The sequence below is a fragment of the Bradyrhizobium sp. UFLA06-24 genome, from assembly GCF_054967145.1.
Map to the genome: position 1 here is coordinate 54,877 of NZ_JADFUE010000010.1, position 103,593 is coordinate 158,469.

The window sequence follows — 103,593 nt, forward strand, 5'->3', positions numbered from 1 at the left end:
CAGCCGTCGAGATCGACGACGCGGGCCTGTTCGTCGCGCCGCAGCACGTCGATCAACGCCTTGCGCGCCTTCGGCTCGAGCTCGCAGGCGACCAGCCGGTCCTGCGGCCGCATCAGGCCGCGCGCAATCAGCGGCGAGCCCGGATAGGCCTTGAGCTCGCCCTTGGGATTGAAGGCGCGGACGATATCCATGTACGGCCTGGTCAGCGCGACGCTCTCGTTCGAGAGCCGCGCCTGCATCAGCCGGGCGATCCCGGTGAGCCACTCCCCGCCGCGGCGCGCCTCGTCGCTGTCGAGATCATAGAGGCCGGCGCCTGCATGGGTGTCGATGACGCGGAAGGCGGCCGGCTTGTCCTGCAGATAAGTGAGGATGCGGGCCAGCACGATGTGCTTGATGACATCGGCGAAATTGCCGGCGTGAAAGGCGTGGCGGTAGTTCATGATCGGGGACCACGTTGTCTTGCGCGATCCCATCCCCTTGTCATTGCGAGCGCAGCGAAGCAATCCAGAATCTTGCTGCAGAGGCGGTCTGGATTGCTTCGCTGCGCTCGCAATGACGAAGCAGGAGCTAACCACCCCTGATCGGCGGCATCGTCACCTGGTCGCGGCGGCAGGAGCGACGTTCGAGCTCCTCGCAGGCGCGGAATTGCAGGTCCTTGCTGAGGCAGATGCGGACCTCGGAGAGCCGGGTCCGGTTGCAGGTGACCGAGACGGCTGCGTTGCTCAGGCCGGGATTAGCCCTGATGAAGGCTTCCTCCACCTCACCCGGCGCCACGGTTTTGGTCTCCGACAGGTCGAGATATTCGGCCGGGATCTTGATCGCCGCGCGCGCCTTGCGGATGGTCTCGAAATAGTTGCGATCTGTAAGCCCGGAGCAGGTGCCGTGCTTGTCCCATTCATTGAAGATCAGGCCCGGCGCCGGCATCAAATCGAGCATCGAGGAAACGATGCTGCGGTTGAGCCGCGGCGAGGGCCGCTGGCAATACTCCGGAAAGCCGTTCTCATATTGCGGCCACAGCCCGTGCACCACGAAGGAATAGGGGCGTCCCTCGCACTGGATGTTCGAGCGCCCGCCGCCGCGACCGCGTTCGGCGGCTTCTTCGCAGAAGGACGGCGACCATGACAACGACAGGACGTAGAAATCAAATTCTCCGGGCGCGTTCTGTCGCTTGTCCTGCGCCTTCGCGCCGCCAGCCAGCGCGATCAGCCCGGCGGCAAGAACCAGGGGGAGAGTCACGAGACGGGAGAACGAACGCAATCTAAAGTGAACCATGGCAACGCCTCTCAACTAGACTGTGCAATCAGCCTAGCAGCCAACAAGAACATTTCAAGAACAAAATTTGAGCGGATCGGCGATCTGCTGCTGGATCGGCCTCGAATCAAATTCTTCGGCTTAGGGCTTGGCGGCGCGGCAGGACGGGTTGTAGGCCCAGTTGCGGTCGAGCCCGACCACACACCATTCGACGCCATTGCCATAGCCGGCAAAGCCGCCGTCCTCGACGAGGGAGAAATGCACCTTCCGCACCTTACCGTCGGTGAGCATGGCGTCAGCGGTGCAGTAGCGGCGCGGAATGTTGTCGGATGCCCAGGGCCGGAACGCGACTTCGTGAACGGCGGCGAAGCCCGTGATCTTCAACGGCGAATTCCAGAACGAGCTTTCCTTTTCCCAGAACTGGGTGGCGATCGTCGGCAGCGCCTTGTCGCAATCGGCAACGGCGCCGTCATAGCGCGGTCCGCTCAGCCAGAAGTTCAGCTCCAGCGGATTGGCCGCCTTGGCCTCGCCGAGCGACAGCGCTCCGAACATGAGGCCGAGAACGGCGGCAAAGCGGAGCGATTTCAGGAAGGGGGCGCGCATGGGCAATCCGGACAGCTGGTCTTGCGAGGGTAGGACGGTGCCGCGAAGGTCGGGAGAGGTCAAGTGCAGCGCGGCAACACTTGGCCAGGAGTTGATCACAACGTCGCAGCCGAGCGGCCTTCCGTTCTTTTCACCGCCGCGCCGGCACCGTAAACTGCCGGCCATCAACGGAGTGACGGGAATGCGAATCATTGCGGCCGCGGGCCTTCTTGCCAGCCTGGTTGTTTCGGGGATGATGGCGAGCCAACCGGCGCGCGCCGACATCCTTCCGGTGCCGCCCATCAAGGGCAACGACACCGGCGGCATCATCGCCTATTCGATGGCGACGCAGGTCGATGCGCGGCAGGTCGCCGTCGATCATTGTGCGCGCTACGGGAAGGTGGCGAAATTCCTCGCGGTGCAGGCGTATGAGGGTGGCTACATCTCCTTTGCCTGCCGCTGGGTGCCCTACGGCGCCGCCGACCGGCCGATCCGCACGCTGTACTGAGGCGTTGTCGGGACGACAGCTCCATCTCAGCCAGGAGGCTCTCCCATGACGCGCAAGCTTGCTGTGCTCGGATCAGTCGTTTGCCTCGTGTTGTCCGTCGGCAGCGCTCTCGCGGACGATTTGCCGGTGCGCAAGGCCGGTCTGTGGGAAATGAAGATGGTCAGATCAGGCTCGGCGATGCCGGAGATGACCATGCAGCATTGCACCGACGAGAGCGTCGACAAGGAAATGAGCAACAACATCTCGCCGATGGCCAAGCAGGTCTGTGCCAAGCAGGAGGTCAAGAAGACGGCGACTGGCTATGTCAGCGATTCCGAGTGCAGCGTCGCCGGCATCAACACCACCTCGCACGCCGAGATCACGGGCGATTTCAACTCGGCCTATACGGTGAAGACCTCCTCGCACGCGCAAGGCGGCGCGGCAGGGGCCGCGGGGCGCGACACCACCATGACGCTGGAGGCGAAATGGCTCGGCGCCTGCAAGCCGGAGCAGAAACCCGGCGACATCGTGATGCCCGGCGGCTTCAAGATGAACGTGCGCGACGTCGACAAGCTGAAGGCGTTGCTGCCGAAATAGGTGGTGCGACAGTGAGTTCCGATCGAGCGGCCGAGATCAGGGCCATCGCCTTCGATGTCCAGGGCACCTGTGTCGATTTCTATCAGCCCGTGATGCGCGCGGGCGCCGCGATCAACGCGGCCAAGGGTCTCGAGATCGATTGGGCGGCCCTGTCCACGGAATGGCGCGAGCTCTATCGCGCATCGATGGACGCCGTGATCGCCGGCCGTCGCGATTGGTTGCGGGTCGATCGCATTTATCGGGAAGCGCTGGACAGGCTCATCGAGACACGCGGCCTGTCTGATCGCTTCAAGACGGCCGAGCGTGACGAGCTCAACGACGTCTGGACCAAGCTCGATCCCTGGCCGGATGCCGTCGAGGCCTGGCCCGACTGCGCCGGCGATTTTGCACGGCGACGCTCTCCAATGCGGGCATGGCCAGCGTGATCGCACTGGTGAAGAACGCCGGTCTGCCGTTCGATGCGATCCTGACGGCGGAGCTTGCGAGAAGTTACAAGCCTTCGTCGGCGGTCTATCAGCTCGCAGTCGATTATCTCGGCTATCGGCCGGATCAGATCCTCATGGTCGCCTGCCACAAATACGATCTGAAAGCTGCGCGCGCATTCGGCATGAAGACGGCTTTCGTGCCGCGCCCATTGGAGTTCGGGCCTGACGCCACGCCGGATGTGTCGCCGGAAAGCTGGTTCGACATCTATGCGACCAGCTTCATTGAGCTCGCTGACCGGCTGCAGGTCGGCTGACGCCCGTCGCCGCTTATACCGGTATCCTCACGCTCGCCCTCAAGCCCCCCATCGGGCTGTCGCTCAGCGTGATGTCGCCGCCGTGGGAGCGGGCGATATCGCGGGCGATGGCAAGGCCAAGGCCCGTGCCGCCTTCGTCCTGGTTGCGGGCGTTGTCCAGCCGCAGGAACGGCTTGAACACTTCCTCGCGCAAATGCGCGGGGATGCCGGGGCCGTCGTCGTCCACTGTCACGGTCAGATAACGATGGTCGCGCTGGCCGGAGATGGCGATCGCCTTGCCGTAGCGCGCGGCGTTGGTGACGAGGTTGGCGAGGCAGCGCTTGAACGAGGCCGGCTTGACCGTCACCACCGGCAGGCCGGTGAATGTCACCGTCGCGGTATGGCCATGGCGCTCGGCGTCGCTGCGCAATTCCTCGAGCGCCTGCGCCATGTCGGTGGGCTGCGATTGCTCGCCGGAATCGCCGCGCGCGAAGGCGAGATAGTCTTCCAGCATCATCGACATCTCGTCGACGTCCTTGCGCATGCCCTCGAGCTCGGGACTATCGCCGATCAGCGCCAGTTCGAGCTTGAAGCGGGTGAGGATAGTGCGGAGGTCGTGGCTGACGCCGGCGAGCATCGCGGTGCGCTGCTCCATGGTGCGCTCGATGCGCGACTTCATCTCGAGGAAGGCGACCGCGGCGCGCCGCACCTCGCGCGCGCCCCTGGGCCTGAAGTTCGGTGCCTCGCGACCCTTGCCGAAGCTTTCGGCGGCGTCGGCAAGCCGCAGGATCGGCTTGATCTGGTTGCGCAGGAACAGCACGGCGACGATCAGGAGGATCGAGGACGTGCCGACCATCCAGAACAGGAAAATCTCCGAGTTGGAGGCATAGGCGGCGCTGCGCTGCGCGAACACGCGCATTACGGCATCGTCGAGCTGGATGCGGATCTCGACGAGGTTCGAGCGACCCACCGTGTCAATCCAGAACGAGCGCCCGATCTGGCGACCGAGCTGCACCGACAGCGTCTGGTCGAGCAGCGAGAAGAACGGCTTGGGCCCCGGCGGCGGCATGTCGCCGGGAGGCAGGAAATCGACCACGAGACCGAGGCGCTGCTGGGCGATGCGGCGGATCTGGTCGCGGTCCTTGTCCTGCGGATAACCCTTGTAGACGTCGATCAGCGCGGCGATGTCCTGCACGACAGCGGCCGACAGTCGGCGTGTCACCGTGTTCCAGTGCCGCTCCATGAACACGAAGGCAACGACCGACTGCAGGATCACCATCGGCACGATCATGATGAGGAGCGCGCGGGCATAGAGGCCGGTCGGCATCCAGCCCTTGAACGCATTGCCCATCCAGCCATTGGCGGCGGACACGCGGCCGGCGGCGCTCTTGAGCAGCGTCAGGCCGGTATCGATCGTGCTCATCTAGCGCGCTTCACTTGATCTATGGCAAGGCCACGAGCCGGTATCCGATGCCGCGCACCGCCTGCAGGAACAGCGGATTGGCGGGATCGGTCTCGATCTTGCGCCTGAGGCGATTGATCTGCACGTCGACGGCGCGCTCGTTGACGCTGCCGTTACCCGTGAGCGCGCTGCGCGGCACGGTCTCGCCCGGCGTTTCCGAGAGAATGCGCAGCATCTCGCGCTCGCGGTCGGTGAGGTGGATGACCTCCTCGCCCTGGCGCAATTCGCCGCGATCGAGATGATAGACGTACGGGCCGAACGCGATCTTCTCCACCGCCACCGTCTGGACCGGCGGCGCGGCGCGCTTGAGGATGTTGTTGATGCGCAGCGCCAGCTCGCGGGGCTCGAACGGCTTCGCGACGTAATCGTCGGCGCCGATCTGCAGGCCCTCGATGCGGGCCTCCGCTTCGTGCCGCGCCGTCAGCATCACGATCGGCACCGAGGAGGATGTGCGGATGAACCGGGCGAGATCGAAGCCGGTCTCGCCGGGCATCATGACGTCGAGAATCAGCAAGTCGAAATGCAGCCCGAGCAGTTTCGCGCGGGCATCGCCGGCGCTGGCGGCCGTGGTGACGCGATAGCCTTCAGCGGCGAGAAAGCGCGACAGCAGATCGCGGATACGTCGATCGTCGTCGACGAGCAAGAGATGCGGGGCGTCGTCGGCCGGTTGCGCCGGCGTGCGGGCGAGCGTGGCAGCGAGCGGCACGGTCACTCCTTGTCTTCATTGACGGAGGCGAAGATCGTCTCGAGCACCTTGTCGGGATCGTCGCGGTCGATCATCGCGCGCAGGAAGCGCTTGACGGTCTCGGCGTCACCAGGCGCCATCTCGGCGAGCGCCTTGGTGATCCGCGTGGTCTGGAGACCGGCGAGCTTCTGCACCAGCGCTTCGCCCTTCGGCGTCGCGTAGAGCAGCCGCTGGCGGCGGTCGTTGTCGCCGGTCTTCTGCACGATATAGCCCTCGTCCAGGAGCTGCTTGAGCACCCGGCCGAGCGACTGTTTCGTGATGCGCAGGACATCGAGGAGGTCGGCGACCTTCAGGCCGGGGTAGCGATAGACGAAGTGCATGACCCGGTGATGGGCCCGGCCGAAGCCAAAAGCTTCCAGCTCCTGGTCGGGATCGCCGACGAAATCGCGATAGGCGAAGAACAGCAGCTCGATGATATCCCAGCGCAAATTGCCTCCATCGCCTGCTGCCGGCCGTGACGCGGCAGCGTCCTGAGAGGAAGTCGCGAAATTTATGTCAGGCATATTGACGTATCTTGGGTTCAATGTTACAAAACGATCGAGCCGCACGAAATTTTAGGTCGTTTCACGGCGGGTGCATTTCCAAGAGCGGCCGGAAGGTGCCGGACAGGCGGCGACGGCCGGATCAGATCTACCGTGCGATTGTCGAGCGGCATTTCGACAAAACATACTGGACTTCCGCCTTCCGCAAAAGCATGTCCTCAGGCGACATGCTGGCCACGGAAACCGGCCGTAACAAGGCTGGCGGCGGTCCAGCCAGAAACCACATCGAGCCAGCCGGGCCCGAAAACGGGCAGGGGGCGCCAGAACAGCGCCGCCATCGGCAGCGGGAGGCAAGGACATGAGCATGAAATTCGACATCCAGCCCGCATCCAATCCGACACCCGAGAAGGACCGCGTCGCCAAGCTGGTGGACCCCGGCTTCGGGCGGGTCTTCACCGATCACATGGCTGTGGTCCGCTACAACCAAGCCAAGGGCGGCTGGTACGAGGCGAAGATCGAGGCACGGGCCAACTTCCAGATGGATCCGGCCGGCGCCGTCCTGCACTACGCCCAGGAAATTTTCGAAGGTCTCAAGGCGTACAAGCGTGACGACGGCGGCGTGAACCTGTTCCGCCCCGATGCCAACGCACGTCGCTTCAAGGACTCCGCCGATCGCATGGCGATGGCGCAACTGCCCGAGGACGTCTTCATCGAGGCGGTCGAGCAGCTGGTGCGCATCGATCGCGCCTGGATGCCGGGCGGCGAGGGCAGCCTTTATCTGCGGCCCTTCATGATCGCGAGCGAGACCTTCCTCGGCGTCAAGCCGTCGTCGGAATACATCTTCGCGGTGATCGCTTCGCCTGTCGGCTCCTACTTCAAGGGCGGCCCCGCCCCGGTCTCGATCTGGGTCTCCGAGAACTACACGCGCGCAGCGGTCGGCGGCACCGGCGCCGTCAAATGCGGCGGCAACTATGCTGCGAGCCTGCGCGCCCAGGCCGAAGCGATCCAGCACGGCTGCGATCAGGTCGTGTTCCTCGATGCGGTCGAGCGCCGCTACATCGAGGAGCTTGGCGGCATGAACATCTTCTTCGTGTTCGACGACGGCTCGCTCTCGACGCCGCCGCTCGGCACGATCCTGCCCGGCATCACCCGCGACTCCATCATCGCGCTCGCCCGCGATGCCGGAAAGACCGTGCGCGAGGAGCCGTACTCGCTCGACCAGTGGCGCAAGGACGCGGCCTCCGGCAGGCTGAAGGAAGCCTTCGCCTGCGGCACCGCGGCCGTGATCTCCCCGATCGGCAAGGTGCGCTCGGTGAGCGGTGATTTCGAGATTTCGGGCGGTGCCGCCGGTCCCGTCGCCATGGGCCTGCGCAAGCAGCTCGTCGACATCCAGTACGGCCGCACCAACGATCCGCACAACTGGATCCGCAAGGTGTTTTGAGGCTGATGCAGTCATTCCGGGATGGTCCGCAGGACCAGGCCCGAAATCTCGAGATTCCGGGTTCGATGCATCGCATCGCCCCGGGATGATGGCCGCAATGGTTGCCGCCCCGCGCCGCGGCTGGTAAACGCCCGCATGGCCGAAAAACCCAAAAAACCCCAGAAACTGAAGGCGCGTCTGCCGCGTGGACTCGAGGATCGCGATCCCGCGGCGATCCGGGCGACGCGCGAGATGGTCGAGAAGATCCGCGCCGTCTACGAGCTCTACGGGTTCGAGCCGGTGGAGACGCCGGCGATGGAATATACCGACGCGCTCGGCAAATTCCTGCCCGACCAGGACCGTCCGAACGAAGGCGTGTTCTCGTTCCAGGACGACGACGAGCAGTGGATCAGCCTGCGCTACGACCTGACCGCGCCGCTCGCGCGCTATGTCGGCGAGCGCTACGGCACCGATGGTCTGGTCCTGCCCTACCGCAGCTACCGGGTCGGCTATGTCTTCCGCAACGAGAAGCCCGGCCCCGGCCGCTTCCGCCAGTTCATGCAGTTCGACGCTGATACGGTCGGCTCGGCGACGCCGGCGGCGGATGCGGAAATCTGCATGATGGCGGCCGACACGATGGAAGCGCTCGGCGTTGCGCGCGGCCAGTATGTGGTGAAGGTGAACAATCGCAAGGTGCTCGACGGCGTTCTCGAAGCCATCGGGCTTGCGGGCGAGGAGAACGCGGGCCGCAGGCTGACCGTGCTGCGCGCGATCGACAAGCTCGACAAGTTTTCCGCCGACGAAGTGCGCAAGCTTCTTGGCCCCGGACGATGGGACGGTGGCGAAGAAGGCAAGGGCGATTTCACCAAAGGCGCCAATCTAAGTGCGGCGGAGGCCGATGTCGTTCTCGCCATCACCAAGCCGCGCGAGGACTGGAAAGAGGCGATCGCCGCCGCTGAGACCTACCTCGCCAAGAGCGAGGTTGGTCAGGCCGGCGTGAGCGAGCTGGAGGAGATTGCCAAGCTGGTCACAGCATCGGGTTACGGCGCGGACCGCATCAAGATCGATCCGTCGGTGGTGCGCGGTCTCGAATATTACACCGGCCCCGTCTACGAAGTGGAACTGCTGCTCGACACCAAGGACGAAAAGGGCCGCCCCGTGCGGTTCGGCTCGGTCGGCGGCGGTGGGCGCTACGACGGTCTCGTCTCGCGTTTCCGCGGCGAGCCGGTGCCGGCGACCGGCTTCTCGATCGGCGTGTCGCGGCTCCAGGCTGCGCTGACGCTGCTCGGCAAGCTCAATACCAAGCCCGAGTTCGGCCCAGTGGTCGTCACTGTGTTCGATCGCGATCGCGTTGCCGACTATCAGAAGATGGTAGCCAGCTTGCGCAGCGCCGGCATCCGCGCCGAGCTCTATCTCGGCAATCCCAAGAACATGGGCAACCAGCTCAAATACGCCGACCGCCGCAACTCGCCTTGCGTGATCATCCAGGGTTCGGACGAAAAGGCGCGCGGCGAGGTGCAGGTCAAGGATCTGATCGAGGGCGCCAAGGCCGCGGCCGCGATCGCCTCCAACCAGGAATGGCGCGAGACGCGCCCCGCGCAGTTTTCCTGCAGCGAAGCCGATCTCGTCGCGAAGGTGCGCGAGGTGTTGGCGCGCCATGACGTAAAGTGGGGCTAGCCATTCACTGGCGTCCTCACGCCCGGGCTTGTCCCGGGCATCCACGTCTTGTTTGATGGCGAAGAACGTGGATGGCCGGGACGAGCCCGGCCATGACGGAGAGCGAAGAGGGAGGAACAAAATGCCTGAGATCACCATCAGCATGGCCGAAGGCCGCACCGACGAGCAGAAGGCCGGCATGATGCGCGACATCACGCAGGCACTGGTGAAGAATCTCGGCGTCGACGCCGATGCCGTCGTCATCCAGATCAACGAAGCCCCGCTCCGCCACAAGATGAAGGGCGGCAAGACCTTCGTGGAGCGCGCTGCGGCGGCGAAGAAGTGACGCGTTAGCGTCATTCCGGGGCAGCCCGTCAGGGCTGAACCACGATGCGCAACTGCGCATCGGGGAATCTCGATCGACAATCTCTGGATTCCGGGTTCGCGCTTCGCGCGCCCCGGAATGACGAGCAAGCACCATGGACGCACGTGATTTCATCAAGATCGGCATGAGCGCCGAGCGCACCCTGGTGGTGCCGGCCGAGCGCACGGTCGGGCACTTCGTGCCCGGCATGCCGATGGTCTATGCGACGCCCATGATGATCCTGGAAATGGAGATGACGTCTGGCGATGCGATCCGGCCGGCACTTCAGCCGGGCTGGGTCACGGTCGGCACCGAGGTCGACATCCGCCATCTCGCCGCCGCGCTCATCGGCGCGACGGTGCGGACCACTGCGAAAGTGATCGCGGTCGAGCGGCGGGTCATCCGGTTCGAGGTCGAGGCATTCGAAGACACGCGCAAGCTCGGCGAAGGCCGCCATGCGCGCGGGCTGGTCAATGTCGAGATGTTCAACAAGCGGCTCGGTGCATAGCCGCTACTTGGCCAATTCCTTCGACCGCTTGGTCGCCGCTGCGATCGCGCGGATCATCAGGTCGCGCAGGCCCGGCTCGCCCATCAGCACGGCGAGCGCCGCGGCGGTGGTGCCGCCCGGCGAGGTGACGTTCTGGCGCAGGGTCGCCGAGGGAAGATCCGACTGGTGCAGCAGCTCGCCGGAGCCCGCGACCGTCTCGCGCGCGAGCTTGGTCGCCAGTGCTTCCGGCAATCCCGCTTCCACGCCGGCGCGTGCCAGCTCCTCGGCCAGCAGGAACACATAGGCCGGCCCCGAGCCCGACACGGCGGTCACCGCGTCCATCAGGCCTTCGTCCTCGACCCATTCGACCGAGCCGGTGGCGCGCAGCAGCGCGTCGGCCACCGCACGTTGGCGCGCGCTGACGTTGTTCGCGGCGACGGCCACCGTGATGCCGCGGCCGATCGCCGCCGGCGTGTTCGGCATCGCCCGCACCACGGCGCCGCCGCAGACCTCTTGGAGCGAAGCAATCGTGGTTCCCGCCATGATCGAGACCACGGACGTCGTCTCCGAGACGAACGATTTCAGCTTAGCGCCGGCCTCGCGGAACATCTGCGGCTTCACCGCGACGATCATCGTCTCGACGGTGCCCGCCGCCGTCACATCCGGATTGAGCGCGACGCCCTTGGCTGCCAGCGCGCTGATCTCGGGTGACAGATGCGGCTCGACCACGGCGACGCGGCGCGGGTCGAGCCCGCCTGCCAGCCACCCGCTCAGCATCGCGCCGCCCATCTTGCCGGCGCCGGCGAGCAGGATAGTGCCGGTGATGTCTTGGAGGGGATTGGTTGTCATCGCTGCTGCCACACGTCCGCTGTGGTCCCCGCCTAGTGCGCAATTGCGCACGGGGGGCGGGGACCCATAACCACAGCTGGTTCTAGTGGATGGATGGCAGAGCAACAAGCGTTGTGCCACAAGCGGCATCGCGCGGTATGGATCCGGATCTTCGCTGCGCTCGTCCGGGATGAAGTTGTGGGTGAGGCGCGGCTACGCCTCGCCCACCGTATCGAACATGGCGGCGTCCATCGCCTGCGCGGTGGTCTTGCCGGCCCACACCACGAACTGGAACGCCGGGAAGTAGCGCTCGCAGGCGTGGATGGCGCCGGCGAGCATGGCTTCGCATTGCGCGGTGGAGGCGGTGAGGCCGCCCGGCAGCACCAGCGCCTGGCGATGCATGATCATGCCGGTGTTGGTCCAGAGATCGAAATGGCCGATCCACAATTGCTCGTTGACCGCGGCGACGAGCCGCTGCACTTCGCCGCGGCGCGCGACGGGAATCTTCATGTCGAAGGCGCAGGCCAGATGCAGCGCTTCGATCTCGCCCATCCAGGTGAACGAGATCTGGTAGTCGGTCCATTGTCCCTTCGAGACGATGGTCAGCTCGTCCTCGCCGGAACGTTCGAACGGCCAGTTATTGCTGGCAGCGATATCCTCCACCACCGCGAGCGGGTGATTTCGGGAATCGATATTGCCTTCGAGCAGGGACATGCCGTCTCGACCTCTTGCCTTCTTGTTGTCTTTGATACGCACGCGGTTGGGTCCGGCGCGCGCTCCCTAACGTCGTCGATCTCGGGATTCGCTTTCGCGATCTCCTTCCGACCGGCGCGGCCTGTCGCGGATCAAGTGATGTGATTTGCGGAATCTGCGCAACCGGGTCCCGAGTCCGTCCACAAGCCAGGACTCGTTCGTCCACAGCTCATCTCGGCCACAATCGTTAACGAACGAGAACAAATCGGAATCGGATTCCCGAAAGCCGCCGATCGTGAATTCCGCCGCGCGGGGGCCGCACCGCCCCTGCGGCATGGGACCATGCGGTTTTGGCCTGCGGAACACGCTTGCTTGCTGCTCCGGACCGGCGGATATTTCCAGTCAGGTCGCTCAATCCCGGGCGGCCGATGTTCTCAGGGCGGGGTGAAAGTCCCCACCGGCGGTAAGGGTCGAAAGGCCCAAGCCCGCGAGCGCCTTCCCCAGGGTTTATTCCGACGGGAGGGGTCAGCAGATTCGGTGCAACTCCGAAGCCGACGGTTAAAGTCCGGATGAAAGAGAACGGTCGGTGGCAGACGCATCGCAAGATGCGGCTGTTTGTCGTTCCGTATGCCCTGATTCTGGTCCCGAAGAGGAAAGCCATGAATCAGATGTTGCAAGATCCCCCACTCCAAACTTCCGAAACCAAGCCGCCGGTTCCATCGGATCCAATGAAGGAGCACCCGCGCTTCGCCAAGCCGCAGCGGGTGGCCTTCGTGCAGGCCTGCTGGCACCGCGACGTGGTCGAGGAGGCCCGCATCGCCTTTCTGAAGGAGGCCGAGGCGCGCCATCTCAATCATGTGGATGTGTTCGAGGTGCCGGGCTCGTTCGAGATCCCGCTGCATGCGCAGGTCCTCGCCAAGACGCGGCGCTACACCGCCATCGTCGCGGCCGGCCTCGTCGTCGATGGCGGCATCTATCGCCACGAGTTCGTCGCCGACACCGTGATCAAGGCGCTCATGGATGTGCAACTGCGCACCGAAGTGCCGGTGTTCTCGGCCGTGCTGACGCCGCAGCAGTTCCACGAGACCGAGGTGCACTACGATTTCTTCCGCAGGCACTTTGCGATCAAGGGCGTCGAGGTCGCGGCCGCCTGTGCGGAGACGCTGCTGGGTCTCGAGCGCCTGCGGGGCCAGGTCGCGGCGGGGATTGTGGGGTAGGCTCTCTCGCTCTGCCCGCTTGCGGGGAGAGGGTCGGGGTGAGGGGGACTCTCCGCGCGGACGGTGAGAGTTGGAATCGCGGAGAGTCCCCCTCACCCGGAATCCGTGCTTCGCACGGATTCCGGCCTCTCCCCGCAAGCGGGGCGAGGCGAAAGCAAATCAATCGAACAGGCTCGAGACCGACTCTTCAGCCGCGGTACGCGCGATCGCATCCGAGATCAGGCTGGCGATCGGCAGGGTGCGGATGTTCGGCGCCTTGGTCACCGCCTCGGTCGGCAGGATCGAGTCGGTGATGACCAGCTCCTTCAGCCTTGAGCCGCTGATGCGGGCGGCCGCGCCGCCGGAGAGCACGCCGTGGGTGATATAGGCGTAGACGTCCTTGGCACCCTTGGCGATCAGCGCATCGGCAGCGTTCACCAGCGTGCCGCCGGAATCGACGATGTCGTCGACCAGGATGCAGCTATAGCCGGAAACGTCGCCGATCACGTTCATGACCTCGGATTCGCCCGGACGCTCGCGGCGCTTGTCGACGATCGCGAGCGGGGTGTTGATGCGCTTGGCCAGACCGCGGGCGCGGGCGACGCCGCCGACGTCGGGCGAGACCACCATCACCTTGCCGAGGTCGAAACGCTCGCGGATGTCGCGCACCATCAGGGGCGCGGCGAACAGATTGTCGGTCGGGATATCGAAGAAGCCCTGGATCTGGGTCGCATGCAGGTCGAGCGTCATGACGCGGTCGACGCCGGCATGGGTGATGAGATTGGCGACGAGCTTGGCGGAGATCGGCGTGCGCGAGCCTGATTTGCGATCCTGGCGAGCGTAGCCGAAATAGGGGATGACTGCGGTGATGCGGCGCGCCGAGGAGCGGCGCAGCGCGTCGGTGATGATCAGCAATTCCATCAGATGGTCGTTCGCGGGAAACGAGGTCGACTGGATGATGAAGGCATCCGAGCCGCGGACGTTCTCCTGGATCTCGACGAAGATCTCCATGTCGGCGAAGCGCCGGACGACCGCTTTGGTCAGCGGCAGGTCCAAGCCCTGCGCGATGGCCTGCGCGAGAGCCGGATTGGAGTTGCCGGCGACGAGCTTGATGGAGCCGTTCTTGGCCGACATGGACGCTTCCTCCCGCGCTTTGCTGGATACGACGTTCAACATCTCAAGATACCCACTGGCAGCACGGTTACGACGGGCGAGGAAATATCAGGCCGGGGGCTGCGCTGGCAACCCGGGATGCTACGTTTTCCCTTTGAAAATCCTGAGTCGGGCCAACGGCTTGGCCGCAAACTGGGCCCGTGGTTTAGCGGTGGTTATTGCTGGGCGTAGCCGAGCGCCGAAGCCGGCATCTCGGCCGCCGGAGCCTCCGGCGTCGCACTTGCCACGGCCGGTCCGCGGAGGCCAGGAGCGGCGTTCGGCGCATCAGGCGTGCCGTTGATCATATTGGAAAGCCCGCTGAATCCGGCCTGGGCGATCTTCCGCAGCACGAGGTCGTCGGCGGCTTGCCAGGCATCGCGGCCGCCCTTGGCCGCCGTCGGTTCCTCGCCGGAGAGCCGCAGCGCCCGCTGCTGGTTGGCGTCGTAGACGTCCCAGACCCAGGCGATCACGGTCTTGCCGCGCACCACCTGGGCGGAGAGGTAGCTGCGCACGCGGTAGGCAGCCGTCCCCTCGCGGGAGACGATCGAGAGGCTACGCAGCTTGGACTCGCTGTCGAGCACGCCGACCATGCGGTCGAACACCTGCGGCGGCGGCCCGTCGATGGATTCGAAAGCGACCGTCGCGCCGGAGTCGCCGCTCGGCGCTGCCATGGCGTAGGAGTTGGCGGGCGCGTTGCCGCCGGCGCAGCCGGCCAGCACGGTCGCTGCCGCCAGCAGCACGACCGCCATCACACGGGAGCCCGCGCGGCGCAGAAATGATGACGCTTCCCTCATTGAGGGGCAGCGATATCGTTAAAATCGATTAAGGTCTAGGGCAGAGGCGACACAGGCCACTGTCATTCCGGGGCGCGCCTCTTGGCGCGAGCCCGGAATCCATTTCTCCGCATCCATTGTTGCACGATGGATTCCGGGCTCGATGCTTCGCATCGCCCTGGAATGACACGGGGTTTCTGTTGTGTTCACGCTTCCAGCGCAATCGCGTGAACGTGCCTACCGTAATCCGGCTCCTTGCGATGCACCGAGCGGCGATAGCTGAAGAAGCGCTCGTCGGCGTAGGTGTCGAGACCAAGATCGTCGATCATCAGGATGCCGGCGGCTTCCAGCCGCTTGCGGATGAAGCCGGCGAGATCGAACATCGCGTGACCCTCGCGCACCGACGGGATGAAGAACACCGCGTTGTCCGCATCGGCCTCGATGAAGCGCGCCACGAACTCGTTGCCGACCTCGTAGCTGTCCTGCCGGATCAAGGGGCCGATCGCGGCGATGATGCCATCGCGTGTGGCGCCGAGTTTCTCCATTGCCGCAATGGTGGATTCCAGCACGCCCGTCAGCGCGCCCTTCCAGCCGGCATGCGCGCCGCCGATCACGCGCGCGTTGGGGTCGACGAACAGCACCGGGCCGCAATCGGCGGTGGAGACGCCGAGCGCGATACCGGGTGTCTTGGTCACCAGCGCATCGCCTTTCGGCCGCGGGCCGCTCGGCCATGGCTCTGCGGCGACGAGCACGTCGGGCGAGTGGATCTGATGCAGGCTGAGGAAGCGGTCGGCTGCGACGCCGACATGCTCGGCCATGCGGCGGCGGTTCTCCGCGACGAGGGTCTGATCGTCGTTGGAGCCGAGCCCGCCGTTCAGCGCGGCATAGATGCCGCCGGAGACGCCCCCCTCGCGGGTGAAGAAGGCATGGCGCAGCCCGGGTACCGCCGACAGCAATGACGAAGTGAGCGTCATCAATAGCCTCCGGCCTGTTCGAGATCGCTGAGGCCCGCAATGCCCGTCAGCCGTGGCTCGGAGATGCCGAGCACCTTGAACATCGCGCCCATGCCGCTGCGTCCCGTATCGGTCAGCCGCTTCAGCGCCACGGAAATGTCGGTGGCGACCTCAGGCGTTGCTTTCTGCATCAAGGCGGCGGCGCGGGTGTCGATGCCGACGCGCTTGAGGAAGTCGCCTTGCGTCACCGGACCGTGCACGCGCGCGCCGACATCCTCGGCTGCACGCGCGAGCGCCTGGAAGTCGACATGGGCGGTGACGTCGGCCTGGCCCGGCGCCTTCAAGGGATCGGTGAAGCTGTGGCGCGCGATGGCCTGGAAAGTATCTCCGGCATCGCTGCGCAAATGGCCGTAGTCGATGATCAGCGCGGCGCCGTCCTGGTCGCGTACGCGCGTGGCGAGCTTCATGATCTCCGTGTCGGGCCGCCACTCGAACACTGCGCCGACAGGCGCCGCGCGCACCAGGGGCGGCAGCAACACGTCGAAGCGCGGCGTCGGCTCGGCCGCCGCGCCGAACTGGAGCTTGCCGTTGGGATCGATCTCGATCACCCGCTCGTGCCAGCCATCCTCGCGCTTCACCATCTGGTGGATCGGCAGCACGTCGAAATATTCGTTGGCGAGGATGACGCTGGGTCCCTCCGGCACGTCGTCGATGCTGTCGTGCCAGGCGATGTTGTTGCGCACGCCCGACAATGTCGCACTCTGCCGCTCGCGCAGGACGGGATTGACCTCGACCATGTGGATTTGAAGCGCCTGATAGAGCGGCGGCAATACGCGTAGCGCACGCAATGCATCAGCCATCATGGTGCCGCGGCCGGGCCCGAGCTCGATCAGCCGCAAGATTGGCGGCGAGCCCATCTGTTTCCACACCGAGGCGGTCCACAGGCCCAAGAGTTCGCCGAACATCTGGCTGACTTCGGGCGCAGTGGTGAAGTCGCCTTCGCGTCCGAGCGGATCGCGCGAGATGTAATAACCATGGTGCGGATGCATCAGGCACAGTTCCATGTACCGCCAGACCGGCATGGGGCCTGAGGACTTGATCAGGGCCTTGATCTCGTTGAGCAATGGCTGTTCGGTCACGAGCTGTATTCTCGAAGTGAATTAACGAATGGCCTCGGTGGGCTTTGGCGAGCCGCGCCTGACAGCCCATACAATAAGTATACCGCCGACAATAAGCATGGGGATCGATAGCAGCATGCCCATGGTTAATCCGCCCCAGAGGAATCCGAGCTGCTCGTCCGGTTCGCGGAAATGCTCGCCGGCGATCCGCGTCAGCCCGTAGAGCAGAATGAAGGCTCCGAGGATCATGCCAGGCCGTTTCAGCGCTCCGAAGCGGACCATCACCGCGAGCGCCGTGAACAGCAGGATGCCCTCCATGCCGGCTTCATAGAGCTGGCTTGGATGACGGGGCAAATGCGACGGGTCGTGGGGAAAGATCATGGCCCATGGCAGGCTCGCATCGGTGGCGCGGCCCCACAATTCGCCGTTGATGAAATTGGCGATGCGCCCAAGCAGCAGCCCGATCGGAGCGACCGCGGTGGTGATGTCCCCCAGCGACAGGATCGAGATGCCGTTGCGGTAGGCAAACCACATCACCGCGACGACGCAGCCGAGAAAGCCGCCGTGGAAGGACATGCCGCCCTCCCACAATTTGAAGATCGCAGCCGGATTACTGATGAAGAAGGGCAGATTGTAGAACAGCACGTAGCCGGTGCGGCCGCCGAGGATGATGCCAAGCGTGACCCAGAGGATGAAGTCGTCGATCTGCACCAGCGACATCGGCGCGGGGCCGCCCCACAGGCGTTCGTTCTTCAGCAGCGAGCGCGCATAAAGCCAGCCGATGACGATGCCGCCGATATAGGCCAGCGCGTACCAGCGGATCGCGAACGGCCCGATCGCGACCGCGATAGGGTTGAAGGACGGGAAGTCGATGAGCAGTAAGGGCATTGCGCCTGCTATTGCTGGACGAGATTGCGGCGATAGAGCGCCAGCAGTCGCTCCCAATGCCGCTCGGCGGCGTCGCGGTCATAGACCGGGCGCTTGGGAAATGCGAAGCCGTGATGGGTGCCGGGATAGATCTCGACCTCGGCCTTTGCGCCTTTCATGCCTTCCTTGACTTTCTCGATGATTTCAGGCGGCGCGTAGACATCGGTCTCGGCGCAGGCGAAATAGAGCTCGGCTTTGGTCTTGCCTGCCGCGAGATGCGGGCTGTCGGCCTGGTCGGTCGCCAGCTGCACACCGTAGATCGAGGCGGCGGCCTTGACGCTGTCAGGGAAATGCGCAGCGGCGTTGATGGCGTAGCGGCCGCTCATGCAATAGCCGACCGTGCCGACGATTTCAGTGTTCGCGGCAGCCTGGCCCTCGGCATAGGTGAGCAGCGCACGCGTGTCGTCCATGATCATCGGGATCGTGAGCGAGCCCATCAGCGCGAACATGCGCTTGCGCTCCGGCGCGTTCGGGTCGGCCGGCAGCGCGCCGAGCTCCATCACGCCGGAGCGGTAATAGAGGTTCGGCAGCATCACGTAATAGCCTGACGTCGCGAGCCGGCGCGCCATGTCGCGCAGCTCCTCGCGAATTGCCGGTGCGTCCATGTAGAACAGGATGACCGGGAACGGTCCGCCCCGCTCGGGATGGACGATGAAGGTCGCGGTGTGGCCGTCCTTGGTGGGAATTGCGATCTGCTGCTCGATCATGTCGTGCGTTTCCGGCTTGTGATTCTTGTTATGCAGGGACGTTGAATACGATTGCAAGGAAACCGGGGCGTGACAAGGATACCGCCGCGCGGCCCTTGAACCTGTCACCGCGGATTGCCATTGTCTTTTTGCGCGTTCGCGCAAAGTTTATCGAGCCGCCAAAAGACCGATCAGGAGACCGACATGACCCAGACCACCAACCGGTTTTTCGACGAGATCGGCCGCATGATGAACGATGCCGCCGGTGCGGCCCAGGGCGTCAAGCGCGAGTTCGACACCGTCATGCGCAACCAGGCTGAGAAATTCCTGCGCGACATGGATCTGGTCAAGCGCGAGGAATTCGAGGCGGTCAAGGACATGGCCCGTCTGGCGCGTGAGGAGAACGAGGCCCTCAAGGCGCGCATCGCCGCGCTCGAGGCCAAGCTCGGCGGGTAGGCGCCCTTTATCTTACCCTCCCCCTCCGAGGGAGGGTAAGGACCCGGTCTTCTCGGGCAGCCCATTCTCCTTGTCATTTCCGCATCTTCCGGGTAAAAGCCCGCCACGTCCGCGGCCCCCGCACCCCTGGAGGCTTGCTGCGGCGTACGCCATGGGCCGCCTTGCGGCCCATTAACTTTTGCAAAAACAAGGACTTAGACTATGGCGACGACCGTCAAGGAATTGAAGGCGACCGCACGTCCGAAGAGCGGCAAGGGGGCCGCCCGGGCTGAGCGTCGCGCCGGCAGAGTGCCCGGAGTGATCTATGGTAACAACCAGCCCCCGCTGACGATCTCGATCGAAGATCGTGAACTGCGCCAGCGCATCCTTGCCGGCCGGTTCCTGACCACGCTGGTGGACATCGACCTCGAGGGCAAGAAGCACCGCGTGATTCCGCGCGACTACCACCTCGATCCGGTCAAGGACTTCCCGATCCACGTCGACTTCATGCGTCTCGGCGAAGGCGCCACCATCCGTATCAGCGTTCCCCTGCATGTCGTGAAGGCGGAAACGTCTCCGGGCGTGAAGCGCGGCGGCACGGTCAACATCGTCGCCCACGCCATCGAGCTCGAATGCGGCGTCGAGAGCATTCCGCAGTACATCGAAGCCGACGTCGGCGCGCTGGAAATCGGTCACTCGCTGCATCTGTCGGACGTCAAGCTTCCCGCCGGCGTCAAGGCGCTGACCCGCGAGGACGCGACCCTCGTCACGATCGTGCCGCCGTCCGGCTACGCTGAAGAGCAGAAGGCTGCGGCTGCGGCTGCTGCTGGTGGCGCGGCTCCGGCGGCTGGCGCGGCTGCTCCGGCGGCAGGTGCTGCGGCTCCGGCTGCGGGTGCTGCGGCTCCGGCAGCGGCCAAGGCTCCGGCCGGCGGCGACAAGAAGAAGTAATCTCTCGAAAGAGCCGGCGCGTGATCCTCGATCGCGCGCTGGCTGAGGGGCGCGCCGCGTCATGCGACTCTTTGTTGGGCTCGGCAATCCCGGCGCGAAATACGCACGTAACCGGCACAATATCGGCTTCATGGCCGTCGACGAGATCGCGCGGCGTCATGGTTTCGCACCGTGGCGCCGCAGGTTTCAGGGCGAGACTTCGGAAGGCACGCTCGGACCTGAGCGCGTGATCCTGCTCAAGCCGACGACCTACATGAACGAGTCCGGCCGCAGCGTTCAGGAAGCAGCAGGCTTCTTCAAGATCGCGCCAGGCGACACCACGGTGTTTCACGACGAGCTCGAGCTTCCGCCGGGCAAGGTGAGGGTGAAGATCGGCGGCGGCATCGCCGGCCATAACGGCCTGCGCTCGATCTCGGCGCATATCGGTAACGACTATCGCCGTGTCAGGCTCGGCATCGGTCATCCCGGCGTCAAGGAGTTGGTGCACGGCCATGTCCTGTCGGACTTCGCCAAGGCCGACAATGAGTGGGTGACGACGCTGTGTGACGCGGTCGCCGAGCACGCCGCCCTGATCGCCACGGGCACGGACGCGACCTTCGCCAACAGGGTGCATCTTGCGATGCAGGCGAAGGGATTTTTGACCAAGGACGAGAACGGCAAGGAATAGGCTCGTGGGATTCAAATGCGGAATCGTCGGATTGCCCAATGTCGGCAAGTCGACCTTGTTCAACGCCCTGACCGAGACGGCCGCGGCGCAGGCGGCCAACTATCCGTTCTGCACCATCGAGCCGAATGTCGGCGAGGTCGCCGTGCCTGATCCCAGGCTCGACAAGCTGGCGGCGATCGCCAAATCGGGCCAGATCATTCCGACCCGGCTGACCTTCGTCGACATCGCCGGTCTCGTGCGCGGCGCCTCCAAGGGTGAAGGTCTCGGCAACCAGTTCCTCGCCAACATCCGCGAGGTCGACGCCATCGCGCATGTGGTGCGCTGCTTTGAAGATTCCGACATCACCCATGTCGAGGGCAAGATCGCCCCGCTCGCCGACATCGAGACCATCGAGACCGAGCTGATGCTCGCCGACCTCGACAGCCTCGAAAAGCGCGTCGACAACCTGACCAAGAAGGCCAAGGGCAACGACAAGGACGCCAAGGAGCAGCTCGACCTCGTCAACCGCACCTTGGTGCTGCTGCGCGACGGCAAGCCCGCGCGCCTCGTCGAGCGCAAGCCGGAGGAGGAGCGCGCCTTCGGCATGCTCGGCCTGTTGTCGTCCAAGCCCGTGCTCTATGTCTGCAACGTCGAGGAAGGCTCCGCCGCCACAGGCAACGCGTTCTCGAAGGCCGTGCAGGAGCAGGCTGCCAAGGAGGGCGCCGTCGCCGTCGTCATCTCGGCCAAGATCGAATCCGAGATCGCCACCCTCTCGCGCGAGGAGCGCGCCGACTTCTTGGAGACGCTTGGGCTGGAAGAGGCCGGCCTCGATCGCCTGATCCGCGCCGGCTACAAGCTGCTCGACCTCATCACCTATTTCACGGTGGGACCGAAGGAAGCGCGCGCCTGGACCATCCATCGCGGCACCAAGGCGCCGGGCGCGGCCGGTGTGATCCACACCGATTTCGAGAAGGGCTTCATTCGCGCCGAGACGATCGCTTTTGACGACTACGTCGCGTTCAACGGCGAAGCCGGCGCTCGCGATGCCGGCAAGCTGCGCCTCGAAGGCAAGGAATACGTCGTCGCCGACGGCGACGTGATGCATTTTAGGTTCAATACGTAAGTCTTGTCATTCCGGGCTCGCCTCTTCGAGGCGCCCCGGAACGACGGAGCCTCACCGCATCCCGCCGCCCTGATCCCTGATCGCGCCGAGATGCTCGTTGATGCGGAATACGATCAGGATCAGTTCCGCGGCGATGCGCGAGAACACGATCCCGACGACGACGCCCGCGATCGATTCCAGCACGATCAGGAAACCGGCGAACGGGCTGATCGCCATCGCGGTGAGACCGGCAAAGATTCCGGAGAGGCCGAACAGGCAGATCACGCCGATCACCAGCCAGTAGAAGGTCTTGATGATCGTCGGCGTGATGAAGCGGTCCCATTGAAACAGATCGCTGAATGAAAACATCTCTCTCCCCCGGGCAGATCGTGCCGCCGACCGTGTCATCCAGACAATGAGGCAGGTTTGGCCCGACTCGCCGAATGTAGCACGAGCCATGCGAGCCGGCGGGTTGAGATTGCCGCAAAGTGCGGCCACAATCTGTCCTCCCGCAAAGCTTTTCCCAGATGACCCTGACCTTCGAAGATTTCCCGACCGGCCGCTACGGAACGTTCGGCCCGCGCCATGTCACCCGCGACGAGATCCTGGCCTTCGCCGCCGAGTTCGATCCGCAGCCGATGCATCTGGACGAGGAGGCAGCTAGCCGGAGCATGCTGCGCGGCCTGTCCGGCTCTGGCTGGCATCTCTGCTCGCTGATGATGCGGATGATGGCCGACGGATTTATTACCCGCGCCGCTTCGCTGGGGTCTCCCGGGGTCGACGAGGTGCGCTGGCTGTCGCCGCTCAGGCCGGGAGACGATCTGACGCTCGACGTCGATGTCGTCGAGGCGCGCACCTCGAAGAGCCGGCCGAACCTCGGCATCGTCAAGTTCAAATGCACCGTGCGCAACGCCAGGGGCGAAGCGCTCGCCGAGATGACCTCGCCGATCCTGATCGAGCGGCGCGAGGGAGCGGTCTGATGCGGTTCTTCGACGATATCGAGATCGGCCAACGCCGCGAGATTGGCAGCTATACGTTCACGGCAGAGGCCATCAAGACATTCGCCGCCAAGTTCGATCCGCAGCGCTTCCACCTCGACGAGGAGGAGGGCAAGAATTCGCTGTTCGGCGGGCTCGCTGCCTCCGGCTGGCATGTCGGCTCGGCCTGCATGAGCCTGCTTGTCGCCGACGGCCAGCGCCTGGCGCGCGAAGCAGCAAGCCGCGGCGAGGAGGTCGCGGTGTGGGGCCCGTCACCGGGCTTTCGCGACCTGCGCTGGATCAAGCCGGTGCTTGCGGGTGACACCATCTCTTACGTCAACGAAGTCATCGACAAGCGTGCCTCCGGCTCGCGTCCCGGCTGGGGCATCCTGACGGCCCGCACAATCGGCACCAACCAGCGCGGCGAGGACGTCTATTCCATCACCGCCAGCGCCTTCGTGCCGATGCGGAAGGGCGGTTAGACCAGTTCCAGGATGAACGCCCAAAACAGCGCGCGAGTGTTGCCCGCGCGCTATGGACGCGATTCCAGGCGGCTGCCATAAGCCTCGCGAGTTGGCTGGCGGCTCACGACGCAGCTGCCGGAACCATCGAGTTGCTAACCAATTATGAACCTGTCGCTGTCTATTTGAAACGAATTGGCAGAGTACAGGGGACGAGGACTATGGCAGACCGCGGCGCACTCAAGTTGGTCGGATTCATCTTTGCGACTGCGACGCTGGCCGTGATGCTGGTCGCCGGCATGGTGGTGAAGGGTTACGCCGACGGCGCCTACACCCTGGAAGCCTCGACCGTCGACGCGAGCCGTTAAGCGCTCGTTAACTCCGCGGGGCCACGAATTGGCCTCCGCGCGGGGCCGCGTCGTGGCCTCCGCCCTCAGCGGCTATAGACGAACGCCAAAATCGCGATCGCAATAGCCAGCAGCCCGACAAAGCGCAGCATGATAGTGCCGAACTGGTTCGGCGCCGGCCGCAACGGGATCGGGTCCGTGGTGTCGGGCCGAATGCTTTCCATCTGAAATGCCCCTGAAGCCCGGCCGTCAGCGGCACGGGCGCTAGGCTTTGGTCGCCGGGGTAGGGCGGAGGGTTCAATCCACGTCCTGTCATGCCGCGCGCGTAGCCATATCTACCGCTGTCATGCCCCGGCTTGAGCGGGGCATCCAGTACGCCGCGGCGTCTCGGTCCAATCACTATCGTCTCTGGAATACTGGATCGCCCGATTGAATCGGGCGATGACACCTATCCTGGAGAAACAGCGTGAGCCCATCCCCCAGAATCAAAACCGCCGCGCCCCTTCTCGGAACGCGACGGTTCGTGATGCTTGGATAGCCCGATCAGCTGTTGCGCAGACCGTCGGCGGCGCGCTTCCACTGGGCGACGTTGTCGGCGATCATGCGCGTCGACTTCATCGCGGCCTGGCTGAGCTGGGCGTAGCCCGAAATCTCGCGCTGGACGCGCTGGCCTTCGGCATGAAGCAGGTCGCGCAGGCTCTCGAGCTCGGAGATCAGGTTCTCGATCTCGGCGAGCGAGGTGCCGGCGACGCGCTGGATCAGCGAGTTGACGTTGGTGACGGTGGCTTCCGCGCTCGGATCGAGCGGCGGCGCGTCGGTGGTGGCAGTGGCAGGCCGGCGCAGATAGGCGATGTCGTTACGGACGAAATCGCGGATGCCGGCCTCGACTTCGGTCACGGCGGCAAGGTTGCTGTCGACCGTCTCGGTCTCGGTGGCTTCGATCTTTTCCGGACGAATGGCGTTCATCAAGGTTCCCCTGTTCGCGTTGAGCGCAGCGCGAGTGTCCCCCGCACGACGGCGTCGGTGATCCGACTAGGGCGTCGGATTTTGACCGCAACGGGGCCGAGATACGGCAAGGGCGGACGATTCGGGGGCTTTGCCGTGGCGTATGGTTAGGAGAGTCTGAAGAAGCCTCACCAGCTCTTCTTGAAGCCGGCCGTCACGCTCTTGTTGATCACCCCTTGCGAGGTCTCGCCGACCGAGCCCGACACGGTGACGTTGTCGAACAGCTTCTGTTCGGCGCCGACCTTGCCCAGCCACTTGTCGTCGGTGGTCGACAGCGTTCGGCCAGCACTGATGCTGGTGCCGGTGTCGGCGATGGAAACCTTGGCGGACTGGTCGGTCTCGTAATTGCGGATGACGTGGCCGCCGACGCCGGGCAGCGCCGTGGTGCCCTGCTGGTTGACGCTGTAGCCGTTCTGCAGCGTCAGCGAAGTATCGCTCGACAGCGGCATCGATTTGGTCAGCGACGCCCCGAGCTTGCTCTGCTCAGAGCCGGGATCGACGCGGGCTTCCACGGCGGTCTTGTCCCAGATCACGCCCGCGCCCGGCGCGGTCGCGGCGGCCCAGGCGCTGCCGGAGGATTGCGGCAGGTTGCCGCCGTTGGCGGCCTTCTCCGCCAGCAGCTCCGACATCGTGGTCGGCTCTTTCGCCACCGTCATGTCGGCGCCGATGCGGGTATCCCAGAACGGGGACACCGACTGCTTCACCGTCACGGCCGAGGAGCCGTTGGCATTGGCGTTGGACGACCAGTTCATGCCGTCATTGGCGGCAGCCTTCGCGCGCTTCTTGGCGGCGATGATGTCGTTGAGCGTGCCGGCATCGATGGCGAGCTGGCTCCAGTCGAGCTTGTCGACGTCGATGCCTTTGAGCACGTCGGTATCGTTGACGTCGGGGGCCGTCTCGGCGACCTCGTCCGCCTCGTCGTCGGGGGCTGTCGCGGCGGGAGGCGGGGAGAAGGGCGGAATGATCTGCGCCTGGGCCGTCAGCACCGAGCCGAAAACGAAGGCGGCCGCCAGCGGCAGCCGGATCCAGCCCAAACCTGTCGTGAATTCCATTGCCCTTGCCCGCGAGCCCAGTTCGGGCGGAAGATGCGGAACCATCGTTGCGAAATTGTGGCACCTGGGATGACGAACCAACGGGCCGCGCGCAAGTCGCGCGCGCCCGAAGACGAGCCTCTCCACGATGCGCGTCCGGCGGGGCTGGAGGCCGGGACGGGTCGCAGGAGCATCAGTCGATCGGTCCCGGAATGCGGAGCCCGTTGGTGTCCCCCTCAGCCGACGCGGGTCATCTTTGGCAGATGAATCGCGCGGCCGAGTGCCTGCTCGACCAGATCGAAGGTGTCGATCAGCACGCGCATGTTGATGAGCCTGCCAGCCCTGAACTGGGCGAATTGCGCGACGCGCAGGCTGATCGGCTTGTCCGAATCCAAGGCGGTGAGCGAATAGCGCAGCATCGACGAGGCGGAATCGACGCCCAGCATGATGCTCTCCCGCTCGAAACGGCGGACGTGGAAATTGTCGGCGAGCTGGCGGATCACCTGGAGCACCGCCGCCTTGCCCTGGCGCGCGCCCAGGAACGGAAACATGTCGATCGGGCCGTAGACCGCCCAGTCGACGTCCTCGTCGATCAGGGCCTCGATATCCTCGAAATGCCGGTCGTTGATCGCGCGATGCAATGCACGCGAGAAACGCCAGAGGCTGTGCTCTGTCATTTTGGGCAGTCCTGAAGCTGGCTTGCAAAGAAAAACGGAAAACAACCCCATGCGCCGTAAAGGCGCCCCGGGGTCGCTCAACTCATTTGTATGCGAACAAAATACGCGGTTTCGGCCAAAACGCAATTCACGTTTTTGCAATGCACAATTGATGGCGTTTTGTGAGATTTACAATAGAACCCCGTAATCTCCCGGGGGGCGGCCCGTCGGGCTACAGCCCGTCCGCCTCCGCCGCCACGATCATGGGGCCGATCTCCCTCTCCAGCACCTGCTGCACCAGATCGTAGGAATCGATGATTTCGCGGATCTGTGCGATCTGGCCGTTCCGGAAGCTGTAGAATACCGCCATGTCGAACTGGACGATCCGGCCGTTGCTGCGCTTCTTGAAATGGGCCTGCAGGTAGGTCGCCACCTCGTCGCCATCAGCCAGGATCTGCGGCGCCTTGTAACGAATCTCGGAGTAACGCAACCAGACCGTTCGCCAGAGCTCGCGTAGCTCGGCCTTGCCGTGGCGGGGGCCCATATGCGGCAGCACGTCGATCGGGGCGTGAGTGAGGAAGTCGACGTCGTCGGTGCAGCACGACAGCGCGTCATCGAGATCGCCGCGCGCAAGAGCGTCGAGCAGATGCAGCACGCGTTGCTTGTTCAACGATTCGATCGTCATAGGCTGTCCCGCCCGCACCGGCCGTGGATTGCAAACGCTATCGCGCGGCCCCCGGCTTCATCAATCCGCAAAAACACAGGGATATCCAGCGATGGGTCGCGCTTCCATGCATGGTGGTTCACGCCATGCAGCGCGCGGTGGAACCCCAGCCCGCCCGTGTTCGTTGAGACGCGGACACCCGCCGGAGACATCGATCATGAAATCCCCGCTTCTCGCCGCCGCTGCCGCGCTTCTCATGCTCGGCGCCACCTCCGCCGCCGACGCCAAGGGCTGCATCAAGGGCGCCGTCGTCGGCGGCGTCGCCGGCCATTATGCCGGCCATCACGGCATGTTAGGCGCCGCCGCCGGCTGCCTCTACGGCCGCCACCATGCCAAGGAGCAGGAGAAGCAGCAGCAACAGACCCAGACGACCGGGCAGGGCAAGCTGTAGGCCCGCAGGCGCTGCGTCTTCCCGTGCACCCGACATCGTGATAGTGAAGCGCGGCGGCAATCGGCCGCGCTTCCCGAACCGATGGAGGGCGTCATGCGCAAGTCCCGCGATCTCGAAAACCTCCCCAGCTTTCAGCGTCACGCGTAAGCGGCGGAAGTCTTTCCCCTCGGAAACCCACGTCAAACGCGGCGCGCGCGTCGTTCACGGCGACGTCGAGCTGAGCGAAAAGCTCGGCCGCAACGACCTCTGCCCATGCGGCTCCGGACGCAGGTTTCAAGGCCTGCTGCATGAGCTCAGGCAGTTATGACGGCTCCAACCGCGGCTATTACTTTCAGGGAGTAGCGGTGTTCTGCCGGCGGTGATTGGCGAACGCGATATCCCGGTCTCGTGTGACCTCGCGAGACCGGGATCTATCGTGCAGCATCGCCGGCTCTCTTCGCCAATAACCTACCTCTTCTTCCACCGACCGCGTCGCCCCGGTGCCCCGCCCGTCGACTTCGGCGCGGGCCCGAACTCCGGCCCCGACTGCCGCGAGTCGGTCGGCTGGATGATCCGGCTGTTTCCGCCGAACGGCTTCGACGGCAATGTCGGGCTGGCGCGATAGGGCAACGACTCCGGGCCGTGCATCTCGTCGAGATGCGGCTTGTGCACGCGTGAGCCCTTGGCGCCGCCGGCCTTGAGCGCGGTCGCGGCGCTCTTGTTCTTCATGGCGCTCACCGGCAAATTCGCGGCGTCGCCGTATTTCCTCGTGCCGGCATAGGCGCCGGCCTTGGTCGTGACCGTGCGCTGCTTGGCGGTGGGATCGTCGACCACGGCGAGCTCGGTGGCGCGCAGGCGCTTGACCTCGTCGCGGAGGCGCGCGGCTTCCTCGAAGTTCAGGTCGGCGGCGGCCTCGCGCATCCGCGTCTCGAGATCGGCCAGCACGGCTTCGAAATTGTGGCCGATCGAGATGACGTCGTCGGTCATGTCGTGGCCGCCGACCTCGACCAGCACGTGGTCGCGCTCGTAGACGGAGTTGAGGATGTCGCCGATATGCTTCTTCACGCTCTCAGGCGTGATGCCGTTGGCGGTGTTGTACTCGACCTGCTTCTCGCGGCGGCGGTTGGTCTCGGCGATGGCGCGCTCCATCGAGCCGGTCATCTGGTCGGCATAGAGGATCACCTTGCCGTCGACGTTGCGCGCGGCGCGGCCGATGGTCTGGATCAGCGAGGTCTCACTGCGCAGAAAACCTTCCTTGTCGGCGTCGAGGATGGCGACCAGCGCGCATTCGGGAATGTCGAGGCCCTCGCGCAGCAGGTTGATGCCGACCAGCGCGTCGAACGCGCCGAGCCTGAGATCCCGGATGATCTCGATGCGCTCGATCGTGTCGATATCAGAGTGCATGTAGCGGACGCGAATCCCCTGCTCATGCAGGTATTCGGTGAGGTCCTCCGCCATGCGCTTGGTGAGCACCGTGATCAGCGAGCGATAGCCGGCCTGCGCCGTGGCGCGAACCTCGCCGACGAGATCGTCGACCTGGGTGCGGGCCGGGCGGATGTCGACGGGCGGATCGATCAGGCCTGTGGGGCGAATGACCTGCTCGACGAACACGCCGCCGCTCTCGTTGAGCTCCCATCCACCCGGCGTCGCCGACACCGCGATCGTCTGCGGCCGCATCATGTCCCACTCCTCGAAACGCAAGGGGCGGTTGTCCATGCAGGAGGGCAGGCGGAAGCCGTATTCGGCCAGCGTTGCCTTGCGGCGGAAGTCGCCGCGGAACATGGCGCCGATCTGCGGAATGGTGACGTGGCTTTCGTCGGCGAAGATCAGCGCATTGTCGGGGACGTATTCGAACAGCGTCGGCGGCGGCTCGCCGGGCCGGCGTCCGGTCAGGTAGCGCGAATAGTTCTCGATGCCGGCGCAGCTGCCCGTCGCCTCCATCATCTCGAGGTCGAAGGTGGTGCGTTGCTCCAGCCGCTGTGCCTCCAGCAGGCGTCCCTGGTTGTTGAGCTGGTCGAGCCGCAGCTTCAATTCCGATTTGATCGACTTGATCGCCTGCACCAGCGTCGGCCGCGGCGTCACATAGTGCGAGTTGGCGTACATCTTGATGAATTCGAGCTCGTCCTGCTTGTGGCCGGTGAGCGGATCGAACTCCTCGATGTTCTCGATGGTGTCGCCGAACAAATTCACGCGCCAGGCGCGGTCTTCATAGTGCGCCGGGAAGATATCGATGACGTCGCCGCGCACGCGAAACGTGCCGCGCGTGAAATCGGCCTGGGTGCGCTTGTACTGCAGCGCGACGAGATCGGCGATGAGCTGGCGCTGGTCGATGCGCTCGCCCTTCTTCAGCGCGAAGGTCATCGCGGTATAGGTCTCGACCGAGCCGATACCGTAGATGCAGGATACCGAGGCGACGATGATGACGTCGTCGCGTTCGAGCAGCGCGCGCGTCGCCGAGTGGCGCATGCGGTCGATCTGCTCGTTGATGGACGAATCCTTTTCGATGTAGGTGTCGGTGCGCGGGACGTAGGCTTCCGGCTGGTAGTAGTCGTAATAGCTGACGAAATACTCGACGGCGTTGTCGGGGAAGAAGTTCTTGAACTCGCCATAGAGCTGGGCGGCGAGCGTCTTGTTCGGCGCCAGGATCAGCGCCGGGCGCTGCGTCGCCTCGATCACCTTGGCCATGGTGTAGGTCTTGCCGGAGCCGGTGACGCCGAGCAGCACCTGCGAACGGTCGTTGCGTTCGATGCCCTCGACCAGCTCCTTGATCGCGGTCGGCTGATCGCCGCGCGGCTGGTATTCGGACTTGATCTCGAAGCGCACGCCGCCTTCGGACTTTTCCGGGCGCGGCGGCCGGTGCGGCGTCCACACCTTCATGGAGCCGTCGCCCTTGCGGAACTCGGGGCGGCCCTCGCGGATCAGGGATTCCAGTGCGTCGGCCGTCGCCTTGACGCCGAGCGCCTCCATCTTGCTGCGCGGCGGGCGCGCCAGCGCCTCGGCATCGTCCTCCTCGGTGGGAAGACCGAGCTGCCGCGCCAGCTCCGGATCGAGCGTCGGGATCGTGGCGGCCGTGCCGTAATTGGCCTGAGGGACCTCGTCGAAGCCCTCGGTCGAAGCCCGTGCCCCCACCGGCTGCGGATTGGGCCGCAGCGGCATCGGTCGCGTCGTATCCTGCGGAAACTCTTTCGGCGTCGAGGCGCGCGCCCGGTGCGCGGCAGCTTCGCCTCCGGCGCGGCGGTCGCGCGAATTGTCCGGCGGCGGCTGCAGCCCGGTGCCCGATCCCAGCCCGGCATCGCCGCGGTTGATCGCGGGATTCAGCAGTTCGGCCAGCGCCGGCCCGATCGGCTGCACATCAGGCCGATGTGCCTTTGAATTCGGTGCCTTGGTTTTGGGGGATTTTGGGGGAGCAGCTTTCTTCGCCATGAGGCGAATATGGGACGAGTCCGCCCCTCAGAAAAGGGCGAATAGCCGCCACCGCGCAGGCTGCTGACAGCAGGTTGGCAGCAGCCCCGGTCACGCCGCCGGCAGCGGTCCGTCGCCGTCCACGACTGTCAGGCGCGGCTCGAGGATGTCGAGATGAATCCCGCCGCAATCGGTGCAGCGCATGGTCCAGTACTCGCACCCGGCGCGGCCGCCGATGACACGGAGCACCGTGAGATCGCCGTCGCATTCCGGGCATATTGCCAGCACCTCGCGGGAATAGATTCTCGGCTGCGGAGCGTCTTCGTAGTTGATGACCGACATGGTCAGGTGTCCCCCCTGTTATGCCGCGCTGTCGCTCAGTCCTCCCTCGCGGAGTCTATTCGTCGTTGTCGTCCGCGTGCCGGCGGAACCGGTCGATGTGATGCTTGGCGTCGGCGATCGCCGCGTCCGGATCGGGCCAGGCGAAGCCGACTTCCATGGTCGGAAACAGCACGCCGTCGATGGCAACCGGGCTCAAATCGGCGCGCCTGATCCGGGCGTGCCACAGTCCTTTGCCAGCTTCGAAGGATTCGATGTCAAAGCCATCGTAAAGGGTCGTCATTGGTAGTCCCCAAATGCGCTCGTGTCGGAGGGTTAGAGGAGCACGGTTGCGGGTTTGGGACTGTGAAGCGGTTCACAAGCGCCCAGCTTTTTCAGCCGAACGGTTGAGATCAGTTCCGCGCAGGGCTGCGTCCGGACCGGCGCGGACGGGCCGCGGGTTCCGCGGCCGCCCGCATGATCCAGCGGCGGAACGCGGCGAAGTCGCGCTGTTCGGTCTGGAAGCTGCGGTAGAGCAGGTACCAGCGCATGCCCTTGGGAACGGAAAGGTCGAACGGTGCGACGAGCCGGCCGGCGGCGAGATCGTCGTCGATATAGGGCCGGATGCCCATGGCGATGCCGAGCCCGTCAACGGCGGCCTGGAGCGCCTGGCCGTAGAACTGGAACTCCGGCCCGCGCGGATTGATGCGGGGAAGGTTCGCGGCCTTCAGCCAGAGCGGCCAGTCCTCCGGCGAGTGTTCCACGCGGATCAGGCTGGGGCCCTTGAGGTCGGCCGGGCGCTTCAATGAGGTGGCGAGGCGGGGCACGCAGACCGGCGTCAAATCACCGGCGAACAGGGGTTCGGCGACGAGCCCCGGCCAGTCGCCGGTGCCGAGCTTGATGCCGCAGCTCCAGTCCTCGCCGAACGGCACCGACGCGCCGCCGGTGGTGAAGCGCACCTCGATGTCGGGCTCCTCGCTGCGAAACTCCGACAGGCGCGGGATCAGCCAGCGCATCGCAAACGTATGTCCGACGCCGATGGTGAGCACGCGCACGCTCGCGGGCGCGGTCACCTGCGCGGTGAGGCTGGCGAGCGCATCGAAGATCGGCGTCAGGCCGCTCTGATAGGCGCGGCCCGCCTGGGTCAGCACCAGCCTGTTGGCCTTGCGCTCGAATAACGCCACCCCGAGCCGCTCTTCGAGCAGGTGCACCATGCGGCTGACGGCGGCCGCCGACACGCTCAGCTCGACGCCGGCCCCAGCAAAGCTGCCGGTCCGCGCCGCCGCCTCGAATGCCTTGATGCCGTTGAGAAAGAGCAGGCGGCGCAAAGTCTACCCTCAGGAAAGCTGATGCCAGGGCAAGATAACTCAGTTTGCGAAGCAGGCGCAAGCGAGGCACCTTCTCCTTCGCCTCTCCCCACGTGCGCGGACGAGGGAATCAAGCGTCCCTAGCTGCCGAACAGGAGAACCGTCCCTTGACGCCCATCATGATCGCTGCCCTCGGATTGCTGATGGTGGCCACCGCGTTTCTGTCGGGGCTGTTCGGCATGGCGGGCGGGCTGATCCTGATCGGCGTGCTGCTGGCGCTGATGCCGCTGCCGACCGCGATGGTGCTGCATGCGATCACGCAGATGGCCTCGAATGGCTGGCGTGCCTTGCTCTGGCGCCAGCATATCCGCTGGCGGGCGGTGGCGAACTATCTGGTCGGCGCGGCGATCGCGCTCGCGGCCTGGTCGGTCACCCGCTACGTGCCTGACAAGCCGATCGCGCTGTTGATGCTGGGCGCCACGCCGTTCATGGCCCGGCTGCTGCCGACCAACATCAAGCCCGACCCTGACAGCCTTTGGCAGGGCACCGTCTACGGCACGATCTGCATGGGCTTGATGCTGATGACCGGCGTCTCCGGTCCGCTGCTCGACACGTTCTTCCTCGGCGGCAATTTCGGCCGGCGCGAGAAGGTGGCGACGAAGTCGATGTGCCAGGTCGTCAGCCATTTCACCAAGCTGATCTATTTCGGCGGCATCATCGACCAGGCGGCGAGCCTCGATCCCGTGCTCGCCGGCGCCGCGATCCTCGCCTCGATGCTCGGCACCACGCTGGCGCGGCGCCTGCTCGAAGCCATGACCGACCAGCAATTCGTCACCTGGTCGTACAAGCTGATCACCACCATCGCCTGTTACTACATCGCCTATGGCGGCTGGCTCCTGGTTCGCACGCCGGTGCTCGCCGCCATCGACAAGGGAGGTTTGCAATGAGCAATCAGGCCGACCCGCTGGTGCTGGACTTCGTCGAATGGGTCGCACGCGAGCCGCGCGCCTATGCCGAGGTGATCGCGACCTGGAAGACCTCGTGCCCGCGCCTCACCATCTGGGAAGACGCCGCCGACCGCGGCTTCGTCGCGCGCGAGACGCTCCCCGGCATCGGCCTCGTCATCGCGGTGACGGAAGCGGGCGAGAAGCTGCTGCGCACCAACGGGCGGTAGACGCAGGGCGCTTCTGTCTCCACATCGTCATTGCGAGCGCCAGCGAAGCAATCCAGAATGTGACTGCGGAGGCAGTCTGGGTTGCTTCGCTGGCGCTCGCAATGACGGAACAACACCATGTCGCTCAAACTCTACGAACTCGTCGGCACCGATGCCTCGCGCCCGTTCAGCCCGTTCTGCTGGCGCACGCGGATGGCGCTCGCGCACAAGGGATTGGCGGCGGAATCGCTGCCCTGGCGTTTCACCGAGAAGAGCACGATCGCGCCGCACGGCTCGGAGAAGGTCCCTGTGCTGCTGCATCACGACAAGCCGGTGGTCGATTCGTGGACGATCGCGAATTACCTCGAAGACGAATTTCCGGATCGGCCCTCGCTGTTCGGCGGCGAGGGCGGCCGCGCCATGGCGCGCATGATCAACGCCTGGGGCGACATCGCCATCGTCGGCGGCATCTTTCCGCTCATCATCGCCGACATTCCGAACAACCTCGGCGAGGCCGACGCCACCTATTTCCGTCAGTCGCGGGAAGCGCGCTTCGGCAAGCCGCTGGAAGAGATCATGGCGAACCGCGACAGCGGCGTGGTGGCATTCCGCAAATCGCTGGAGGTGTTGCGCCAGACCTTCAAGACGCAGCCCTTCATCGGCGGCCGCGCGCCTGATTATGCCGACTACATCGTGTTCGGCGGCTTCCAATGGGCGCGCGTGGTGAGCCCGTTCAAGCTGCTCGAGGCTGACGATCCGGTCTATGCCTGGCGCGGCAGGCTGCTCGATGCGTTCGACGGCATCGCGCGGAAATCGCCGGGGCATCCAGTTTAGACTTCGTAGGCTGGGCAAAGCGAAGCGTGCCACGACCTGATCGTGTTGGATGGGGACGGTGGGCACGGCGCAAGTGCGCCCTTGCCCACCCTGCAATACTGAGGATGTGGCCGTCGCCTCGCGCTTAACGAGCAGTGTTCGCCGCCTTCCGCAAACACTCGCGGCACAGGCAATCCTCGCCCTTGACCGGCATCGGCAGTCGCGCCGTCTCCTCCGCGCACCAGCAATTGCCCGAGAGATCGCAGCCGAACTCGCTGCCGCAGCGGGAGCAGGTGAGGCGGCGGGCCGGCGGTTCCTGTAACGCGAATTCTTTCGAAATTGTCATGATATGCGCTAAGGCTTCGCCGTGATTTTCATGCCGGGTTCATCTCCCGCCTCGGTATATTAGGCCTCGTTGACACGCTCGAAAAGCGGCTGGTTCCACGCGGAGAACAAATCGATGGCTCGCGACTCGCAAGCCGCCCTCGTTGCGCTCAACCGTTTCGGCCTCGGCGCCCGCGGCGGCGCCTCCGGCGATCTCGTCAATGCGGCCTCCGATCCGCGCGGCTTCGTGAAGGCCGAGCTCGCCCGTCCCTACGGCGTGCTGCTGGAGGCGCCTGGCCTGCAATCGACCCCGCAGCTCGGGCAGGCCGCGTTCGCCTATCAGGATCAGGTCAAGCAGGCGCGCGAGGCGGCGAAGGCCGGCGCCCCGACGGAGGCGCCGCCTCAGGCGCCGGCCGACCAGAAGCCCGACACCAAATTGCGCCGTAACCTCTCGCTGAACACCGTGACCGCCGTGATCGCCGGCCCGACGGCCGAGGCGAAGCCGACCGACGGCGCGATGAAGCCCGAGGGCATGCAACCGGGCGCTGCGCCGCCGGCGGCTGCAAAGCCCGCGCAGCCGCTCAACGTCATCCAGAAGACCTTTCGCACCGAGGCGCTGGCGCGATTGCAGCGGGCGATGATGGTCGATTGCGGTTTCACCGAGCGCCTGGTCGCGTTCTGGTCCAACCATTTCTGTATCTCCGCGAGCAAGGGCGAGCTGGCGCGGATGTGGGCCGGCGCGTTCGAGCGCGAGGCGATTCGTCCGCACGTGCTCGGGCGTTTCGCCGACATGCTGAAGGCGGTCGAGCAGCATCCGGCGATGCTGTTCTTCCTCGACAACCAGCAATCGCTCGGACCCGACTCGCGCGCGGGCCAAAACCGCAAGCGCGGGCTGAACGAGAATCTCGCGCGCGAGATCATGGAGCTGCATACGCTCGGCGTCGGCGGCGGCTATACGCAGGAGGACGTCACCTCGCTGGCGCGCATCATCACCGGCTGGACCTTCGCCGGCCGCAAAGGCCAGATCGGGCTGCCCGGCTCCTTCGCCTTCAACGCCAATGCGCATCAGCCCGGACCGCAGGTGCTGCTCGGCAAGACCTATGAGGCGAATGGCCTCGCGCAGGGCGAAGCCGCGCTCGCCGACATCGCGCGGCATCCGTCGACGGCGAATTTCGTCGCGACCAAATTCGTCCGGCATTTCGTCGCCGACGATCCGCCGCCGGCGCTGGTGGCGCGGATGCGCGACGTCTTCGTCAAGACCGACGGCGATCTCAAGGCGCTCGCCACGGCTTTGGTCGATTCCGATGAAGCCTGGAAGGCGCCGCTGACCAAGATGCGCAGTCCTTGCGATTTCCTGGTCGCGAGCGGCCGGCTGCTCGCGCGCGTGCCGGAAGATCCCGGCTTCTATCTCAACAGTCTGAACCTGCTCGGCCAGCCCTTGTGGACGCCGGCCGGGCCGAACGGTTTCCCCGATACGGCCGCGGCCTGGGCTGCGCCCGAAGGCATGAAGCTCCGGCTCGACATCGCCTCGCAGATGGGGGCGCGGCTCGGGCCCAACATCGATCCGCTCGACCTCCTGGAATTCGCCGCCGGCGATGCGGCCTCGCCCGAAACACGGCGGACCATCGAGCGTGCGGAATCGCGCCAGCAGGCGCTGGCGCTGCTGCTGATGTCGCCTGAGATACAGAGGAGATGAAGATGATCGACTGCGTCGAAAACCGGCTCCTCACCTCGCGCCGCGGCCTGCTGCTCGGCGGCGCTTCGTTCGCGGCCTGGGCCTATTTGCCGAAATTCGCACGCGCCGCCGATGGGCGCGACCCGCGCCTCGTCGTGGTGATCCTGCGCGGCGCGCTCGATGGGCTCGCGACCGTCGCGCCGGTCGGCGACCCCGATTATGCCGGCCTGCACGGTTCGATCGCGCTCGCGACGGACGGCGCGCATCCCGCGACCAGGCTCGACGGCTTCTTCGCGCTGCATCCGGCGATGCCGGAATTCGCGCGCATGTACCGCGACCAGCATGCGGCGGTGATCCATGCCGTCGCGACGCCGTATCGCGATCGCTCGCATTTCGACGGCCAGGACGTGCTCGAGAGCGGCTATGCCGGTCCCGGCCGCGTGCAGTCCGGCTGGCTCAACCGCGCGCTGGAAGCGCTGCCGCGCGGCGAGCGGGTGTCGAGCGGACTTGCAGTCGGCCCCACCACGCCGCTGGTGCTGCGCGGCAACGCGCCGACCGTCGGCTGGGCCCCGGTCGCGCTGCCGCAGGCTGACGACGACACCGCGATGCGGCTGGTCGATCTCTACCGTCATCGCGATCCCGCGTTGGCCGCGGCGCTGACGCAAGGCCTCCAGCTCGAGAAGGCCGCGAGCGGCGACGACATGAAGCCGAAGCCGGGCAACGCGGTCGCGCAGATGCGGCAGGTTGCGCGCGGCGCGGCAAAATTGATGGCGGCCGATGATGGTCCACGCATCGCCGCGCTCGCCTTCGACGGCTGGGACACCCATGCCAATGAAGGCGGTCCGGTCGGGCGGCTCGCTTTCCTGCTCGGCGGTCTCGACGGCGCGCTCGCCGAATTCGAAAGCGGCTTGGGCGAGCGCTGGCGCGACACCGCCGTCGTCGTCGCCACCGAGTTCGGCCGCACCGCGCGCATCAACGGCACCGACGGCACCGACCACGGCACCGGCACGATCGCGCTGCTCGCCGGCGGCGCCGTGAAGGGCGGCCGCGTCATTTCCGACTGGCCCGGACTGAAGCCCGCCAATCTCTACGAGGGGCGCGACCTCAAGCCGACCACCGACCTGCGCTCCGTGATCAAGGGCGTGCTGCAGGGGCAGTTCGGCCTCTCGGATCAGGTATTGGCCCAGACCGTGTTCCCGGATAGCGCCGCCGCAAGGCCAATGAAGGGGCTGGTTGCCTAACTCGCAACGCCGTCATTCGGGGCCGGCGCCTTGCGGCGCATCCCGGAATGACGACATGATGCGGCGAGCATCAGGAGACCATCACCCATGTACATCGCCATGAACCGCTTCCGTGTCGCCAAGGGATCGGAAGCGGCCTTCGAGCAGGTCTGGCTTTCGCGCGACACCCATCTGGACAAGGTGCCGGGCTTCGTCGAATTCCATCTGCTGCGCGGGCCCGAGCTCGAGGACCATACGCTGTTTGCCTCGCACACGGTGTGGGCCAATCACGCCGCCTTCGAAGCCTGGACCAAGTCGGAGGCGTTTCGCGCGGCGCATCACAAGGCCGGCGACAACAAGCCGCTCTATCTCGGCCATCCCCAGTTCGAAGGCTTCGAGGTGGTGCAGACGGTGGGGCGCGGCGCCAAATAGCGCGCCAGGATCATTCCAGCGTGATCTTGTCGATCTCGACGAGATCCTCGGCCGTAAGCTGCCAGGCGATCGCCTTGACGTTCTGCTCGACCTGCTCGACGCGGGTGGCGCCCGCGATCACGCTCGACACCTGCGGCCGCGCGGCGAGCCAGGAGAAGGCGAGCTCCAGCATCGAATGGCCGCGTGCCTTTGCGAAGGCCTGCAGCTTCTCGACGATGTCCTCGTTGCGCGGCGTCACGTAGCGGTCGCGCAGCCGCGGCGTCTGGCCGAAGCGGGTGTTGTCGGGCGCGGCCTCGCCCCTCTTGTACTTGCCGGTCAAAAGGCCGCTGGCGAGCGGGAAGAACGGCAGCAAGCCGAGCTTGTACTCCGTTGCCGCGGGCAGCAGGTCCTTCTCGATGTCGCGTACGACCAGGGAGTATTCGTCCTGGCAGGACACGAACCTGGAGACATTCATCGCGCGTGCGACGTATTCCGCTTCCGCGATGCGCCAGGCCGGAAAATTCGAGTTGCCGATGTAGCGCACCTTGCCCTGGCGGACGAGATCGTCCAGCGCGCGCAGGCTCTCCTCGATCGGCGTCAGCGGGTCGTAATCGTGCTGCTGGTAGAGATCGATGTAATCGGTCTTCAGCCGCTTCAGGCTCGCTTCCACCGCCTCCATGATGTAGCGGCGCGAGGCGCCTTGCTTGGTGCCGTCTTCGGCCATCGGCTTGGCGTATTTCGTCGCCAGCACGATGTCCTTGCGGCGGCCGCCCAGCACGGCGCCGAGCACATCTTCCGAGCCGCCTTTGTTCGAATAGATGTCGGCGGTGTCGAACAGCGTGATGCCGAGATCGAGCGCGCGGTGGATCACCTTGCGCGAGGCCTCGAGGTCGATGCGCTGGCCGAAATTGTTGCAGCCGAGCCCGACCGCGGACACGCGCAGGCCGGAGCCGCCGAGATTACGAATTTCCATTGGGAGATCCCGTCACAACAAAGCAGCGTCCATTGTGACGGCGCTGCATTGCACCGGCAAGCTTCTGGCCGCGCTGCTGCCATGCGGATAGGTGAGACGAACAAAAAAATGCGGCCCCTGTCAGACGCGGCGACTGACGGGGACCGCTTGGGGCGCTTGATCGGTGACGGGGGGCCTGATCAGACGCACCTGCAACATAGTCCAGGTGTGTAACGCGCCGGTGACATCAGGACTTATCCACAGGGCTCTGGCTCGAGGAATTAGAAGATCTTGCGATAGACGATGAAGCCGGAGCGCTCCGCGACCTTGTCGTACAGGCTCTGCGCAACGGTGTTGGTCTCGTGCGTCTGCCAATAGACCCGCGGCGCGCCTGCGAGCCTGGCGCGCTCGTACACGCCGTGGATCAGCGCCGAGCCGACCCCCTTGCCCCGCGCGGCCTCGTTCGTGAACAGGTCCTGCAGATAGCACGACGGCTCGATCGCCGTGGTGCTGCGATGGAACAGGTAATGCGTGAGGCCGAGCAGCTTGCCGCCGCTTTCGGCCACCAGCGCGTGCACCGGCTCATAGGCATCGAAGAAGCGCTGCCACGTCACCTTGGTGATCTCGGGCGCCAGCGCGGTCGGACCGGAGCGGCCGTAGAAGGCGTTGTAGCCGTCCCACAGCGTCAGCCATTGATCGTAGTCCTGTCGTATGACGGAGCGAACGGTGAGCGACATCTGGGAATCCGCGTTCGAAGAGACGATGAAGCGTCCTTCATACGGGATGAGTGCGGTGTGGATCAATCGCACCGTCGCGCATCACTCCGCGACGCGCAAATACCGGATCAGCTTCCGCCCGGCGGAATCGCGCAGCGAGCGATAATGGTCGGCGCGTTCAGGCGCATCGGTGTGGCGCACGAGGTCGGTCACCGGCGTATAGCTCAGCATGCGGCCGCCGTCGGGCAGCGCGGTGCAGACGAACCGCAACACCTCGCCGTCACGCATGGCGATGTTGATCGGCGTCGCATCGCCGGTCCGCACCATCTCCATGCGTTGCGCGATGAAGACACCGAGTTCGTCCTCCGGCAGCTCGAACGCGCCGGTGTCGCGTCCATGATACATCAGCGCGACGAAGGGCGGTTTGCTGTCGGCCACTTCGTCCGGCAGCGCGAAATAGTCGCGGAAGGCGCGGTTGATGAATTCGGCGCGGGTCTCGGCGTCGAGCAGCACGATGCCGATGTCGACCTGGTCGAGCGCGAGGGACAGGCGGGCGGCCGTGGCGTGATTGCGCCGCTCGGCTGCGAAAGCGTGGAGCAGACGCTCGCGCATCAGGCCCGTGATGGCGGCGGCGCCGACGGTCGTCAGCGCGAGCAGGCCGAGCTGTGCGAGATCGGCCCCCGCAATGCCGGGCGCGGTGCGATGACCGAGCGTGAGCTGCGTCGCGCCGATCATGGCGATGGCCGTGCTGCCAAGTGCGGATGCAAAGCCAGAGATCGAGCCGGCCAGCGCCACGGCGCAGACGAACAGCGGCGCCAGCGAGAGCGCGGGAGCGTGACGGTCGAGCAGGATCGCCAGCAATGCGATCGCTGCCGTCAGTACGGGACCGGAGATGGCACGCCATCCGAACCGCATGGGCCTGGCCTCGTTCCTTCCTGAACGAGATAAGGCCGCCAGACTGACCCATAGTTGCACAAGTGCAATGCGGTTTCGTGCGGCGCGATTAAGCGGCGCTTGCCTGCGCGCTGAAAGCTTTCGGATGATTTTAGACCAAATGCGTAAGCATCATGCGCTGTTGGGGTGCGGGCGCATTCAGCGTCGACGTTCCCGGTCCCTTGCGGGTGCCGACGAAAATCAACAGCGATGCCGCGACCAGGATGGCCGCAGTCAGGGTGATTGCAACGATGACCACAGGCGATTTCATCGATGTCCCGTCGCGATGCTGTCAGGCGCGGGACCGCGCGGCACCTTGAAGGCTGTCAGGGATGAAACGGGGATCAGATCGGCAGGCCCATCGCCATCGTCGCCTTGGTCGACAGCACCGTGAGGGTGACGATCAGGCATAGCGAGAGCGCCGCGACGGCGAGCGAGGTCGCGACCGCGTTGGTTAGCCGGGAAGACGAGACGGTATCGGTTTGGCCCTGAAAGCCGACCGTGCCGGACGCCCGAGTCATGGTCTAAATCCTTCAACGTGCGAGCGAATCACCCGCGACGTCGAACAACTTCACAATCCCAACCGGCAATATTGCGGCGGCGATCAGCTGAAAATGGCGGGATTGCGGCAAAGGTTAACGCTATGCCCGCTATTTCTTAACGCTGCACCGGTTTCAGGCCCCAGCGGCGATGCTGGCGGGATCCTCGATATCGGCGGGGCGCCAGTCCATCGCCACGAAGCCGGGCGCGGCCTCGACGCGTTTCAGCCAGTCCCGGATCGCCGGGAAAGGTTCGAGGTCGAAATCGCAGCGATCGGCCAGGTGGGTGTAGCCATACAGAGCGATGTCGGCCACCGTGAGCTGGCGGGCGGCGAAGTAGGCATTGGTCTTGAGGTGGTTCTCCATCACCTGGAGCGCGCCATAGCCGCGCTCCATCCAATCCTCGAGCGCGTGGGTCTGCAGGTCGCGGCCGCCTTTGACCAGCGACAGCCAGAAATAGGCGGCGCCGATGTTGGGCTCGAGCGCGTGCTGCTCGAAGAACATCCATTGCAGGGCCTCGGCGCGATCGATGCGGTTCTCCGGCGCGAGCGGCGTGCCGACGGCGACATACCAGAGGATGGCGTTGGACTCGGCGAGATAGCGGTTGTCGCCGACCTCGAGCAGCGGCACCTGGCCCGACGGGTTCTTGGTCAGGAAATCGGGCGTGCGGCTCTCGCCGCGCAGAATGTCCACCTCGACCGCTTCGTAAGGCTGGTTCAACAGCGCCAGCGCAAGGCGGACCTTGTAGCTGTTGCCCGAGCGTTGCATCGAATAGAGCTTGTACATTCTGGGAGTTCGATTCCGAAAGGATTGGGAAGGTGCGATGCTTGTTGCCCCGGACCGCGGCTAAACAATGATGCCGATGCGAATCCGCCGCAAGGTCTGGCCAATAGAAAAACTCGAAAACCCTACTGCACTGCAGCGCCGGGGAAGATCATGCTCGCGGCGAGGCTGCAAATCAGATCACGCTTGCGTCAGCACGCACGACGCATCGCGTCGCGATCATGTGCGAAGCGGCCACTGGGTGATCTCGCCACGGGCTGATGCGCGGTGGCGGGCCACACCTCAGCCGGCCGTCCGGTTCTGCGGCGTTTGAGCGGCCTCAAATTGCTCCGAGGACAAGCCTTGCCGGATATGAGCGGATTGCGGGGCAAAGTTGCGGAAAATTGCGGGAAATCGAACCTCGAGCTGCACTAAATCCGCAAACTTTTGCGAGACCGGGCCGAAGTTTCTTGCGGTGCAGCGGCACACGTTTTAGGGTGGCTCCATTCCCACAATCAGAGTCGTGGCCAAAGGGTTCACGACGCTTGTCAGGAGATGACGATGTCCTTCCTTGCCGCTGCGCTCGACCGTGTGAAGCCGTCCGCGACCATCGCGGTCACGGACAAAGCACGCGCGCTGAAAGCGGCAGGCCGCAACGTCATCGGCCTCGGCGCCGGCGAGCCCGACTTCGACACGCCCGCCAATATCAAGCTGGCGGCGATCCGCGCCATCGAGGCCGGCAAGACCAAGTACACCGCGGTCGACGGCATCCCCGAGTTGAAGGACGCCATCATCGCGAAGTTTCAGCGCGAGAACGGCGTCGTCTACAAGCCGAACCAGATCATCGTCGGTACCGGCGGCAAGCAGGTGCTCTACAACGCACTCATGGCGACCATCAATCCGGGCGACGAGGTGATCATTCCCGCGCCGTACTGGGTCAGCTATCCTGAAATGGTGGCGCTGGCCGGTGGTGAGCCGGTGTCGGTGGTCTGCACCGCAGCTCACGGTTTCAAGCTGCAGCCCGAAGCGCTCGAGCGCGCGATCACGCCGAAGACCAAATGGGTCATCCTGTGCTCGCCGTCGAACCCGACGGGCGCCGCCTACACCAAGGCCGAGCTGAAGGCGCTCACCGACGTCCTCGTCAAGCACCCGCATGTCTGGGTGATGACCGACGACATGTACGAGCATCTCGTCTACGACGACTTCCAGTTCACCACGGTCGCGCAGGTCGAGCCGAGCCTCTACGACCGCACGCTCACCGTGAACGGCGTGTCGAAGGCTTATTGCATGACCGGCTGGCGCATCGGCTACGCGGGCGGCCCGGCGCAGCTGATCAAGGCGATGTCGACCATCCAGTCGCAGTCGACCTCGAACCCGTGCTCGATTGCGCAATGGGCGTCGGTGGAGGCGCTGAACGGTCCGCAGGACTTCATCCCGGCCAACAACAAGGTGTTCAAGGAGCGGCGCGATCTCGTCGTCTCCATGCTCAACCAGGCCAACGGCATCGAGTGTCCGCGTCCCGAAGGCGCATTCTACGTCTATCCGTCCTGTGCCGGCACGATCGGCAAGAAGGCGCCCTCGGGCAATGTGATCTCCAACGACGAGCAGTTCGTCACCGAGCTGCTCGAGACCGAAGGCGTTGCCGTCGTGCAGGGTTCGGCCTTCGGCCTCGGCCCGGCATTCCGCATCTCCTACGCGACCAAGACCTCGGACCTCGAAGACGCCTGCAAGCGCATCCAGCGCTTCTGTGGCAATCTGCGCTGAGCTGATCGCGACAGTGCAAATCGAAAAGGCCCGCTTCGCGCGGGCCTTTTTGTGCGTGCTTCGATAGTGGAGTCGGATGGACTATTGCTCGGGCCGATGTCGTGCCATGCCCCTCACCCGGATTGCTTCGCAATTCAACCTCTCCCCGCAAAGAGCGGGAAGGTTGAGCAGGCCCGCATCGTGAGGGACGCGCCGCTCTCTCACTCCCTCGCCCCGTTCTTACGGGGAGAAGGTGGGGTGAGGGGCCTCTCTCCGCGGGTTCGATTGCAGTCGCGTCCGATCTGGCACCACCACGTCTCTTGTGGCATAAACCATCGCGGACCACTTGGTAGCTGCGTCCTTCCCTGCTCGCATCACATTCATCGCCGGAGACATTCATGCGCCGTTCGTTCATTCTTGCCGGGCTCGCCGCCGCCAGCCTCGTGGCCTCCGTTGCAAGCAGCGGCGCACAACAGCAGCGGATGGTCCGGGTCGGCGTGCTCGAATGCCGCGGCGGCGCCAGCGTCGGATTCATCGTGGGGTCGGTAACCAATCTCGGCTGCGTGCTGCGTGCCGACGGCCTGCCGGAAGACCGCTACGTCGCGACGATTCGCAAAATGGGCCTCGATATCGGCATCACCCAGGAAACCACGCTCGCTTGGGGCGTGTTCGCGCCGGTCGACCGGCTCGGCCCCGGCGATCTCTCGGGCAACTATGCAGGCGCGCAAGGAAGCGCATCGGTCGGCGTCGGCCTCGGCGGCAACGTGCTGGTCGGCGGCTCCAACAATTCGATCGCGCTCCAGCCGCTCAGCGTGCAGGGCCAGGTCGGCCTCAACGTCGCCGCCGGTCTCGAAAGCCTGGAACTCCGTCCCGGCCGTTGAGTCGCTCCAGTGGAGGCGTTGCTTCACCTCTCCCGAAGGGAGAGGTCGGATCGCATCAAAGATGCGATCCGGGTGAGGGGTTTAGGTCTTACCGTATGCTACGGACCCTCACCCGGATTGCTCAGGCGCGCAATTGCGCGCCTCGGCAATCCACCTCTTCCCGTCGGGGAGAGGTGGAACAGCTCGCGGATGGCGACCTGATCGTATCAGGCATTATAAGACTTGATCTAATTGACGACGCACCGCAGCGACGTTTGATGCTTGCCAAATCTCGGGGACGGGCAGAGCATCTGCGTTTGCCGACCCAATCATGGGCCGAGCTCCAACCAAGGAGGCGGCGAAATGGGACAAGACGTCAGAAGTCCCCGAGGTCCACGGTGCATCGCGCTGGTGGGCCCTTTCCAATCAGGTAAAACCACACTTCTCGAAGCGATCCTGGCGCGGACGGGCGCAATTCCGCGCGCCGGCAGTGTCGATGCCGGAACTTCCGTCGGCGACGCCACGCCCGAGGCCCGTCATCACAAGATGACCGTTGGCCTCACCGCCGCCACCGCGAGCTTCATGGGCGACAGCTACACCTTCCTCGATTGTCCCGGTTCCGTCGAATTTGCCCACGATATGCGCGCCGCGCTTCCCGCCGTCGACGCTGCGATCGTGGTCTGCGAGGCCGACGAGAAGAAGCTGCCGCAGCTTCAGATCATCCTGCGCGAGCTGGAGGAGCTGAAGATTCCGCGTTTCCTGTTCCTCAACAAGATCGACCGCGCCAACAAGCGCATCCGCGAGACGCTCGCGATGCTCCAGCCCGCCTCGCGTGTGCCGCTGGTGCTGCGCCAGATCCCGATCTGGAAGGGCGAACTGATCGAGGGCTTCGTCGATCTCGCGCTCGAGCGCGCCTTCGTCTATCGCGAGCACAAGGCCTCCGAAGTGATCGGGCTCGAAGGCGGCGATCTCGATCGTGAAAAGGAGGCTCGCTTCTCGATGCTCGAGAAGCTTGCCGATCACGACGATGCGCTGATGGAGCAATTGCTCGAGGACATCCAGCCGCCGCGCGACGCCGTGTTCGACGACCTCGCCCGCGAATTGCGCGAAGGGCTGATCTGCCCGGTGCTGCTGGGCTCTGCCGCGCGCGAAAACGGCGTGCTGCGTCTGATGAAGGCGCTGCGCCACGAGGCGCCTGGTATCGCCGAGACCGCAAAACGTCTCGGTGCGCCCTCCACGAAGGATGCGCTCGGTTTCGTCTTCAAGACGCTGCATTCGCAGCACGGCGGAAAGCTGTCGCTGACCCGGCTGCTCGCCGGCCATCTCGACGACGGCGCCACGTTGCAATCCTCCTCCGGCGGAACCAGCCGCATCTCCGGCATCCTTGCCGTCAACGGTGCCTATGACAGCAAGCGTGCCTCGGCCGAAGCCGGTGATACCGTCGCGCTTGCCAAGCTCGATCCGGTCAAGACCGGCGACACCGTCTCCAGCGGCAAGACCCCGCCCGCCGCACTCGCTAGCATCGAGCCGACGCCGCCGGTGCTCGCCATTTCGGTTGCGGCCACCGACCGCAAGGACGACGTCAAGCTCGGCCAGGCATTGATGCGGCTGCATGAGGAGGACCCCTCGCTGGTCGTCGTGCAGAACGCCCAGACCCACGACACCGTGCTGTGGGGGCAGGGCGAAATGCATCTGCGCGTCGCCAGCGAGCGGCTGCGCGATCGCTTCGGCGTCAAGATCACCTCGCATCCGCCGGCGATCGGCTACCAGGAGACCATCCGCAAGTCGATCGTCCAGCGCGGCCGCCACAAGAAGCAATCCGGCGGTCACGGCCAGTTCGGCGATGTCGTGCTCGACATCAGGCCGCTACCGCGCGGCGAAGGTTTCAGATTCGCCGAAAAGGTCGTCGGCGGCGCGGTGCCGCGCAACTATATCGGCGCGGTGGAAGAGGGCGTGGTCGACGGGCTCGCCCGTGGTCCGCTCGGCTTTCCCGTCACCGACGTGGAGGTGACGCTGACCGACGGCTCCTATCACAGCGTCGACTCCTCGGACCTCGCCTTCCGCACGGCGGCGCGGATCGGACTCAACGAAGGCCTGCCGCAATGCCAGTCGGTGCTGCTGGAGCCGATCCACATGGTCGAGATCGTCTGTCCGACCGACGCGACCGCCAAGATCAATGCGATCCTGTCGGCGCGGCGCGGCCAGATTCTCGGCTTCGATACCCGCGACGGCTGGAGCGGCTGGGACTGCGTGCGGGCGATGATGCCGGAAGCCGAGATCGGCGAGCTGATCGTCGAGCTCCGTTCCGCCACGGCCGGCGCCGGCAGCTTCACGCGCCAGTTCGACCACATGGCCGAAGTCACCGGCCGTGCCGCCGACCAGATCATCGCCGCGCATCAGCACGCGGCGTGATCGGTTAGGAAGGCCGCAAAGAAGGCGCGCACTCTGTCATGCCCTCCCCTTCTTCACGGGGAGGGTGTGGGCTACATTTACGACTGCGGCGCTGTACGCGGCCCGCGCTCTCTCCACGCGTCATTGTGAGCGTAGCGAAGCAATCCAGAGTCTTTCCGAAGAGGGATTCTGGATCGCTTCGCGGCGCTCGCAATGACCGAGGAGGCAGCAAGGCCCTCTTGCGCTCATCTCCATATGATGTATTTTGCATAATTGTATATGTGTTGAATATCATTTATAACTCTTCGTATATGAGGTCGAGGTGATCACGTCGTTCCAGATGCGGGCGGCCCGCGCGCTGCTTGGCATTGACCAGAAAACGCTGGCCGAGCTCGCCGGGGTGTCGTTGCCGACCATCCAGCGGATGGAGGCCTCGACCGGCAATGTGCGCGGCGTGGTCGAGACCCTGACGAGGGTGGTCGAGGCGTTCGATCGGGCCGGCGTCGAGCTGATCGGCGAACAGGTCCGCAGCGACAGCGGCGGACGCGGTGTCCGCCTGAAGGAGCCGGGGCCGCCGCGTCGGGTGGAAGCGTGATCCCGGGCGATAACAATCTGAACTAACGCACCGTCGCACGCGCGCGCTGCACGGTGCGCCGGAGCATTGTGGGACAATGAGCATCACGAGCGATCAAGCAAACGGGCTGCACCAGCTGCGTCGGCCGAGCTTTGCCGAATTGTATCTGCCAAAACTCGTCACCGTCTGGCGCGAGGGCTATGGCCTTGCGGATTTCCGCGCCGATGTCTTCGCGGGCCTCACGGTTGCCATCGTCGCGCTGCCGCTGTCGATGGCGATCGCGATCGCTTCCGGCGTGACGCCGGATCGCGGCCTCTACACCGCGGTGGTCGGCGGCTTCATCGCCTCGCTGCTCGGCGGCAGTCGTTTCCAGATCGGCGGGCCCGCAGGTGCCTTCATCGTCCTGGTCGCAGTGACGGCGGAGCGGCACGGCGCCGACGGCGTCATTCTCGCCACCCTGATGGCAGGTCTGATGCTGATCGCCGCGGGCCTGCTGCGTGTCGGCACCTACATCAAGTTCATTCCTTATCCGGTGACCGTCGGCTTCACCGCCGGCATCGCGGTGATCATCTTTGCGAGCCAGCTTCGCGATCTCTCGGGCATCACGCTGGCGGGGAAGGAGCCGAGCGAGTTCGTGCCGAAGCTCCTGGCGCTCGCCGGCGGCCTCGATACCATCAATCCCTCCGCCGTCGCGGTCGCGCTGGTCAGCATCGCGATCATCGCAGTGCTACGGATGTGGCGGCCGTCCTGGCCCGGCATCCTGATCGCAGTCGTGCTCGCGGCGGTCGCCACCGCCGTGCTGTCGCTGCCGATCGAGACCGTCGGCAGCCGCTTCGGCGGCATCCCGCGCGAATTGCCGTCGCCGGTGCTGCCGGCGTTTTCGTTCGAGAAGGCCAAGGCGGTGCTGCCGGATGCGATCTCCTTTGCGCTGCTCGCGGCCATCGAATCGCTGCTGTCGGCCGTGGTGGCCGACGGCATGACCGGACGCCGTCACCGCTCCAATTGCGAGCTGGTGGCGCAAGGCGCGGCCAATCTCGGTTCGGCGCTGTTCGGCGGCATCTGCGTCACCGGCCTGATCGCGCGCACCGCGACCAACATCCGCGCCGGCGCCCGCGGGCCGCTGGCGGGCATGCTGCACTCCGTCTTCCTGCTGCTGTTCATGCTGGTGGCAGCACCGCTCGCAAGCTACATCCCGCTCGCCGCGCTCGCTGCCGTGCTGGTCGTGGTGTCCTGGACCATGGCCGAGAAGCACGAATTCGCAACGCTCCTGCGCTCGTCCTGGGGCGATGCCGTCGTGCTGCTCGCGACCTTCCTGCTCACCATCTTCCGCGACCTGACTGAAGGCATCCTGGTCGGCTTCGCGCTTGGTGCGGTGCTGTTCATCCACCGCATGGCGGAGATGACGGGCATCGAGGAACGCACGCCCCTGGTCGTCGCCGATCGTGCCGACGACGCCAATGGCGAGCGCGTTCCTTACGATTCCACCCTTGCGGTCGATCGCGACGTGCTGGTCTATCGCATCACCGGCGCGTTCTTCTTTGGTGCCGCCTCGGTCATCGGCGGCGTGCTGGACGGCGTCGACGACAAGCGCAAGGCGCTTGTGGTCGATTTCGCGGCCGTGCCGTTCCTGGATTCCACTGCGGCGAACGTACTGGGGCGCGTCGCCGCCAAGGCCCAGCGCCAGGGCATCCGGCTGTTCATCACCGGTGCCTCGCCGGCGGTGCGCCGCGCGCTGCTGACGCATGGCGTGAGCCCGCGACGCGCGCGCTATCGCCAGACCATCGAGCGGGCGGTCGCCGACATCAAGGCAGGCCCGGGCGCAGCCGAATCCGCGTTGTAGCCGGCCTGCTTGACAGGAGCGGCAGGACGCGAAATGGATCGCCCTCGAAACGCACCGAGGGACAGATGAGCGCGCCGAGAACTCCCGCAGCCTGCTTGATCGGATGGCCGGCCGCGCATTCGCGCTCGCCGCTGATCCATCATTACTGGCTGCGCACGCTCGGCATTGAAGGCGGCTATGTCATCGAGGCGGTTCCGCCCGAGGACCTGCGCGATTTCGTGCTGCGGCTGTCGCTGCGCGGCTTCGTCGGTGCCAATGTCACGATCCCGCACAAGGAAGCCGTGCTGGCGCTGTCGACGCCCGATACGCGCGCCAAGGCGGTCGGCGCTGCCAACACGCTGTGGTTCGCCGATGGTGAGCTGCGCTCGACCAACACCGATGTCGAGGGCTTTCTCGGCAATCTCGATGCCAGCACGCCTGGATGGGACGAGGCCGAGGAGGCGCTGGTGCTGGGAGCCGGCGGCGCCTCGCGCGCCGTCGTGTTCGGCCTGCTCGATCGCGGCGTCAAGCGCATCCATCTTGCCAACCGCACCTTGGCGCGGGCCGAGGCGCTGGCGGCGCAGTTCGGGCCGAACGTGCACCCGCTGCCTTGGGATGCGATCGACGGGATTTTGCCGCGGGCAAAACTTCTCGTGAACACGACCTCGCTCGGCATGCACGGCCAGGGAGCGCTCGATGTCGACGTGGCGCGGCTGCCGATAGGCGCCGTCGTTACCGACCTCGTCTATGTCCCTCTCGTGACGCCGCTGCTCGCGGCGGCCGGGGATCGCGGGCTGAAGACCGCCGACGGGCTCGGCATGCTGTTGCATCAGGCGGTGCGCGGCTTCGAGCTGTGGTTCGGGCAGCGGCCCGAGGTGACCGCCGAGCTGCGCGCGCTGGTCGAAGCCGATCTCACAAAGACTTGAGAGAATAGTGCGCGGTCTCCGGCGTTCTACCCTCGTGGGGACAATCGGAGACATCCATGACGATCCAACGTGCCAATTTCACGCGCCCGCTCATCGCTGTTGCGATGGTGGCTGCTTCCACCTTTGCAGCCCTCGCGCAAAGAGCTCCGGTGCCGACGCGCGTGCGCGGCACGATCGAGAGCGTCAATGGTGACACCATGCAGGTCAAGTCGCGCAGCGGCGAGGACGTCAAGCTCCATATCGCCTCCGACGCGCGCGTCGTCGGTGTCACCAAGATCGCACTGGCCGACATCAAGGTCGGCTCCTTCGTCGGCGCCACCACCGTGCCGGGGCCCGATGGCGGCAACAACGCCGTCGAGGTGCACGTGTTTCCGGAGAGCATGCGCGGCACTGGGGAAGGCTCGCGGCCCTACGATCTCAAGCCCAATTCCAGCATGACCAATGCGACGGTGTCGGAGAGCGTGGTCGGCAATGACGGCCATACGCTGCTGGTGAAGTACAAGGACGGCGAGAAGAAGGTGTTCGTCTCCGATATGACACCGGTCGTGACCTTCGTTCCCGGCGACATCTCGGAATTGAAGGCCGGCGCCAAGGTCATCGCCTTCATGAAGCAACTGCCGGACGGATCGTTCGAGACCAATCGCATCAGCGTCGGCCGCGACGGCCTGACACCGCCGATGTGAGGCGCCGTCGTTACGGCGCCTCCGCAATGATATGATCGTCGATCTCGTCGATCCGGTTGACGCCGCACAGGCCCATGGTCGTCAGCAGCTCTTTCTGGATGATGTCGATCGCCTTGGCGACGCCGGCCTGGCCGCCGGCTCCGAGTCCGTACGCGTAAGCGCGCCCGATCATGCAGGATTTTGCCCCGAGTGCGAGCGCGCGCATCACGTCCTGGCCGGAGCGGATGCCGCCGTCGAACATGATCTCCATCCGGTCGCCGACCGCGTCGGCGATCTCAGGGAGCACCTCGATCGAGGACGGCGCGCCGTCGAGCTGACGGCCGCCATGGTTGGAGACGACCAGCGCCTGCGCGCCGGTCTTGGCCGCTTCTTCGGCGTCCTCGACATCCAGAATGCCCTTGATGACGAGCTTGCCCGGCCAGATGCTGCGGACCCACTCGACGTCCTTCCAGTTTAGTGAGGTGTCGAACTGCGACGCGGTCCATTCGGCGAGGCGGTTGAGGTCCTCGGTGTTCTTCACGTGGCCGGCGATGTTGCCGAAGGTGCGGCGCTTGCCTTGCAGCACGCCGGAGACCCAGGCGGGCTTGCTGGCGAAATCCAGCAGCTTCGACAGCGACCATTCCGGCGGCACCGTCATGCCGTTCTTGATGTCGGCATGGCGCTGGCCGATCACCTGCAAATCGACCGTCAGCACCAGCGCGCTGCACTTGGCGGCGATGGCGCGCTGGATCAGGTCCTTGATGAAGCCGCGGTCCTTCATCACGTAGAGCTGGAACCAGAACGGCTTGTCGACGGCGGCGGCGATATCTTCGATCGAGCAGATCGACATGGTCGACTGCGTGAACGGGATGCCGGCAGCCTGGGCCGCGCGGCAGGCGTGAATTTCGCCGTCGCCGTGCTGCATGCCGAGCAGGCCGACCGGGGCCAGGATCAGCGGCATCGTCGATGGTTCGCCGAGAATCGTGGTCGAGGTGTCGCGCTTCGACACGTCCACCAGGATGCGCTGGCGGAACTTGATCGCCTGCATGTCCTCGCGGTTGGCGCGCAGCGTTTCCTCGGCATAGGAGCCGCGGTCGCAATAATCGAAGAACGCCTTCGGCACGCGGCGTTTATGCAGCGCGCGAAGATCGTCGATACAGGTGATGTGTTTCATGAACGTTTTCCCCGGCCCGTCTCAGATCGGAAGTCTTGCATCGGAAGATTGAAGGGTCATCTAGCATGGTTGGATGCGCAGCCAAATCGTTTGCGGGAGGCACGCCATGACCAAGCCGCACGCCGGACCTTCGCCTGATGAGATCAAGGAGAAGCAGGCCCTCGAGGACGCGCTGGAGGAGGGCCTGGAAGAGACGTTCCCGGGCTCGGATCCCGTCAACGTCACCCAGCCGGCACCGACCCGCGGCGACAGCCATGTGAAGCGCTCGGATTAGCAGCGGTTCCCCCAGCTGCCCGGGTTCGCGCCGGAAGCATAGTATTAACAATATCTTACCGTGCCGGCCTCCAGCTCGGTTCCGTAATGATTCATCATATTTTTTGAAGCCAACTTAGCCGCAATGGCTTTATAAGAGCCTCAGCAAATCAGGGGATGCGGGGCCCGCCAGGGCACCCGCAGGTTGTGTTGGGGATCCCTGGTTGTTGCCTGGGGGACGATATGAGCCGCAAATATTTCGGGACGGACGGGATCCGGGGCCGCGCCAACGGACTGATCACGCCGGAGCTCGCGCTCAAGGTCGGCCAGGCCGCGGGCCTTGCGTTCCAGCGCGGTGAGCACCGCCACCGGGTCGTGATCGGCAAGGACACGCGGCTGTCAGGCTACATGATCGAATACGCCATGGTCGCGGGCTTCACCTCGGTCGGCATGGACGTGCTGCTGGTCGGCCCGATGCCGACGCCGGCGGTGGCGATGCTGACCAAGTCCATGCGCGCCGATCTCGGCGTCATGATCTCGGCCTCGCACAATCTGTTCGAGGACAACGGCATCAAGTTGTTCGGCCCGCAGGGCTTCAAGCTCTCCGACGACGTCGAGAAGCAGATCGAGCAGCTGCTCGACGAGCCCATCGAGAAGCGGCTCGCACAGAGCGCGAGCCTGGGCCGCGCTCGCCGTATCGACGGCGTGCATGACCGCTACATCGAATTCGCCAAGCGCACGCTGCCGCGCGATCTCTCGCTCGACGGACTTCGCGTCGTGATCGATTGCGCCAACGGCGCCGCCTACAAGGTGGTGCCGGAAGCGCTGTGGGAATTGGGCGCCGACGTGGTGCCGATCGGCGTCGAGCCCGACGGCTTCAACATCAACAAGGATTGCGGCTCGACCTCGCCGGAAGCACTGTCGAAGAAGGTACGAGAGATGCGCGCCGACATCGGCATTGCGCTGGACGGCGATGCCGATCGCGTCATCCTGGTCGACGAGCGCGGTCACGTCGTCGACGGCGACCAGCTGCTCGCGGTGATCGCGCAGAGCTGGAAGGACGATGGTCGGCTGTCGCGTCCGGGCATCGTTGCGACCGTGATGTCCAATCTCGGGCTCGAGCGCTTCCTGAAGGGGCAGGGACTCGATCTCGTGCGCACGCCGGTCGGTGATCGCTACGTGCTCGAGCAGATGCTGAACGGCGGCTACAATCTCGGCGGCGAGCAGTCGGGGCACATCATCCTGTCCGACTACGCCACCACCGGGGACGGCTTCGTCGCCGCGCTGCAGGTGCTCGCCGTGGTGCAGAAGCTGCGCCGCCCGGTCTCCGAGGTCTGCCATCGCTTCGATCCGCTGCCGCAAATTCTCAAGAACGTCCGCCACAAGGGCGGCAAGCCGCTCGACGATTCCGACGTCAAGTCGGCGATCTCCGACGGCGAGAAGCGCCTCAACGGCCACGGCCGCCTCCTGATCCGCTCGTCCGGCACCGAGCCCGTGATCCGCGTCATGGGCGAGGGCGAGGACCGTATCCTGGTCGAGGACGTCGTCGACACCATCGTCTCGGCGCTGGGCCAGGCCGCGGCGTAAGCCGAAACTGCTTCCGCAGACGCGGTCCTTCACCTCTCGCTTCGGGAGAGGTGAAAGACCCGCGCATCCCAGCCATTTGCGATTGACGCTGGTTTGGCGGCCGCTCCCATCGTAGCTGTGGGGTCGCGGCAATCTGCCGCGCCGGGATTGCTGCATTGAACAAGCCAGTCGTCGTCTCAGAGGAAACGCTGACCGAGCCCGTCGTCGTCAGCGATGTCGCGCCCGCCAAGACGATCGCGGGACCGGCCTACATCGTGCTCGCGGGCATCAGCTTCTCGCACTTCCTCAACGACACCATGCAGTCGCTGATCGCCTCGGTGTATCCGATCCTGAAGGACACCTACGCGCTCGACTTCGCGCAGATCGGCATGATCACGCTGGCCTTCCAGTTCACGGCCTCGCTGCTCCAGCCGCTGGTCGGGCACTACACCGACAAGAAGGCGCAGCCTTATTCGCTGGCGATCGGCATGGCCTCGACCTTCTTCGGCCTGTTGCTGCTCAGCATCGCGCAGCAATATCTCGTCATCCTGATTGCCGCCGCGCTGGTCGGTCTCGGCTCGGCGGTGTTCCACCCCGAATCGGCGCGCATCGCGCGGCTCGCCTCCGGAGGCCGTTACGGCTTTGCGCAATCGGTGTTCCAGCTCGGCGGCAGTTTCGGCACCTCGATGGGCCCGGTGCTTGCCGCGCTCATCGTCGTGCCGTTCGGGCAGGGCAGCATCGCCTGGTTCTCCTCGATCGCGGGTCTTGCGATCGGCATCCTCTGGCGCATCGGCCGCTGGTACGCGCCGCAGATCAAGGCGAAGAAGACCGCCTCCGTCGAGGCCCACCCCGATGCGCCGAACTCGCGCCGCGTCGCCATCGCGCTGCTCGTGCTGGTGGCGCTGTTGTTCTCGAAGCAGCTCTACGTCTCGAGCCTGTCGAGCTATTACATCTTCTACCTGATCGACCGCTTCGGCGTGTCGACGCAGACCGCGCAGATCTATCTCTTCATCTTCCTCGCCGCGAATGCGGTCGGCGCGTTCTTCGGCGGGCCGTTAGGGGATCGCTTCGGCCGCAAGATCGTGATCTGGATCTCGATCCTCGGCGCGCTGCCGTTCACGCTGGCGCTGCCCTTTGCCGGACTCTATGCCAGCGCCGTGCTGTCGGTGATCATCGGTCTGATCATTTCCTCGACAACCTCGTCGATCATCGTGTTCGCGCAGGAGCTGGTGCCGCATCGCTTCGGCATGATCTCCGGCGTGTTCTTCGGCGTCGCGTTCGGCATCGGCGGCCTTGGTGCCGCGGTGCTCGGCAAGCTTGCCGACCACACCTCGATCGAGTTCGTCTATCAGGTCTGCGCCTACCTTCCCGCGATCGGGCTGCTGGCGGTGTTCCTGCCCAAGCTGCCCCGCCACGCGCGTTAACAAATCCCGTTTCGCTGCATTGCGGCTTCATCAATCGTTAGGAATTGCGGCGCGGAGCTGCTGCATCTTTGCAACGCTCGCGCCGCATCCGCGTGTGGAGTGAGAAAAAATCAACCTTAAAAATTAGGGTTAAGTGGCGCTTAAGCATTTGCTGCCATCGTCCGGCTCGTGAGTTTCCAGAACGTGAGGCGCCCGTATTTTGCCTCACCGGCCATAAGGACGAAGCCAATGCGTAGCGTTAAGTCTCTCCTTGCCGCGGGTGCGGCATCACTGATCTCGTCGATGGCGTTCGCCGCCGATATGCCGATCGCCGCTCCCCCTCCCATGTACGCGCCGCCGGCTCCGCCGGCTGACTTCGGCGGCTGGTATCTGCGCGGCGATATCGGCTTCAGCAATCAGAAGACGAGCGAACTGCGCTACGGCCGCGAGTCGGCTTATTCGCAGCTCACCTCGTTCAACCAGGAAACGTCGTTCGACACTGGCGGCATCTATGGCGTCGGCGCCGGCTACCGTTTCAACAACTGGTTCCGTGCCGACGTGACCGGGCAATACCGCGGCAATGCGAATTTCAAGGGAACGGATCGTTTCACCGGGACCGCAGGCGGCGTGCCTTACAGCGGCATCGACAATTACAGCGCCAGCAAATCCGAATGGCTGGTCCTGGCCAACGCGTATGTCGACCTCGGGACCTGGTGGTGCATCACCCCGTTCATCGGCGCGGGCGTCGGCGGCGCGCGCGTTTCGATCGCGAACTTCACCGACACGGGCATCAACAACCTGGCGGTTGGAAACACGAGCTTCGCGAGCGCACCCACCGGCTCGAAGTGGAATTTCGCCTGGGCGGCCCACGCCGGTCTTGCCTACAAGGTCAATCAGAACCTCGTCCTCGAACTCGCCTACAGCTACGTCGACCTGGGTCCGGGACAGACCGGCGTTCTGTCGGACTACACCGGTGGGACCACCGGCAACGTCTTCAAGTTCAAGGACATCACCTCGCACGACCTGAAGCTCGGCGTGCGCTGGAATCTCGACAACCCGCCGGTTTACGCGCCGCCGCCGCCGCTCGTCACCAAGGGCTGATCGGCAGCCTGATCGCTTAACGTCTCTTAACGGCGCGGGATCATCCCGCGCCGTTTTGCTTTGCATATTTTTCATGGCGAGCGGCGACGAAAATGCCGGACGCAACCATTGGTTAAGGTTAACGAGCCATGATCATCGCGACAGTTCGAGTTTCGATGGAGCGTTGCAATGCGTAGGCTTTGGTTGGTGGCGGTGGTGTTCGGATCTGTGTCCGCCGCACACGCGGCCGACATGCCGGATCTGCCCGTCCTGCGCGGCGGCTTCACCGACGGTTTGTCCAAGACAGCCCACAATTGGGACGGCGCCTATTTCGGCGTCCATGGCGGATACACGACGGATGCGACCGACTTCAGCCAGAGCGTCGTCGGCCTGACCAACTTCATTTTTCGTGACAGCGTGCTGCAGCAGCCGACCGCAAGCTGGTCGCTGATGAACAAGACCAACACGCAGAGCACGAATTTCGGTGCCTTCGTCGGCCGCAACTGGCAATGGTACGACGCCATCCTCGGTCTTGAGGGTACTTACAGTCACTTCAACAATCTCTACACGCAGACCAGCGGCTCCAACCAACTCGACATCATCAATCCTGCCGGTGACGTTCACCCCGACAACGTGGCCGATCATTGGAACGTCAAGTTGACCGGTACCGCAGCGGCACAGGTCAAGGACATGATCTCGCTTCGCGGCCGCGTGGGCTGGGATGGCGGCGATTTCATGCCATATGCGTTCGCTGGCGCTGCTGTCGGTCGCATGGACGTATCGCGTACCGTGACAAGCGACGTGACGTTGACCCAGGTGACGACGACGACGATCGGCGGCGTCACGACGATCTCCACGAACGGACCGACCCCCGTGCCGGCGCAGTCGCAGACCCAAAGCCAGCACCGAACCAACGCGTTCGCGGTGGGTTGGACCGCGGGTCTCGGCCTCGAATACTGTATCTGGGAGGGGCTGTTCGCGCGCGTGGAATACGAATACGTGAGATTCTCGCCTGTGATGAATACCTCCGTGACACTCAACAGTGCGCACGTCGGGCTGGGCTACAAGTTCTGACGCGGCTTCGCTGCGTCGCGGTTGACAGCTTCGTCGCGTCCTGATGCTCTGCCGCTCGGCAAGGGGGCGGCGGCGATGCAGGTTTTCGGCGACAGCAATTCGGGCAATTGTCTGAAGGTGAAGTGGGTCTGCGATCATCTCGCATTGCCCTATCGCTGGATCGAGATCGACACGCGCAAAGGCGAGACGCGCACGCCGCAATTTCTGAAGATGAACGGCGCCGGCCAGGTGCCGACAATTGCTTTCGACGACGGCCGCACGCTGGCGCAGTCCAATGCCATCATCCGCTATCTCGCCCGTGACAGCGCGCTGATCCCGCACGACGCCTTTGCCGCCGCCAAGATGGACGAGTGGCTGTTCTGGGAGCAGTACAGCCACGAGCCCTACATCGCGGTATGCCGTTTCCAGATGGTCTATCTCGGCAAGGATGCCTCCGAACTCGATCCCGACAAGGTCAAGCGCGGCTATGCGGCGCTCGATCGTATGGAGCAGCATCTGGCGTCGAGCCGTTTCTTCACTGGCGAGACGGTTTCGCTCGCCGACGCCTCGCTGCTCGCCTATACCCGCGTTGCGCATGAAGGCAGCTTCGATCTCGGCCGCTATCCGGCCGTTCGCCGCTGGATCGGCGAAGCCGAGGCCTTTCTCGGCCTGCCGCCGGCGCGCTGAGCCCTTCGCGTCGAGCCGTTCGTGCCGAGCCCTTCGCGTCGAGCCGTTCGTGCCGAGCCCTGGAGTTGTCTGATGAACGATAAGTCCGTCACCATCCGCCCCGCGCGCCGCGGGGATGTCCCCGCGATCGTGGCGATGCTCGCCGACGATCACCTCGGGCGCGGGCGCGAGCGCCTCGAGGATCCGCTTCCCGCCGTCTATGATCAGGCGTTCGAGCGGGTTGAGCGCGATCCCAATCTTACGCTCGTGGTTGCCGAGAGCGAGGGCAGGGTGGTCGGCTGCCTGCAACTCGCGGTGCTCCCAGGCATCAGTTCGCAAGGCGGCCTTCGCGGTCTGCTCGAGGATGTCCGCGTTGCCGCCGATTGTCGCAGCCGCGGCATCGGCGAACATCTGGTGCGGTGGGCGGTGGCGGAAGCAAAGGCGCGCGGCTGCAATCTCGTCGAACTGCTGACGCATCAGACGAGAACGGATGCGCAGCGTTTTTACAAGCGGCTCGGATTCACAGCGAGTCACGTCGGCATGACTGTCCGCTTTTGAGGCAGTGCGCCGCGGCCGTTGCGCCATCAGCAAATTCGGATCGCGCATTCGTTCATCTTAACAGCTGATAAACTACCCGTTCGACCTTCATGTGGAACCAGGAACGAACGGTGCTACGCAGCGTCAGACACCCGGCTCGGGCGGTTCGGGGATTTCGATGACAAGCTATTCCATGATCAAGGTCGGCAACGATTACGTTGTGCAGGCCAATGACAAATGCATTTTGAAAGTCGGCAGTCGCCGCCGTGCCGCGCAATTGATCAGCGAAGCCACGGACTTGCTGAACGCGCTCGCTGCCGTGGAAAGCCCTGACATCGCGCCGGAATTACCTTCACTCCGCCGTGAGCCGCCGGAAGTTTCTTGACTGGTCTACCCGATTCCCGTATCAGCCGCGGCGGGACACCTCCCCCCAACGGGAGGCTTACTATCTGGAAGGGTAGATCATGACTGTAGCGAAGCCCGCTTCGCGGCCGACCGTGCCGCATTTTTCTTCCGGCCCCTGCGCCAAGCGCCCCGGCTGGAACGCCCAAAATCTCAAAGACGCAGCGCTCGGCCGTTCGCATCGCGCGAAGGTCGGCAAGACCAAGCTCAAGCTCGCGATCGATCTGACGCGCGAAGTGCTTGAAGTGCCCGCCGATTATCGCATCGGCATCGTACCGGCATCCGATACCGGCGCGGTCGAGATGGCACTGTGGTCGCTGCTCGGCGCACGGCCCGTCACCACACTCGCCTGGGAATCCTTCGGCGAAGGCTGGGTCAGCGACATCGTCAAGGAATTGAAGCTCAAGGACGTCACCAAGCTGAACGCCGGCTATGGTGAAATTCCTGATCTCTCCAAGGTCGATCCCAAGAGCGACGTGGTCTTCACCTGGAACGGCACCACGTCAGGCGTGCGCGTGCCGAATGCCGACTGGATCAGCGCGAGCCGCGAAGGCCTGACCATCTGCGACGCGACCTCCGCCGCGTTCGCGCAACCGCTCGACTGGGCCAAGCTCGACGTGGTCACCTTCTCCTGGCAGAAGGCGCTCGGCGGCGAAGCCGCGCACGGTATGCTGATCCTGTCGCCCCGCGCGGTGGAGCGGCTCGAGACCTACAAGCCGGCCTGGCCGCTGCCGAAGATCTTCCGCATGACCAAGGGTGGCAAGCTCAACGAGGGCATCTTCGTCGGCGAGACCATCAACACGCCGTCGATGCTCTGCGTTGAGGACTATCTCGACGCGTTGAACTGGGCCAAGTCGATCGGCGGCCTCAAGGCGCTGATCGCCCGCGCCGATGCCAACACCAAGGTGCTGGCCGACTGGAAGGCGAAGACGCCCTGGATCGACTTCTTGGCCAAGGATGCCGCGATCCGCTCCAACACCTCGGTGTGCCTGAAATTCACCGATCCGGCGATCACCTCGCTGTCGGACGACGCGCAGGCCGAGTTCTCCAAGAAGCTGGTCGCCCTCGTCGAGAAGGAAGGCGCCGGCTACGACTTCGCCTATTACCGGGATGCGCCGGCAGGCCTGCGCATCTGGTGCGGCGCCACGGTCGAAGCCAGGGACGTCGAGCTGCTGACGCAGTGGATCGACTGGGCCTTTGCCGAGACCAAGGCGCAGCTCGCCAAGGCGGCATAAGTTTTCGTTCTTCGCCTCTCCCCGTTCTTACGGGGAGAGGCCGGGTCGCGCAGCGATCCGGGTGAGGAGCTCTCTGCACGAGCAGGTCGCCTGTGGCTGCCCCTCACCCCAACCCTCTCCCCGTAAGAACGGGGAGAGGGAGAGCAACAAGCTTCCAAGTCACTCATGTTTTCCCCCTGGGGCCGATCCTCCCCTAGGGACGGTGAAGGACACATCCCCATGACCAAACCCAAAGTTCTCATTTCCGACGCGCTCTCGCCCGCTGCCGTGCAGATCTTCAAGGATCGCGGCATCGAGGTCGACTTCCAGCCCAACGTCGGCAAGGACAAGGACAAGCTCGCCGAAATCATCGGCAATTACGACGGCCTTGCGATCCGCTCCGCGACCAAGGCGACCGCCAAGATCCTTGAGAAGGCCACCAACCTCAAGGTGATCGGCCGCGCCGGCATCGGCGTCGACAATGTCGAGATCCCGGCTGCCACGGCCAAGGGCATCATCGTGATGAACACGCCGTTCGGCAATTCGATCACGACGGCCGAGCACGCGATTACGCTGATGCTGGCGCTCGCCCGCGAGATCCCGCAGGCCGACGCCTCGACCCAGGCCGGCAAGTGGGAGAAGAACCGCTTCATGGGCGTCGAGATCACCGGCAAGGTGTTAGGGGTGGTCGGTTGCGGCAATATCGGCTCGATCGTCGCCGACCGCGCGCTCGGCCTGCGCATGAAGGTGATCGCGTTCGATCCGTTCCTGTCGCCGGAGCGCGCCAAGGACATCGGCGTCGAGAAGGTCGAGCTCGATGACCTGCTCAAGCGGGCCGATTTCATCACGCTGCACACCCCGCTGACCGAGAAGACCAAGAACATCATCGATGCGGCCGCGATCGCGAAGATGAAGAAGGGCGTGCGCCTGATCAACTGCGCCCGCGGCGGTCTCGTCGACGAGCAGGCCGTGGTCGATGCGCTCAACGCCAAGCACATCGCCGGCGCCGCCTTCGACGTCTTCGTCGAGGAGCCCGCGACTTCGAACGTGCTGTTCGGCCACCCCAACGTGATCTGCACGCCGCATCTCGGCGCTTCCACCACGGAAGCGCAGGAGAACGTCGCGTTGCAGGTCGCCGAGCAGATGTCGGATTACCTCATCTCCGGCGCGATCTCCAATGCGATCAACTTCCCGTCCATCACCGCGGAAGAAGCGCCGAAGCTGAAACCGTTCATCACGCTCGCCGAGAAGCTCGGCTCGTTCGCCGGCCAGCTTACCGACACCGGCATCTCGAAGGTCACGATCACCTATGAGGGTCACGTCGCCGAAATGAAGATCAAGGCGCTGACTTCCGCGGTGCTCTCCGGCCTGTTGCGGCCGATGCTGGGTGAGGTCAACGTCGTGTCCGCGCCCGTCGTCGCGAAGGAGCGCGGCATGGTGGTGGACGAGGTGACGCGCGCCGCGCAGAGTGACTATGAGAGCCTGATCACCGTCACGGTCGCGACCGAACGCCAGGAGCGCTCGGTCTCCGGCACCGTCTATCACGACGGCAAGCCGCGGCTGGTCGACGTCAAGGGCATCCGCGTCGACGCAGAGTTCGGCAAGTCGATGATCTATGTCACCAACGAGGACAAGCCGGGCTTCATCGGAAAGTTCGCGAGCCTCTTGGGCGACGCCAAGCTCAACATCGCGACCTTCCATCTCGGCCGCGTCGCGCCCGGCAGCGATGCCATTGCCCTGGTCGAGGTCGACGGCGCGGTGCCGGCCGACCTGCTCGCCAAGGTGGCGACCCTGCCGCAGGTCAAGCAGGTCAAGGCGCTGACGTTCTGATCCTTCACCTCTCCCGAAGGGAGAGGTGACACAGCGAGCCGGCAGAGCGGGATTCCGTATTGCCTGTCGCCGATATATTCCGACCCGCGGAACAACGCCGTCTCCTTCATCGGAGGCGGCGTTTTTGTTTTCCGCAGCCGGCTATCTCAGTGTACCAATGGCGCCAGAACGCTCCGTTCAAGACATTCGACAAGGGAGAAAACAATGCGTGAAGCTGTCATCGTTTCCTATGCGCGCACGGGCCTGGCGAAATCCGGCCGCGGCGGGTTCAACATCACGCCGCCGATGTCGCTCGCGGCGCACGCCATTCATCATGCGGTGGACCGCGCCGGCGTCGAGAAGGATTATGTCGAGGACTGCTATCTCGGCAATTGCGCCCATGGCGCGCCGAACATTGGCCGCCAGGCGGCGCTGCTCGCGGGCCTGCCGAAGTCGACCGGTGGCGTCTCGGTGAACCGCTTCTGCTCCTCGGGGCTGCAGACCATCGCGATGGCCGCGAACTCGATCCGCTCCGACGGCGCCGATTGCATCGTTGCCGGCGGCGTCGAGAGCATCTCGATTCCCGGCGGGCCTCTGCCCAAGGAAGCTGTCGATCCGGACCTGCTCAAGACCGCGCCCGACATCTTCATGGCGATGATCGACACCGCCGACATCGTCGCCGAGCGCTACAAGCTCAGCCGCGAATACCAGGATGAATATTCGCTGGAATCGCAGCGGCGCATGGCGGCCGCGCAGCAGGCCGGCAAGTTCAAGGACGAGATCGTCCCGATGAAGACCAAGATGAAGGTCGTCGACAAGGCGACCAAGGCCGAGAGCATCGTCGACTATGTCGTCGATCGCGACGAATGCAACCGCCCCGAGACCACGCTGGAAGGCTTGGCAAAGCTCGAGCCGGTGAAGGGCCCGGGCAAATTCGTCACCGCCGGCAATGCCAGCCAGCTCTCCGACGGCGCCGCGGCCGTGGTGCTGATGGAGGCCAAGGACGCGGAGAAGCGCGGCCTCAAGCCGCTCGGCCGCTTCGTCGCCTGGGCGGCGGCGGGCTGCGAGCCCGACGAGATGGGCATCGGTCCGATCTTCGCGGTGCCGAAGCTGCTCAAGCGTCACGGCCTGAAGATCGACGACATCGACCTCTGGGAGCTCAACGAAGCCTTCGCCAGCCAGTGCCTCTATTCGCGCGACAAGCTCGGCATCGATCCGGCCAAGTACAACGTCAACGGCGGCTCGATCGCGATCGGCCATCCGTTCGGCATGACCGGTGCCCGCCTCACCGGCCACCTCCTCCAGGAAGGCGCGCGCCGCAAGGCGAAGTGGGGCGTCGTGACCATGTGCATCGGCGGCGGCCAGGGCGGCGCCGGCCTGTTCGAGATCTACAGCTGAGGCGATTGCCTCACCGGACCTTTCAAGATGGGAACACGGCGCGATGAGCGCCGTGTTTTTTCATGCGACCACTCTTGTGCACGCCGCCGTGCATAAAGGGAGTATTTGTGGCGGAATACACGTATTAGTACGTGTCCGCAAATTAACGGAAGCTTTTACGGGTTAGCGTCTCATCAACCGCATCCATCCCAACTGGCTTGGCGACCAAGATGCGGCTCCTCTCTCTTCGTCTCACCCACAAGATCACGGCGATCGGCGTCATCGGCCTCGCCGGTGTCCTCCTTATCGGCGGTATTCATCTCTACGGCGAGCGGGCGATGGGCCTGTCGCGCGCCGTCGCCGAGAATGCGCGCGGGATCTCCGAGCTGAACGGGCGGATCGCGGTCGAGGTGCTCGAAGGCCGCCGCGCCGAAAAGGATTTCCTGCTGCGCAACGATGCAGGCAAGGTCCAGCGCCAGATCGAGATCGGCAACCAGGTTGCCCTCGACATCGAGAAGCTTCGCGACAGGATTGCGGCCCTCGGCAAAGTCGAGCTGGTGCAGAAGATCGACGCGATGAAGTCGTCGCTGAAGACCTATCAAGCCCGCTTCGACGCGGTGGTGGAGCAGCGGCAGCGTCTCGGTCTCGACGAGAATTCAGGCCTCGAGGGACGCCTGCGCGCTTCCGTCCACGACATCGAGAGCAAGGTGGATCAGCTGCATGATGCGCCGCTCAAGGTGATCATGCTGATGATGCGCCGGCACGAGAAGGATTTCATGCTGCGTCGCGATGCCAAATACGGCGGCGAGATGAAGAAGCGCGCGTCGGAATTCGCAAGTACCGTCGACGCCGCCGCCGTTCCCGAGGCCGCCAAGGCCGAGCTGCGCGCGAAGCTATCGGACTATCAACGCGACTTCTCCGCCTGGATGGAGACGGCGCTCAAGCTTGCGACGGAATTGAAGGCGATGTCGGAAGCGTTCGCGGCGGTCGAGCCCGTCATCGAGCAGGTCTCGCAATCGGTCGAAGGCATGCGCGTCGAGGCCGACCGGCTCAACGAGACCGAGCGCGCCAGCATCCAGTTCTGGATCGCGGTGGCGATCGCGCTCATCGCCTGTGCCGTGCTGGGTCTCGGTGTCTTCATCGGCCGCTCGGTCTCGCAACCGCTCGCTTTGATGCGGGCGGCGATGATCGAGCTGGCCAAGGGCAATTTCGCCATCGTGCTGCCCGGCCTCGGCCGCCCTGACGAGATCGGCGAGATCGCGCAGGCCGTCGAGACGTTCAAGATCAACGCCGAGCAGAAGGCGCGCGAGGAAGCCGAAGAGAAGATCAGACAGGACAGGCTCGCCGCCGAGCGCCGCCGCGCCGACATGATCAGGATGGCCGACGATTTCGAGGGCGCCATCGGCGAGATCGTCGAGACTGTGTCCTCCGCTGCCACCGAACTCGAGGCGTCGGCGACCTCGCTGACCTCGACCGCGGGCCGGTCGACCGAGCTTGCCACGCTGGTCGAGGCCGCCTCGGAAGAGGCCGCCACCAACGTGCAGTCGGTGGCATCGGCGGCGGAAGAGCTGACCGCTTCCGTCAACGAGATCAGCCGCCAGGTGCAGGCGTCCGCGCGCATCGCCGGCGAGGCCGTCAGCCAGGCGGGCCAGACCAACGATCGCGTCGGCGAATTGTCGAGGGCGGCCGCGCGGATCGGCGACGTGGTCGAGCTCATCAACGCCATCGCCGGCCAGACCAACCTTCTGGCGCTCAACGCCACCATCGAGGCCGCGCGCGCCGGCGAGGCGGGGCGCGGCTTCGCCGTGGTCGCGTCCGAGGTCAAGGCGCTGGCCGAGCAGACCGCGAAGGCGACCGGCGAGATCGGTCAGCAGATCGCGAGCATCCAGGGCGCCACCAACGAGTCCGTCGGCGCGATCAGGACGATCGGCGGCACGATCGAGCGCCTGTCCGAGATCTCGTCCACCATCGCATCCGCCGTCGAACAGCAGGGCGCCGCGACCAGCGAGATCTCGCGCAACGTCCAGAGCGCGGCGGCCGGCACCACGCAGGTCAGCGCCAATATCAGCAATGTCAGGCAGGGCGCGGTCGAGACCGGCTCGGCGTCGACGCAGGTGCTGTCGGCGGCGAAATCCCTGTCCGGCGACAGCAACCGCCTCAAGTTCGAGGTCGGCAAGTTCCTGGAGACGGTGCGCGCGGCATAGGCGCCAAGCTTATTCGCGTCGGCTCGGAAATCTTTGCGTCGCCGGGCGTTAAGCGCGACGGGGCGAGGTCGAGGAGAACGCTCATGCGGACGATAATGGCAGCTATCCTTCTGACGGCTCCGCTGCTGGCCGGGCCGGCGATGGCGCAGAACCAGAACGTGCAGAACGAGGCCGACAAGGGCATCAAGACGCAGAATTCCGGCGCCTCGGGCTATGTCGGAGACCAGGACAAGCCGGGTGCGGCGACGTCCATGCCGGGAGACCGCAGCGCTGACAAGACCAGTGGTGCTGCCACATCGCCCAGCGCGCAGAATTCAGGCGCCGGAATCGCGGGAGCGCCCGGCAACAAGAACGGTCCGCCCGCGAAGTCGGGAACCGTCGGCGCGGCCACGCAGAATCCCACCGTGCAGGAGCAGGACCCGTCGAACATCAAGGGCCTGCCCGGCAACAAGAGCGGCCCGCCGGCGAAGCGCTAGGTTCTTGCTACGCCCTTGCCGTCACCGGCGCGAACGTCACCTCGATCAGCGTGCCCTGGCCGGCGTTCTTGATGTTGAACTGGGCGCGGTTGGCTTCGACCAGCGCCTTGGTCAGCGACAGGCTGAGCGCGGAACTGTCGGCGGCGTCGCCCGGCGGCGGGGTGCGGAACGGCTCCATGGCGGCGGCGACTTCCGTCTCGCTGAGGCCGTGGCCGGTGTCGCGGATGCGAAGCGCGATCTCGCCGCGGTCGTTGAGCGCGGTGGAGACGATGACTTGGCCGCCGGCACTCGCCAGTTTGATGGAGTTCGAGATCAGATTCATCGTCACCTGACGCAGCGCGCGCGCATCCGCCGTCACCTGCGGCAGCGCATGCGCGAGCGAGGTGCGGATGATGATGCGCTCGCGATTGGCCTGCGGCTGCATCACGGTGACGCAGGCTTCGACCAGGTCGTTGAGATTCACATTGGCAAAATTCAGATCGAGCTTGCCGGTCTCGATCCGCGACAGCTCGAGCAGATCGTCGATGATGGTGATCACCCGCTCGCCGGAGGCGCGGATGTCCTTCATGTATTCGCCGTAGCGCTCGTTGCCGAGCGCGCCGAAGCGTTCGGAGATCATCACCTCGGCAAAGCCGATGATGGCGTTGAGCGGCGTGCGGATCTCGTGGCTGATCCGCGCCAGCATGTCGGCCTTGGCATTCGCCGCGCCGTCGACCATGCGTCGCGCCTGCGTCAGCTCGCTCTCGCCCTTCTTCGCGTGTGACAGGTCGCGGAACACGGCGAAGAAGTTCGGGCCGTCGGGCCGCGTGCGGCCCATGATCATGGCGAGCGGCAGCACGCCGCCCTTCATTTCGCGGCCCAGCACCTCGCGGCCGTGGTCGAGCAGGCTCGCGATGTCCTGGCTCCTGATGCTGTTGAGATAATCCATCACGACCTGCTGGCTCTCGGGCGCGAACAGCGTCAGCAAATTCTGCTGCAGCAGCGCCTCGCCGTCATAGCCGAACAGCGCCTCGGCGCTGCGGTTGCAGGCGTGGATGTTGCCTTCGGCATCGAACATCACGATGCCCTCGGCCGTGGTGTCGAGGATCGCGGCGAGATCTTCCGCCTCGGCTTCGCCCGCCTCCGGCTCGGGCGCGAAGATGACGGGCTCGTCGACCTCGGTCTCGGCGGCGACTGGCGGCGCAGCCACCGGCGCCACGACGACGGGCGCTACTTGCGGCAGCGCGCAGATCAGCGCGTGCGCGCTTTCGCCGTTCCAGTCGATCGTGTGCAGATGCGCATCCGTGGTCGCCAGCGGCGCTTCGCCGTCAGCGACGGTCGCGCTGATCGTCACCGGCGTGCCCGATTGCGACGTGCTGCTGGCCGCGGAAACACCCGGCTCGACATAGAGCGCATCGAGCCCGCCGGCCTCTTCCAGCGCGGCGAGATCGGCATAGCCCATGCGCGCGAGGAAGGCGGGGTTGGCGTAGAGCAGGCGATCGAGCCGGTAGATCAGGATGCCCGTCGGCATCAGATCGAGCAGCGTCCGGTCGCGGGCGCTGTCGCCGCGCGCGGGCGGCGCCGGCTCAGTCAGCCATTCGGCCGCGGCGGCGGGCGGCGCGGCGAGCTCCGAGATCGCGGGCTCCGTGATGACCGCATCACGCGGCATCACCGCTTCAGGCGCGATCTCGTCCGCCGGCGGCTCGGCCGCGACGGAGGCCATCTGCTCGCGCTCGCGTTCGAGCCGCTCGGACAATTGCCGCGCCAGCTCGTTGAACGCGCTGTTCTCGACCGGCGTCAGCGTCGGCGGTCTCTGGTCGGTTTGTGACTTGAGATCACCGGGTGCGCGGAACGGCACGACATTTGGAGGCGTTTCCACTGATGTTTCCGGCTCGGTTGGGTGTGAATTCGCTTCGGTGAAGAGTGCGGGCGGTTCGGGCTCAATTGCAGTCGGCGGTTCAGGCTCCGGCGGCGGCGATGCCTCGACCGCAGGTGCTTCGGTTTCGGGCTCGACCACATCCTCGGCAGGGCCGTGCTCACCGGCGAGCAGCTCAAACCGCCGGAGCGCATCGAGCCGGTTGAGCGCATCGAGATCGCGGCAGACGCCAAAACCCTTGAAGCCGGCAAAGTTGCGCACGCTGTCGTAGACCGGCAGGCCGGCCAGCTCGACCGCCAGATGTTCGCCGCCGTCGGCCGGCCAGTTCACGGTGATGCCAGCCCAGGTGTCGTGGCTGGCGAGCGCCTGCGCGACGCGCCCGTCGGGGTCGAGCGCAAATTCCTCCGATATCTCGCGCCAGGGCCGGCCGAAGCGGGCGGCGGTGTGCGCGCCGATCAGGCGGATGAATTCGCCCGGAGCCAGCACAAAGCGCCCCTCCGCATCCATCTGCCAGAGGAAACGCAGCGGATGCTGGCGCGGTGTCTCCGCTCGGGGCTGCGGCTCGACCATGGGTGAGGTGATCGGCGCAGCTTGCGGCGGCACGATGGCTTCAGGCGGGTTTTCAACCGGCGTTTCCGCTACCGTTTCGACTGCCGGTTCGGGTGGCGGCGTCTCTGTGGGGACCGGCGTCTCGGTGGGCGCGGGCGTCTCGGCCGGCTCAGCGAACGGGTCGAACAACGCGATCCCGGAATCATGCGCGTCCGCCGCTGGCATCTCCTGTTGCGCCGGCTCGGGCGGCGCATCGGGCGCAGCCTCGGGCACGCTCTCGGCAGCCTGCGCCACCGCGGGCTCGATCAGCGCGACCAGACCGACATCGGCGCCGGCGCCGACCCGTTGCAGCACCATCTTGCCGATGCCGATCGGCATCTCGACGCGGCCTTTGCTCAGTGCGTCGCTGCGCGCCTGCTCGAGCCCGGCGTCGCCGAGATCGCGAAAGCCGAGCAGGGCGCGTGCCGCCTCGCTGGCGCCGGCGAACATGCCATCTGGCGCGAACGCCGCCATCGGCACGTCAGCACCGTCGACCAGGCGATGCAGCCGCTCGACCAGCGGCATGCTGCGCGCGGCTGCATCCATCGCGGTGACCAGCACGCCTTCGCTCCCGTCGGCAAAGGAGAGCCGTGCGCAGGCGCAGGTCATCAGCGCACCTAACTTCGCACCGAAGCCGCGCAACCGCTCCAGCCTGGCGGCGCCGCTCGCGGACAGAAGGCGACCGAGCCGGGCGACCTGGCGGCGATGGACGTCGGCGGGGCCGAAGGTCTTTTGCGCAAGCGCAGCCGCATGCGCCGCGCCGAAGAATGTCGCGCCGACCGGATTGGCCCACAGCACCCGCGTGCCGTCGGGCGACCACAGCCAGGCCGGCAGGGGTGAGGTCGCATGCACGGACAGCCTGGGATCGCCGACGCCTCGCAACTGGAAATCCGAATTGGTCATCGGGAAGGCTTCAGGTCTCGCTGTCACGCGTCACGCCGGGCTGACCGGAATGGCAGCCTTAAGAAAGGGTTAGTATCGCCCGTGGGCGCGGGCAGGTCCACGGCCCAGCCTATGAGGGGTGTCCCAATGCCGCGATAACCTTAATGTGGCCGAACCCGCAAGCCGCGCGACCGCTGCATCCGCAGGAATCCGCGGGGCGCGCCCGACGCTCAGTCGCTGCTCCACGCCAAGGACGTTACCGAGGTGATGTATCGTCAGCCGCGCCGCGATCGATGCGACCAAGGCGAAACATTGAAGCTGACGGGGGCAATCCTCGCGCCCCAACAAGGGTGCGTTCCCTCCCCCCTTGTGGGGGAGGGCTAGGGAGAGGGGTGGCCCAGCAATCGGTATCCGTTGTCGATGGATAGAACGTAGCAGGCCAACCGAGAGAATCCCCGTGTGGGCCCCCCTCCCTGACCTCGAGAGCGAGCTTCGCTCGCCTCGGACCCCACAAGGGGGGAGGGAAACGGAAAGAGTGGGTGCTTTGGCCGGTCGCTGCCGCTTAATGGAGTCCGGCCCGCAAGCGAGATCCCGCAACCCCCGGTTCCCCGCCGCAGGAACCTCGCCTTGAGATTAAATTATCGCAACGCACCCCGCGCATGCATTGCGCTGCACAATGTTGACATGTTAGGCAGCGATATTGCTGGGCGCTGGACGAGACATCTCGTTTGTTTTGCGTATCCAGTCTTTCGTACCCGCCACCTCGTAACAAGAAATGGCCCCCGATTGGGCCGGCGGGCGCGCCAGAAGGCTCACTCCATTTTTTCATTATCGAGAGGGACCAACCATGACAGGTGCGACTGATCCGTTTTCTGCCTCGATCATCCCGTTCGAGGTTCCCGAGCAGATGCGTGCGTTCGCCGAAAAGGGCGTGTCGCAGGCCCGCGAGACCTACGCCAAGTTCAAGGACGCCGCCGAAACCCACAACGGCACCGTCGAGGCCGTGTTCGCCTCGGCGAGCAAGGGCGTGAGCGAGTACACCGCCAAGCTGATGGAATTCGCCAAGGCCAACACCACGGCGCACCTCGACTTCGCCCAGGAGCTGCTCGGCACCAAATCGCCGACCGACGCCTTCCAGCTCTGGACCGGCCACGCCAAGACCCAGCTCGAGACCTTCCAGGCCCAGGCCAAGGAGCTCGTCGAGCTGACCCAGCGCGTCGCCGCCGAGACCGCCGAGCCGATCAAGGCCGGCGCCTCCAAGCTCTACAATCCCGCCGCCTGATCAAACCGGCGGATCGACCCAATCAGGAAACCCGGGCCCACCAGCCCGGGTTTTTTCTTTCTTCACCCCTCCCAAAGGGAGAGGTCGGCACGGCCCCGGCGATGCGAAGCATCGTCCGGCGGGATCCGGGTGAGGGGTTCAGGTCCCACGAGGTAAACCACCGCCAGCCGCTCGAATCCCGCGATTTTCATCGCGCTTTTGGAGGCAAATAACGCCCTCTGCGGCCTTGCCAAAAACCCCCGTTGCACCTAGTTTCCGCCCCGTCCAGCCCCCTCGGCATCAGGCCTTTTCAGGCCATCCAAGGCGCGGCTCGCAAGGATGCAGTTGTAGCTCAGTTGGTTAGAGCGCCTGTCTGTGGAACAGGAGGTCGGTGGTTCGAGCCCACCCAACTGTACCAGCGCTGTGTCTCAGAAAAGCCGTTGAGCTGAAGCTTGCGCTGGTTTTCGGCAGCTTGGCCGCACGCGCGTAGCGGAAATCACTACGCGTGAGCCCTGGCCAATTCATACGGTGAAGTCAGCAGCTCAATGGGGATATGCCATTCAGCGCTGATTGTGCGGATCATGTCGAGCGTCAGCGGGCGAACGCGATTCAGGATCTCGGACGCGCGATTGCGTCCGATGAGTTCGCTCAGGCCGGCCTGAGTTTTTCCCATGGAGTGGATCGCGAACTCCAGGACCTCCACTGGATCGACATGTGGAATTTCGAAGTGCGTGTCTTCGTACGCCCGGACGAGCGTTGCGAGCACCTCGAACCTGTCGCTCTCGGGCGTGCCGATTGCGGGCTGAGCCTCGAAATAACGCGTGATCTCGCCAGTCGCCCAGATGTAGTCGTCTTCGTTATGGAGAGGCCGAACATCCATCATCACACCGTCTCCGCATTGATCTTGTCGTAGTCTTTGTGCGTACCGACGAACTTGATGAGGGCGGCTTTGTGCAGATACGCAAAGTGAACGATGAGGCGGTATTTATTTCCACCTATATCGAAGATGGCTCTGCTGTCTCCGACGAAGTCGACATTGGCTCCAAACGCCCTCTTCAAATCCGCGGGCGAGCCCCAAGTCCCCTTGGACACGATTTGATACCAGGTGCTGAGAGGTTTTTCGGCATCTGGATATCGCTCCCAGAAATCCTTGAGGCCCTTCCTGGCGATTACGTTCATTGCCATAGCACCTTCCCAAAATGGGATCAATAGAAATTCCCAAAATGGGAACAGTGCCGTCTCACCCTCGGTCGCTGGTCCTTCAAAGCCAGCCCGAAGGCGCGGCTCGCAAGGATGCAGTTGTAGCTCAGTTGGTTAGAGCGCCTGTCTGTGGAACAGGAGGTCGGTGGTTCGAGCCCACCCAACTGTACCAGCGGAATCGTACTCAAGAGCGTTCGCTGGCTGCTTCGTGCGCTCGGGTGCCTTATCCACCGAACCGCAACGCATAAGTAAGTCTAGTGGAAGGATCCGTTATCTTTCGTTAAGGTTGTATCGCTCATATTTTCAACATGGGGCGTTACTCGATTGTCGCACGAAGCAATTTTGGATTCCCCGGCCGTGGAACGGCTGAGCCAGCTTGTGGATGAGTCAGTCCGCGCCAGCCGCGAAGGCGTACGACATTTTGTCGAGCCCACGCCTGGTGTTCTCACAAAGGCAAAAAGCAAGCGGCACAACATAATATTTGGTCGACGCGGCTCTGGCAAATCCAGCCTCTTACAGAAAATTCGCGCAGACCTGACGCTGGATCGCACTCCCATCGCGTGGTCGATCTCGAGACTTTTAAGCAGCACAGCTACCCTGACGTCTTGCTGAGTGTCCTTATAAAGAGCTTCTCCGAGTTTCAATCTTGGCTCGATACTGCTGCTACAAACCCTTCAACGAAGACAAGCTTCTGGAAGAAGCTATTTGGCTCCGTTCCAAACCGGCCCGGCTTCAACCGGGTCGAAACCAAAGCGTTATCGGTTGAATTCGGCAAAGTTATCAAAGAGCTCGAACATCTGCTGCATACCGCAGAGGAAGTGAAATTCAAAGCTACTAAAGGAGCCGAAAGCTCAGATGACGTGAAAGGCAGCATCTCCGGAAAGGTCCTGCCTGTTGGATCGGAGCTTTCAGCTTCGCAAAGCGACAAGGCGCGATCGGAATTGCAAAGCGAGTATTCGTCCAGAAAAATCGAAGTGCTTCATCGGCACATAATGAACTATCAGCAGCTCTTCGTGAGACTCTCTACGTTAGCGGGCGGTCCATCCTATCTACTGCTTGACGACCTCTACCATCTACGGTTGGAAGATCAGGCCAACGTCGTAGATTATTTTCACAGGATTGCGAAAGGGACCAACCTTTGGCTGAAGGTTGGGACAATTAGGCACCGCTCACGATGGTATGTGCATGGTCATCCGCCGTTAGGTATGAAGTTGGGCGACGATGCAGATGAAGTCGATCTCGACGTTACCCTTGAGCGATATGAAGTGACCAAGGCTTTCTTGCTGAAGGTCCTTGGTCAATTTGCGACCGAAGCATCCGTTTCGCTATCAGACATAATGGCAGACGGAGCTCGCGATCGGTTGGTTTTGGCTAGCGGTGGCGTTGCCCGCGACTTCCTTACGATGTTCAGCAAATCTATCCAAGTCGCGCGCGAGCGACTACTTGGAGGTAAAGATGCGCGCGGTCCGAAGGTCGGTGTCGAGGATGTCAACCGTGCGGCGGGGCAGCAAGGAGCGTTCAAAGAGGAGGATTTCACAAGAGACACTGGCACAACTGAGGACCGTGATCGCTTGCAGGGTGTATTCCGCAAGATTGTCGATTTCTGCATAGACAATAATGCAAACTGCATTCTGGTCGAGAAAGACCTGACCACACCTGAGACCGAGACCATCAATGAACTCGTTGATCTCAAATACCTTCATCGTGCCAAGCTGCGCGTTACTGTTCGAGATCGTGGTCGAGTTGGTAGAGCGTTCGATGCCTACATGCTCGATCTGAGCATGTACACCGGTTCACGAGCGCGGAGGGAGTTTGAGATCATAAAATTTTGGGGCTCGGGTTCGGATGACGCTCTTCGGCGAGCAGGTTTGATTTACATTGAGAGGCAAGCCGCGTAGCGACAACGCCTCGTCCATCGACGAATGGGAACTATATATTACGGTTACAGTGCACAAGCTCGCGGTGGGGGCGATCCGAACCTTCCCATGCTGCTACCGTCGCACCGACACAAGCAGCATCATTGGTCGTTCCACCTCTTCTTCCAGCGCCGGATTCTCCCTGATCTGCTGCGCCGAGGGCGCGAACTCATCGACGACTTCAATAGTAAACCCGGCGCGGATCAGCGTGGTCAGCGTCGTCGCGATCTTGCGGTGATACTTCAGGACGTCTTTCGCCAACCAGTCGGTGCGGCGCTCTCCCTCGATCGCGTAGCGATTAACCGGCCACGTCTTTCGCCCGTCTTCATCCACGATCCAGTGGGGATGGCGCGCGGCCATGAAGATCGGATGCTCGATCGAGAAGATGAAATGGCTGCCTGTGGTCAGAGAACGACTGAGCATTCGCGCGAGCCGCGCGAAGTCGCTGACGTAGTGGAGCGTGAGGGAGCTGAAAGCGAAATCGAAGGCCGCTTCAGGAAGCTCGATCGTCTCGATATCAGCAATGCGATACTCGATAGCAGGATCCCCGGTGGCCTGCCGTGCCCGGGCAATCATGGTCTCGGAGAGATCGACGCCCAGGACCGTCCTGGCGCCATTCTCACGCAGCCAACGTGAGGCCCAGCCGAACCCGCAGCCGAGATCGATGGCGCGCCTGCCGGCCATGTCGGGAAACATGCCGCGTAGGGCTGGCCATTCGGGTGCGCCGTCGAGGCCGTGCACTTGGCGTGGAAGCTGGCTGTAAGCTGAGAAGAAATCCGGATTGTCGTAGATGTTCTGTGCCATGACCTGCTCCGCTCCCGGTGGTGGTCTGCCACACGAATGCGGAAATTGCGATGGCTGTGCGCGAAAGTGCTAATCCTGCAAAGCGCATGCGATTAAGTACTGGCTAGCCAACAACACAGCGACGGCCGTCATCCCTCCCGCACAATCCGTACCAGTTCCACCTCAAGCCTCAACCCCGGCGCCTGCTTCGCAAACCCCGTGCACGCCGTCGACGTGCCATCGACCGACCGCCCCGATACGACCACGTCGATCTCGTCCAGTCCGAACACGCCGGGCGGGCCCGCGACCACGCGCTTGGCGGACAGGGTGGCTTTGAAGTGCTCTCCCTGCTGCGTCCAGTGTCCCGCATAGGCAAACGTATCGTCGCCGCCGCCGAGGTTCCCGTCAGGACCAAACTCGACCACGCCGGCGCCTTCGCCGACCGGCGTTTTGAACCAAACGGAATATTTGCCTGGGGTGATCACTGGAGCCACCGTATCACGGCTGTCCCAGTCGAATTGAGACAGATCAAAACGGCGATCGCGTGACCGGCGGGTGTTGCAGACTTCGCACCCGCAGAATTACGGAAGCTAAAGATTGATGACAACAGTACGCAGTTCCGCGAGCGGCGGGCCGATCTACCTCACCCCCGCCACCAGCATACCACCACAGGCAGCGTCAGCGCCGCCAGCAGCGTCCCCAGCGCCACCGCGCCGGACACCGGGTTCACCAGCCGCTGATATTGTGCGGCAAAGATGTAGGCGTTGGCGCCGGTCGGCATCGCCGCGAACAGCACGATGACGCCGCTCGCGACCGGCGGCAGACCCAGCAGCCTTGCCAGCAGATAAGCGGTGGCCGGCATAGCGAGCAGCTTGAGCGCGCACATCACGGCGACGCTTCCCATCTCGCCTTTCACCTCGAAGCGAAACAGATTGATGCCGAGCGCGATCAGCGCGGCCGGCGATCCCGCCTGCGCCAAGAGCTCGATCGTCCTGTCGACGACTGGGGTAAGGCCGAGGCCGGTGAAGCGCCAGATCACGCCGAAGCCGATCCCCAGCATCAAGGGATTGCGCACGAGATCGGCGAGCACCGGGCGCAGCACCGCGAGAGGCGAGCCCGTTCCTTTGCGGCTGACGAGCTCCATCTGCAAGATGCCGCAGAGCCACAGCAGCGGCGTGTTCACCGACAGGATCAGCGACATCGGCCCCGCGGCCTCGTTGCCGAGCGCCGAGAGCACCAGGGGAATGCCGAGCATCACGATGTTGCCGTAGACCGAGCCGATCGCGAACACGACGCCGTCCTCGCGCTCCTCGCGGCGCTCGCGGAGCAGGGCGGAGATGACAAGCGCCGCCATCCAGGTCAGCGCCAGCGCGCCGTAATAGGCGCCCCACATGTGCCACGGACTGACATCAGGGAATTCCGACACCACGATGGTGCGAAACAACAGCGCGGGGATCGCGATACTGAAGGCGAATTCGGAGATGCCCTTGTGCGCGCCCTCGGAGACGAAGCGAAACAGCACCGAGGCATAGCCGGCCGCGATCAGCGCAAACACCGGCGCGACGATCAGGAGCGTGGCCATGCGCGCTAGGACCCCAGCTCGATGATCCTGCGCGCCATGCGCACATTGGCGTAATCGATCATCTTGCCGTCGAGGGTCACCGCGCCCTGTCCCTGCGCTTCGGCCTGCGCCATGGCCTCGAGGATCCGCCGCGCCTGGGCCAGCTCGGCGTCGGACGGCATGAACGCACGCAAGGTCGGTTCGATCTGGTCGGGGTGGATCACCTGCTTGCCGTCGAAACCCATCGCGGCGGCCTTCTGCGCGGTGCTTTCGGTCAACCTGGCATCGCGGAACGCGCCGCACGGACCGTCGATGGCGCGGAGGCCAAACGCGCGCGCCGCCACCAGCACGCGCATCATGGGATAGGCGAACAGGTCGAGCGGCGCGGAGGCGTAGCCGGTTTGCGCCGTTCCGGTCTGGCGGTAGCCGTCCGGCGAGATGCCGACGTCGGAGCAGCGTGCGCCGATCGAGGCGGCGAAATCGCCGACGCCGAGATGTAAGGCTCGGACGCTCTCGTGCGATGCGGCCAGCGCGTCGACATTGACGAGCCCCAGCGCCGTCTCGATCAGCAATTCCAGCGCGACCGGCGCGGGCCGATCCGCGCCCGCGGCCCGCAGCCGATCGGCGATCGAGCAGACATCACTCGCACGCTCCGCCTTCGGCACGATCACCGCATCCAGCCTCGCCAGCGACGCGAGCGCGCGGATTTCTTGATCGATGAAGGCGCTGTCGATCGCATTGAGCCTGACGGCGACGGTCTTGGTGCCCCAATCGAGCGTGGAGAGCGACCGCACCGCTTCGTCCAGTGCGGCGGCCTTCTCGGACGGCGGCACGGCATCCTCGAGATCCATGAACACCGCGTCGGCCGCCGAAGCGGCGGCCTTCTCGACCAGGCGGGCGCGGTGGGCGGGAACGGCCAGGTAAGCCCGCGTCGGCCGAGCACGGACCATTTCTAGCTTCCTTTCGTCAGGCCGAGTTCGGCGAGGATGGCGTCATTGTGCTCTCCGACATCAGGGACAGGATCCATCCTTGGGGTGAGCCCCGGAATGGTGAGGGCGGGCAGGAAGCTCATCACCGGCCCGCAGGGCGAGCCGACCGTCTGCACGCGCGATCGGGCGTGGAGCTGTTCGTGCGCGAGGAAAGCCTCGACCGAATTCAGATGCGCGTTGGCGATCGAGGCCGCATCGAGCAGCCGCAGCACCTCGTCGCCCGTCAGGGAAGCAAAGCGCTGTTCGATATGGACCTGCAGCGCGTCGCGGTTCTGCATGCGCAGCGGATTCGTGCGGAAACTCGGATCGTCGGCGAGGCCCTCGTCGCCGAGAACGATGCGGCACAGCGCGCGCCATTCCCGGTCGTTCTGGATGCCGAAGAAGATCGTAGAGCCGTCGCCGACTTGGAACGGGCCATAGGGCGCGATGGTGGCGTGCCTTGCTCCGGTTCGCGGCAGCGGCCGTCCCGTGCTGCGCGTGTAGAAGGCGGGATAGCTCATCCAGTCGGTGATGGAGTCGAACAGCGAAGCCTGGAAGGCGGTGCCCTTGCCGGTTCGCTCGCGGCGATACAGCGCCATCAGCACGCCGTTGAGGATGTACATGCCGGTGGCGATATCGACCACGGAAAGCCCGACCTTGGCGGGCTCGGCCTCGGTGCCGTTCACGGCGAGCACGCCGGCCTCGCATTGCACCAGCAGGTCATAGGCTTTCTTGTCGCTGTAGGGGCCGCCGCTGCCATAGCCCGAGACGTCGCAGGCGATGATGCCAGGATATTTGCGCAGCAGCGCGGCGGCATCGAGGCCAAGCCGCTCCGCCGCGCCGGGCGCCAGGTTCTGGATGAACACGTCGGCCCGCGGCAAAAGAGCGTCGAGCACCTTGCGGCCGGCCTCGCTCTTGATGTCGATGGCCAGACTCTCCTTCGACCGGTTGGTCCAGACGAACTGGCTCGACATGCCGTTCATGACATGGTCGTAGTCGCGGCAGAAATCGCCGGGGCTCGGCCGCTCGATCTTGATGACCCGGGCTCCCCAGTCCGCAAGGTGCCGGCTGGCGAGCGGCGCCGCGATCGCTTGCTCCAGCGAGACCACCGTCACCCCCGACAGCGGCAGCTCCGCCCCATTCCCCTCCATGCGATCGCCTCCACTCCAGCTGATTTTTCTTGACCCGGCGCAGCAGACCAGCCGACCACCCACGCGTCGTTGAGGCTGACATGATGCCCCTGTTTTGCCCGACGAGTCAAATTCGAATTCGACAAATCCTAATTTTTCCGATTGCGGAGCAGACGTCGCGGCTTGGCTACTGTGCATGGGGTTGTTTTGCGGATTGGCGGCCGGACCTGCGGCTCCCCTCCCTGTTGCCGAGACCGCACAGGTCCGACCTTTCGCCTCCGCCCTCGTTGCCAACGCACGCCCATTCACCCACACTCGCCTCCGACTCGTCATTTGGGGGGTTCGATGCCGGTATCTCGCGTCACGACGTCCTTGGCCGCCGCCAGCCTCGCGCTCGCCGCTCTGGTCCTGCCGGGCAAGGCCCTTGCCTACACGCCCGAGGAGCAGCAGGCCTGTACGCCGGATGCGATGCGGCTGTGCGGCGAGTTCGTTCCCAACGTCGATGCCATCACCGCCTGCATGATCCAGAAGAAGGCGCAGCTGTCGCCGCAATGCGCGGTGTTCTTCCGCCACGGGCCGGAGCCGGGCGAGGTCCGCGCCGGTAGGCCGACCAACATCAAGCCGGTCGCCGCCAAGAAGACCAAGCCGAAGGCCAAGAAGAAAAAGACCGACGACGGCTAGCGCCGCGTTCCCTGCCTGAAACCTCCGCACGCCCCTTGCGTCAAAATGACAGAGGGGCACACCAGCCACAGGACAGCCACCGGACTCGTTTTGTTCGCGCCGCTAGCGCACGGCGCGCAGCGATGGCGCGTCTGCGATGAAAAAGGCGGCCGTAAGGATTTGCGCGGCGAGGTTGTAGCCCTGACTTTTCCGCGCGATTGCATCGAAAACATTACAGATTGCCCGCGTGCACAGCGATTGATGACTGTTCAGGTCCGTCGTCGCGCAAGGCAGTGTGACTCAAATGCGCCATGTCCTGTTATTTCGTGAGGGCGAGGAACCCGCCGGCAAATTTTTCTTTCCCGAATCAGCGCGGTGATTCATTTTCGCGGCCTGGGGTCAATCTGGAGGCCAGAGGTATGAACGTTATTGTTTTTGCATCGCGTAAGGGCGGCTCGGGCAAGAGTACCCTGGCTGCACATCTCGCCGCGCAGATCAAGGCGAGCAAGCAGGTGATGCTGGTGGATGCGGATCCGCAGGGCTCGCTCACGCTGTGGCACAAGCTGCGCGGCACCAACGAACCGCCGATCAAGGCGGCCGTGAACTCGGTCAGCGGCATCGTCTCCGCGGCCAAGCGCGACGGTTATGAATGGGTGTTGATCGACACGCCGCCGAATCTGTCGGCCGTCGTCGACGACGCGATCAAGAACGCCACCATGGTGGTGATCCCCGCACGTCCCGGCGTGTTCGACGTCAACGCGGTGCAGGAAACCATCCAGATGTGCCGCGCGGCGCGCAAGCCCTACGCGGTGGTGCTCAACGGTGCGCCGGCCAAGCGCGACGAAGCCGAGAGCCCGATCGTCACCATCGCCCGCGAGGCGCTGGCCAAGTTCCGCGCTCCGGTGTGGGGCGGTCAGATCACCAATCGTTCGGATTTGTTGATGGCACTCAGCCACGGCGAAGGCGCGCGTGAATATCAGGCCGAGAGCCGTGCGGCCCAGGAAATTGCGAGACTTTGGGCGGCAATCGAGCGTTCAGTGAAAGCAATTCGCGGCACGGCGTCGGCTTCCGGCGCAATGCACAAGCAGGCGGCATAATTTCATTCAATCATTCCCCGGACGACAAACGCGCGGCGTCCCGCGCGTTTTGCGTTTTCAGGGACTGACGGTGAGTTACGCCACCATCAGCATGTAGAACACGATCACCGGCGACAGCGTCAGGATCACCGACCAGATGCCGACGGCCCAGATGATGTCTTCGGTGGAGAAGCCCTGCCGCTCGGCGTCGTCAAGGCTGTACTGCGTGGCGCCGTAATGCGACGCCATATCATTCTGATTATTCATGATCGCCCCCGCGATTTCTTCGCTTATGGGGACGAACGATACGCAGGATATTTTAAGATTCCGGCTTGCAGCGCCGCTCGCATTTTGAGCGCATTTGTGACGCCGGCTTAACTATCCGCTCAGCCGGCGAGCCAGACCCGAAACAGCAGCGCCGGCATCAGGCCGAGCATCACGGCCCAGAAGCCGAACGACGACACCAGCAGGATTCCCTGCCAAAGATCGGAAGGCGCGAAGGTTTCCGCCGCGGTCGGGCGAACGCGTTGCCCCATGGTCATTCCCCCTTTTGATCGACATCGAGGGGGAACGATAGGCGCCATTGCGTAAACGAGACGTGGATGCGTCATGCGGCGGATGCGAAGCCCGTTCGCGACCGGTTAACCAAGGCGACGCTCTCACCGCCTCTCCCCGTTGTTACGGAGAGAGGCGACGCCGAGCGTTACGCCGCAACCTTCACGCGCCGCTCGATCTCGCGGTCGAGCATCGCGGCGAGTTCGCTGCTCACCTCCACCATGGGCAGGCGCACCTCGGGGCTGTCGATCAGGCCTGACCGCCACAACCAGTACTTCGCCGGTGCCGGGCTCGGCTCGGTGAACAGCAGGCGCGTCAGCTCCGCGACCTCCTGCCAGCGCGCCTCTGCCGCTGCGGCGTTGCCGCGCTTCAGCTCGGCATGAACGGCCGCGAAGGTCGCGGTCTCGAGATGCGCGGAAAGCAAGATGCCGCCATCGGCGCCATCACTGAGCGCCTCGAAATAATTGGCATCCTCGCCGGTGAGCACGGCGAAGCCCTGCGGCCGGTCACGCAGCAGCGCGATCGACTGCTCGCGGCTCGCGCCGCAATCCTTCAAGCCGACGATGTTGGGATGCTCCGCGAGCCGCAGCATGGTCTGGTTGGTGATGCCGACCGCGCAGCGATAGGGAATGTTGTAGAGCGCGAGCGGCCAGGCGGCATGATCGGCCAGCGCCTCGAAATGGGCTGATATGCCGCGCTGCGAGGGTCGCACGTAATAGGGGCTCGCGATCAGATAGAAGTCGATCGGCCAGTCCGCGGTCTCGTCGAGACGGTCCTTCAGCCGTGAGGTGTCCGCTCCCGAGAGTCCGAGCCCGATCGGAACGTTGCGGCGGACGGCCGCGATCTCGTCGCGGACGATGGCGACGAGGCGCTCGAGCTCGGCATCGCGCAGCGTCATGCCTTCGCCGGAGGTCGCCCCCAGAATGAAGCCGTCGATCGCCTGCGTGCAGTAGTGCCGCGACAGCCGCCGCAGCGACACTTCGTCGAGGCGGCCATCGCGAAACGGCGTCACCAGCGGCAGCCAGAGCCCGTGCAGATGGGTTCGCAAATCAGTCATGTTCCTTCTCCTTCTCAAGATGAACCTGAGACGGAGGGCACATGAAAAAACCCCGTCCAGGTGGCGGGGTTTTCGGGATTGGCTCGCGATGACGAAGTCAGCTCAGCGCGCAAGCATCCGCGGTCCCCGGATGGGGGCCTTTTTTCGAGACGAGTGCGCACGACTTCGTGATCATTTGGAAATGATGCGGGGTATACCCGAAACTGTCAATACACGCGGAGGGCGAAAGCCTGATTGGACGGAAAAAAAGCCGGACCCGAAGGGCCCGGCTTAGGTATTGGCCACGTGAGGCCGACACAATCACCTTCCAAGAGGGATTACTGAACTCCCGCGCCACTGGAGGAGGGGGACAAATGCGCAACGCGAAGGCTCAGCGTGCAAACAGTATGAGCTTGACGAGCGCCATGCAGCAACAGCCGAGGCCGCATGTCAGACATGCGGAAATCAGGACGGCCAGCGCTGCGCCTTGCTCACCACGAAGTCGCGGAACACTTGCACGCGCGCGACCGTCTTCAGCTCCTCGGGATAGACAAAGTACGTGTCGAGCTGGATCGAATCCGATTCACCGAACAGTTGCACGAGCTTGCTCTGCTCCTCGACGAGATAATCGGGCAGCGCCGCGATACCGAGGCCCTGCTGACAGGCGCGCACGAGACCGAGAATGTTGTTGACCTTGAAGTAAGCCTCGCGCGGGCCCGAGCCGTTGCGGCCTGCTTCGACCAGCCAGTTGCGGTTCTGCAAGTGGGGCGCAAAGTTGCCGTCCGAGAGCGAGATGATGCGGTGGGCATCGAGCTCTTCCAGCGTGCGCGGCGTGCCGAAGCGCTTGATGTATTCCGGCGAGCAATAGGCGTGGAAGCCCATCGCGAACAGCTTGCGCTGGATGAGATCCGGCTGCGTCGGTTTGCGGGTGCGGATGGCGACGTCGGCCTCGCGCATCGACAGATCCAGCTCCTCGTCGGTGACGATCAGCGAGATCCGGATCTCCGGATAGAGCGCGGTGAATTCGCCGAGGCGCGGGATCAGCCAGTTGATGCCGACGCCGGGCGTGGTGGTGATCTTGAGATCGCCGCTCGGGCGCTCGCGGCTGTCGGTCAGCTTGGCGCGCGCCGCCTGCAGCTGCATGAACACGTCATGCGCGGTGCGGAACAACAGGTCGCCCTGCTCGGTAAGGATCAGGCCGCGGGCGTGGCGGTGGAACAGCGAAACCGAAAGCTCCTGCTCCAGCGCCGAAACCTGGCGCGACACCGCCGATTGCGACAGGCCGAGCTGCTCTCCCGCATGCGTGAAGCTGCCCGCTTCCGCCGCCGCGTGAAACACCTTCAGCTTGTCCCAGTCCATGTCCGTAAATCCGTCGCGTGTTCGAGGCATGATCGTTATTCCGCTGCCGCGCGCTCGCTGGCGCGCAGGGCCAAGAATCGTTCGGCCTCGAGGGCGGCCATGCAGCCGAGGCCTGCGGCCGTCACGGCCTGGCGGTAGGTTTCGTCAGCGACGTCGCCGGCGGCGAACAGCCCGGGCACGGAGGTCGCGGTCGAGTTCGGAGCGACCTCGACATAGCCCGAGGGTTTCAGCTTGATCTGGTCCTTCACGAGCTCAGTCGCCGGCGCATGGCCGATCGCGATGAAGACGCCGTCGGTCTTCAGGTCCGTCAGCGCGCCGGTCTTGACGTTTTTCAGCCTGACATGGGTGACCTTGTTCGGGTTCTCGGTGCCGCAGATCTCGTCCACGGCGGAGTCCCAGACCACCTTGATCTTCGGGTGCTTGAACAGGCGCTCCTGCAGGATGCGCTCGGCGCGGAAGTGGTCGCGGCGATGCACGATGGTGACTTCAGAGGCATGATTGGTCAGGTACAGGGCTTCCTCGACCGCGGTATTGCCGCCGCCGACCACCACGACCTCCTTGTTGCGGTAGAAGAAGCCGTCGCAGGTGGCGCAGGCCGAGACGCCGCCGCCCTGGAATTTCACTTCCGATGGCAATCCGAGCCAGCGCGCCTGCGCACCGGTTGCGAGGATCACGGTGTCGGCGAGATAGACATCGCCCGAGTCACAGGTGAGGCGGAACGGCCGCTGCGAGGTCTCCAGCTTGGTGACGAGGTCGGTGACGATCCGGGCGCCGACATGGACCGCCTGCTTCTCCATCTGTTCCATCAGCCAGGGACCCTGGATCACGTCGGCGAAGCCGGGGTAGTTCTCGACGTCGGTGGTGATGGTGAGCTGGCCGCCCGCCTGCATGCCCTGGATCAGGATCGGCTCGAGCATCGCGCGCGCGGCGTAGATCGCCGCGGTGTAGCCGGCGGGGCCGGAGCCAATGATGACGACCTTTGCATGAACAGGAGCGGACATTTCGATGGACGCCTTTCACGGGGGATTTGCAGCGCGGGCGCGGAACGTGCCGGGAGGCCTCGCGGAGGCGCTGAAATATCAGAGCTAATCTAAGCCTTCTGGTGAGCCATGCAAGAATTGCATTCCCAATCGGCGGATTTTTCCAACAAGGAACAAAAGTCGGTCGGGCTGAACACGCAATAAAATTGCGCAGAGGGGCGGGACTGGTTATGAGGATTGCATCAGACCCACCCGATACCGCCATGAAGGCCAGGAGTTCCAATCACGTGTCGCGGAACCTAGACGAGATCGACCTCAAAATTCTCGCCGAGATCCAGGCCGACGGCCGAATCACCAATGTGGAGCTCGCCAAGCGGGTCGGTATTTCGCCCCCGCCGTGCCTGCGCCGGGTCCGGGCGCTGGAGGAGGAGGGCTACATCCATGGCTACCGCGGGCTCTTGGATGCGCGAAAGCTCGGCTTCGACGTCACGGTGTTCGCTGCCGTTCATCTCTCCAGTCAGGCCGAGGCCGATTTGCGCGCCTTCGAGGAGTTCGTCCGCGCCGAGCCCCTGGTGCGGGAATGCTGGATGCTCTCGGGCGAGGTCGATTTCATTCTGAAATGCGTCGCCCCCGACATGGCGACCTTCCAGGATTTCGTGACGCATCTGACCGCCGCGCCTCACGTGCGCAACGTCAGGACGTCGCTGGTGCTGCACAATTCAAAGTATGAGGCGGCGGTGCCGCTGGACGTGAAGGGAAGACGGTAGGGCTGCCGCACGGTCACGGCATCGCATAGACCCGCAGTCGTCGTACGGCCATGCCATGGCCGGCGGGATCGGCCGGGATCTTGCCGGCATAGTCCATCGGCGCCGTGGAAAAGCGGATGTCGGTCCGGCCCTTGATGGAGCCGTCGGTGTGGATCGCGGCGACCGGCTCGCCGTCAACCGCGAACACGACGTCGCTCGCCGTCCACAGCACGCCGAAGTCGTGGAACGCGTCGGGGAAGCTCTCGCCGAAACGGCTGTCGAAACCGACCGCGATCGGAAATTTGCCGTCGATCCTGTTGTTGTTGTGCAGGGTCATCCGGTCGATGTTGGGAAAATGCACCTCGCAGATGTCGATCTCGAAATGATCCTCTGTGACCAGCCAGAAGGCGTTGTTGAGTCCGTCGATGTCGGCCGCCTTGATGCTTGCCTCGTAGTAGCCGTAGCCGAAATGCTGACGACTGATCATGAAGCCGGTCGACCATTGCGCATGGCAGCCGGTGCTCGCGTTGGTCCGGAGCAACAGGCCGGCCGCAGTGGCAACGACATTGTCCGGACGCCGGCAGGACTTCAGGTAATCGTCCGATTGCCGCAGCCAGTCGGAATTGAGTGCCCCTGGATCTGTGAAGTCGGTCGCGACGACAGGCTTGACGCGTCCCTCTCGGAATTGCGCGATCGCCTTTCGGTCGGCCTCGGTCACGGGACGTCGCGTTCCCCATGGCTGGTCGGGATTGCCCCAGGTCAGCTTTTGCAACGTCGCGGCAACCGACGGCTCTCCCAACGTGATGCCAAAGACGAAGCTGGTTGCGATTGCGCCTAACCGGAACCGTCTTGAGCCGATCACGAGAAACTCCTCAAAAAGGTGCCAGCACCCGCCTGCCGGCCTCGCTCACGCTGCCGCAGCGGGTGAGGTCGAATTGCGGATCGCCGGTCCAGGAATAGTAGATCAACCCGGTCAGACGTCCCTCCCGCGCAAGCTGGGCGAAATCGCCCATCATCTCCTGCACGAGGACTGCGTGATCTTTCTCCTCGGGAGCGGAGCAGGCCCTGCTCGCATAGGAAAAGCCCCATTCCGTGATCCAACAAGGTTTGCCGCTGGCGGAGCAGATCGGATCGACCAGTGCCCGCAGAGCGCGCATGCGATGGACGGCAGAAGCCTTGTCGCCGGGATGATCACCCCAGGGATAGGTGTGCAGATTGTAGGCGTCGACAAGCCGGTCGAGGCCATGCGCACGCAAGAAGGCCATGATCGCTCCGATACTGACGCCGTCATAGGGCTTCGGCGTTGGCCAGGGGCCTTCCTGTTCGATGTCGACGAGGCTCGTCGGCAGGAGAGGCGTTCGCTTGTTCAGGCGTGAGCGATCCCGCGCCTGCTTCAGCGCCTCGAGCACCTTCAGATATTGCAGATAGCCTTTGGCGACCTGCTGCCCTTCGGGATCGCTCGACAGATCGGCGAGCCCAAGCACGCGACCTCCGCCGGGCAGGCGGAAATCCGGATCATTGCCGGCCATGTTGATCTCGTTCTCCAGTTCCAGGCCGGCGAGTGTTAGGCCGCTCGCGTCCAGCTTGCCCAGCAAGTCCTGGAAGTACTGGGCCGAACGCTCGGGATCGAGCGCGGACAATGGCGGCCCCGGCCACATGCCCGGAAACTCCTTCGGCCGAAACGGCCGCTCGGGCGCGCCGGGCGTGTAGAGGCCGTGGAGGATGAGAACCGCTGAGATCCGATGAGCCTGGGCGCGCTTGATGAAGTCGAGGTTCTTGTCCTCATCCTGCGCATACATGCCGAAGCGGATGATTTGTACGCCGGCAGACTGCAGCTCGCTCAGCTTCGCGTTCTGCTCCTCCACGCTGAACTGGATCGGACGGACGAAATCGACGCCGCGGAGCACGTCGCGCGCCTGAGCGGCGGCCGCCTGGATGTCGGTACTCAGGAATAGGCCCAGGGCCGCGAAAAGAGCGACGTGGGGAACGCGCATTCTGTTCATCGCGTGCATTCGCAGTTGGTTTTCACGGCGCGACCACGCGGAGCGACTGCACCAGCATGTCGTGGGTTTCGGGATGATCCGGCACCGTCCCGCCCGCCCAGTCGCCGAGTGCGGTGGAGAGGCGGATGGTTGCGGCTCCGTTCACGGCGCCAGGGTGCGGACGGCGGCGATCGGCGCACCATCGATCTCGTAAACCAAATCGGCCGGCGTCCGCAGCAGCCCGACGTCATGAAAACCGGCTGCGAGATTTTCCTTGAAGGTTGCACCCCAGCCCATCCCGGCGTGCTGACCCGCGTTTGCGGGTGGCCAGTACTGCAGACCGAGATGGACGTAGCTCGGATAACGGGCTTCGGCGATGTCGATCTCGAAATTGTCGGCAGTCGTGAGCCAGACGGCGTTGTTGAGACTCTTGATGTCGGCGATCTTGATGCGTGCCCCGAAGAACCCGTCACCGTATGTGGACTTGCTCGCCGCATCGGCGCAATTCCAATTCCAGCCGCGCATCGCGCGGATCACGCCCGCACCCTGGCGGTTCCGTGGTGAATGGCGGCTGAAGGTCCTCGCGCGGGCGACACGAAAAAGGCCGCGCAAGGCGCGGCCCCGATCGCTTATTCGTGAGCGGCGTGTTACCGCCACTCCACCTTGGTGATCTCGTACGCCTTGGCGCCGCCGGGGGCGTTGACCTCGACGGTCGAGCCCTTCTTCTTGCCGATCAGCGCGCGCGCCAGCGGCGAGGTGATCGAGATGCGGCCCTTCTTGGCGTCGGCCTCGACCTCGCCGACGATCTGCCACACCGTCTTCTTCTCGGTATCCTCGTCGACCAGCGTCACGGTGGCGCCGAACTTGATGGTGTCGCCGGAAAGCTTGGAGATATCGATGATGTCGGCGCGCGCCAGCTTGTCCTCGAGCTCGGCGATGCGGCCCTCATTGTGGGACTGCTCTTCCTTCGCGGCGTGGTATTCCGCGTTTTCCGACAAGTCTCCGTGCGAGCGCGCCTCGGCGATATGCTCGATAATGCGCGGACGGTCCTCGGACTGGCGCTTCTTCAATTCTTCCCCGAGTGCGGCAAAGCCGCTCGCAGTCATCGGAACCTTTTCCATCTCTTCTCTCGTCCTTCGGACCCCGCGTCCCGACAGAAGGGCGCGGCGACCTTGATTCGTCAGTAAGTCCGGGGCTGAAAACGCCGCCGCCGGCGTTATGTGGGTCTGGCGCCGGAACAGAACAACCACATGGCCGGACAGTTCCTCCGGCCATTGTGGCTTCATTGCCAATCACTTAGCGCAAGGCTTGACCCTCAGGGGCTGGCCTCCCGCGCGCGATCAGGTTCCCGAAAAGTAGCTCTGCAGGGTCCGAACCTCAAGGTCCCCACCCAGATAGGCGCGGATGCCCTGCGCGGCCGCCACGGCCCCGGAAAGAGTGGTGTAATACGGTACTTTATGCAAGAGGGCCGCGCGCCGCAGCGATCGGCTGTCGGCGAGCGCCTGCGGGCCTTCGGTGGTGTTGAGAACGAGCTGGACGTCCCCATTGGTGATGGCGTCGACGATATGGGGCCGTCCCTCCAACACCTTGTTCACCTTCTCTGCCGGGATGCCCTGATCGGTCAGGAAGCGCGCCGTACCCGAGGTCGCCAGCACCTTGAAGCCAAGCGAATGCAGCTGACGCACGGCTTCGGCGATGCGGACCTTGTCGCTCTCGCGCACCGAGACGAACACCGTGCCCTTGCGCGGTACTCGCGTGCCGCCTCCGAGCTGACTCTTGGCGAATGCCACCGCGAAGGAGCGGTCGATGCCCATGACCTCGCCGGTCGAGCGCATCTCCGGACCAAGCACCGTGTCGACGCCGGGGAAGCGGGCGAACGGGAATACCGATTCCTTCACGCCGACATGTTTGAAGTCGCCCTTCTTCAATTTGAAGTCGGCGAGCTTCTCGCCGGCCATGATGCGCGCGGCGATCTTGGCGACCGGCGTGCCGATCACCTTGGCGACGAACGGCACCGTGCGCGAGGCGCGCGGATTGACTTCGAGCACGTAGATCTCGCCGTCCTTGATCGCGTATTGCACGTTCATGAGGCCGACGACGTCGAGGCCGAGCGCGAGCTCGCGCGTCTGTCGCTCCAGCTCCTCGATCATTTTGGCGTCCAGCGAGTGCGGCGGCAACGAGCAGGCGCTGTCGCCGGAATGGATGCCGGCTTCCTCGATGTGCTCCATGATGCCGACGATGAAGGTGTCCTTGCCGTCGCACAGGCAGTCGACGTCGATCTCGGTCGCGTCGGATAGATAGCGGTCGAACAGCAGCGGGTTCTTGCCGAGCACGGTGTTGATCTGCCCGGTCTTGTCGTTCGGGTAGCGCGCCTTGACGTCGGCCGGCACCAGCTCGGGCAGCGTGCCGAGCAGATAATCGTTGAGCTGGTTCTCCTCACGGATGATCTGCATCGCACGGCCGCCGAGCACGTAGGACGGGCGCACCACCAGCGGCAGGCCGAGATCGGCGGAGACGAGCCTCGCCTGCTCGACGGAATAGGCGATGCCGTTCTTCGGCTGCTTCAGGCGAAGCTTGTCGAGCACGCGCTTGAAGCGGTCGCGGTCCTCGGCAAGATCGATCGCGTCGGGCGAGGTGCCGAGAATCGGCACTTCGGCGGCTTCGAGCGCGCGGGCAAGCTTGAGCGGGGTCTGGCCACCGAACTGCACGATCACGCCATGCAGCGTGCCGTTGCTGCGCTCCTTCGCGATGATCTCCAGCACGTCTTCGGCGGTGAGCGGCTCGAAATAGAGCCGGTCGGCGGTGTCGTAGTCGGTCGACACCGTTTCCGGATTGCAGTTGACCATGATGGATTCATAGCCGGCGTCGTGCAGCGCGAAGCAGGCGTGGCAGCAGCAATAGTCGAACTCGATGCCCTGGCCGATGCGGTTCGGGCCGCCGCCGAGGATGATCACCTTCTTCTTGTCCGACGGCGTGCTCTCGTCGGCGGCGCTGCCGGCAAACGGGGACTCGTAGGTCGAGTACATGTAGGCGGTGGGTGAGGCGAATTCGGCCGCGCAGGTGTCGATGCGCTTGTAGACCGGGCGGACGCCGAGCGCGTGACGCTTGGCGGTGACCTCGGCTTCCGTCGTCTCGGCCAGCACGGCCAGCCGCGCGTCCGAGAAGCCCATGGTCTTGAGCGTGCGCATTCCGAACGCATTGCCGGGCAGGCCGTGCTTCCGGACCTTCTCTTCCATGTCGACGATGCCGCGCATCTCGCCGAGGAACCACGGATCGATCTTGCAGGAGTTGAAGATGTCCTCGTTCGACCAGCCGAGACGCATGGCTTGCGCGACCTGAAGAATGCGGTTCGGGGTCGGCGTTCCGAGCGCAGCGCGGATCGCGTTCTTGTCGTCGTCGCGGCCGAGACCCTCGATCTCGATCTCGTCGAGGCCGGTCAGCCCGGTCTCGAGCCCGCGTAGCGCCTTCTGCAGGCTTTCCTGGAAGGTGCGGCCGATCGCCATGACCTCGCCGACCGACTTCATCGAGGTCGTCAGTGTGGAAGAGGCGCCGGGGAATTTCTCGAAGGCGAAACGCGGGATCTTGGTCACCACGTAATCGATCGTCGGCTCGAACGAGGCCGGGGTCGCCCCGCCGGTGATGTCGTTGGCGATCTCGTCGAGCGTATAGCCGATCGCGAGTTTTGCGGCGACCTTCGCGATCGGGAAGCCGGTGGCTTTCGAGGCCAATGCCGACGAACGCGACACGCGTGGGTTCATCTCGATGACGACCATGCGGCCGTCCTCGGGGTTGACGCCGAACTGCACGTTGGAGCCGCCGGTCTCCACGCCGATCTCGCGCAGCACCGCCAGTGAGGCGTCGCGCATGATCTGATATTCCTTGTCAGTCAGCGTCAGCGCCGGCGCCACCGTGATGGAATCACCGGTGTGCACGCCCATCGGGTCGAGGTTCTCGATCGAGCAGACGATGATGCAATTGTCGTTCTTGTCGCGCACCACCTCCATCTCGTACTCCTTCCAGCCGAGCACGGATTCTTCGATCAGCACTTCGTTGGTGGGAGACGCGTCGAGGCCGCGCTCGATGATGTCGAGGAACTCTTCCTTGTTGTAGGCGATGCCGCCGCCGGTGCCGCCCATGGTGAAGGAGGGGCGGATGATCGCGGGCAGGCCGATCTCGGACAGCGCCATCATGGCCTGGCCGAAGGCGTATTCCTGGTAGCGCTTGCGGCGGTCGCTCTCGCCGAGCGCCCATTGCCGATCGAGCTCTTCGAGTGCAGCGCCCGACAGCTTCTCGCGTTCGGCGTGGTACTTGTCGCGGAAGGACTTCTTCAGCTCGGAGGCATTGGCGAGGCGCGACTTCGGTGTCTCGAGCCCGATCTTGGTCATGGCCTCGCGGAACAGCTGGCGATCCTCGGCCTTGTCGATGGCGTCGGCCGTCGCGCCGATCATCTCGACGTCGAACTTCTCGAGCGTGCCCTGCCGGCGCAGCGAGAGCGCGCAGTTCAGCGCGGTCTGGCCGCCCATCGTCGGCAGCAGCGCGAAGCCGCCGGGAACGACGTGGCGCTCCTTCTCGATGATCTTGGCGACGATCTCGGGCGTGATCGGCTCGATATAGGTCGCATCGGCCAATTCCGGGTCGGTCATGATCGTGGCCGGGTTGGAATTGACGAGGACGATGCGATAGCCCTCTTCCTTCAGCGTCTTCACCGCCTGCGTGCCCGAATAGTCGAACTCGCAGGCCTGGCCGATCACGATGGGACCGGCGCCGATGATAAGGATGGTCGAGATGTCGGTTCGTTTAGGCATCACCGCTCGCGGGCTGGAATCTGGGCACAAAAAAAGGGCGCGCTTGCCGCGCGTCCCCTTGTGCGAGAGCGCGGGGTCTTCCCTCGCGCGCGGGTGGGTCTTAGACCAGTTTTCGGGGCGGCGAAACCCCGAAAAACGCCCATCAACCGGCAATTTTGACCGGTTTCGGCCGCGCCTGCCAGCCACGGGCGAGGTGCACCAGAAGTGAGGCTGCAACACTCGTTCCGCCGATCCAGCCGAGGTCGTCTGGCGACAGCGCGGCCAGTACCGCCCCGCCCAAGGCGCCACCGATGGCGAAGCCCAGGTACATCGCGGAGGCATTGAGCGAGAGCGAGATCATCGAGGCCTGGGGCTCGACCCTGATGATGCTGGCGATCTGAGCCGGATAGAACGCCCAGCCCGAGAGGCCCCAGAGGAAGATCGCGCCGAGCACCGCATAATGCGCCTGGCTCGGCATCAGCTTCAGAACCAGCGAATGGAGGATCAAGGCGCTTGCCATGCCGGCGAGGCCCAGGGCTGCGGTCGCGACCGTGCCGAGCCGGTCCGCCAGGATGCCGCCGAGCATGTTCCCGATCGCGGCCGCGGCGCCGAACACCAGCAGCGCAAGACTGATCCGCGAGGCGTCGAAGCCGAGACCGCGCAGCGGGACTGCGAAATAGGTGAACACGGTGAAGCCACCCAGCGCCCATAAGATCGTGATCACAAGCGCGACCAGGACATTGTGGTGGCGCGCGACAGCCAGCCTTTCGCCGAGCGAGGCCGTATTGCGCGGCAGGCCGCGGGGCAGGCCAAGCAGCAGACCGGCGAGGGCGACAGCGCCGAGCATTGCGACCATGGCGAAGGTCGTACGCCAGCCGAGCAGGCTGCCGACGAGATTGCCGAGGGGAACGCCGACGACCGTCGCGACCGTGAGGCCCGAAGTGACCAGCGCCACCGCGCGGCCGCGCCGCTCCGGCGAGGCGACTGCCACGGAGACCGCGAGCGCCGTCGGCATGCAAAGGCCGGAGCCCAGCGCCATCAGCATGCGCGAGGCCAGCAGCAGGGCGTAGTTGGACGCGACCATCGCGGCGAGGTTTCCGGCAATGAAGGTCGACAGTGCCAGCGCCAGAACGGTGCGACGGTCGATGTTGTTGAGCGCCACGGCCAGGATCGGCGAGCCCACGGCATAGGTGGGGCATACGCGGTGACCAACTGACCGGCGGCCGAGACCGAAATCGAGAGGTCATTGGCGATTTCCGGCAAAAGCCCAGCAATGACAAAGCTTTCAGTGCCGATCGCGAAGGCCCCAAGGGCCAGCCAGAACACGCTCATGGGACGGAATCCTTATGTTCAATGTTTATTGAACTATCGAAGGTGGCGATTTAGAAGTCAATTGGTTCAAGAACTATTGAACATTTCGAGCGGACGGTTATGATGCCCGGATCATGAGCCGCACGCCTCCCCACCCCACGCGTGAGCAGATCGAGCTGCCCCTCGTTCTGGATTGCCTGAGCGATCCGATCCGGCTCGCGATCGTGTATCAGCTCGCCCAGCAGGAACGTGTCAGCAGCGAGCTGTGCTGCGGCGACTTCAATGGGCTCGCCGGCAAGTCGAACCTCGCCTATCACTTCGCCAAACTGCGTGAATGCGGTCTGATGCTGACGCGCGTCGCGGGCACCAACCGCTTCATGCGGCTGCGCCGCGAGGATCTCGAGGCGCGCTTTCCAGGTCTGCTCGATGCGGTGCTGAAGTCAGCGGCTAAGGATGCAGAGCGATTGCAGCTGCTGCCGGCGTGCGACGTGGTCGAGGTGGGCTAATCTGTCTGCGCCACGCCCGGCTTCGCCCTTCGGGCTTCGCCGCGGCAACCTTCGCTACGATGTGGCTCGCCGAGCCGAAGCTGGCGGAGCCAGCGAAGGCTGGAGGCCCGGCCTGGATTTGAACCAGGATGAAGAGCGATGCACCGCTCCCGCGTAGACGCTTCCGCCACCGGGCCGCAGCGATCATGTCCGATCGGAATGCGACAAGCCACCACAGGCGGTCCTTATGCTTAACGAACCAGCGGCGGCCGAGCGATGAAGGTCATGCGCCAGCGATTGTGGCCGATATTGGTGGCGGCGCGCTGGCTGGCGAACCCCGCCGCCTTCAGCTTGGCCGTCATCTCCGCCTCGCTGTAGCGCTGGAGCCCGATGCGCGTGCGCAGATGGCGGTAATCCGACAGCGCGGTGCTGATCAAGCCGATCAGCGCGTCCTTGAAGAAGCCGTTGCGCAGCCCGAAGGAGAGCAGTGCCGCCACGTCCCTGAACATGCCGACATGCGGCTGCAGGATATCGCCGAGCACCAGCTTGCCTGATGGCTTCAAGATCCGCCTGATATTGAGCAGCGCGGCATCGAGCTCTTCCGCCGACATATATTGCGCGACCGAGTTCATCACGACGAGGTCGATGGACTGGTCCTGCATCTTGCGGACGTCGTCGAGGGAGCGGACACGGATCTTGGTATTGGGCGCAAACCGCGCGATCAGCCGGCCGCGCACACCGGGCGCGGGTTCGGCCAGGATCAGCTGGCCGCAGGCCGACGCCACCTGGTTCGCCGACAGCGCTTCGCCGCAGGCATAGTCGAGCACCGTCGCGTCGGGCGAGGTGATGTAGCCGATGATGTCTCGCGCGATGATCTGGAAGTGCAGATCGCGATGCAGCTTGCTGACATAGATCGTATGCGTCGAGTCGTAATAGTCGATCCAATCGTCCATGGTGTTCCCGCCCAGCGGTTCCGATCACGGAACTGCATTGCCCGCCTTGCGTTAGGGGTGCGACGGCGCGCCGTCAATGTCCGCGTCCTAACAGGAAGGTTTCCCGTGAGCAAAGCCCACAGCAAGGTCTCGCCCGATCTCGACACCCCCACCGATCTGCAGCCCCAGGCGGTCAACAAGGTTTCCGAGGCGCTCAACGTGCTTCTGGCCGATGCCTTCGCGCTGTACCTCAAGACCAAGAATTTCCACTGGCACATCAGCGGCCGGCATTTCCGGGATTATCATCTGCTGCTCGACGAGCATTCCGAGCAGATCTTCGCCACCACCGATCAGCTCGCCGAGCGCGTGCGCAAGATCGGCGGCACCACGCTGAAGTCGATCGGCCAGGTCGCCAAGCTCCAGACCATCAAGGACAACAACGAGGACTACGTTCCGCCGCGCGAGATGTTGCGCGAGCTGATGCAGGACAACAAGCATGTCGCCAGCGCGATGCGCAAGGCGCACGAGATCTGTGACGAGGCCGGCGACGTCGCCAGCGCCAGCATCCTGGAGAATTTCATCGACGAGACCGAGCGCCGGACCTGGTTCCTGTTCGAAGCGACGCGACAGGAAGGCGGCAACGAGGCGTAGGGGCACACTGCCGTTGGGCAAAGCGCAGCGTGCCCACGCATTTTTCGCGATCGATAGATGTGGTGGGCACGGCGCGCAAGCCTTTGCCCACCATACGGCACCCGTGGCTGTCGCTTACCGCCACAACCGCATCAATGCGCCGTGCTTGCCCGTGACCGGATCGGCGGGTGGCCGCGCGACTTTCGGAATGGTCTCCAACGCCTCGGCGTGGTTCTCCGGCGTCGGCCGCGTGATCTCCATCTTCGCGCCCGGCGGATACGCGCCGATCACGCAGAAATCCTCACTCGCCTTGATGCACTGATGCCCGGTGCCTGCGGGGAGGATCGCGACATCGCCCGCCTTGATCTCCAGCTCCTGACCGCGATCGCCGCCGAAGCGAACGCGGGCATGACCGCGCGCGACGCCGAGCACCTCATGCACGGTCGCATGGTAGTGCAGATAATCGAAAATGCCGTTGCGCCACGTGCCGCCCCAATCGTTCGTTTCGAACAGGTTTTCGATGGTCTGTTCGGGCTGCTTTGGATCGAGCGTCAGCGCCCCCTGGTAGACCAGGAAGGGGAGAATGTTGTTCGGCACGAGCCCGTCATCCTCGAAGACGATGGCGAGCGGTTCGGCATGGTCGCGCACGACGGACATGGGAGACTCCGGCAGCAAACAATTCAGGGAATCAAAACGGCGCGCGCGCCCTTGTTCCTGAGCCCGCACGCGACTTGACGGAGATCAAGGCGCAGACCGGCAGCCGGAGGCAGCAAGTCAACGGGAAAGGGAATGGAACGCCATGTATGCTTCCGATGTTGCGCAGCGCCATTTTTCAGCGGCGATCGATGAGGCCGAGACGAGCGGCCTTGGGCACGAAGCCGTGTGCCGCGCCTTGCTCAATCTCGTGATCTCGAAATATCTGGAGACGAGGTCCGTGGCCGACATCCAGGCCGAGCTGCGCTTCATCGCCGAGAACTGCGGTCCCGACACGGACTTCATGTTCATGCGTCCGTGACGGGGTAATCGCCGGCGGCCATGTCCGCCGGCGTCCTTGGCTCCTACGCGCTCTTCTTCTGCCGCATCAGATCGGCGAAGCGCTGGAAGAGATAGTGCGAGTCCCGCGGGCCCGGCGAGGCCTCGGGGTGGTACTGCACCGAGAACACCGGCTTGCCATCGAGCTGGATGCCGCAGTTGGACCCATCAAACAAGGAAATGTGGGTCTGCGTTGCGCCCTTTGGCAGCGTCGCCTCGTCCACCGCAAAACCGTGGTTCATGGAGGTGATCTCGACCTTGCCCGTGGTCTCGTCCTTGACGGGATGATTGGCGCCGTGATGGCCCTGATGCATCTTCTTGGTCTTGGCGCCGACCGCAAGGCCCAGCATCTGATGGCCGAGGCAGATGCCGAAGGTCGGCGTGCCCGACTTGATGACGTCCTGGATGACAGGCACCGCGTATTTGCCCGTCGCGGCCGGATCGCCCGGACCGTTCGACAGGAAGACGCCGTCCGGCTTCATCGCCAGGATGTCTTCCGACGAGGTCGTCGCCGGCACCACCGTCACCTTGCAGCCGACGCCGGCGAGCAGTCGCAGGATGTTGCGCTTGATGCCGTAGTCGATGGCGACGACGTTGAACTCGGGCTTGTCCTGGCGGCCAAATCCCTTGTCCCACAGCCAGGGCGTCTCGTCCCAGGTGAAGCGCTGGCCGGAGGTGACCATCGGCACGAGGTCCATGCCTTCGAGGCCGGGCCATTCGCGCGCTTCTTCCTTCAGGCCATGCAGGTCGAACTCGCCGTCCTTGGCGTGTGCGATCACGGCATTGGGCATGCCCTTGCTGCGGATCAGCGCGGTCAGCGCGCGCGTGTCGATGCCGGAGAGACCGATGATACCGCGCGCCTTGAGCCAGGCGTCGAGATGCTTGGTGGCGCGGTAGTTCGAGGGATCGGTGATGGCGGTGCGCAGGATCACCCCGCGCGCACCCGGCGTCGCGGCCATGTTCACCGTCTCGATGTCTTCCTCGTTGGTACCGACATTGCCGATATGCGGGAAGGTGAAGGTGATGAGCTGGCCGGCATAGGAGGGATCGGTGAGGATCTCCTCATAGCCGGTCATCGCGGTGTTGAAGCAGACCTCGCCGACGGCGTGGCCCTCGGCGCCGAGACCGAAGCCTTCCAGCACCGTGCCATCGGCAAGCACCAAGAGCGCGGTCGGTTTGTGGTCCGGCCAGGCGGGATCGTTGTCATGTTGTGTCATGAGCGCGTTTCATAGTCCCCCCGCGCGCGCCCGTCAAAGCAGAGAAGGGCCGATTCACATGCGTTTTTGCATATTTGACGGCCGGCCAAGGCGCCTGACCGGCCCTTGAGCCGGAACCGGCAATTTTGAGACGTTTGGGACCCCGATGGGGAAACAATGCGCCGAGGGGAAGGTCCGGTATGGCCTCTTTCCGGCGAACGGCTTAGATCAGGCCAGATCGAACCAGAGGACCCCGGCCATGCTGCGCGACGACATCAACAATGCGGTCAAGGAGGCCATGAAGGCCAAGGACGAGCGCAAGCTGTCCACGCTGCGCATGGTCAACTCGACCATCAAGAACGCCGACATCGACGCCCGCGGCAACGGCAAGCCGCCGCTGTCGGATGCCGACCTGCTCGCCGTGCTGCAGAAGATGATCAAGCAGCGCCAGGAGGCGGTCGAGCTCTACGACAAGGGCGGCCGCGCCGAGCTTGCCGCGCAGGAGCGCGAGGAGATCGCGGTGATCTCGGCCTACCTGCCGAAGCAGATGTCGGAGGACGAGGTCAAGAAGGCGATCGCGGACGCGATCGGCGAGACCGGCGCCGCCGGCATGAAGGACATGGGCAAGGTGATCGCGGTGCTGCGCGGGAAGTACGCGGGACAAATGGATTTCGGCAAGGCCAGCGGCCTCGTGAAGGCTGCGCTGACGGGCTAGGTGCTTTACCCTCGCCCCTTGCGGGAGAGGGTGGCTCGCCGCGTAGCGGCGGGACGGGTGAGGGGTCTCTCTCGGCACATTCAACGCTAGCGATTCGCGGATGGATACCCCTCATCCGGTGCTGCGCGCCACCTTCTCCCACAAGGGGAGAAGGTGCATCTTGTCACGGCTACGATCCGGTCTACTCTCCCCCGATAAGTAAATCGGGACGCCGCCGATGACAGCCATCAAGCCGTTTCGCATCGCCATCAGCGACGACATTCTCGCCGACCTCAAGTCGCGCCTCGCGCGCACGCGCTGGCCGGAGGCCGAACTGGTCGACGACTGGAGCCAGGGCGCGCCGCTGAAATGGATCCAGGAGATCTGCGCCTACTGGGCGAATGACTACGACTGGCGCGCGCGCGAGGCAAAGCTCAACCGCTTCGACCAGTTCACCACCGAGATCGACGGGCTCGACATTCACTTCCTGCATGTCCGTTCGAAGGAAACGAACGCGCTGCCTCTGATCATCACCCATGGCTGGCCCGGCTCGATCGTCGAATTCCAGAAGGTGATCGCGCCGCTCACCGATCCCGTCGCCCATGGCGGCAATCCTGCAGATGCCTTTCATGTGATCTGCCCATCGCTGCCGGGCTTCGGCTTCTCCGCCAAACCCAGGACTCCCGGCTGGGGCGTCGACCGTATCGCCGCGGCCTGGGCCAAGCTGATGGACCGGCTCGGCTATCCAAGATACGGCGCGCAAGGCGGCGACTGGGGCTCGGCGGTGACGACCTCGCTGGGCGCGCAGGATGCGGAGCACTGCGCCGGCATCCACATCACGCTCGCCTTCAATTCGGCGCCGAAAGTCGAGGGCGAGCCGACGCTGGAAGAAAAGCGCGCACTCGCCGGCCTCAAGCACTACGTCGATTTCGACTCCGGCTATTCGAAACAGCAGTCGACGCGGCCGCAGACGCTCGGCTACGGGCTCACGGATTCGCCGAGCGGGCAGGCCGCCTGGATCCTGGAAAAGTTCTGGGCCTGGACCGATTGCAACGGTCACCCCGAAAACATCTTCAGCAAAGACGAGCTGCTCGACAACGTGATGCTGTACTGGGCCACGGAGACGGCGACGTCGTCGGCGCGGCTCTATTGGGAAAGCTTCGGCAAGCGCCGGACAACGCCCAAGGTGGAGGTGCCGACCGGCGTGGCGGTGTTTCCGAAGGAGATCATCACGCCGGTGCGGCGCTGGATGGAGCCCAACTTCTCCCATATCACCCACTGGAGCGAGATGGAGATGGGCGGCCACTTCGCTGCCTTCGAGCAGCCGGAGCTGTTCGTGTGCGACGTCAGGAAATTCTTTGCGACGGTGCGGTAGCTCCGCCGTCATTCCGGGCTCGCCCTGCGGGCGCCCCGGAATGACCCCGCGGGGCTTGTTCCGCGTATTCCCGGCTCTAGACTGCGCCATAACAACAAGACACCGGGAAGACGACCAAGCCCATGCTGACCGAAGCTGCAACCTACGACGAGCTCTATCGCAACTTCCGCTGGGATATCCCCGCGCGCTTCAACATCGCGGAGGCCTGCTGCGACCGCCACGCTGACGGCGCTGGCCGGCTCGCACTTGTCTATGTCGACGAGAACGGCGCCACCACACGCACCTCCTTCGATGAGGTCGCTGATACATCGCGCCGCTTCGCCAACGTGCTGAAGGCGGACGGACTGGTTCGGGGCGACCGCGTCGCGGTGTTCCTGTCGCAGTCGCTGGAATTGCCGGTTGCGCATATGGCGGCGTTTCGTTCCGGCATGATCTCGATTCCATTGTTTGCGCTGTTCGGTGAGGACGCGCTCGAGTTTCGGCTGTCGAATTCAGAAGCCAAGGCCGTTGTCACCGACCAAGCCGGCTGGGAGAAGCTGGCCAAGATCCGGGACCGGCTGCCGGACCTGAAGAACGTCTACATCGTCGGCGAGCGCGCACCCGCGGGCACGGCATCGTTCTGGGACGCGGTCAGGAGCGCGTCGCCCGACTTCACCCATGTCGACACCTCGTGCGACGATCCCGCCTTGATCATCTACACCTCCGGCACCACGGGTAATCCCAAGGGCGCGCTGCATGCGCATCGCGTCGTGCTCGGCCATCTCCCCAATGTCGAGATGTGCCACAACTTCTTGCCCCGGCCCGGCGATCTGATGTGGACTCCGGCCGACTGGGCCTGGATCGGCGGCCTCATCAACGGCCTGCTTGCGTTCTGGTATCATGGCATTCCGCTGGTCGGCCATCGCGCGCGAAAATTCGAGCCGCAGGCGGCGATGCAGATGATGGCCGATCTCGGCGTGCGCAACGTGTTCCTGCCGCCGACCGCGCTCAAGCTGATGCGGCAGGCGGGCGTGAAACATCCCGGCGTTAAGCTGCGCAGCATCTTCACCGGCGGTGAATCGCTCGGCGGCGAATTGCTCGGCTGGGTACGCGAGACCTTCGGCATCGACGCGCATGAGGTGTTCGGCCAGACCGAGTGCAATCTCGTGATCGGCAGCAACTCCAATCTGTTCCCGATCCGGCCCGGTTCGATGGGCAAGGCGACGCCGGGATTTGATGTCCGCATCGTCAACGACAAGGGCGAGGAGCAGCCACGGGGGCAGCGCGGCATCATCGGCGTGCGCCAGCCATGCCCCGTCACCATGCTCGAATATTGGCGCAATCCCGAGGCGACGGCAAAAAAATACGCCGGCGAATTCCTGCTCACCGGCGATCTCGGCGTGCAGGATGAGGACGGCTATTTCTGGTACGTCAGCCGCGAGGACGACGTCATCACCACCGCGGGCTATCGCGTCGGCCCGTCCGAGATCGAGCATACGCTGATGAAGCATCCGTCGGTGGCGATGGCGGCCGTGGTCGGCATTCCCGATCCGATCCGTACCGAATCGATCAAGGCCTGGATCGTCTTGCGTCCGGGGTTTGCGGCGAGCGATGCGCTCGCCCGCGAGATCCAGGAGTTCGTGAAGGTGCAGCTCGCGGCGCACGAATATCCGCGCCTGGTCGAATTCGCCGAGACCCTGCCGATGACCGCGACAGGCAAGGTGCTCCGGCGCGAGCTGCGGGAGCGAGGTTAGCTTCGGACCATGCCAACGACGTCTCAAGCGCGAGGCTTCACCGCACATCGCTAGACGTCGACAGAGCGGATCGCAGCGTCGCCGCGAGATCCTGCCGCTTGAACGGTTTGGTCAGAACCCGGGCATCGCCCCCGTCGGGCATCTTGACCGGATCTTGGCTGTAGCCCGAGGTGAAGAGCACCTTGAGACCGGGCCGTATGGCCGTTGCCTGCAGCGCGAGTTCCGGCCCGAACATGCCGCCGGGCATGACCACGTCGGTGAACAGCAAATGGACGTCGCCGGGCTCGCGCAAGACTTCCAGCGCCGCAGGCCCGTTCGCCGTCGCGATCACGCGGTAGCCGAGCGTTCTCAACTCGCTCTCGACATAGGCTCGGACCATGTCGTCGTCCTCGACGACCAGGATGGTCTCGCTTCCGTCGGGCGCATTGTTCCGTTCCGGCGAAGCCGGGTCCTCGTTCGGCGCCGCGGCGATACGGGGGAAGAACAGCCTGACGACGCTGCCTTGCCCCTGCGCGGACTGCATCTGCACGAGGCCGCCGGATTGTTGCGCGAACCCGTAGACCATGCTCAGGCCGAGTCCCGTGCCCTTGCCGACCTCCTTGGTGGTGAAGAACGGCTCGAATGCGCGGTCCGCAACGTCGGCCGCCATGCCGCATCCGGTATCCGTCACGGCCACCATGACGTAGTCGCCTGGCCGCGGCTCGCCGTTGACGTCGAGGTCGGAAGCGCCGAGCGAGCTGTTGCAGACTTCGACTGTCAGTTTGCCGCCGTCCGGCATCGCATCGCGCGCGTTGAGCACGAGGTTGAGCAGGGCAGTCGCCAGCTGGCCGGGATCGACGCTGGCGGGCCACAAATCCGCGCCGAACGCGAAACTGCATTCGATGTGCTCGCCGAGCGATCGGCGCAACAATTGCTCCATGCCGAGGACCTGCTTGGCGATGTCGATCTCGCGTGGCCTCAAGGGCTGCTTGCGCGCGAAAGCGAGCAGGCTGCGCGTCAGATCGGAGCCGCGCTCGGCTGCCGTCGCGATGTCGCCGGCGATTTTGCTCAATTCCTTGTTGCCCGCCAGCCGGTCGGCAAGATGCTCCGAATTGCCGAGGATGACGGTGAGGAGATTGTTGAAATCGTGCGCCACGCCGCCGGTGAGCTGGCCCATGGCCTCCATCTTCTGGGACTGGCTGAGCTTGTGGCTGAGGTCCGCGATGGCGGCGCGCTGCTGCTCGAGCGACTCCGCGGTGCCGTTGAGCAGGGCCATCAGTCCGCCAAGCTCGCCGCTCGGATGCGGCGGCGGAATGCGCGCGCTGAGGTCGCCGAGTTCGAGCCGCTTCGCCATTGTGGCCAGCCGTCCCACCTGGCGCCCGACGCTGACGGTTGCAAGAAGCCAGATGCCGGCGAGCAGCAGCAGCGAAGCGACCGCGAGGATCGCCATGTCCTCGTAGAGCCGGCGGTTCGCCGCCGCGACCAGCCCGTCCTTGGACCGGCCGACCAGGATGATGAGGCCGGCATCGCGAATCGAAGGCGAGCGGGCGACGCCCCAGACCTGGGTGCGGCCGCTGCGATCGGTCACCTCGCGCGACGCCTCGCCATCGGGCGCCACGGCGAAGCGGAACAGGTCGGAGCCCGCGATCGAGGCACCAACGGGCTCACTCCAGCCGCCCGTCTTGGGTGCGACGAGAACAGTCCCCTTGCTGTCGGTCAGCAGAATCTCCTTCTCGGCAAGCAAGCGCTTGTCGTGAAATTCCGCGAATTTGTTCAGGTTGAACGAGGCGAGCAGCACGAATTTCAGCGCGCCGGCGTCCGATCGCACGGGATAGGCGATCTGGAGCACCGACATTCCGGTGAGGCGGCCGAACACCGGCTCAACAGCGACGGCGCCCTGCGAGACCTTTGCCTGCTTGAAGTAGGCGCGATCATTCAGATCGAGCGTGCGATTGGTCCGAAGCGAGTCGCAGAACAGGCGGCCGTCGGGATCGATGGTCAGGATTCCCGTGAACTGCGGATATTCCTCCCGCACGTCAGACAGAAATGCCGAGCACGCCGCCTTGTCGCGGGTGTCGAGGTCGCGGGCGCGGGCCAGACCGTAGTGGAGCTGGGCTGTGCCTTGGATCTTCTCGCTCAGATCGCTCGCGATGTCGTCGGCGGACGCAGTCAGATCAGCCCGCGCCGCGTTGATCTCGCTGATCCGGTTCTGCACGAATCGCAAGCCGACGAGGCACGCCGGCACCAGCATCGCCGCGATGACGAGGATCAGTAACCGGGTACGCAGGCTCATCGTTGGGGCGGTCCGCTGTTCGCGCGTGTCTGATCGAAGGTACAATTTGCGGCACGATCGTCTGCGCAGTCCATAGGCAACGCGCGCAAATTGCAGCAAAGGTCAAAGATTCCGCGCTCGCGTGCATTGCAGCCCCGCTACAATCTTTCCGATGCTGGAAAGTTGCACGTGGGCGCGGCGGCGCTAATATCTCGGTCTGCGCACGACGAGAGATCGCGCCGATATGGGGAGGAAGCTGATGTCCATCTCGGGCAAGGTCGATCCTGTAATCCGTCCCGTTGCGGCGACCGACATCGCCGAAGCGCTGGTCGAGGGCCTGCGCGACGTCCAGGCGCTGCCGCTGTATGGCATTGCTTTCGGTGCGCTCTACGCCGCCGGCGGTATCACGATCATGCTCTGTCTCACCGCCTTCGGCATGGTTTATCTCGTCTATCCGCTGGCAGCCGGCTTCGCGCTGATCGGGCCATTCGTGGCGATCGGCCTTTATGAGGTGAGCCGCCGCCGCGAGCGCGGCGAGCCGGTGTCCTTTGCCGCGATCTGGTCTGCGATACGCTCCCGCAGCGAGATCGGCTGGATGGCCTTCGTCACGCTGTTCGTCTTCGTGATCTGGATGTATCAG

Annotated in this window: 111 protein-coding genes, 3 tRNA genes, 1 pseudogene and 1 riboswitch (1 of these 116 only partly in view); of the genes and pseudogenes, 58 read left to right on the top strand and 57 right to left on the bottom strand. The window is 64.6% G+C overall.

Annotated elements, in window-relative coordinates; genetic code table 11:
• The 3 genes from IF809_RS11105 to IF809_RS11115 form a co-directional block, all read right to left on the bottom strand.
• Positions 1-440: the 5' portion of a 23S rRNA (adenine(2030)-N(6))-methyltransferase RlmJ gene (locus tag IF809_RS11105; RefSeq protein WP_128968369.1), read on the bottom strand. It extends 421 nt beyond the left edge of the window; the window shows 440 of its 861 coding nt (coding positions 1-440); it begins with the start codon at positions 438-440; its stop codon lies beyond the left edge, outside the window.
• 127 nt (positions 441-567) lie between these two features.
• A complete protein-coding gene (locus tag IF809_RS11110; protein WP_128968368.1) occupies positions 568-1,272 on the bottom strand; it encodes a ribonuclease T2 family protein in 705 nt (234 codons plus the stop codon).
• Between the two features lie 120 nt (positions 1,273-1,392).
• The gene (locus tag IF809_RS11115) at positions 1,393-1,854 is read right to left on the bottom strand and encodes a hypothetical protein (RefSeq protein WP_128968367.1); all 462 of its coding nucleotides are present in this window, start codon (positions 1,852-1,854) and stop codon (positions 1,393-1,395) included.
• A gap of 181 nt (positions 1,855-2,035) precedes the next feature.
• Between IF809_RS11115 and IF809_RS11120 the strand changes: the two genes are divergently transcribed.
• From IF809_RS11120 to IF809_RS11135, 4 genes are read left to right on the top strand one after another with little or no spacing between them, the layout of a single operon-like run.
• Positions 2,036-2,341: a hypothetical protein gene (locus tag IF809_RS11120; protein WP_128968366.1), complete on the top strand. Its 306-nt coding sequence runs from the start codon at positions 2,036-2,038 to the stop codon at positions 2,339-2,341.
• A gap of 45 nt (positions 2,342-2,386) precedes the next feature.
• Positions 2,387-2,917, top strand: a complete 531-nt coding sequence (locus IF809_RS11125; protein WP_128968365.1) for a DUF3617 domain-containing protein — start codon at positions 2,387-2,389, stop codon at positions 2,915-2,917.
• Between the two features lie 11 nt (positions 2,918-2,928).
• Positions 2,929-3,342 carry an HAD family hydrolase gene (locus tag IF809_RS11130; protein WP_462837603.1) on the top strand — a complete coding sequence of 138 codons (414 nt, stop codon included), beginning with the start codon at positions 2,929-2,931 and terminating at the stop codon, positions 3,340-3,342.
• Positions 3,288-3,656, top strand: a complete 369-nt coding sequence (locus tag IF809_RS11135) for an HAD-IA family hydrolase (protein ID WP_462837646.1) — start codon at positions 3,288-3,290, stop codon at positions 3,654-3,656. Before IF809_RS11130 ends, IF809_RS11135 begins: the two co-directional genes overlap by 55 nt.
• A gap of 13 nt (positions 3,657-3,669) precedes the next feature.
• Here the strand turns inward: IF809_RS11135 and IF809_RS11140 are convergent, their stop codons facing one another.
• The 3 genes from IF809_RS11140 to IF809_RS11150 are packed head-to-tail and all read right to left on the bottom strand — an operon-like array spanning position 3,670 to position 6,345.
• Positions 3,670-5,058 (bottom strand): ATP-binding protein, encoded by a 1,389-nt coding sequence (locus IF809_RS11140; RefSeq protein ID WP_128968363.1) that lies wholly within the window; start codon positions 5,056-5,058, stop codon positions 3,670-3,672.
• A 19-nt stretch (positions 5,059-5,077) separates the two neighbouring features.
• A complete protein-coding gene (locus tag IF809_RS11145) occupies positions 5,078-5,809 on the bottom strand; it encodes a response regulator (RefSeq protein WP_128968362.1) in 732 nt (243 codons plus the stop codon).
• Positions 5,806-6,345, bottom strand: a complete 540-nt coding sequence (locus tag IF809_RS11150) for a MarR family winged helix-turn-helix transcriptional regulator (RefSeq protein WP_244659346.1) — start codon at positions 6,343-6,345, stop codon at positions 5,806-5,808. The genes IF809_RS11145 and IF809_RS11150 overlap by 4 nt, the downstream gene beginning before the upstream one ends.
• Before the next feature lie 337 nt (positions 6,346-6,682).
• Between IF809_RS11150 and IF809_RS11155 the strand changes: the two genes are divergently transcribed.
• From IF809_RS11155 to IF809_RS11170, 4 genes are all read left to right on the top strand, one after another.
• The gene (locus tag IF809_RS11155; protein WP_453980569.1) at positions 6,683-7,765 is read left to right on the top strand and encodes a branched-chain amino acid aminotransferase; all 1,083 of its coding nucleotides are present in this window, start codon (positions 6,683-6,685) and stop codon (positions 7,763-7,765) included.
• A 135-nt stretch (positions 7,766-7,900) separates the two neighbouring features.
• Positions 7,901-9,421: a histidine--tRNA ligase gene (gene hisS, locus IF809_RS11160; protein ID WP_453993244.1), complete on the top strand. Its 1,521-nt coding sequence runs from the start codon at positions 7,901-7,903 to the stop codon at positions 9,419-9,421.
• Between the two features lie 121 nt (positions 9,422-9,542).
• Complete coding sequence (locus IF809_RS11165) at positions 9,543-9,746, top strand: tautomerase family protein (protein WP_025033847.1); 204 nt, start codon at positions 9,543-9,545, stop codon at positions 9,744-9,746.
• A 133-nt stretch (positions 9,747-9,879) separates the two neighbouring features.
• Positions 9,880-10,272, top strand: coding sequence for a thioesterase family protein (locus IF809_RS11170; RefSeq protein WP_453993242.1), 393 nt, complete (start codon positions 9,880-9,882; stop codon positions 10,270-10,272).
• Positions 10,273-10,275: 3 nt separating this feature from the next.
• Here IF809_RS11170 and proC read toward each other — a convergent pair whose 3' ends face one another.
• Positions 10,276-11,100 carry a pyrroline-5-carboxylate reductase gene (proC, locus tag IF809_RS11175; protein WP_128968357.1) on the bottom strand — a complete coding sequence of 275 codons (825 nt, stop codon included), beginning with the start codon at positions 11,098-11,100 and terminating at the stop codon, positions 10,276-10,278.
• A 192-nt stretch (positions 11,101-11,292) separates the two neighbouring features.
• A complete protein-coding gene (locus tag IF809_RS11180; RefSeq protein ID WP_128968356.1) occupies positions 11,293-11,793 on the bottom strand; it encodes a type III secretion system chaperone family protein in 501 nt (166 codons plus the stop codon).
• A gap of 405 nt (positions 11,794-12,198) precedes the next feature.
• Positions 12,199-12,357: riboswitch (FMN riboswitch) on the top strand.
• Positions 12,358-12,431: 74 nt separating this feature from the next.
• Between IF809_RS11180 and IF809_RS11185 the strand changes: the two genes are divergently transcribed.
• Positions 12,432-12,989 carry a 6,7-dimethyl-8-ribityllumazine synthase gene (locus IF809_RS11185; RefSeq protein ID WP_128968355.1) on the top strand — a complete coding sequence of 186 codons (558 nt, stop codon included), beginning with the start codon at positions 12,432-12,434 and terminating at the stop codon, positions 12,987-12,989.
• A gap of 159 nt (positions 12,990-13,148) precedes the next feature.
• Here IF809_RS11185 and IF809_RS11190 read toward each other — a convergent pair whose 3' ends face one another.
• From IF809_RS11190 to IF809_RS11215, 6 genes are all read right to left on the bottom strand, one after another.
• Positions 13,149-14,102 carry a ribose-phosphate pyrophosphokinase gene (locus IF809_RS11190; RefSeq protein WP_164938886.1) on the bottom strand — a complete coding sequence of 318 codons (954 nt, stop codon included), beginning with the start codon at positions 14,100-14,102 and terminating at the stop codon, positions 13,149-13,151.
• A gap of 194 nt (positions 14,103-14,296) precedes the next feature.
• Positions 14,297-14,914 (bottom strand): hypothetical protein, encoded by a 618-nt coding sequence (locus tag IF809_RS11195; RefSeq protein ID WP_462837604.1) that lies wholly within the window; start codon positions 14,912-14,914, stop codon positions 14,297-14,299.
• Between the two features lie 185 nt (positions 14,915-15,099).
• Positions 15,100-15,867: a peptidoglycan editing factor PgeF gene (gene pgeF / locus IF809_RS11200; protein ID WP_462837605.1), complete on the bottom strand. Its 768-nt coding sequence runs from the start codon at positions 15,865-15,867 to the stop codon at positions 15,100-15,102.
• Entirely contained in the window at positions 15,867-16,985 is a 1,119-nt protein-coding gene (locus IF809_RS11205) for a class I SAM-dependent methyltransferase (RefSeq protein ID WP_462837606.1), read from the bottom strand. The genes pgeF and IF809_RS11205 overlap by 1 nt, the downstream gene beginning before the upstream one ends.
• Before the next feature lie 21 nt (positions 16,986-17,006).
• Positions 17,007-17,852 carry a prolipoprotein diacylglyceryl transferase gene (gene lgt, locus IF809_RS11210; RefSeq protein WP_128968350.1) on the bottom strand — a complete coding sequence of 282 codons (846 nt, stop codon included), beginning with the start codon at positions 17,850-17,852 and terminating at the stop codon, positions 17,007-17,009.
• An 8-nt stretch (positions 17,853-17,860) separates the two neighbouring features.
• Positions 17,861-18,598 (bottom strand): dienelactone hydrolase family protein, encoded by a 738-nt coding sequence (locus IF809_RS11215; RefSeq protein WP_453980556.1) that lies wholly within the window; start codon positions 18,596-18,598, stop codon positions 17,861-17,863.
• Between the two features lie 183 nt (positions 18,599-18,781).
• Here IF809_RS11215 and IF809_RS11220 point away from each other — a divergent pair, with 183 nt between their 5' ends.
• The 4 genes from IF809_RS11220 to ychF all read left to right on the top strand — a co-directional run bounded on the left by IF809_RS11220 (position 18,782) and on the right by ychF (position 21,729).
• Entirely contained in the window at positions 18,782-19,033 is a 252-nt protein-coding gene (locus tag IF809_RS11220; protein ID WP_057741966.1) for an accessory factor UbiK family protein, read from the top strand.
• Positions 19,034-19,234: 201 nt separating this feature from the next.
• Positions 19,235-19,960 (top strand): 50S ribosomal protein L25/general stress protein Ctc, encoded by a 726-nt coding sequence (locus IF809_RS11225; RefSeq protein ID WP_128968348.1) that lies wholly within the window; start codon positions 19,235-19,237, stop codon positions 19,958-19,960.
• A 61-nt stretch (positions 19,961-20,021) separates the two neighbouring features.
• Positions 20,022-20,627 carry an aminoacyl-tRNA hydrolase gene (gene pth / locus IF809_RS11230; RefSeq protein ID WP_462837607.1) on the top strand — a complete coding sequence of 202 codons (606 nt, stop codon included), beginning with the start codon at positions 20,022-20,024 and terminating at the stop codon, positions 20,625-20,627.
• A 4-nt stretch (positions 20,628-20,631) separates the two neighbouring features.
• Complete coding sequence (gene ychF / locus IF809_RS11235; RefSeq protein ID WP_453993231.1) at positions 20,632-21,729, top strand: redox-regulated ATPase YchF; 1,098 nt, start codon at positions 20,632-20,634, stop codon at positions 21,727-21,729.
• A 51-nt stretch (positions 21,730-21,780) separates the two neighbouring features.
• Here the strand turns inward: ychF and IF809_RS11240 are convergent, their stop codons facing one another.
• On the bottom strand, positions 21,781-22,077 hold the full coding sequence (locus IF809_RS11240) for a DUF4282 domain-containing protein (protein ID WP_128968345.1): 297 nt from the start codon (positions 22,075-22,077) through the stop codon (positions 21,781-21,783).
• 158 nt (positions 22,078-22,235) lie between these two features.
• Here IF809_RS11240 and IF809_RS11245 point away from each other — a divergent pair, with 158 nt between their 5' ends.
• The 3 genes from IF809_RS11245 (at position 22,236) to IF809_RS11255 (ending at position 23,514) form a co-directional block, all read left to right on the top strand.
• Positions 22,236-22,688: a MaoC family dehydratase gene (locus tag IF809_RS11245; protein WP_453980551.1), complete on the top strand. Its 453-nt coding sequence runs from the start codon at positions 22,236-22,238 to the stop codon at positions 22,686-22,688.
• Positions 22,688-23,167, top strand: a complete 480-nt coding sequence (locus tag IF809_RS11250; RefSeq protein ID WP_462837608.1) for a MaoC family dehydratase — start codon at positions 22,688-22,690, stop codon at positions 23,165-23,167. Before IF809_RS11245 ends, IF809_RS11250 begins: the two co-directional genes overlap by 1 nt.
• Positions 23,168-23,367: 200 nt before the next feature.
• Positions 23,368-23,514, top strand: coding sequence for a hypothetical protein (locus tag IF809_RS11255; RefSeq protein WP_164938884.1), 147 nt, complete (start codon positions 23,368-23,370; stop codon positions 23,512-23,514).
• Positions 23,515-23,579: 65 nt separating this feature from the next.
• On the opposite strand, the gene IF809_RS11260 is transcribed toward IF809_RS11255, so the two are convergent.
• From IF809_RS11260 to IF809_RS11280, 5 genes are all read right to left on the bottom strand, one after another.
• Positions 23,580-23,717, bottom strand: coding sequence for a hypothetical protein (locus IF809_RS11260; protein WP_007596789.1), 138 nt, complete (start codon positions 23,715-23,717; stop codon positions 23,580-23,582).
• A 319-nt stretch (positions 23,718-24,036) separates the two neighbouring features.
• Complete coding sequence (locus IF809_RS11265) at positions 24,037-24,459, bottom strand: hypothetical protein (RefSeq protein ID WP_128968342.1); 423 nt, start codon at positions 24,457-24,459, stop codon at positions 24,037-24,039.
• A 167-nt stretch (positions 24,460-24,626) separates the two neighbouring features.
• Positions 24,627-25,550 (bottom strand): hypothetical protein, encoded by a 924-nt coding sequence (locus IF809_RS11270; protein ID WP_462837609.1) that lies wholly within the window; start codon positions 25,548-25,550, stop codon positions 24,627-24,629.
• A gap of 215 nt (positions 25,551-25,765) precedes the next feature.
• On the bottom strand, positions 25,766-26,206 hold the full coding sequence (locus IF809_RS11275; RefSeq protein WP_128968340.1) for a nuclear transport factor 2 family protein: 441 nt from the start codon (positions 26,204-26,206) through the stop codon (positions 25,766-25,768).
• A gap of 211 nt (positions 26,207-26,417) precedes the next feature.
• Positions 26,418-26,870 (bottom strand): nuclear transport factor 2 family protein, encoded by a 453-nt coding sequence (locus IF809_RS11280; RefSeq protein WP_128968339.1) that lies wholly within the window; start codon positions 26,868-26,870, stop codon positions 26,418-26,420.
• A gap of 196 nt (positions 26,871-27,066) precedes the next feature.
• Between IF809_RS11280 and IF809_RS11285 the strand changes: the two genes are divergently transcribed.
• Both IF809_RS11285 and IF809_RS11290 read left to right on the top strand, forming a co-directional pair.
• On the top strand, positions 27,067-27,300 hold the full coding sequence (locus tag IF809_RS11285; protein WP_128968338.1) for a hypothetical protein: 234 nt from the start codon (positions 27,067-27,069) through the stop codon (positions 27,298-27,300).
• Positions 27,239-27,607 carry an SEC-C metal-binding domain-containing protein gene (locus tag IF809_RS11290; RefSeq protein ID WP_453993223.1) on the top strand — a complete coding sequence of 123 codons (369 nt, stop codon included), beginning with the start codon at positions 27,239-27,241 and terminating at the stop codon, positions 27,605-27,607. Before IF809_RS11285 ends, IF809_RS11290 begins: the two co-directional genes overlap by 62 nt.
• A 140-nt stretch (positions 27,608-27,747) precedes the next feature.
• Here IF809_RS11290 and uvrB read toward each other — a convergent pair whose 3' ends face one another.
• From uvrB to IF809_RS11310, 4 genes are all read right to left on the bottom strand, one after another.
• Positions 27,748-30,702, bottom strand: coding sequence for an excinuclease ABC subunit UvrB (gene uvrB, locus IF809_RS11295; RefSeq protein WP_462837610.1), 2,955 nt, complete (start codon positions 30,700-30,702; stop codon positions 27,748-27,750).
• 90 nt (positions 30,703-30,792) lie between these two features.
• Positions 30,793-31,023: a hypothetical protein gene (locus IF809_RS11300; protein ID WP_453980542.1), complete on the bottom strand. Its 231-nt coding sequence runs from the start codon at positions 31,021-31,023 to the stop codon at positions 30,793-30,795.
• A 55-nt stretch (positions 31,024-31,078) separates the two neighbouring features.
• Positions 31,079-31,303, bottom strand: coding sequence for a hypothetical protein (locus IF809_RS11305; RefSeq protein ID WP_453980541.1), 225 nt, complete (start codon positions 31,301-31,303; stop codon positions 31,079-31,081).
• 109 nt (positions 31,304-31,412) lie between these two features.
• Positions 31,413-32,327: a LysR substrate-binding domain-containing protein gene (locus IF809_RS11310; RefSeq protein WP_462837611.1), complete on the bottom strand. Its 915-nt coding sequence runs from the start codon at positions 32,325-32,327 to the stop codon at positions 31,413-31,415.
• Positions 32,328-32,473: 146 nt separating this feature from the next.
• On the opposite strand from IF809_RS11310, the gene IF809_RS11315 reads away from it, so the two are divergent.
• The 3 genes from IF809_RS11315 (at position 32,474) to IF809_RS11325 (ending at position 34,293) form a co-directional block, all read left to right on the top strand.
• On the top strand, positions 32,474-33,253 hold the full coding sequence (locus IF809_RS11315; RefSeq protein ID WP_462837612.1) for a TSUP family transporter: 780 nt from the start codon (positions 32,474-32,476) through the stop codon (positions 33,251-33,253).
• Positions 33,250-33,480 carry a hypothetical protein gene (locus tag IF809_RS11320; protein WP_453993216.1) on the top strand — a complete coding sequence of 77 codons (231 nt, stop codon included), beginning with the start codon at positions 33,250-33,252 and terminating at the stop codon, positions 33,478-33,480. Before IF809_RS11315 ends, IF809_RS11320 begins: the two co-directional genes overlap by 4 nt.
• Before the next feature lie 117 nt (positions 33,481-33,597).
• Positions 33,598-34,293: a glutathione S-transferase family protein gene (locus IF809_RS11325; protein ID WP_462837613.1), complete on the top strand. Its 696-nt coding sequence runs from the start codon at positions 33,598-33,600 to the stop codon at positions 34,291-34,293.
• A 124-nt stretch (positions 34,294-34,417) separates the two neighbouring features.
• On the opposite strand, the gene IF809_RS11330 is transcribed toward IF809_RS11325, so the two are convergent.
• Entirely contained in the window at positions 34,418-34,618 is a 201-nt protein-coding gene (locus tag IF809_RS11330) for a cysteine-rich CWC family protein (RefSeq protein WP_462837614.1), read from the bottom strand.
• Between the two features lie 114 nt (positions 34,619-34,732).
• On the opposite strand from IF809_RS11330, the gene IF809_RS11335 reads away from it, so the two are divergent.
• The 3 genes from IF809_RS11335 to IF809_RS11345 all read left to right on the top strand — a co-directional run bounded on the left by IF809_RS11335 (position 34,733) and on the right by IF809_RS11345 (position 37,923).
• Entirely contained in the window at positions 34,733-36,292 is a 1,560-nt protein-coding gene (locus tag IF809_RS11335) for a DUF1800 domain-containing protein (RefSeq protein ID WP_462837615.1), read from the top strand.
• A 2-nt stretch (positions 36,293-36,294) separates the two neighbouring features.
• The gene (locus tag IF809_RS11340; protein ID WP_164938883.1) at positions 36,295-37,512 is read left to right on the top strand and encodes a DUF1501 domain-containing protein; all 1,218 of its coding nucleotides are present in this window, start codon (positions 36,295-36,297) and stop codon (positions 37,510-37,512) included.
• 87 nt (positions 37,513-37,599) lie between these two features.
• Positions 37,600-37,923, top strand: coding sequence for an antibiotic biosynthesis monooxygenase family protein (locus tag IF809_RS11345; RefSeq protein ID WP_128968325.1), 324 nt, complete (start codon positions 37,600-37,602; stop codon positions 37,921-37,923).
• A gap of 10 nt (positions 37,924-37,933) precedes the next feature.
• Here IF809_RS11345 and IF809_RS11350 read toward each other — a convergent pair whose 3' ends face one another.
• The 6 genes from IF809_RS11350 to IF809_RS11375 form a co-directional block, all read right to left on the bottom strand.
• Positions 37,934-38,875, bottom strand: coding sequence for an aldo/keto reductase (locus IF809_RS11350; RefSeq protein WP_462837616.1), 942 nt, complete (start codon positions 38,873-38,875; stop codon positions 37,934-37,936).
• 260 nt (positions 38,876-39,135) lie between these two features.
• Positions 39,136-39,591, bottom strand: a complete 456-nt coding sequence (locus IF809_RS11355) for an N-acetyltransferase family protein (protein ID WP_462837617.1) — start codon at positions 39,589-39,591, stop codon at positions 39,136-39,138.
• A gap of 81 nt (positions 39,592-39,672) precedes the next feature.
• Positions 39,673-40,485 carry a PAS domain-containing protein gene (locus IF809_RS11360; protein ID WP_462837618.1) on the bottom strand — a complete coding sequence of 271 codons (813 nt, stop codon included), beginning with the start codon at positions 40,483-40,485 and terminating at the stop codon, positions 39,673-39,675.
• A gap of 130 nt (positions 40,486-40,615) precedes the next feature.
• On the bottom strand, positions 40,616-40,774 hold the full coding sequence (locus tag IF809_RS11365; RefSeq protein WP_453980531.1) for a hypothetical protein: 159 nt from the start codon (positions 40,772-40,774) through the stop codon (positions 40,616-40,618).
• 73 nt (positions 40,775-40,847) lie between these two features.
• On the bottom strand, positions 40,848-41,024 hold the full coding sequence (locus IF809_RS11370) for a hypothetical protein (RefSeq protein WP_164938881.1): 177 nt from the start codon (positions 41,022-41,024) through the stop codon (positions 40,848-40,850).
• 153 nt (positions 41,025-41,177) lie between these two features.
• Positions 41,178-41,828: a glutathione S-transferase family protein gene (locus tag IF809_RS11375; protein ID WP_453980530.1), complete on the bottom strand. Its 651-nt coding sequence runs from the start codon at positions 41,826-41,828 to the stop codon at positions 41,178-41,180.
• A 537-nt stretch (positions 41,829-42,365) separates the two neighbouring features.
• Here IF809_RS11375 and IF809_RS11380 point away from each other — a divergent pair.
• From IF809_RS11380 to IF809_RS11410, 7 genes are all read left to right on the top strand, one after another.
• On the top strand, positions 42,366-43,568 hold the full coding sequence (locus IF809_RS11380) for a pyridoxal phosphate-dependent aminotransferase (protein WP_128968320.1): 1,203 nt from the start codon (positions 42,366-42,368) through the stop codon (positions 43,566-43,568).
• Between the two features lie 377 nt (positions 43,569-43,945).
• Entirely contained in the window at positions 43,946-44,428 is a 483-nt protein-coding gene (locus tag IF809_RS11385; protein ID WP_453980529.1) for a DUF992 domain-containing protein, read from the top strand.
• A 342-nt stretch (positions 44,429-44,770) separates the two neighbouring features.
• A complete protein-coding gene (locus IF809_RS11390) occupies positions 44,771-46,819 on the top strand; it encodes an elongation factor G (RefSeq protein ID WP_462837619.1) in 2,049 nt (682 codons plus the stop codon).
• A 301-nt stretch (positions 46,820-47,120) separates the two neighbouring features.
• Positions 47,121-47,393: a helix-turn-helix domain-containing protein gene (locus IF809_RS11395; RefSeq protein WP_453980527.1), complete on the top strand. Its 273-nt coding sequence runs from the start codon at positions 47,121-47,123 to the stop codon at positions 47,391-47,393.
• Positions 47,394-47,469: 76 nt separating this feature from the next.
• A complete protein-coding gene (locus IF809_RS11400) occupies positions 47,470-49,212 on the top strand; it encodes a SulP family inorganic anion transporter (RefSeq protein WP_462837620.1) in 1,743 nt (580 codons plus the stop codon).
• A 65-nt stretch (positions 49,213-49,277) separates the two neighbouring features.
• Positions 49,278-50,117 carry a shikimate dehydrogenase gene (locus IF809_RS11405; RefSeq protein WP_453980524.1) on the top strand — a complete coding sequence of 280 codons (840 nt, stop codon included), beginning with the start codon at positions 49,278-49,280 and terminating at the stop codon, positions 50,115-50,117.
• 56 nt (positions 50,118-50,173) lie between these two features.
• Entirely contained in the window at positions 50,174-50,800 is a 627-nt protein-coding gene (locus tag IF809_RS11410; protein WP_453980522.1) for a hypothetical protein, read from the top strand.
• 10 nt (positions 50,801-50,810) lie between these two features.
• Here IF809_RS11410 and IF809_RS11415 read toward each other — a convergent pair whose 3' ends face one another.
• The gene (locus IF809_RS11415) at positions 50,811-51,953 is read right to left on the bottom strand and encodes an alpha-hydroxy acid oxidase (RefSeq protein WP_128968313.1); all 1,143 of its coding nucleotides are present in this window, start codon (positions 51,951-51,953) and stop codon (positions 50,811-50,813) included.
• A 106-nt stretch (positions 51,954-52,059) separates the two neighbouring features.
• Between IF809_RS11415 and IF809_RS11420 the strand changes: the two genes are divergently transcribed.
• From IF809_RS11420 to IF809_RS11480, 13 genes are all read left to right on the top strand, one after another.
• Positions 52,060-52,227: a hypothetical protein gene (locus IF809_RS11420; RefSeq protein ID WP_164938880.1), complete on the top strand. Its 168-nt coding sequence runs from the start codon at positions 52,060-52,062 to the stop codon at positions 52,225-52,227.
• 221 nt (positions 52,228-52,448) lie between these two features.
• Positions 52,449-53,792, top strand: coding sequence for a phosphoglucosamine mutase (gene glmM / locus IF809_RS11425; RefSeq protein WP_128968312.1), 1,344 nt, complete (start codon positions 52,449-52,451; stop codon positions 53,790-53,792).
• 155 nt (positions 53,793-53,947) lie between these two features.
• Positions 53,948-55,195, top strand: a complete 1,248-nt coding sequence (locus IF809_RS11430) for an MFS transporter (protein ID WP_453980520.1) — start codon at positions 53,948-53,950, stop codon at positions 55,193-55,195.
• A gap of 228 nt (positions 55,196-55,423) precedes the next feature.
• Positions 55,424-56,275: an outer membrane protein gene (locus IF809_RS11435; RefSeq protein WP_244659347.1), complete on the top strand. Its 852-nt coding sequence runs from the start codon at positions 55,424-55,426 to the stop codon at positions 56,273-56,275.
• Between the two features lie 168 nt (positions 56,276-56,443).
• Entirely contained in the window at positions 56,444-57,328 is an 885-nt protein-coding gene (locus IF809_RS11440; RefSeq protein WP_462837621.1) for an outer membrane protein, read from the top strand.
• Positions 57,329-57,403: 75 nt separating this feature from the next.
• The gene (locus tag IF809_RS11445; RefSeq protein WP_462837647.1) at positions 57,404-57,994 is read left to right on the top strand and encodes a glutathione S-transferase family protein; all 591 of its coding nucleotides are present in this window, start codon (positions 57,404-57,406) and stop codon (positions 57,992-57,994) included.
• Between the two features lie 72 nt (positions 57,995-58,066).
• A complete protein-coding gene (locus IF809_RS11450) occupies positions 58,067-58,531 on the top strand; it encodes a GNAT family N-acetyltransferase (protein WP_453980518.1) in 465 nt (154 codons plus the stop codon).
• A 157-nt stretch (positions 58,532-58,688) separates the two neighbouring features.
• Entirely contained in the window at positions 58,689-58,895 is a 207-nt protein-coding gene (locus IF809_RS11455) for a hypothetical protein (RefSeq protein WP_128969481.1), read from the top strand.
• A 79-nt stretch (positions 58,896-58,974) separates the two neighbouring features.
• On the top strand, positions 58,975-60,147 hold the full coding sequence (locus IF809_RS11460; RefSeq protein WP_453980516.1) for a phosphoserine transaminase: 1,173 nt from the start codon (positions 58,975-58,977) through the stop codon (positions 60,145-60,147).
• A gap of 219 nt (positions 60,148-60,366) precedes the next feature.
• Positions 60,367-61,956, top strand: a complete 1,590-nt coding sequence (gene serA, locus IF809_RS11465; protein ID WP_462837622.1) for a phosphoglycerate dehydrogenase — start codon at positions 60,367-60,369, stop codon at positions 61,954-61,956.
• Positions 61,957-62,160: 204 nt separating this feature from the next.
• On the top strand, positions 62,161-63,333 hold the full coding sequence (locus IF809_RS11470) for a thiolase family protein (RefSeq protein WP_453980515.1): 1,173 nt from the start codon (positions 62,161-62,163) through the stop codon (positions 63,331-63,333).
• Positions 63,334-63,542: 209 nt separating this feature from the next.
• Positions 63,543-65,516 carry a methyl-accepting chemotaxis protein gene (locus IF809_RS11475; RefSeq protein ID WP_462837623.1) on the top strand — a complete coding sequence of 658 codons (1,974 nt, stop codon included), beginning with the start codon at positions 63,543-63,545 and terminating at the stop codon, positions 65,514-65,516.
• A 251-nt stretch (positions 65,517-65,767) separates the two neighbouring features.
• Positions 65,768-65,992, top strand: coding sequence for a hypothetical protein (locus IF809_RS11480; RefSeq protein ID WP_244659350.1), 225 nt, complete (start codon positions 65,768-65,770; stop codon positions 65,990-65,992).
• Between the two features lie 7 nt (positions 65,993-65,999).
• Here the strand turns inward: IF809_RS11480 and IF809_RS11485 are convergent, their stop codons facing one another.
• A complete protein-coding gene (locus tag IF809_RS11485; protein WP_462837648.1) occupies positions 66,000-69,338 on the bottom strand; it encodes a PAS domain-containing protein in 3,339 nt (1,112 codons plus the stop codon).
• A gap of 826 nt (positions 69,339-70,164) precedes the next feature.
• On the opposite strand from IF809_RS11485, the gene IF809_RS11490 reads away from it, so the two are divergent.
• Positions 70,165-70,599, top strand: a complete 435-nt coding sequence (locus tag IF809_RS11490; protein ID WP_128968301.1) for a phasin — start codon at positions 70,165-70,167, stop codon at positions 70,597-70,599.
• A 320-nt stretch (positions 70,600-70,919) separates the two neighbouring features.
• A tRNA-His gene (locus IF809_RS11495) sits at positions 70,920-70,996 on the top strand.
• An 81-nt stretch (positions 70,997-71,077) separates the two neighbouring features.
• On the opposite strand, the gene IF809_RS11500 is transcribed toward IF809_RS11495, so the two are convergent.
• Both IF809_RS11500 and IF809_RS11505 read right to left on the bottom strand, forming a co-directional pair.
• A complete protein-coding gene (locus tag IF809_RS11500) occupies positions 71,078-71,461 on the bottom strand; it encodes a helix-turn-helix domain-containing protein (RefSeq protein ID WP_462837624.1) in 384 nt (127 codons plus the stop codon).
• Positions 71,461-71,757, bottom strand: coding sequence for a type II toxin-antitoxin system HigB family toxin (locus IF809_RS11505; RefSeq protein WP_462837649.1), 297 nt, complete (start codon positions 71,755-71,757; stop codon positions 71,461-71,463). Before IF809_RS11505 ends, IF809_RS11500 begins: the two co-directional genes overlap by 1 nt.
• A gap of 116 nt (positions 71,758-71,873) precedes the next feature.
• Between IF809_RS11505 and IF809_RS11510 the strand changes: the two genes are divergently transcribed.
• Together IF809_RS11510 and IF809_RS11515 are read left to right on the top strand one after the other, a co-directional pair.
• A tRNA-His gene (locus IF809_RS11510) sits at positions 71,874-71,950 on the top strand.
• Positions 71,951-72,338: 388 nt separating this feature from the next.
• Positions 72,339-73,676, top strand: coding sequence for a hypothetical protein (locus tag IF809_RS11515; RefSeq protein ID WP_462837625.1), 1,338 nt, complete (start codon positions 72,339-72,341; stop codon positions 73,674-73,676).
• Between the two features lie 93 nt (positions 73,677-73,769).
• Here IF809_RS11515 and IF809_RS11520 read toward each other — a convergent pair whose 3' ends face one another.
• The 5 genes from IF809_RS11520 to IF809_RS11540 form a co-directional block, all read right to left on the bottom strand.
• The gene (locus IF809_RS11520) at positions 73,770-74,498 is read right to left on the bottom strand and encodes a class I SAM-dependent methyltransferase (protein WP_462837626.1); all 729 of its coding nucleotides are present in this window, start codon (positions 74,496-74,498) and stop codon (positions 73,770-73,772) included.
• A gap of 128 nt (positions 74,499-74,626) precedes the next feature.
• Entirely contained in the window at positions 74,627-74,962 is a 336-nt protein-coding gene (locus IF809_RS11525; protein WP_462837627.1) for a hypothetical protein, read from the bottom strand.
• 158 nt (positions 74,963-75,120) lie between these two features.
• Positions 75,121-76,059, bottom strand: coding sequence for an AEC family transporter (locus IF809_RS11530; protein WP_462837628.1), 939 nt, complete (start codon positions 76,057-76,059; stop codon positions 75,121-75,123).
• Positions 76,060-76,064: 5 nt separating this feature from the next.
• A complete protein-coding gene (locus tag IF809_RS11535) occupies positions 76,065-76,988 on the bottom strand; it encodes an HpcH/HpaI aldolase/citrate lyase family protein (protein ID WP_462837629.1) in 924 nt (307 codons plus the stop codon).
• A 2-nt stretch (positions 76,989-76,990) separates the two neighbouring features.
• Positions 76,991-78,157 carry a CaiB/BaiF CoA transferase family protein gene (locus IF809_RS11540; protein ID WP_462837630.1) on the bottom strand — a complete coding sequence of 389 codons (1,167 nt, stop codon included), beginning with the start codon at positions 78,155-78,157 and terminating at the stop codon, positions 76,991-76,993.
• Between the two features lie 324 nt (positions 78,158-78,481).
• Between IF809_RS11540 and IF809_RS11545 the strand changes: the two genes are divergently transcribed.
• Entirely contained in the window at positions 78,482-78,817 is a 336-nt protein-coding gene (locus IF809_RS11545) for a hypothetical protein (RefSeq protein ID WP_462837631.1), read from the top strand.
• 398 nt (positions 78,818-79,215) lie between these two features.
• A complete protein-coding gene (locus IF809_RS11550) occupies positions 79,216-79,893 on the top strand; it encodes a ParA family protein (protein ID WP_025032179.1) in 678 nt (225 codons plus the stop codon).
• A gap of 75 nt (positions 79,894-79,968) precedes the next feature.
• Here IF809_RS11550 and IF809_RS11555 read toward each other — a convergent pair whose 3' ends face one another.
• The 5 genes from IF809_RS11555 to trxB all read right to left on the bottom strand — a co-directional run bounded on the left by IF809_RS11555 (position 79,969) and on the right by trxB (position 83,823).
• Complete coding sequence (locus IF809_RS11555) at positions 79,969-80,139, bottom strand: hypothetical protein (RefSeq protein ID WP_462837632.1); 171 nt, start codon at positions 80,137-80,139, stop codon at positions 79,969-79,971.
• Positions 80,140-80,258: 119 nt separating this feature from the next.
• A complete protein-coding gene (locus IF809_RS11560; protein ID WP_164938876.1) occupies positions 80,259-80,408 on the bottom strand; it encodes a hypothetical protein in 150 nt (49 codons plus the stop codon).
• 167 nt (positions 80,409-80,575) lie between these two features.
• Positions 80,576-81,484, bottom strand: a complete 909-nt coding sequence (locus IF809_RS11565) for a 4-hydroxy-tetrahydrodipicolinate synthase family protein (protein ID WP_462837633.1) — start codon at positions 81,482-81,484, stop codon at positions 80,576-80,578.
• Positions 81,485-81,928: 444 nt separating this feature from the next.
• Complete coding sequence (locus tag IF809_RS11570; protein WP_164938875.1) at positions 81,929-82,852, bottom strand: LysR family transcriptional regulator; 924 nt, start codon at positions 82,850-82,852, stop codon at positions 81,929-81,931.
• Positions 82,853-82,857: 5 nt separating this feature from the next.
• The gene (gene trxB / locus IF809_RS11575) at positions 82,858-83,823 is read right to left on the bottom strand and encodes a thioredoxin-disulfide reductase (RefSeq protein ID WP_462837634.1); all 966 of its coding nucleotides are present in this window, start codon (positions 83,821-83,823) and stop codon (positions 82,858-82,860) included.
• A 266-nt stretch (positions 83,824-84,089) separates the two neighbouring features.
• Between trxB and IF809_RS11580 the strand changes: the two genes are divergently transcribed.
• A complete protein-coding gene (locus IF809_RS11580; protein WP_027534298.1) occupies positions 84,090-84,569 on the top strand; it encodes an Lrp/AsnC family transcriptional regulator in 480 nt (159 codons plus the stop codon).
• Between the two features lie 13 nt (positions 84,570-84,582).
• On the opposite strand, the gene IF809_RS11585 is transcribed toward IF809_RS11580, so the two are convergent.
• From IF809_RS11585 to IF809_RS11615, 7 genes and pseudogenes are all read right to left on the bottom strand, one after another.
• Positions 84,583-85,410 (bottom strand): glycoside hydrolase family 16 protein, encoded by an 828-nt coding sequence (locus tag IF809_RS11585; protein WP_462837635.1) that lies wholly within the window; start codon positions 85,408-85,410, stop codon positions 84,583-84,585.
• 10 nt (positions 85,411-85,420) lie between these two features.
• Positions 85,421-86,542: a hypothetical protein gene (locus IF809_RS11590; RefSeq protein ID WP_462837636.1), complete on the bottom strand. Its 1,122-nt coding sequence runs from the start codon at positions 86,540-86,542 to the stop codon at positions 85,421-85,423.
• A 31-nt stretch (positions 86,543-86,573) separates the two neighbouring features.
• The gene (locus IF809_RS11595; RefSeq protein WP_283815012.1) at positions 86,574-86,696 is read right to left on the bottom strand and encodes a hypothetical protein; all 123 of its coding nucleotides are present in this window, start codon (positions 86,694-86,696) and stop codon (positions 86,574-86,576) included.
• Positions 86,693-87,067 (bottom strand): family 16 glycosylhydrolase, encoded by a 375-nt coding sequence (locus IF809_RS11600; protein WP_462837637.1) that lies wholly within the window; start codon positions 87,065-87,067, stop codon positions 86,693-86,695. Before IF809_RS11600 ends, IF809_RS11595 begins: the two co-directional genes overlap by 4 nt.
• 110 nt (positions 87,068-87,177) lie before the next feature.
• The gene (gene greA / locus IF809_RS11605; protein ID WP_018318257.1) at positions 87,178-87,651 is read right to left on the bottom strand and encodes a transcription elongation factor GreA; all 474 of its coding nucleotides are present in this window, start codon (positions 87,649-87,651) and stop codon (positions 87,178-87,180) included.
• A gap of 219 nt (positions 87,652-87,870) precedes the next feature.
• A complete protein-coding gene (gene carB, locus IF809_RS11610; protein WP_462837638.1) occupies positions 87,871-91,335 on the bottom strand; it encodes a carbamoyl-phosphate synthase large subunit in 3,465 nt (1,154 codons plus the stop codon).
• A gap of 142 nt (positions 91,336-91,477) precedes the next feature.
• A pseudogene (locus IF809_RS11615) lies at positions 91,478-92,646 on the bottom strand (MFS transporter).
• Positions 92,647-92,759: 113 nt separating this feature from the next.
• Here IF809_RS11615 and IF809_RS11620 point away from each other — a divergent pair.
• On the top strand, positions 92,760-93,131 hold the full coding sequence (locus IF809_RS11620) for an ArsR/SmtB family transcription factor (RefSeq protein WP_128968286.1): 372 nt from the start codon (positions 92,760-92,762) through the stop codon (positions 93,129-93,131).
• A gap of 100 nt (positions 93,132-93,231) precedes the next feature.
• On the opposite strand, the gene IF809_RS11625 is transcribed toward IF809_RS11620, so the two are convergent.
• Together IF809_RS11625 and IF809_RS11630 are read right to left on the bottom strand one after the other, a co-directional pair.
• Positions 93,232-93,307: transfer RNA gene (locus IF809_RS11625), tRNA-His, on the bottom strand.
• 54 nt (positions 93,308-93,361) lie between these two features.
• On the bottom strand, positions 93,362-94,063 hold the full coding sequence (locus IF809_RS11630) for a class I SAM-dependent methyltransferase (RefSeq protein ID WP_453980476.1): 702 nt from the start codon (positions 94,061-94,063) through the stop codon (positions 93,362-93,364).
• 105 nt (positions 94,064-94,168) lie between these two features.
• On the opposite strand from IF809_RS11630, the gene IF809_RS11635 reads away from it, so the two are divergent.
• The gene (locus tag IF809_RS11635; protein ID WP_462837639.1) at positions 94,169-94,693 is read left to right on the top strand and encodes a Dps family protein; all 525 of its coding nucleotides are present in this window, start codon (positions 94,169-94,171) and stop codon (positions 94,691-94,693) included.
• Positions 94,694-94,807: 114 nt separating this feature from the next.
• Here IF809_RS11635 and IF809_RS11640 read toward each other — a convergent pair whose 3' ends face one another.
• A complete protein-coding gene (locus IF809_RS11640) occupies positions 94,808-95,329 on the bottom strand; it encodes a hypothetical protein (RefSeq protein ID WP_453993144.1) in 522 nt (173 codons plus the stop codon).
• Between the two features lie 142 nt (positions 95,330-95,471).
• Here IF809_RS11640 and IF809_RS11645 point away from each other — a divergent pair, with 142 nt between their 5' ends.
• The gene (locus IF809_RS11645; RefSeq protein WP_462837640.1) at positions 95,472-95,687 is read left to right on the top strand and encodes a hypothetical protein; all 216 of its coding nucleotides are present in this window, start codon (positions 95,472-95,474) and stop codon (positions 95,685-95,687) included.
• Between the two features lie 43 nt (positions 95,688-95,730).
• Here the strand turns inward: IF809_RS11645 and carA are convergent, their stop codons facing one another.
• On the bottom strand, positions 95,731-96,921 hold the full coding sequence (gene carA, locus IF809_RS11650) for a glutamine-hydrolyzing carbamoyl-phosphate synthase small subunit (protein WP_128968281.1): 1,191 nt from the start codon (positions 96,919-96,921) through the stop codon (positions 95,731-95,733).
• 238 nt (positions 96,922-97,159) lie between these two features.
• Between carA and IF809_RS11655 the strand changes: the two genes are divergently transcribed.
• The 3 genes from IF809_RS11655 (at position 97,160) to IF809_RS11665 (ending at position 100,702) form a co-directional block, all read left to right on the top strand.
• A complete protein-coding gene (locus IF809_RS11655; protein ID WP_453993140.1) occupies positions 97,160-97,615 on the top strand; it encodes a GatB/YqeY domain-containing protein in 456 nt (151 codons plus the stop codon).
• A 217-nt stretch (positions 97,616-97,832) separates the two neighbouring features.
• Entirely contained in the window at positions 97,833-98,969 is a 1,137-nt protein-coding gene (locus IF809_RS11660; protein WP_462837641.1) for an epoxide hydrolase family protein, read from the top strand.
• Positions 98,970-99,091: 122 nt separating this feature from the next.
• Positions 99,092-100,702, top strand: coding sequence for an acyl-CoA synthetase (locus IF809_RS11665; RefSeq protein WP_462837642.1), 1,611 nt, complete (start codon positions 99,092-99,094; stop codon positions 100,700-100,702).
• Positions 100,703-100,739: 37 nt separating this feature from the next.
• Here the strand turns inward: IF809_RS11665 and IF809_RS11670 are convergent, their stop codons facing one another.
• Positions 100,740-102,974, bottom strand: coding sequence for an ATP-binding protein (locus tag IF809_RS11670; RefSeq protein WP_462837643.1), 2,235 nt, complete (start codon positions 102,972-102,974; stop codon positions 100,740-100,742).
• 238 nt (positions 102,975-103,212) lie between these two features.
• On the opposite strand from IF809_RS11670, the gene IF809_RS11675 reads away from it, so the two are divergent.
• Positions 103,213-103,593, top strand: a 381-nt coding sequence (locus IF809_RS11675; RefSeq protein ID WP_462837644.1) for a DUF2189 domain-containing protein, incomplete at its 3' end; no start/stop codon positions are given.

Excerpts from the sequence above, each read along its gene's own strand:
- IF809_RS11255 (WP_164938884.1), top strand. The coding sequence starts at position 23,368 with ATGGCAGACCGCGGCGCACTCAAGTTGGTCGGATTCATCTTTGCGACT.
- IF809_RS11415 (WP_128968313.1), bottom strand. The coding sequence starts at position 51,953 with ATGAAACACATCACCTGTATCGACGATCTTCGCGCGCTGCATAAACGC.
- IF809_RS11150 (WP_244659346.1), bottom strand. The coding sequence starts at position 6,345 with ATGCCTGACATAAATTTCGCGACTTCCTCTCAGGACGCTGCCGCGTCA.
- carB (WP_462837638.1), bottom strand. The coding sequence starts at position 91,335 with ATGCCTAAACGAACCGACATCTCGACCATCCTTATCATCGGCGCCGGT.
- IF809_RS11305 (WP_453980541.1), bottom strand. The coding sequence starts at position 31,303 with ATGACGACCCTTTACGATGGCTTTGACATCGAATCCTTCGAAGCTGGC.
- IF809_RS11355 (WP_462837617.1), bottom strand. The coding sequence starts at position 39,591 with ATGTCGCTCACCGTTCGCTCCGTCATACGACAGGACTACGATCAATGG.
- IF809_RS11460 (WP_453980516.1), top strand. The coding sequence starts at position 58,975 with ATGACTGTAGCGAAGCCCGCTTCGCGGCCGACCGTGCCGCATTTTTCT.
- IF809_RS11180 (WP_128968356.1), bottom strand. The coding sequence starts at position 11,793 with ATGTCCCTGCTCGAAGGCAATATCGATTCCCGAAATCACCCGCTCGCG.
- IF809_RS11590 (WP_462837636.1), bottom strand. The coding sequence starts at position 86,542 with ATGCGCGTTCCCCACGTCGCTCTTTTCGCGGCCCTGGGCCTATTCCTG.
- IF809_RS11385 (WP_453980529.1), top strand. The coding sequence starts at position 43,946 with ATGCGCCGTTCGTTCATTCTTGCCGGGCTCGCCGCCGCCAGCCTCGTG.
- trxB (WP_462837634.1), bottom strand. The coding sequence starts at position 83,823 with ATGTCCGCTCCTGTTCATGCAAAGGTCGTCATCATTGGCTCCGGCCCC.
- IF809_RS11360 (WP_462837618.1), bottom strand. The coding sequence starts at position 40,485 with ATGCGGTTCGGATGGCGTGCCATCTCCGGTCCCGTACTGACGGCAGCG.
- IF809_RS11330 (WP_462837614.1), bottom strand. The coding sequence starts at position 34,618 with ATGACAATTTCGAAAGAATTCGCGTTACAGGAACCGCCGGCCCGCCGC.
- IF809_RS11290 (WP_453993223.1), top strand. The coding sequence starts at position 27,239 with ATGCCAAGGAGCAGGAGAAGCAGCAGCAACAGACCCAGACGACCGGGC.
- greA (WP_018318257.1), bottom strand. The coding sequence starts at position 87,651 with ATGGAAAAGGTTCCGATGACTGCGAGCGGCTTTGCCGCACTCGGGGAA.
- IF809_RS11490 (WP_128968301.1), top strand. The coding sequence starts at position 70,165 with ATGACAGGTGCGACTGATCCGTTTTCTGCCTCGATCATCCCGTTCGAG.
- IF809_RS11275 (WP_128968340.1), bottom strand. The coding sequence starts at position 26,206 with ATGACAGAGCACAGCCTCTGGCGTTTCTCGCGTGCATTGCATCGCGCG.
- IF809_RS11640 (WP_453993144.1), bottom strand. The coding sequence starts at position 95,329 with ATGTCCGTCGTGCGCGACCATGCCGAACCGCTCGCCATCGTCTTCGAG.
- IF809_RS11245 (WP_453980551.1), top strand. The coding sequence starts at position 22,236 with ATGACCCTGACCTTCGAAGATTTCCCGACCGGCCGCTACGGAACGTTC.
- IF809_RS11260 (WP_007596789.1), bottom strand. The coding sequence starts at position 23,717 with ATGGAAAGCATTCGGCCCGACACCACGGACCCGATCCCGTTGCGGCCG.
- IF809_RS11535 (WP_462837629.1), bottom strand. The coding sequence starts at position 76,988 with ATGGTCCGTGCTCGGCCGACGCGGGCTTACCTGGCCGTTCCCGCCCAC.
- IF809_RS11125 (WP_128968365.1), top strand. The coding sequence starts at position 2,387 with ATGACGCGCAAGCTTGCTGTGCTCGGATCAGTCGTTTGCCTCGTGTTG.
- IF809_RS11240 (WP_128968345.1), bottom strand. The coding sequence starts at position 22,077 with ATGTTTTCATTCAGCGATCTGTTTCAATGGGACCGCTTCATCACGCCG.
- IF809_RS11185 (WP_128968355.1), top strand. The coding sequence starts at position 12,432 with ATGAATCAGATGTTGCAAGATCCCCCACTCCAAACTTCCGAAACCAAG.
- IF809_RS11450 (WP_453980518.1), top strand. The coding sequence starts at position 58,067 with ATGAACGATAAGTCCGTCACCATCCGCCCCGCGCGCCGCGGGGATGTC.
- IF809_RS11170 (WP_453993242.1), top strand. The coding sequence starts at position 9,880 with ATGGACGCACGTGATTTCATCAAGATCGGCATGAGCGCCGAGCGCACC.
- IF809_RS11320 (WP_453993216.1), top strand. The coding sequence starts at position 33,250 with ATGAGCAATCAGGCCGACCCGCTGGTGCTGGACTTCGTCGAATGGGTC.
- IF809_RS11220 (WP_057741966.1), top strand. The coding sequence starts at position 18,782 with ATGACCCAGACCACCAACCGGTTTTTCGACGAGATCGGCCGCATGATG.
- IF809_RS11500 (WP_462837624.1), bottom strand. The coding sequence starts at position 71,461 with ATGATGGATGTTCGGCCTCTCCATAACGAAGACGACTACATCTGGGCG.
- IF809_RS11560 (WP_164938876.1), bottom strand. The coding sequence starts at position 80,408 with ATGGGGCAACGCGTTCGCCCGACCGCGGCGGAAACCTTCGCGCCTTCC.
- IF809_RS11405 (WP_453980524.1), top strand. The coding sequence starts at position 49,278 with ATGAGCGCGCCGAGAACTCCCGCAGCCTGCTTGATCGGATGGCCGGCC.
- IF809_RS11270 (WP_462837609.1), bottom strand. The coding sequence starts at position 25,550 with ATGGAATTCACGACAGGTTTGGGCTGGATCCGGCTGCCGCTGGCGGCC.
- IF809_RS11300 (WP_453980542.1), bottom strand. The coding sequence starts at position 31,023 with ATGTCGGTCATCAACTACGAAGACGCTCCGCAGCCGAGAATCTATTCC.
- IF809_RS11165 (WP_025033847.1), top strand. The coding sequence starts at position 9,543 with ATGCCTGAGATCACCATCAGCATGGCCGAAGGCCGCACCGACGAGCAG.
- IF809_RS11390 (WP_462837619.1), top strand. The coding sequence starts at position 44,771 with ATGGGACAAGACGTCAGAAGTCCCCGAGGTCCACGGTGCATCGCGCTG.
- IF809_RS11670 (WP_462837643.1), bottom strand. The coding sequence starts at position 102,974 with ATGAGCCTGCGTACCCGGTTACTGATCCTCGTCATCGCGGCGATGCTG.
- IF809_RS11285 (WP_128968338.1), top strand. The coding sequence starts at position 27,067 with ATGAAATCCCCGCTTCTCGCCGCCGCTGCCGCGCTTCTCATGCTCGGC.
- IF809_RS11645 (WP_462837640.1), top strand. The coding sequence starts at position 95,472 with ATGTATGCTTCCGATGTTGCGCAGCGCCATTTTTCAGCGGCGATCGAT.
- IF809_RS11110 (WP_128968368.1), bottom strand. The coding sequence starts at position 1,272 with ATGGTTCACTTTAGATTGCGTTCGTTCTCCCGTCTCGTGACTCTCCCC.
- IF809_RS11375 (WP_453980530.1), bottom strand. The coding sequence starts at position 41,828 with ATGTACAAGCTCTATTCGATGCAACGCTCGGGCAACAGCTACAAGGTC.
- IF809_RS11190 (WP_164938886.1), bottom strand. The coding sequence starts at position 14,102 with ATGTCGGCCAAGAACGGCTCCATCAAGCTCGTCGCCGGCAACTCCAAT.
- carA (WP_128968281.1), bottom strand. The coding sequence starts at position 96,921 with ATGACACAACATGACAACGATCCCGCCTGGCCGGACCACAAACCGACC.
- IF809_RS11435 (WP_244659347.1), top strand. The coding sequence starts at position 55,424 with ATGCGTAGCGTTAAGTCTCTCCTTGCCGCGGGTGCGGCATCACTGATC.
- lgt (WP_128968350.1), bottom strand. The coding sequence starts at position 17,852 with ATGCCCTTACTGCTCATCGACTTCCCGTCCTTCAACCCTATCGCGGTC.
- IF809_RS11665 (WP_462837642.1), top strand. The coding sequence starts at position 99,092 with ATGCTGACCGAAGCTGCAACCTACGACGAGCTCTATCGCAACTTCCGC.
- IF809_RS11620 (WP_128968286.1), top strand. The coding sequence starts at position 92,760 with ATGAGCCGCACGCCTCCCCACCCCACGCGTGAGCAGATCGAGCTGCCC.
- IF809_RS11550 (WP_025032179.1), top strand. The coding sequence starts at position 79,216 with ATGAACGTTATTGTTTTTGCATCGCGTAAGGGCGGCTCGGGCAAGAGT.
- hisS (WP_453993244.1), top strand. The coding sequence starts at position 7,901 with ATGGCCGAAAAACCCAAAAAACCCCAGAAACTGAAGGCGCGTCTGCCG.
- IF809_RS11140 (WP_128968363.1), bottom strand. The coding sequence starts at position 5,058 with ATGAGCACGATCGATACCGGCCTGACGCTGCTCAAGAGCGCCGCCGGC.
- IF809_RS11475 (WP_462837623.1), top strand. The coding sequence starts at position 63,543 with ATGCGGCTCCTCTCTCTTCGTCTCACCCACAAGATCACGGCGATCGGC.
- IF809_RS11570 (WP_164938875.1), bottom strand. The coding sequence starts at position 82,852 with ATGCCTCGAACACGCGACGGATTTACGGACATGGACTGGGACAAGCTG.
- glmM (WP_128968312.1), top strand. The coding sequence starts at position 52,449 with ATGAGCCGCAAATATTTCGGGACGGACGGGATCCGGGGCCGCGCCAAC.
- IF809_RS11215 (WP_453980556.1), bottom strand. The coding sequence starts at position 18,598 with ATGATCGAGCAGCAGATCGCAATTCCCACCAAGGACGGCCACACCGCG.
- IF809_RS11380 (WP_128968320.1), top strand. The coding sequence starts at position 42,366 with ATGTCCTTCCTTGCCGCTGCGCTCGACCGTGTGAAGCCGTCCGCGACC.
- IF809_RS11630 (WP_453980476.1), bottom strand. The coding sequence starts at position 94,063 with ATGGACGATTGGATCGACTATTACGACTCGACGCATACGATCTATGTC.
- IF809_RS11250 (WP_462837608.1), top strand. The coding sequence starts at position 22,688 with ATGCGGTTCTTCGACGATATCGAGATCGGCCAACGCCGCGAGATTGGC.
- pgeF (WP_462837605.1), bottom strand. The coding sequence starts at position 15,867 with ATGACGCTCACTTCGTCATTGCTGTCGGCGGTACCCGGGCTGCGCCAT.
- IF809_RS11325 (WP_462837613.1), top strand. The coding sequence starts at position 33,598 with ATGTCGCTCAAACTCTACGAACTCGTCGGCACCGATGCCTCGCGCCCG.
- IF809_RS11565 (WP_462837633.1), bottom strand. The coding sequence starts at position 81,484 with ATGACTGATTTGCGAACCCATCTGCACGGGCTCTGGCTGCCGCTGGTG.
- IF809_RS11195 (WP_462837604.1), bottom strand. The coding sequence starts at position 14,914 with ATGAGGGAAGCGTCATCATTTCTGCGCCGCGCGGGCTCCCGTGTGATG.
- IF809_RS11445 (WP_462837647.1), top strand. The coding sequence starts at position 57,404 with ATGCAGGTTTTCGGCGACAGCAATTCGGGCAATTGTCTGAAGGTGAAG.
- IF809_RS11265 (WP_128968342.1), bottom strand. The coding sequence starts at position 24,459 with ATGAACGCCATTCGTCCGGAAAAGATCGAAGCCACCGAGACCGAGACG.
- IF809_RS11155 (WP_453980569.1), top strand. The coding sequence starts at position 6,683 with ATGAGCATGAAATTCGACATCCAGCCCGCATCCAATCCGACACCCGAG.
- IF809_RS11400 (WP_462837620.1), top strand. The coding sequence starts at position 47,470 with ATGAGCATCACGAGCGATCAAGCAAACGGGCTGCACCAGCTGCGTCGG.
- IF809_RS11660 (WP_462837641.1), top strand. The coding sequence starts at position 97,833 with ATGACAGCCATCAAGCCGTTTCGCATCGCCATCAGCGACGACATTCTC.
- IF809_RS11345 (WP_128968325.1), top strand. The coding sequence starts at position 37,600 with ATGTACATCGCCATGAACCGCTTCCGTGTCGCCAAGGGATCGGAAGCG.
- IF809_RS11540 (WP_462837630.1), bottom strand. The coding sequence starts at position 78,157 with ATGGAGGGGAATGGGGCGGAGCTGCCGCTGTCGGGGGTGACGGTGGTC.
- IF809_RS11440 (WP_462837621.1), top strand. The coding sequence starts at position 56,444 with ATGCGTAGGCTTTGGTTGGTGGCGGTGGTGTTCGGATCTGTGTCCGCC.
- IF809_RS11485 (WP_462837648.1), bottom strand. The coding sequence starts at position 69,338 with ATGACCAATTCGGATTTCCAGTTGCGAGGCGTCGGCGATCCCAGGCTG.
- IF809_RS11350 (WP_462837616.1), bottom strand. The coding sequence starts at position 38,875 with ATGGAAATTCGTAATCTCGGCGGCTCCGGCCTGCGCGTGTCCGCGGTC.
- IF809_RS11530 (WP_462837628.1), bottom strand. The coding sequence starts at position 76,059 with ATGGCCACGCTCCTGATCGTCGCGCCGGTGTTTGCGCTGATCGCGGCC.
- IF809_RS11365 (WP_453980531.1), bottom strand. The coding sequence starts at position 40,774 with ATGAAATCGCCTGTGGTCATCGTTGCAATCACCCTGACTGCGGCCATC.
- proC (WP_128968357.1), bottom strand. The coding sequence starts at position 11,100 with ATGACAACCAATCCCCTCCAAGACATCACCGGCACTATCCTGCTCGCC.
- IF809_RS11280 (WP_128968339.1), bottom strand. The coding sequence starts at position 26,870 with ATGACGATCGAATCGTTGAACAAGCAACGCGTGCTGCATCTGCTCGAC.
- IF809_RS11420 (WP_164938880.1), top strand. The coding sequence starts at position 52,060 with ATGACCAAGCCGCACGCCGGACCTTCGCCTGATGAGATCAAGGAGAAG.
- IF809_RS11225 (WP_128968348.1), top strand. The coding sequence starts at position 19,235 with ATGGCGACGACCGTCAAGGAATTGAAGGCGACCGCACGTCCGAAGAGC.
- IF809_RS11470 (WP_453980515.1), top strand. The coding sequence starts at position 62,161 with ATGCGTGAAGCTGTCATCGTTTCCTATGCGCGCACGGGCCTGGCGAAA.
- IF809_RS11455 (WP_128969481.1), top strand. The coding sequence starts at position 58,689 with ATGACAAGCTATTCCATGATCAAGGTCGGCAACGATTACGTTGTGCAG.
- IF809_RS11115 (WP_128968367.1), bottom strand. The coding sequence starts at position 1,854 with ATGCGCGCCCCCTTCCTGAAATCGCTCCGCTTTGCCGCCGTTCTCGGC.
- IF809_RS11120 (WP_128968366.1), top strand. The coding sequence starts at position 2,036 with ATGCGAATCATTGCGGCCGCGGGCCTTCTTGCCAGCCTGGTTGTTTCG.
- IF809_RS11555 (WP_462837632.1), bottom strand. The coding sequence starts at position 80,139 with ATGAATAATCAGAATGATATGGCGTCGCATTACGGCGCCACGCAGTAC.
- IF809_RS11340 (WP_164938883.1), top strand. The coding sequence starts at position 36,295 with ATGATCGACTGCGTCGAAAACCGGCTCCTCACCTCGCGCCGCGGCCTG.
- IF809_RS11520 (WP_462837626.1), bottom strand. The coding sequence starts at position 74,498 with ATGGCACAGAACATCTACGACAATCCGGATTTCTTCTCAGCTTACAGC.
- IF809_RS11655 (WP_453993140.1), top strand. The coding sequence starts at position 97,160 with ATGCTGCGCGACGACATCAACAATGCGGTCAAGGAGGCCATGAAGGCC.
- IF809_RS11370 (WP_164938881.1), bottom strand. The coding sequence starts at position 41,024 with ATGACTCGGGCGTCCGGCACGGTCGGCTTTCAGGGCCAAACCGATACC.
- IF809_RS11410 (WP_453980522.1), top strand. The coding sequence starts at position 50,174 with ATGACGATCCAACGTGCCAATTTCACGCGCCCGCTCATCGCTGTTGCG.
- uvrB (WP_462837610.1), bottom strand. The coding sequence starts at position 30,702 with ATGGCGAAGAAAGCTGCTCCCCCAAAATCCCCCAAAACCAAGGCACCG.
- IF809_RS11505 (WP_462837649.1), bottom strand. The coding sequence starts at position 71,757 with ATGAACGTAATCGCCAGGAAGGGCCTCAAGGATTTCTGGGAGCGATAT.
- pth (WP_462837607.1), top strand. The coding sequence starts at position 20,022 with ATGCGACTCTTTGTTGGGCTCGGCAATCCCGGCGCGAAATACGCACGT.
- serA (WP_462837622.1), top strand. The coding sequence starts at position 60,367 with ATGACCAAACCCAAAGTTCTCATTTCCGACGCGCTCTCGCCCGCTGCC.
- IF809_RS11545 (WP_462837631.1), top strand. The coding sequence starts at position 78,482 with ATGCCGGTATCTCGCGTCACGACGTCCTTGGCCGCCGCCAGCCTCGCG.
- IF809_RS11480 (WP_244659350.1), top strand. The coding sequence starts at position 65,768 with ATGCCGGGAGACCGCAGCGCTGACAAGACCAGTGGTGCTGCCACATCG.
- IF809_RS11335 (WP_462837615.1), top strand. The coding sequence starts at position 34,733 with ATGGCTCGCGACTCGCAAGCCGCCCTCGTTGCGCTCAACCGTTTCGGC.